Annotated in this window: 113 protein-coding genes, 4 tRNA genes and 2 pseudogenes; 33 read left to right on the top strand and 86 right to left on the bottom strand. The window is 69.1% G+C overall.

Features of this window, described 5'->3' with window-relative positions; translation table 11 throughout:
* Positions 1-36: 36 nt before the first annotated feature.
* The 33 genes from OG455_RS27795 to OG455_RS27635 all read right to left on the bottom strand — a co-directional run bounded on the left by OG455_RS27795 (position 37) and on the right by OG455_RS27635 (position 27157).
* A complete protein-coding gene (locus OG455_RS27795) occupies positions 37-378 on the bottom strand; it encodes a hypothetical protein (RefSeq protein ID WP_266298278.1) in 342 nt (113 codons plus the stop codon).
* A gap of 86 nt (positions 379-464) precedes the next feature.
* On the bottom strand, positions 465-815 hold the full coding sequence (locus OG455_RS27790) for a hypothetical protein (protein ID WP_266298276.1): 351 nt from the start codon (positions 813-815) through the stop codon (positions 465-467).
* An 83-nt stretch (positions 816-898) separates the two neighbouring features.
* Entirely contained in the window at positions 899-1174 is a 276-nt protein-coding gene (locus OG455_RS27785) for a hypothetical protein (protein WP_266298274.1), read from the bottom strand.
* Positions 1175-1345: 171 nt separating this feature from the next.
* Entirely contained in the window at positions 1346-1951 is a 606-nt protein-coding gene (locus OG455_RS27780) for a hypothetical protein (RefSeq protein ID WP_266298272.1), read from the bottom strand.
* Between the two features lie 106 nt (positions 1952-2057).
* Complete coding sequence (locus tag OG455_RS27775) at positions 2058-2420, bottom strand: hypothetical protein (protein ID WP_266298270.1); 363 nt, start codon at positions 2418-2420, stop codon at positions 2058-2060.
* Between the two features lie 78 nt (positions 2421-2498).
* Complete coding sequence (locus OG455_RS27770; protein WP_266298268.1) at positions 2499-2936, bottom strand: hypothetical protein; 438 nt, start codon at positions 2934-2936, stop codon at positions 2499-2501.
* 517 nt (positions 2937-3453) lie between these two features.
* Positions 3454-4941: a DNA cytosine methyltransferase gene (locus OG455_RS27765; RefSeq protein WP_266298266.1), complete on the bottom strand. Its 1488-nt coding sequence runs from the start codon at positions 4939-4941 to the stop codon at positions 3454-3456.
* 234 nt (positions 4942-5175) lie between these two features.
* Positions 5176-5655, bottom strand: a complete 480-nt coding sequence (locus tag OG455_RS27760; RefSeq protein ID WP_266298264.1) for a hypothetical protein — start codon at positions 5653-5655, stop codon at positions 5176-5178.
* A gap of 54 nt (positions 5656-5709) precedes the next feature.
* A complete protein-coding gene (locus OG455_RS27755; RefSeq protein ID WP_266298262.1) occupies positions 5710-6150 on the bottom strand; it encodes a hypothetical protein in 441 nt (146 codons plus the stop codon).
* Between the two features lie 171 nt (positions 6151-6321).
* Positions 6322-6540, bottom strand: coding sequence for a hypothetical protein (locus tag OG455_RS27750; RefSeq protein ID WP_266298260.1), 219 nt, complete (start codon positions 6538-6540; stop codon positions 6322-6324).
* Positions 6533-7357 (bottom strand): hypothetical protein, encoded by an 825-nt coding sequence (locus OG455_RS27745; protein ID WP_266298258.1) that lies wholly within the window; start codon positions 7355-7357, stop codon positions 6533-6535. The genes OG455_RS27750 and OG455_RS27745 overlap by 8 nt, the downstream gene beginning before the upstream one ends.
* Before the next feature lie 45 nt (positions 7358-7402).
* The gene (locus tag OG455_RS27740; protein WP_266298256.1) at positions 7403-7801 is read right to left on the bottom strand and encodes a hypothetical protein; all 399 of its coding nucleotides are present in this window, start codon (positions 7799-7801) and stop codon (positions 7403-7405) included.
* 84 nt (positions 7802-7885) lie between these two features.
* On the bottom strand, positions 7886-8281 hold the full coding sequence (locus OG455_RS27735) for a hypothetical protein (protein ID WP_266298254.1): 396 nt from the start codon (positions 8279-8281) through the stop codon (positions 7886-7888).
* A gap of 99 nt (positions 8282-8380) precedes the next feature.
* Entirely contained in the window at positions 8381-9277 is an 897-nt protein-coding gene (locus OG455_RS27730; RefSeq protein WP_266298252.1) for a helix-turn-helix domain-containing protein, read from the bottom strand.
* Between the two features lie 49 nt (positions 9278-9326).
* Positions 9327-10463, bottom strand: a complete 1137-nt coding sequence (locus tag OG455_RS27725) for a hypothetical protein (protein WP_266298250.1) — start codon at positions 10461-10463, stop codon at positions 9327-9329.
* 309 nt (positions 10464-10772) lie between these two features.
* The gene (locus OG455_RS27720) at positions 10773-11870 is read right to left on the bottom strand and encodes an AAA family ATPase (protein WP_266298248.1); all 1098 of its coding nucleotides are present in this window, start codon (positions 11868-11870) and stop codon (positions 10773-10775) included.
* A 30-nt stretch (positions 11871-11900) separates the two neighbouring features.
* A complete protein-coding gene (locus OG455_RS27715) occupies positions 11901-12263 on the bottom strand; it encodes a hypothetical protein (RefSeq protein ID WP_266298246.1) in 363 nt (120 codons plus the stop codon).
* A gap of 203 nt (positions 12264-12466) precedes the next feature.
* Complete coding sequence (locus tag OG455_RS27710) at positions 12467-13060, bottom strand: hypothetical protein (protein WP_266298244.1); 594 nt, start codon at positions 13058-13060, stop codon at positions 12467-12469.
* 236 nt (positions 13061-13296) lie between these two features.
* On the bottom strand, positions 13297-13551 hold the full coding sequence (locus tag OG455_RS27705) for a hypothetical protein (RefSeq protein ID WP_266298242.1): 255 nt from the start codon (positions 13549-13551) through the stop codon (positions 13297-13299).
* Between the two features lie 48 nt (positions 13552-13599).
* Complete coding sequence (locus OG455_RS27700; protein ID WP_266298240.1) at positions 13600-14358, bottom strand: N-acetylmuramoyl-L-alanine amidase; 759 nt, start codon at positions 14356-14358, stop codon at positions 13600-13602.
* A gap of 79 nt (positions 14359-14437) precedes the next feature.
* Positions 14438-14797: a hypothetical protein gene (locus tag OG455_RS27695; RefSeq protein ID WP_266298238.1), complete on the bottom strand. Its 360-nt coding sequence runs from the start codon at positions 14795-14797 to the stop codon at positions 14438-14440.
* A 63-nt stretch (positions 14798-14860) separates the two neighbouring features.
* Complete coding sequence (locus tag OG455_RS27690; RefSeq protein WP_266298236.1) at positions 14861-16888, bottom strand: hypothetical protein; 2028 nt, start codon at positions 16886-16888, stop codon at positions 14861-14863.
* A 2-nt stretch (positions 16889-16890) separates the two neighbouring features.
* Positions 16891-17985 (bottom strand): hypothetical protein, encoded by a 1095-nt coding sequence (locus OG455_RS27685; protein WP_266298234.1) that lies wholly within the window; start codon positions 17983-17985, stop codon positions 16891-16893.
* Positions 17985-18914 (bottom strand): hypothetical protein, encoded by a 930-nt coding sequence (locus OG455_RS27680; protein WP_266298232.1) that lies wholly within the window; start codon positions 18912-18914, stop codon positions 17985-17987. Before OG455_RS27680 ends, OG455_RS27685 begins: the two co-directional genes overlap by 1 nt.
* Positions 18915-18925: 11 nt before the next feature.
* The gene (locus tag OG455_RS27675; RefSeq protein WP_266298230.1) at positions 18926-19837 is read right to left on the bottom strand and encodes a hypothetical protein; all 912 of its coding nucleotides are present in this window, start codon (positions 19835-19837) and stop codon (positions 18926-18928) included.
* A complete protein-coding gene (locus tag OG455_RS27670) occupies positions 19837-23994 on the bottom strand; it encodes a phage tail tape measure protein (protein WP_266298228.1) in 4158 nt (1385 codons plus the stop codon). The genes OG455_RS27675 and OG455_RS27670 overlap by 1 nt, the downstream gene beginning before the upstream one ends.
* A gap of 11 nt (positions 23995-24005) precedes the next feature.
* Positions 24006-24308, bottom strand: coding sequence for a hypothetical protein (locus OG455_RS27665; protein ID WP_266298226.1), 303 nt, complete (start codon positions 24306-24308; stop codon positions 24006-24008).
* Between the two features lie 26 nt (positions 24309-24334).
* A complete protein-coding gene (locus OG455_RS27660; RefSeq protein WP_266298224.1) occupies positions 24335-24949 on the bottom strand; it encodes a hypothetical protein in 615 nt (204 codons plus the stop codon).
* An 11-nt stretch (positions 24950-24960) separates the two neighbouring features.
* On the bottom strand, positions 24961-25458 hold the full coding sequence (locus tag OG455_RS27655) for a hypothetical protein (protein WP_266298222.1): 498 nt from the start codon (positions 25456-25458) through the stop codon (positions 24961-24963).
* A 186-nt stretch (positions 25459-25644) separates the two neighbouring features.
* Positions 25645-26082: a hypothetical protein gene (locus OG455_RS27650; protein ID WP_266298220.1), complete on the bottom strand. Its 438-nt coding sequence runs from the start codon at positions 26080-26082 to the stop codon at positions 25645-25647.
* Positions 26083-26349: a hypothetical protein gene (locus OG455_RS27645; protein WP_266298218.1), complete on the bottom strand. Its 267-nt coding sequence runs from the start codon at positions 26347-26349 to the stop codon at positions 26083-26085.
* Complete coding sequence (locus tag OG455_RS27640; RefSeq protein ID WP_266298216.1) at positions 26346-26747, bottom strand: HK97 gp10 family phage protein; 402 nt, start codon at positions 26745-26747, stop codon at positions 26346-26348. The genes OG455_RS27645 and OG455_RS27640 overlap by 4 nt, the downstream gene beginning before the upstream one ends.
* Positions 26747-27157, bottom strand: a complete 411-nt coding sequence (locus OG455_RS27635) for a hypothetical protein (RefSeq protein WP_266298214.1) — start codon at positions 27155-27157, stop codon at positions 26747-26749. The genes OG455_RS27640 and OG455_RS27635 overlap by 1 nt, the downstream gene beginning before the upstream one ends.
* Positions 27158-27310: 153 nt before the next feature.
* On the opposite strand from OG455_RS27635, the pseudogene OG455_RS42260 reads away from it, so the two are divergent.
* Positions 27311-27598 (top strand): annotated as a pseudogene (locus OG455_RS42260) (2,3-bisphosphoglycerate-dependent phosphoglycerate mutase); the annotation flags it as partial.
* Between the two features lie 147 nt (positions 27599-27745).
* Here OG455_RS42260 and OG455_RS42255 read toward each other — a convergent pair.
* From OG455_RS42255 to OG455_RS27615, 5 genes are all read right to left on the bottom strand, one after another.
* Entirely contained in the window at positions 27746-28057 is a 312-nt protein-coding gene (locus tag OG455_RS42255) for a histidine phosphatase family protein (protein WP_353963015.1), read from the bottom strand.
* Between the two features lie 62 nt (positions 28058-28119).
* A complete protein-coding gene (gene crcB / locus OG455_RS27630) occupies positions 28120-28488 on the bottom strand; it encodes a fluoride efflux transporter CrcB (RefSeq protein WP_266298212.1) in 369 nt (122 codons plus the stop codon).
* Positions 28488-28832, bottom strand: coding sequence for a DUF190 domain-containing protein (locus tag OG455_RS27625; protein ID WP_266300975.1), 345 nt, complete (start codon positions 28830-28832; stop codon positions 28488-28490). The genes crcB and OG455_RS27625 overlap by 1 nt, the downstream gene beginning before the upstream one ends.
* Before the next feature lie 97 nt (positions 28833-28929).
* Entirely contained in the window at positions 28930-29616 is a 687-nt protein-coding gene (locus OG455_RS27620) for a CrcB family protein (RefSeq protein ID WP_266298210.1), read from the bottom strand.
* A gap of 184 nt (positions 29617-29800) precedes the next feature.
* Entirely contained in the window at positions 29801-30424 is a 624-nt protein-coding gene (locus OG455_RS27615; protein ID WP_266298208.1) for a phosphatase PAP2 family protein, read from the bottom strand.
* Between the two features lie 96 nt (positions 30425-30520).
* On the opposite strand from OG455_RS27615, the gene OG455_RS27610 reads away from it, so the two are divergent.
* Positions 30521-30946: a BlaI/MecI/CopY family transcriptional regulator gene (locus OG455_RS27610; protein ID WP_266298206.1), complete on the top strand. Its 426-nt coding sequence runs from the start codon at positions 30521-30523 to the stop codon at positions 30944-30946.
* A gap of 8 nt (positions 30947-30954) precedes the next feature.
* A complete protein-coding gene (locus OG455_RS27605; protein ID WP_266298204.1) occupies positions 30955-31896 on the top strand; it encodes a M56 family metallopeptidase in 942 nt (313 codons plus the stop codon).
* A gap of 1089 nt (positions 31897-32985) precedes the next feature.
* On the opposite strand, the gene OG455_RS27600 is transcribed toward OG455_RS27605, so the two are convergent.
* Positions 32986-33417 (bottom strand): DUF6093 family protein, encoded by a 432-nt coding sequence (locus OG455_RS27600; RefSeq protein ID WP_266298202.1) that lies wholly within the window; start codon positions 33415-33417, stop codon positions 32986-32988.
* Positions 33414-33743, bottom strand: coding sequence for a hypothetical protein (locus OG455_RS27595; protein WP_266298200.1), 330 nt, complete (start codon positions 33741-33743; stop codon positions 33414-33416). The genes OG455_RS27600 and OG455_RS27595 overlap by 4 nt, the downstream gene beginning before the upstream one ends.
* 248 nt (positions 33744-33991) lie before the next feature.
* Between OG455_RS27595 and OG455_RS27590 the strand changes: the two genes are divergently transcribed.
* Positions 33992-35158: a tyrosinase family protein gene (locus OG455_RS27590; protein ID WP_266298198.1), complete on the top strand. Its 1167-nt coding sequence runs from the start codon at positions 33992-33994 to the stop codon at positions 35156-35158.
* 524 nt (positions 35159-35682) lie between these two features.
* Here OG455_RS27590 and OG455_RS27585 read toward each other — a convergent pair.
* The 3 genes from OG455_RS27585 to OG455_RS27575 all read right to left on the bottom strand — a co-directional run bounded on the left by OG455_RS27585 (position 35683) and on the right by OG455_RS27575 (position 38252).
* On the bottom strand, positions 35683-36132 hold the full coding sequence (locus OG455_RS27585) for a DUF6093 family protein (RefSeq protein WP_266298196.1): 450 nt from the start codon (positions 36130-36132) through the stop codon (positions 35683-35685).
* Positions 36133-36215: 83 nt separating this feature from the next.
* Positions 36216-36905 (bottom strand): hypothetical protein, encoded by a 690-nt coding sequence (locus tag OG455_RS27580; RefSeq protein ID WP_266298194.1) that lies wholly within the window; start codon positions 36903-36905, stop codon positions 36216-36218.
* Positions 36906-37031: 126 nt separating this feature from the next.
* Positions 37032-38252 carry a hypothetical protein gene (locus OG455_RS27575; protein WP_266298192.1) on the bottom strand — a complete coding sequence of 407 codons (1221 nt, stop codon included), beginning with the start codon at positions 38250-38252 and terminating at the stop codon, positions 37032-37034.
* Between the two features lie 611 nt (positions 38253-38863).
* On the opposite strand from OG455_RS27575, the gene OG455_RS27570 reads away from it, so the two are divergent.
* Positions 38864-39187 (top strand): hypothetical protein, encoded by a 324-nt coding sequence (locus tag OG455_RS27570; protein ID WP_266298190.1) that lies wholly within the window; start codon positions 38864-38866, stop codon positions 39185-39187.
* A 116-nt stretch (positions 39188-39303) separates the two neighbouring features.
* Complete coding sequence (locus OG455_RS27565; RefSeq protein WP_266298188.1) at positions 39304-39465, top strand: hypothetical protein; 162 nt, start codon at positions 39304-39306, stop codon at positions 39463-39465.
* Positions 39466-39492: 27 nt separating this feature from the next.
* Here OG455_RS27565 and OG455_RS27560 read toward each other — a convergent pair whose 3' ends face one another.
* Positions 39493-40911, bottom strand: coding sequence for an IS66 family transposase (locus OG455_RS27560; protein WP_266298186.1), 1419 nt, complete (start codon positions 40909-40911; stop codon positions 39493-39495).
* Between the two features lie 216 nt (positions 40912-41127).
* Between OG455_RS27560 and OG455_RS27555 the strand changes: the two genes are divergently transcribed.
* Positions 41128-41997, top strand: coding sequence for an acyl-CoA thioester hydrolase/BAAT C-terminal domain-containing protein (locus OG455_RS27555; RefSeq protein ID WP_266298184.1), 870 nt, complete (start codon positions 41128-41130; stop codon positions 41995-41997).
* Positions 41998-42012: 15 nt separating this feature from the next.
* On the opposite strand, the gene OG455_RS27550 is transcribed toward OG455_RS27555, so the two are convergent.
* The 4 genes from OG455_RS27550 to OG455_RS27535 form a co-directional block, all read right to left on the bottom strand.
* On the bottom strand, positions 42013-43146 hold the full coding sequence (locus tag OG455_RS27550; protein WP_266298182.1) for an IS630 family transposase: 1134 nt from the start codon (positions 43144-43146) through the stop codon (positions 42013-42015).
* An 816-nt stretch (positions 43147-43962) separates the two neighbouring features.
* Positions 43963-45054 carry a WD40 repeat domain-containing protein gene (locus OG455_RS27545; RefSeq protein WP_266298180.1) on the bottom strand — a complete coding sequence of 364 codons (1092 nt, stop codon included), beginning with the start codon at positions 45052-45054 and terminating at the stop codon, positions 43963-43965.
* A gap of 229 nt (positions 45055-45283) precedes the next feature.
* The gene (locus OG455_RS27540) at positions 45284-45718 is read right to left on the bottom strand and encodes an Imm1 family immunity protein (protein WP_266298178.1); all 435 of its coding nucleotides are present in this window, start codon (positions 45716-45718) and stop codon (positions 45284-45286) included.
* Positions 45718-52074, bottom strand: a complete 6357-nt coding sequence (locus OG455_RS27535; RefSeq protein ID WP_266298176.1) for an RHS repeat-associated core domain-containing protein — start codon at positions 52072-52074, stop codon at positions 45718-45720. The genes OG455_RS27540 and OG455_RS27535 overlap by 1 nt, the downstream gene beginning before the upstream one ends.
* A 521-nt stretch (positions 52075-52595) precedes the next feature.
* On the opposite strand from OG455_RS27535, the gene OG455_RS27530 reads away from it, so the two are divergent.
* Entirely contained in the window at positions 52596-57593 is a 4998-nt protein-coding gene (locus OG455_RS27530) for a LamG-like jellyroll fold domain-containing protein (RefSeq protein WP_266298174.1), read from the top strand.
* 285 nt (positions 57594-57878) lie between these two features.
* Here OG455_RS27530 and OG455_RS42250 read toward each other — a convergent pair whose 3' ends face one another.
* Positions 57879-57977, bottom strand: coding sequence for a hypothetical protein (locus OG455_RS42250; RefSeq protein ID WP_353963014.1), 99 nt, complete (start codon positions 57975-57977; stop codon positions 57879-57881).
* A 585-nt stretch (positions 57978-58562) separates the two neighbouring features.
* On the opposite strand from OG455_RS42250, the gene OG455_RS27525 reads away from it, so the two are divergent.
* Positions 58563-58769 carry a hypothetical protein gene (locus OG455_RS27525; protein ID WP_266298172.1) on the top strand — a complete coding sequence of 69 codons (207 nt, stop codon included), beginning with the start codon at positions 58563-58565 and terminating at the stop codon, positions 58767-58769.
* Positions 58770-59339: 570 nt separating this feature from the next.
* Here OG455_RS27525 and OG455_RS27520 read toward each other — a convergent pair.
* The 19 genes from OG455_RS27520 to OG455_RS27430 all read right to left on the bottom strand — a co-directional run bounded on the left by OG455_RS27520 (position 59340) and on the right by OG455_RS27430 (position 79956).
* Positions 59340-59942: a 3'-5' exonuclease gene (locus OG455_RS27520; RefSeq protein ID WP_266298170.1), complete on the bottom strand. Its 603-nt coding sequence runs from the start codon at positions 59940-59942 to the stop codon at positions 59340-59342.
* Between the two features lie 81 nt (positions 59943-60023).
* Positions 60024-61388 (bottom strand): LuxR C-terminal-related transcriptional regulator, encoded by a 1365-nt coding sequence (locus tag OG455_RS27515; RefSeq protein ID WP_266298168.1) that lies wholly within the window; start codon positions 61386-61388, stop codon positions 60024-60026.
* Between the two features lie 125 nt (positions 61389-61513).
* Positions 61514-63472 (bottom strand): ABC transporter ATP-binding protein, encoded by a 1959-nt coding sequence (locus OG455_RS27510; RefSeq protein ID WP_266298166.1) that lies wholly within the window; start codon positions 63470-63472, stop codon positions 61514-61516.
* A 319-nt stretch (positions 63473-63791) separates the two neighbouring features.
* Positions 63792-65927 (bottom strand): NB-ARC domain-containing protein, encoded by a 2136-nt coding sequence (locus OG455_RS27505; RefSeq protein ID WP_266298164.1) that lies wholly within the window; start codon positions 65925-65927, stop codon positions 63792-63794.
* 280 nt (positions 65928-66207) lie between these two features.
* A complete protein-coding gene (locus OG455_RS27500; RefSeq protein ID WP_266298162.1) occupies positions 66208-66696 on the bottom strand; it encodes an NUDIX domain-containing protein in 489 nt (162 codons plus the stop codon).
* Positions 66697-66958: 262 nt separating this feature from the next.
* Positions 66959-67417, bottom strand: a complete 459-nt coding sequence (locus tag OG455_RS27495; RefSeq protein WP_266298160.1) for an NUDIX domain-containing protein — start codon at positions 67415-67417, stop codon at positions 66959-66961.
* 7 nt (positions 67418-67424) lie between these two features.
* Complete coding sequence (locus OG455_RS27490) at positions 67425-68075, bottom strand: dTMP kinase (RefSeq protein ID WP_266298158.1); 651 nt, start codon at positions 68073-68075, stop codon at positions 67425-67427.
* Positions 68072-69574: a radical SAM protein gene (locus tag OG455_RS27485; RefSeq protein WP_266298156.1), complete on the bottom strand. Its 1503-nt coding sequence runs from the start codon at positions 69572-69574 to the stop codon at positions 68072-68074. Before OG455_RS27485 ends, OG455_RS27490 begins: the two co-directional genes overlap by 4 nt.
* Positions 69528-70379 (bottom strand): hypothetical protein, encoded by an 852-nt coding sequence (locus OG455_RS27480; protein WP_266298154.1) that lies wholly within the window; start codon positions 70377-70379, stop codon positions 69528-69530. The genes OG455_RS27485 and OG455_RS27480 overlap by 47 nt, the downstream gene beginning before the upstream one ends.
* A gap of 594 nt (positions 70380-70973) precedes the next feature.
* Positions 70974-71576, bottom strand: coding sequence for an HAD family hydrolase (locus OG455_RS27475; protein ID WP_266298152.1), 603 nt, complete (start codon positions 71574-71576; stop codon positions 70974-70976).
* 222 nt (positions 71577-71798) lie between these two features.
* Positions 71799-73391, bottom strand: coding sequence for a glycosyltransferase (locus OG455_RS27470; RefSeq protein WP_266298150.1), 1593 nt, complete (start codon positions 73389-73391; stop codon positions 71799-71801).
* Positions 73379-74560 carry a hypothetical protein gene (locus OG455_RS27465; protein ID WP_266298148.1) on the bottom strand — a complete coding sequence of 394 codons (1182 nt, stop codon included), beginning with the start codon at positions 74558-74560 and terminating at the stop codon, positions 73379-73381. The genes OG455_RS27470 and OG455_RS27465 overlap by 13 nt, the downstream gene beginning before the upstream one ends.
* 76 nt (positions 74561-74636) lie before the next feature.
* A complete protein-coding gene (locus OG455_RS27460) occupies positions 74637-75533 on the bottom strand; it encodes a UTP--glucose-1-phosphate uridylyltransferase (protein WP_266298146.1) in 897 nt (298 codons plus the stop codon).
* Between the two features lie 75 nt (positions 75534-75608).
* Positions 75609-76121, bottom strand: coding sequence for a hypothetical protein (locus OG455_RS27455; RefSeq protein ID WP_266298144.1), 513 nt, complete (start codon positions 76119-76121; stop codon positions 75609-75611).
* Positions 76118-76654, bottom strand: a complete 537-nt coding sequence (locus OG455_RS27450) for a dCTP deaminase (protein ID WP_266298142.1) — start codon at positions 76652-76654, stop codon at positions 76118-76120. The genes OG455_RS27455 and OG455_RS27450 overlap by 4 nt, the downstream gene beginning before the upstream one ends.
* Before the next feature lie 15 nt (positions 76655-76669).
* The gene (locus tag OG455_RS27445) at positions 76670-77194 is read right to left on the bottom strand and encodes a deoxycytidine deaminase (RefSeq protein WP_266298140.1); all 525 of its coding nucleotides are present in this window, start codon (positions 77192-77194) and stop codon (positions 76670-76672) included.
* A complete protein-coding gene (locus OG455_RS27440) occupies positions 77191-77751 on the bottom strand; it encodes a hypothetical protein (RefSeq protein ID WP_266298138.1) in 561 nt (186 codons plus the stop codon). Before OG455_RS27440 ends, OG455_RS27445 begins: the two co-directional genes overlap by 4 nt.
* Before the next feature lie 1210 nt (positions 77752-78961).
* Positions 78962-79162 (bottom strand): hypothetical protein, encoded by a 201-nt coding sequence (locus tag OG455_RS27435; protein ID WP_266298136.1) that lies wholly within the window; start codon positions 79160-79162, stop codon positions 78962-78964.
* A 128-nt stretch (positions 79163-79290) separates the two neighbouring features.
* The gene (locus OG455_RS27430; RefSeq protein WP_266298134.1) at positions 79291-79956 is read right to left on the bottom strand and encodes an ATP-binding protein; all 666 of its coding nucleotides are present in this window, start codon (positions 79954-79956) and stop codon (positions 79291-79293) included.
* 393 nt (positions 79957-80349) lie between these two features.
* Between OG455_RS27430 and OG455_RS27425 the strand changes: the two genes are divergently transcribed.
* The 3 genes from OG455_RS27425 to OG455_RS27415 all read left to right on the top strand — a co-directional run bounded on the left by OG455_RS27425 (position 80350) and on the right by OG455_RS27415 (position 81789).
* Positions 80350-81174 carry a helix-turn-helix transcriptional regulator gene (locus tag OG455_RS27425; protein WP_266298132.1) on the top strand — a complete coding sequence of 275 codons (825 nt, stop codon included), beginning with the start codon at positions 80350-80352 and terminating at the stop codon, positions 81172-81174.
* Positions 81171-81392 (top strand): DUF397 domain-containing protein, encoded by a 222-nt coding sequence (locus OG455_RS27420; protein WP_266298130.1) that lies wholly within the window; start codon positions 81171-81173, stop codon positions 81390-81392. Before OG455_RS27425 ends, OG455_RS27420 begins: the two co-directional genes overlap by 4 nt.
* A gap of 175 nt (positions 81393-81567) precedes the next feature.
* Entirely contained in the window at positions 81568-81789 is a 222-nt protein-coding gene (locus tag OG455_RS27415) for a DUF397 domain-containing protein (RefSeq protein WP_266298128.1), read from the top strand.
* Between the two features lie 188 nt (positions 81790-81977).
* On the opposite strand, the gene OG455_RS27410 is transcribed toward OG455_RS27415, so the two are convergent.
* Both OG455_RS27410 and OG455_RS27405 read right to left on the bottom strand, forming a co-directional pair.
* Complete coding sequence (locus OG455_RS27410; RefSeq protein ID WP_266298126.1) at positions 81978-82208, bottom strand: DUF397 domain-containing protein; 231 nt, start codon at positions 82206-82208, stop codon at positions 81978-81980.
* 24 nt (positions 82209-82232) lie between these two features.
* Positions 82233-82691 (bottom strand): hypothetical protein, encoded by a 459-nt coding sequence (locus OG455_RS27405; RefSeq protein WP_266298124.1) that lies wholly within the window; start codon positions 82689-82691, stop codon positions 82233-82235.
* Positions 82692-82849: 158 nt separating this feature from the next.
* Between OG455_RS27405 and OG455_RS27400 the strand changes: the two genes are divergently transcribed.
* Genes OG455_RS27400 through OG455_RS27390 form a run of 3 tightly spaced genes read left to right on the top strand, consistent with a single transcriptional unit; the run spans position 82850 to position 85380 of the window.
* Positions 82850-83941, top strand: coding sequence for a DNA-binding transcriptional regulator (locus OG455_RS27400; RefSeq protein ID WP_266300974.1), 1092 nt, complete (start codon positions 82850-82852; stop codon positions 83939-83941).
* Positions 83942-83954: 13 nt separating this feature from the next.
* On the top strand, positions 83955-84623 hold the full coding sequence (locus OG455_RS27395; protein ID WP_266298122.1) for a YdcF family protein: 669 nt from the start codon (positions 83955-83957) through the stop codon (positions 84621-84623).
* A gap of 25 nt (positions 84624-84648) precedes the next feature.
* Complete coding sequence (locus tag OG455_RS27390; protein ID WP_266298119.1) at positions 84649-85380, top strand: WbqC family protein; 732 nt, start codon at positions 84649-84651, stop codon at positions 85378-85380.
* On the opposite strand, the gene OG455_RS27385 is transcribed toward OG455_RS27390, so the two are convergent.
* Entirely contained in the window at positions 85367-86053 is a 687-nt protein-coding gene (locus tag OG455_RS27385) for an ASCH domain-containing protein (RefSeq protein ID WP_266298117.1), read from the bottom strand. The two genes, OG455_RS27390 and OG455_RS27385, sit on opposite strands and share 14 nt — an antisense overlap.
* 267 nt (positions 86054-86320) lie before the next feature.
* Positions 86321-87244, bottom strand: a complete 924-nt coding sequence (locus tag OG455_RS27380) for an IS5 family transposase (protein WP_266300973.1) — start codon at positions 87242-87244, stop codon at positions 86321-86323.
* Positions 87245-87403: 159 nt separating this feature from the next.
* Between OG455_RS27380 and OG455_RS27375 the strand changes: the two genes are divergently transcribed.
* Positions 87404-88612: a S8 family peptidase gene (locus OG455_RS27375; protein ID WP_266298115.1), complete on the top strand. Its 1209-nt coding sequence runs from the start codon at positions 87404-87406 to the stop codon at positions 88610-88612.
* 158 nt (positions 88613-88770) lie between these two features.
* Here the strand turns inward: OG455_RS27375 and OG455_RS27370 are convergent.
* Positions 88771-89645 (bottom strand): IS5 family transposase gene (locus OG455_RS27370; RefSeq protein WP_266298113.1). Its coding sequence is split into 2 segments (ribosomal slippage): positions 88771-89253 and positions 89256-89645, totalling 873 coding nucleotides; the frame shifts between segments, so codons are not numbered across the junction.
* Between the two features lie 635 nt (positions 89646-90280).
* Between OG455_RS27370 and OG455_RS27365 the strand changes: the two genes are divergently transcribed.
* From OG455_RS27365 to OG455_RS27355, 3 genes are all read left to right on the top strand, one after another.
* Positions 90281-90454 (top strand): hypothetical protein, encoded by a 174-nt coding sequence (locus tag OG455_RS27365; RefSeq protein ID WP_266298111.1) that lies wholly within the window; start codon positions 90281-90283, stop codon positions 90452-90454.
* Positions 90455-90601: 147 nt separating this feature from the next.
* A complete protein-coding gene (locus OG455_RS27360; RefSeq protein WP_266298109.1) occupies positions 90602-91021 on the top strand; it encodes a hypothetical protein in 420 nt (139 codons plus the stop codon).
* A 188-nt stretch (positions 91022-91209) separates the two neighbouring features.
* Positions 91210-92034, top strand: a complete 825-nt coding sequence (locus tag OG455_RS27355) for an SAM-dependent methyltransferase (protein ID WP_266298107.1) — start codon at positions 91210-91212, stop codon at positions 92032-92034.
* A 39-nt stretch (positions 92035-92073) separates the two neighbouring features.
* Here OG455_RS27355 and OG455_RS27350 read toward each other — a convergent pair whose 3' ends face one another.
* The 10 genes from OG455_RS27350 to OG455_RS27305 form a co-directional block, all read right to left on the bottom strand.
* On the bottom strand, positions 92074-93045 hold the full coding sequence (locus OG455_RS27350) for a Scr1 family TA system antitoxin-like transcriptional regulator (RefSeq protein ID WP_266298105.1): 972 nt from the start codon (positions 93043-93045) through the stop codon (positions 92074-92076).
* A 112-nt stretch (positions 93046-93157) separates the two neighbouring features.
* Positions 93158-93394: a DUF397 domain-containing protein gene (locus OG455_RS27345; RefSeq protein WP_266298103.1), complete on the bottom strand. Its 237-nt coding sequence runs from the start codon at positions 93392-93394 to the stop codon at positions 93158-93160.
* Positions 93395-94005: 611 nt separating this feature from the next.
* Positions 94006-94821: an SGNH/GDSL hydrolase family protein gene (locus OG455_RS27340; protein ID WP_266298101.1), complete on the bottom strand. Its 816-nt coding sequence runs from the start codon at positions 94819-94821 to the stop codon at positions 94006-94008.
* Positions 94818-95144, bottom strand: a complete 327-nt coding sequence (locus OG455_RS27335) for a hypothetical protein (RefSeq protein WP_266298099.1) — start codon at positions 95142-95144, stop codon at positions 94818-94820. Before OG455_RS27335 ends, OG455_RS27340 begins: the two co-directional genes overlap by 4 nt.
* A gap of 78 nt (positions 95145-95222) precedes the next feature.
* Positions 95223-95453, bottom strand: a complete 231-nt coding sequence (locus OG455_RS27330; RefSeq protein ID WP_266298097.1) for a hypothetical protein — start codon at positions 95451-95453, stop codon at positions 95223-95225.
* On the bottom strand, positions 95453-96502 hold the full coding sequence (locus tag OG455_RS27325) for a major capsid protein (RefSeq protein ID WP_266298095.1): 1050 nt from the start codon (positions 96500-96502) through the stop codon (positions 95453-95455). The genes OG455_RS27330 and OG455_RS27325 overlap by 1 nt, the downstream gene beginning before the upstream one ends.
* Before the next feature lie 14 nt (positions 96503-96516).
* Positions 96517-96939 carry a head decoration protein gene (locus OG455_RS27320; RefSeq protein ID WP_266298093.1) on the bottom strand — a complete coding sequence of 141 codons (423 nt, stop codon included), beginning with the start codon at positions 96937-96939 and terminating at the stop codon, positions 96517-96519.
* A gap of 124 nt (positions 96940-97063) precedes the next feature.
* The gene (locus OG455_RS27315; protein WP_266298091.1) at positions 97064-97672 is read right to left on the bottom strand and encodes a hypothetical protein; all 609 of its coding nucleotides are present in this window, start codon (positions 97670-97672) and stop codon (positions 97064-97066) included.
* Positions 97673-98468: 796 nt separating this feature from the next.
* The gene (locus OG455_RS27310; RefSeq protein WP_266298089.1) at positions 98469-100301 is read right to left on the bottom strand and encodes a hypothetical protein; all 1833 of its coding nucleotides are present in this window, start codon (positions 100299-100301) and stop codon (positions 98469-98471) included.
* Positions 100302-100387: 86 nt separating this feature from the next.
* Positions 100388-100714: a hypothetical protein gene (locus OG455_RS27305; RefSeq protein ID WP_266298087.1), complete on the bottom strand. Its 327-nt coding sequence runs from the start codon at positions 100712-100714 to the stop codon at positions 100388-100390.
* 410 nt (positions 100715-101124) lie between these two features.
* On the opposite strand from OG455_RS27305, the gene OG455_RS27300 reads away from it, so the two are divergent.
* The 11 genes and pseudogenes from OG455_RS27300 (at position 101125) to OG455_RS27250 (ending at position 108257) form a co-directional block, all read left to right on the top strand.
* Positions 101125-101197 (top strand) — tRNA-Gln (locus OG455_RS27300).
* 10 nt (positions 101198-101207) lie between these two features.
* A tRNA-Ser gene (locus tag OG455_RS27295) sits at positions 101208-101292 on the top strand.
* Between the two features lie 20 nt (positions 101293-101312).
* A tRNA-Ser gene (locus tag OG455_RS27290) sits at positions 101313-101407 on the top strand.
* Position 101408: 1 nt separating this feature from the next.
* A tRNA-Tyr gene (locus tag OG455_RS27285) sits at positions 101409-101488 on the top strand.
* Positions 101489-101569: 81 nt separating this feature from the next.
* Positions 101570-102124 carry a hypothetical protein gene (locus OG455_RS27280; RefSeq protein ID WP_266298085.1) on the top strand — a complete coding sequence of 185 codons (555 nt, stop codon included), beginning with the start codon at positions 101570-101572 and terminating at the stop codon, positions 102122-102124.
* 531 nt (positions 102125-102655) lie between these two features.
* Complete coding sequence (locus OG455_RS27275) at positions 102656-103069, top strand: hypothetical protein (protein WP_266298083.1); 414 nt, start codon at positions 102656-102658, stop codon at positions 103067-103069.
* 188 nt (positions 103070-103257) lie between these two features.
* Positions 103258-103398, top strand: a pseudogene (locus OG455_RS27270) (xanthine dehydrogenase); the annotation flags it as partial.
* A gap of 199 nt (positions 103399-103597) precedes the next feature.
* Positions 103598-104521, top strand: coding sequence for a serine/threonine protein kinase (locus OG455_RS27265; protein WP_266298081.1), 924 nt, complete (start codon positions 103598-103600; stop codon positions 104519-104521).
* Between the two features lie 47 nt (positions 104522-104568).
* Positions 104569-105144 (top strand): ABC-three component system middle component 2, encoded by a 576-nt coding sequence (locus OG455_RS27260; protein WP_266298079.1) that lies wholly within the window; start codon positions 104569-104571, stop codon positions 105142-105144.
* Positions 105141-107165, top strand: a complete 2025-nt coding sequence (locus OG455_RS27255) for a DNA recombination protein RecN (protein ID WP_266298078.1) — start codon at positions 105141-105143, stop codon at positions 107163-107165. The genes OG455_RS27260 and OG455_RS27255 overlap by 4 nt, the downstream gene beginning before the upstream one ends.
* A 528-nt stretch (positions 107166-107693) precedes the next feature.
* Positions 107694-108257, top strand: a complete 564-nt coding sequence (locus tag OG455_RS27250; RefSeq protein ID WP_266298076.1) for a hypothetical protein — start codon at positions 107694-107696, stop codon at positions 108255-108257.
* Between the two features lie 59 nt (positions 108258-108316).
* On the opposite strand, the gene OG455_RS27245 is transcribed toward OG455_RS27250, so the two are convergent.
* Positions 108317-109834 (bottom strand): terminase family protein, encoded by a 1518-nt coding sequence (locus tag OG455_RS27245; protein WP_266298074.1) that lies wholly within the window; start codon positions 109832-109834, stop codon positions 108317-108319.
* A gap of 14 nt (positions 109835-109848) precedes the next feature.
* Positions 109849-110394, bottom strand: a complete 546-nt coding sequence (locus OG455_RS27240) for a hypothetical protein (RefSeq protein WP_266298072.1) — start codon at positions 110392-110394, stop codon at positions 109849-109851.
* A 248-nt stretch (positions 110395-110642) separates the two neighbouring features.
* Between OG455_RS27240 and OG455_RS27235 the strand changes: the two genes are divergently transcribed.
* Both OG455_RS27235 and OG455_RS27230 read left to right on the top strand, forming a co-directional pair.
* Positions 110643-111596, top strand: coding sequence for a hypothetical protein (locus OG455_RS27235; protein WP_266298070.1), 954 nt, complete (start codon positions 110643-110645; stop codon positions 111594-111596).
* Positions 111597-111905: 309 nt separating this feature from the next.
* A complete protein-coding gene (locus OG455_RS27230; protein ID WP_266298068.1) occupies positions 111906-112265 on the top strand; it encodes a hypothetical protein in 360 nt (119 codons plus the stop codon).
* A 159-nt stretch (positions 112266-112424) separates the two neighbouring features.
* On the opposite strand, the gene OG455_RS27225 is transcribed toward OG455_RS27230, so the two are convergent.
* Positions 112425-113054: a hypothetical protein gene (locus OG455_RS27225; protein ID WP_266298066.1), complete on the bottom strand. Its 630-nt coding sequence runs from the start codon at positions 113052-113054 to the stop codon at positions 112425-112427.
* Between the two features lie 241 nt (positions 113055-113295).
* Between OG455_RS27225 and OG455_RS27220 the strand changes: the two genes are divergently transcribed.
* A complete protein-coding gene (locus tag OG455_RS27220) occupies positions 113296-115029 on the top strand; it encodes an IS1634 family transposase (protein WP_266298064.1) in 1734 nt (577 codons plus the stop codon).
* Positions 115030-115343: the final 314 nt, after the last annotated feature.

The raw sequence follows: 115343 nt of genomic DNA, 5'->3' as shown, positions 1-115343 counted from the left end.
TCAGTTTTTCTAACCGGCAGGGCCGTTGATAGCTGCCTAGTGTCCGATCTGATCGGCGACGGCCTGGAGGGTGGCGCGACACGCGGAGATCGTGCGCAGAGCGCGCTCGCCGTCGAGGGCCGCGTCGGCGGCGAACACGAGCACTGCGTGAAGGAACGGCTCCGGCAGCGTCTCCAGCCACGCCGAATATCCCCCCGGCTCCCCGCCCCCCTCCCAGGCGGCATGGGTGGCGCACTCGGCGACGCCGGCCGCGTACAGCGCGGTCGGTCCGGCTTCGAGGCCGAGAAGGCTGCGGACTTCGGCGTCAAGGGAGCCGGGGTCGCCGCAGGCAAGCAGTTCGGCGATGCGGGCGGGCCTGGGCGGGGTCGGGGCGGACATGTATGCCTTCCGGCGGGGTCGCGAGGGGCGGGTGTTCGGGGCTGGGCAGGGGGCGGCGGGCTCTGCGGCCTGCCGCCCAGGGGCGGTCAGTCGAGGAGCCTGGGGTCGGCGGCGATGCGGCCGAGTGCATGGCGCAGGACGCGCAGGTCGTGTCCGCCCGTCCAGGGCTTGTCGATCGCGCGGGCAGCGGTGTCCACCAGGACGTGGAACAGCGCGGGCTGGGCGTCGGCAAGCCACTGCTCGTAGGTCAGGTGGTAGCCGCTGTTCCCCCAGGTGTCGATGAGAGCGCGGCGCACGGCGGCGCACGCCTCGGCGGCCTCTTCGGCGGACAGGTCGTAGGGCTGTTCGAGGGCACTGGCCAGCGTGCCGTCATCGAGGGCGCGGACGAGGTCGGCGGTTGCCTGGTGGGCGGCGCCGCCGGCGAGGAGCAGTTGCACGGTTTTCTTCCTTGGTTCTCGGGCAGATCGAGGGATGCCGCCAGGCGGGGGCTCAGCTGGGCGACCGAGCCCCGGCGGACGGGTCAGAGGACCCGGGTCGCGGCTGCGGCGGCTTCGACGATCTCTATGGTCTGAAGCCAGGTCGCATGGACTCCCACGTAGTCGGCGCCGCTCCAGCTCTCGCGCCAGGTGATCTCGGCCTTGACGGGCTGCGGGTCGGCGCCCATGGGAGGCAAGGCGACCGTCCAGGTCTCGCCCCCGTGGCGGACGTGGGCAACCCGGCCGAGGTTCGTCGTGGTCCAGCGGGCGGCCGTCGCGGCGGTGAACACGGCATTGGCGTGCGCGGCGGCGATGGTCATGGCGCTGGCCTCTCCGGTGAGTAGCAGTGGCACGGTCTTCTCCGTGGATGTCGCGGGTTCGTGAGTTCGGGGGATTCCCCCTCTCTTGTAAGTAAATTCTATACTCATAAGAGAGGGGGAATCCAGTCCGCCGGGCGTCGTCTTCGCCGGTGTACACGGGGACGGAGCAAGTCATGCGACGGACGGCAGCGGGTCGGGCCAGGCCACCCCGGCCAGCGCCCGCCGGTGCGTCTCGGGGACTTCGACGACGGGCAGTCCCAGCCAGTCGCGGCCCATCAGGGCCAGCACCGCGGCGTCCGCCTTGTCGTAGCGGCCCGCCCCCTCGCACTCCAGGCCGTACCGCTCGGCGACGGCATCGCGGACCATGCCCTTCGTGACGCGGGCCCGGATGTTCTTCGGGTAGTCCTTGGCCGGGTTCGCGACACCGCAGGCGTAGATGATCCGCTGGACCGGCGGCACCTCGGCGTAGGGGATGCCGCGGCTCCACAGCATCTGGGTGACGTGCCACCACAGCCCGGCCAGCTCATGGTGTCCGGCCAGCGCGCCGTGCCCGTAGGAGGCGCCCTCGATCACCACCAAGTCGGCGCGGCGCGCCCGCTCCTCAAGCTCTCGCAGGTGCCAGTCCAGACGGGCGTGCCTGCGCAAGCCCGTCTTCGGGCGTAGCGCGTCCGCCCAGTCCACGCCGGCGACGCCGGTGGAGACCAGGGAGAGGTCCAGGCCGATCACCAGCGGGATGGGGTGCTGGCGGGGCTGGGCTGGTGCGGCGGTGCAGGTCATGTCGTCCTTCTCGTGTTGCGGGCGCGCGGCGGCCCGGCCCCATCCGGGCCGCCGCGCGTTCGGTTCGTCGGCGTGCTGGTCACTGCCGCCTACGGCGGCGGGCCTGTCAGCGGTCGGCGAGCGTGGCCAGGTATCGGCCGAGGTCGGCCAGGTCCTCGACCAGGTCTCGATGCCCGTCCTCGTTGCAGGGCCGGTGCAGGGCGAGGGAGGTCTCCTCCTCGCCGTCGGACGCCCACCGCAGGTACCAGCCGGGGGTGTCGGGCAGGTCAGCTCGGGCCGCGTACAGCTCGGCGGTTTCGGCTTCCCAGGTGAGCAGGCTCGCCGGGGCAGAGCCCAGGACGTAGGCGGCGAAGTCGTTGGCTCCCCGGACGGCCTCGCCAGCCAGGCCGTCGGCCTGGTGCGCCTGTGTGGTCAGTTGCTCCGCCCGTGCGGCGAGCGCCAGGTCGGTCAAGGTCGGATTGTTGGTCAAGTCGGCTCCCTTCTCGATTGGTTGAGGCGATTTGGGTGGGGCTACGGCGGCGGGCCCCGGGCGCTGGGCGGCCGGCGGTCAGGCGGCAACGGGCAGCTCGGAAGTCTCGGCCTCGGCGGCGGCGCGTTCGGCTTCGGCGGCAGTGAAGGCCGAGCACAGCGGGCACTGCTGCTCGCCGCGGTCCTGGTGCTCGGCGACTCCGCCGGTCGCGCCGCAGACCGCACGAGGCTTGCCGGGCAGCGGCAGGTCCTCGTCGTCCACGCCGTCGGCGATGGCGATGACCCGGCCGTCGAGCCACAGCCGACCGCCGCACACCCCGTCGAACTTCTTCGGGTGGGGCTGGACCTGGCGGATGCACTGCGCTCGAAAGGGGCAGGGCGTGCAGGTGCCCAGGACGGGCAGACACAGATCGGTGAGGGTCTTCTTGTCCTTCCAGGCGCCTTCGGCGGGTGAGAACCGCAGGTCGCGGTAGCAACCGGGCAGGCACAGGTCGGTGTCGGGCAGGGCGCTGAACAAGGTGGTGGCCTTATCGGTGTTGCCGGGCCCCGGCGGTGGTCGGGGCCCGGGTGGGGCAGGTGGTCAGGGGCGGGTGAGCCGCAGAAGGACGCGGGTGCGGGCCGGATCCCAGCAGATGCAGGTGACGTAGCGGGTGTGGCGCGGCCAGACCTGCCAGCCGCCTTCTCCATCGCAGTACCGGCAGCGGGGGTCGGGGGTCTGCGTGAGGAGCACGGCCCGCACAGGGCCGGGAGTCAGGCGCAGCCTCCACCGGCCGTGGCGGACGCGGGTCGATTCGGCGCTGCCGCGGCGGCGTTTGGCCTGTCGCCACAGCCGTCGGCCGGTCATGTCCTGTCCTGTGGAGTGGAGTTCACCCATCGGGCCACGACTGGCGTGACCTCGTTGCCGAGGTGTCTCAGGCGGTGCTCGTCGTCTGGGCGGCCGGGACGCGGCAGTCGTGCGGCGCGGCGGACCGTGTAACCAGGGGGAAAGCCCAGTGCCGCGCTCGCGTCCTGCACGGTCGGGCTGTCGAGGGAGGTCACAGGACCTCCAGCAGCTGGCGGCCGATCCAGTTCGCCACGTTCACGCTCACGGCGTTGCCGGCCTGCATGGTCTGCTCGGCGCCGTTGCCGAGCACGATGTAGCTGTCCGGGAAGCGTTGCCCGGCCAACTGCTCCTTGGGCTTGAGCATCCGGAACCAACAGTCGGCGATGGTGTCGGCGGTGACGACGACCGCGGCCGAGTCGCGGGTGGACAGGGTGTGCAGGGGGTACCCGGCGTGCTTGGCGGTGCCCTTGCGGTACGGCACGACCAGGGTGTTGCGGTCGCGCGGGTCGACTAGGCCGCCAGGCAGGACCAGGCCGTGGTGGTTTCCCTGGGCGGCGACGGTGGAGATCGGGGCGTGCACCGGGGACGTGCTGGCGTTGTTGCGGAACTCCACGACGAACGGCGGGCTCAGCAGGGCCTCGGACTCGCGGGTGGTGCGGGTCCGCAGGGGCTGCGAGGCCGGGTACGGGTCGGTGTTCCACGAGCCTCCAGTCGGCACGACCAACGCCTCGCCCTGCTTGGTGGAGCGGGTCGGCATCGGCCGCTCGGCGACCGCGTAGGCCCGGTCACCGCCGTCCTTGCCGTGGGTGAGGGTGATCGCGTGAGGCTCGTGTGGGAACTTCACCAGCCCCGCTTCGATGCGGTGCATGGTTGCGTCTGCGAGCTTCTTGGGGCGGGAGCCGATGCGCTTGCCCAGGTCCGTCCAGTCGATCGCCGCTGATGCGGGGCGCACCCACGGTTCGACCAGGGCCCGGTTGCAGCGCGTGTTGGGGCAGCGGTAGCTGTACTGCTTGCCGTACTTGCCGATCGTGACCTTCGGATCGTGCCACGTCTGTACGGCGTTGACCTGCTCGCTGCACTCGAAGCACCACGCCGCCGGGGAGGGGGTGAGGTTCGGCTTGCGCATGCCCTTGCGGGTGAATGTGATGTAGATACGATCGCGCCACTGCGGCGCCCGAAGGTTGTCGTCGTCGCCGATGTGCGCCGAACTGACCGAGGTGATCTGGTAGTTGTAGCCGAGGGCCTTCATTGCCTCGATCCACTGCGGGAACAGGATCCAGTCGGTGGCGAATTCGAGGACGTTCTCCACGACGATCGCTTTGAACTTGTGGACCTCGGCAGCCCGCACGACGCACCACGCGGTGACCCTGGTCCGTTCGAACGCGCCGGCGGGCAAGGTCTTGAACTCGTCGTCGCCGTCGAGGAGGTCGAGTTGCGCGCTCTCGCGGCGCCTTCCTCCGGCTGGGCTGATCTCGGTGCAGATCACCGATGCCCACAGGACGTCGGCCTTGGGCAGGTAGCGCATCGGCATCGCGGACACGTCGATGCGCAGGTGGTCGGCCAGCGGGTGGTTCGCGGCGTGGGTGGCCAGCGCCAACTGCCAGTGATTGACGCCGAGTTTGAGTTCGAGTCCGGCTTCGACGAGGCCGGTCGAGGAGCCTCCGGCGCCGCACAAGAAGTCGATCACGGTCGGGGACACGGTGGGGCTCCTTTCAGCTCTTCGGGTTGGCGGCCGGGGTGTCGGTGGTCGGGCGGGCTGGTTCGGCGGGCTGGCCGGGCGGGGGCCACGGAGGTGGATTGAGCGCCAACAGCCAGTGATTTACGGTGAGTCGGATGTTCAGTGGAGCTGCCGGGCGGTCGGCCGGGGTGGGGCGGGTCATCAGAAGTCCAAGAGGTCATGTTGGACGCAATACGCATCCCCATACAGGTGTGGTCAGTAGACACGGATGCCGAGATGGCCGATCGCCCGGCGCAGGAACGCGAGCCACGGCGCCCATGCAGGGTAGGTGTCTTCCAATTCCTCGCGGTGCTCGGCTGGCCAGGCGTCGTAGGCGGCCAGTGCAGCCCTGATCTCGGCGGGGACGATCAGCCAGTGTTCGAGGTGGCTGGCGAGCTTGTAGTGCGGGATGCCGGCCGGGTCGGGCTCGACTGCGGAGCGCACGGCGTCGCCAGCGGCTCGGGCGGCAGCGAGGTTGGCCGACTTGCCGGGCGCGACCTGGCCGGGGCCGGTGAAGTCATCGCGGGTCAGGCCGAAGTCCGAGAGCGCCGGGAACTCGATGGGCTGCCAGTCGGTGAGCATGCCGAACTCGCGCATGGTGCGGCAGATGCTGCCCATGCCGAGGTTGCTGGAGCGGTGCCAGCAGGTGTCGTCGGTGCTGTCGTCGGTGGTCTCGATGTTGAGCTGGTAGCCCATGGGTCTCTCCGGGGTTTGGGGGCCGGACCGCGGTGGGCGGTCCGGCCGGGATAGTCAGTTGCTGCGCAGGCCGTGGTGGTCGCCGGCGACGTGGAGGAAGTCGATCCACGGTGCCCAGTCGTCGATCCGGGCGCCGATCGCTTCGCGCTGCTCGGGATCGGCCTGCTGGTAGGCGTCCAGGGCGGCGGTGATCTCCCGAGGGCTGATCAGCCAGCCCTCGCCGGTGGCGAGCTTGTGCCGGGGAATGCCCTTCGGGGTGGCGGCGCCGACGGCTCGCAGGAGGTCCATGGCGGCGTGGACGGAGCCGGGGCCCGGCTCGCCGGGCTGCCGGCCGGGGAACGCGCGGTGGAAGGCGGCTCGGGCGAGGTCGAGAATGTTCAGGTCCTCGATCATGCCGAGCGTGTCCATAGCCCGAACGACGCTCTCCAGGGTGTAGTGGTCGAGGAAGTAGTTGACGGCGGGGTTGCTGTGTTCCAGGCACAGGGCTCGGCCCATCTGGGTTTCTCCTTCGGCGTGGTGGGATCGGGGGGGCGGTGTGCTGCCTGGCGGGTTTCGGTTATCGGCGGGTTCGGGTCTTGGCGGTTCGGCGGACGGCGCTGACGAGAGCGGTCGTGGCGGTGGCCAGCGCGATGGCGGCCAGGGCGAGGGATGTGACCTGGATGGCGTTCACGGTGTGCTGTCCTTCGGGGTGGTGTAGGTGGCGCTGGTGGCGGCGATGTCGAGGTGGCCGAGGGCGGCGGCTGTGCGGCGCCGCGCTCCGGCCTGCGGCGAGTCGGTCGGCATGGGTGGACTGGCCCACAGCATTGACAGGCCGTCGAGGGCGGGGTGGCGGGTCTCGGCGGGAGCCGGCTCGCTCCCCTCCTCGGCGGGGGTCGACTCAGCCACGGCGTGCCCCGTGCGTGCGGGCCGGGCAGTTCGGGGCGGTGAGCAGCCGGAGCATGCCGAGGTACACGCCGTGGGCGTCGCCCAGGTGCAGCGCCTCCTGGACCTCGGTGTGCAACTGGTTCTCTTCGGCTGCGCTCTGGGGGTGGGCGAGGTGGCAGAAGCAGTGGGCTGCGCGCTGGTGGGCGCCGGGGACGAGTTCCGCCAGGGTGGTCTGCACGATCTGCACGCGGTCGCCGTCCACGAGGACGTGGTGTGGCCAGTCGTCGGCGATCTGGTGGGCGACGGTCAGGCCGCTGTCGGCGGCGGCCGCGACGATGGCGTGGTGCTGCTGAGCTGCCTCGGCGCGGTCGGGGAAGACGGCGGAGGTCGCGTACCCGGCGGGGCCGTGCTCGTGGACGGTGGTGATGGTCACCACCGCGGGGTGGGTGATGGGCACGGTGAGGTTGCCGAGGGCGGTCAGGTAGGCGTCGATGGCGACGAGCAGCGGGGCGAGGAGCGCGCCGTTGCCGTGGTCAGCGCCGGCCGGGCCCGAGTCGTACACCAGGGTGTGGATGGTTGGGTTGCCGACGCTGTCGCGGGTGACGGTCCAGTCGGTGACGGCGTCGAAGGAGGACGGCAGGCCGTTCTCGGTACCGATGGTCAGGTGGCTGCCGTCGGGCAGGTCGGCGTAGATGACGGTCGTCGCGCCGCGGTTGTCGATGTCGGCGAGCAGACCGCGGCGGCGCAGCGGGGTGATCAGCGGCTCGTACAGGTCGAACAGGGCCTTCCATGCGGGGTCACCGGTGCGGTTGTGGTCGGGCATCGGGGCGAGGCTCATCAGGGGCTCCAAGAGGTCGTGGTGGGTGCTTGTAGGTCTGGCAGGTCAGGTGAGGCGCAGGAGGCGGCGCAGGAGGCCCTTGCGGGCCGCGCGGTGGCCTGTCGGGGGTGGGGGTGGGGGCAGGAAGCGGTCGAGGGTGGCCAGGAGCGGGGCGGTGGCGGTGCCGTTTGCGTGGCGGGGGCCGAGGAGTGTCGAGTCGTAGATGTGGTGGACGTGGCCGTTGGGCAGGGTCCGCGTGAGGGTCCAGCCGGTGGTGCCGGAGGGCCTTTGGGCTGCTGCTCCGCCGATGCCGTCGTCGCCGATTTCGAGGGTGCTGCCATCGTCGGGGTGCAGGTGCAGGACAGCGGTGTTGCGGCGGGCGGCGAGGTGGAAGGCGACGCCTCGGCTGCGGGCAATCTCGGCGAGAGGGGTGTAGTTGACGTTGAGGAGGATGGGGTGCGGCATGCCGCTCTTCCTGCTTTCTTGCGGTGGCGATTTGAGTCCCCATACATGTCGGGGCCGGTGGAGTCCCGGCCCCGACGGGGCCGGTCAGGCTGCGGCGGGCTCGGGCTGGGCGTCGAGCCTGTCGGCCCATTCGGCGATGCGGTCGGCCATGCCGCGCAGGTTGGCGGCCATGGCCCGGGCGCTGCCGACGGCCCAGGGGCGGGGCTGGGTGGCCAGCTCCCTGCGGCCGTACCCGAGGGAGTCGAGGAACTGGTCGACGCGGAAGTCGAGTTCAGCGGCGATCGGCTCGCGCTCGTCGGGATCCTCGGCGCGGGAGACGATGCCGGCGAGGTCGGCGATGTGGTCGAGGTCCCTGTCGACATCCTGGTCGCCGGCACGCTCGGTGGCGATGGTGCGGATCAGGGGGTCGAGGAGGGAGGTGTAGTCGAGGATCAGGGTGGTCTGCTTGTCGGCCGTGCGGCTGGTGAGCGTGGGCAGCATCTCGTTCTCCTCCTGTTCGGTGGGGGCCTCCCCCCCTCACCTCTTGAGTAAATTCTATACTCATGAGCGCGGGGGCACAACTTCTGGACACTTCGTCACCTATTCGTGATATTTGTGCCGTTCGCGCGCTTCCCTAGCGACCCGCATCGCCTCCTGACGCGCGGCCTCCACCTCCTGCGCCTTCTGCTCGACCAGCTCGCGCATCTCGCGCCCCTCCCGCAAGAAGCCCTCGATGTGCTCCTGATCGCCCCGCCGTCCGGCTTCCCGCTGCTCCTTGTCCCGCGCCTCGCGCTGGGCGCGGGCGCTGGTCCCGCACGCCCGGCAGTTGCGGGCGACCCTCCGATGCCGACTGCATGGGCCCTCAGGATCCTCACCGGCCTGCTCCTGCGGGCCCCCTGCGGCGCCAGCCGTGGGGGGTTGGGGGGAAGGTACTGACCTAGGTACTGAAGAAGGTACTGACGGGGTTCCCCCGGGGGAACCTGCTGGGTTACCAGAGGGGAACCTGCTGGGTTCCCCTCCGGGAACCTGTTCCCGGCCTGCCGGTGGGTTCCCCTGCGGGAACCCATCTTCGGCTGGGCCCTCCTCGGCCTGGGGTCCGCCCATCCGCGCCGGAGCGGACGGCTTGGCGCGCACCACTCCCTTGCGGGCGAGCCGCTTGTTGCGCGGGGCCTTCGCCGCGGCCGTGAACCGGGCTTGCAGCTCCTCCGAGTCAGGGATCGGTGGCACGCCCAGCGGGAACACCCGGTACACGGCAGCCCGGCCGGGCTTGCCGACCTCCACCCGGTCCACCAGCCCTTTCTTCACCAGCGCCGTCACCAGCGTGATCGCCCGCTTCTCCCCCACCCCCGTCCAGGCGGCCAGCCTGCGCACACCGGGCCGCGCGAGGCGCGTCTCATCGTCGGCGGAGTCGGCGATCTTCATCAGTGCCAGCTTCTCCGTCGGCGTGACCGCGCCCGCCGGCAGGTAGGCGGCGGCCAGCATCAGGTGGATCGACATGCGAGTGCTCTTTCTCGGCGGCGGGTGCGGCTCGGCTGGCGGGCCGCACTCACTCGCGTGCCACTCGGACGTCGATGCGCCGTGGCGCTCGCTTGACGACGTTGCGCATCGGCACGGCGATGCCCGCCACCATCAGGGCCCGCACCATCCGGTCGGCGTCCGGGACCGTGGGGATCGAAGCTCCGAGGGTGTCGAAAAGCTCGATCATGGCGCGCACGTCGGGCTTCTGCTCGGTCTTGTCCTCACCCGCCCAGCCGAGCACGTTGGGCCCGTACCGGCCCTCCTCGGCGGCGTCCACGGCCTTGCGGACGAACTTCTTCTTCCGGTCCGCTTCGGACCACTGCCGGTGGGCGGCGACGTAGTCGGCCAGCTGCTCGGCCACGTCTGCCCTGTTGTGGACGATGTTGGACTGCACCGGCCGCCCATTCGCCGAAGCACCCCAGCAGGCGGTGGCGAACGGACAGTAATCGCAGACGGCGTCGATCCCCGGGCCGAGGAAGTCACGGTGGGCCTGCTCGGGGTGCTCGGTCTCCGAGACCCGCTGGAGCCACCACACCGCCTCTTCAGCGATCTCCGCGTCGTAGGGGATCTCCTGGATGAACTCCTCCCCGTTGTCCCTGCAGATGAAGCGAAGCCGGATCTTCTCGACCCGGATCGGGCCCAGGCGGGCCAAGACCCGCTGCCCGTCGGCGTCTTCGAACCCTTCAGTGTTCAGCAGCCGCGCGTACGTCATGACCTGCCGCAGCTCGGGGGCCGTCGCCCCGTACCGCACCGTCTCGTCCCAGCGGTAGGTGGTGCGGGTCTTGATGTCCTCCACCGTGTTCTGCTCGGCGGGCACCTTGGGGCGCATCCGGCGGGGCAGCTGGCGGGCGGTCACCTGGTCGAGCTGGACGATGTCGACGGAACCGCGCACCGCCGCATCGGCGACCTTCTTCTCGACGAGCCAGCCGAACTCGCGGCGGGCGGCGGTCGTCAAGCCCTCGTGGATATAGGTGCCGAGCATCGCGGCGGGGCTGATGACCACGTCGGTCGGCTCCCAGCCGTGCAGTTTGTAGGCGGCGCGGCGTTCGCATGCGGTGTCGGAGGCGCCGAGCTGGCGCTGACGGGACCGGGGCCGGGCTCGGTCGATCGCGTCAGCGGCGACCCAGATGGATGGCGACGGGTCGCTGATCGTCGGGGTGGACATGGGTGTACTGCTCCAAGAGGTCGAGAAAGAGGGGCGCGGCGCCGCGCTGGCGGCAGGCCGCGCCCCGCAGGAGGCGTGCGGTGCGGACTACGGTTCGCGCGGGCAGTCGCAGGGCGGGACGCAGATGCATCCGGCGCAGCCGGGGCACCAGTCCTCGGGCGGCATGCCGCACTCGGTGCAGCAGTGGCAGCGAGGCAGGCACGTCGTACCTGCGCACGGCGGCGCGGGACGGGGTTTGTCGGAGTTCACGGAAGGGCCCTTCGGTCGGGCCGCCCCACCCTGGGCGGGGTGGGGCGGCCCGAGCTGCTGCTATGCGGCGGCGGGAGCCGGCTCGGCGGTGAACTCGGCGTCGGCCTCGGCCTGCTGGGCTTCGGCAGCGGCCCGAAGCCGGGCGGCATCACTACCGGGCTCGTCGTCGATGGTCGTCGGCGGTGCGGCCAGCTCCCGCACCCGCGCCTGGACGGCCAGGCGTACCGTCTTCCACTCGGCTTCGGACAGGCCCGTCTCGGGGCCGGCGTCGAGCTGCTTCCACAGGCCCACGCAGGCGTCACGGTCGGCGGCTTCGGCGATGCGCTTCATCCACGGGCCGGTGCGGTCGCCGGTCAGCTCAGGCATGTCGCGGGGCTGGGAGTCGGTGGAGCAGCCAAGCATGTCGAAGATCACCTTCTCGAAGGAGAAGTCCGGCAGCGGCATGGGGTTGCCGCTCTCGACGCGGAACCGCAAGGTGCGGGCCTTGATCAGCTCGGCGGGCTTGTCACGGCGCATCCGCACCCACAGCGTGCTGTCGAAGCCGGTGTCCTTGTGGGTCGCGACCTTCCACTCTTTCACTGCGCGGCCGCGCTCAACGAGCGGCTGCCCCTTGCCGTCGGTGGCGCTGATTTCCTTGCCGCGGGCGAGCATGATGGCGATGCCCGGCAGTGTCTGGAGCATGTGGACGATCCGGTACCACCGTTCGATGCTGTCGTTCCACAGGTGGCGGCCGACGTCGATGTTCGAGTCCGGGTTCTCGGCGAGCTTGGCTCGGTTGCGGTCGCTGCGCTTGGCCCGCTCGTACGTCCAGTTGGACAGCATCCGCCACAGCGCGGACCCGGAGTCGATGACGAACACGACGGGCGGCTCACCGGCGGTCGCGGCCCGGCGGGCCTCCCACCAAACGGCTTCGACCTGCTCGGCGATCGACTGGTAGGAGCCGTCGTGGACGATGACCTCGAAGTCGGCGCCGGGGATGCCGGCGTACTCGTCTGCGGAGCCCTCGGACAGGTCCATGACGTACATCTGGCCGATGCGCTTGGACGCGCTGAACGCGATGGTCTGGTACGACTTCCCGGCGCCTTCCTCGCCCTCGACGAGGATGAACGGCCAAGGGACGATCCCGGTGGGCTTGCGGGAGTTGAGCTTGGGGGGCACGGGTGATTCTCCAAGAGGTCATGTGGTGCGTCAGTCCGTACGCAGGGCGCGGACCTCGATGTACGGCGCCCAGTGGGGGTGCTCGTGGGTGAGGAGCCGGGCGTAGCGGCTGCGGAAGTCGTTGTTCAGGCGGAAGTCGTCGGCGGAGAGGGTCGCGCGGCCGTAGGAGTAGCGGATGATCTCGAAGAGCATGCCGAGGCTGATCTTGGAGAACTTCGCGTCGATGCATTCGCCGACCAGCCGTTCCAGCTCGGAGAGCACCCAGGGGTTGTGGGCGTGGAACTGCTCGAACCGTTCCTGGATGGTCTGCTGGCGCCCGCTGTCGGCCGGTGGCTGGACGATGCGGCGCACGGCCTCCAGGCCGGGCAGCTGGTCTTGCAGTACGGCGGTCATCGCTTCTCCCCTCGCAGTGATGGGGATACTACGAAGAATCCCCATACAAGTCGAGTTGAAGGCCAGCACCCGAATGGGCTACCGGCCGACCCGTCGCCGAGGCGACGCAGGGAGGGGGGCGTGCGGACATGGCGACTCCGGCTTCATGAGCGGGCCAGGTCGCCCCCTCGTGAGTAAATTCTATACTCACACGTGAGGGTTGGTCAACTCTCGGCAGACTGCCTGCCCCGCGTGATGACCTGCGATCCCGGCCCGTCGTACGTGCCGCCCTCCAGACTCTCCAGCACCGCCGGGATCACCTCCAGCGGCCGCGACCTGGGGCGCTCACGCATCCGGTCAAGACCGGCGAGCGCGTTCGGCAGCAGCCACAGCGGCGACCCCGACAGCCGCCAGTCCGGCTCAGTGAACACGCCGTCCTTCATCGCCTTGCTGAACGGCCCCCCAGCCGTCGCCGGATCCTCGCCGACCAGCACCATGATCTCCTGGCTCCCGACGATCGGCGGCAGGTCCCCGGCCCGCACGGCCAGCGCCGCCTTCACGCTCCGCCCCGGGGCCTGCTCGGCGACCAGCTTCTCGACGAACTCCATGTTCGGGACCTTCTTCCGCTCGGTGGCCTCACCGAACTGGACGGCGACCCCGATCGGCCAGTACGCCCGCCCCGAGACGATCACCGCCTCGTCGTAGCCCAGCACCCCGCGCTGGATCCACTGCGCCGTGTTGCGCGCCGGCCCGTCGTAGACCCCCGCGAACTCCTGCGCTCCAACCAGTACCAGAGGGCTCTTCGCCGCTCCCGCCATGCCGCACTCCTCACATCAGTGAGTATTGAGTTTATGGCCGCTGGTCGGGAAAACCATTCGCAGTTTCGCTGGTACAGTGGGTGATCCAAGAGGTCGGGCCCCCATTCCGCAAGGAATGGGGGCCCAACCATTTTCCGGCACCGCGCGGACTTGCGACCCCTTTCAGCACACCCCGGGAGGGCCGGGGCGGGCTACTCGTGGGCGGCGCGGCACCGCGCGGCACCGGCGCGGCCCGGTCACGCGGGCGGCAGCGCGGCCTTCCCGACCGGGTACTGCGGCGGGCGGGCGCAGCCCAGCAGCCAGCCCCACCGCGGCGACAGGTACACCTCGGCGGTGCGGAACAGCGCGTAGTAGACGAAGCTCACCACCGGCGCAGCCACTCCGGCCAGCGCGGCCGGGTCGAGGTCGAGCCCGTACCCCGCGGCGAGGGCGACGAGCCAGCCGACCAGCGCGGGCACGCCGGTGCGCAGCAGAGAAACGTACAGATTCACTGAACTCCTCAATCAGGTAGGGGTGTTATTCGCGGCGGTGGGGGCCGCTCAGGTGATCGGAGCGGTCCACGCCGCCGACCAGGTCTTCGGCCCGACGACCCCATCCGAGTCGAGGCCCTTGTCCGACTGGAAGGACCTGCACACCGTGGCCGACTTGGACCCGTACTTCCCGTCGACGGTGATCTGCCAGCCTCGGGCGGCCATCTGCTGCTGCCAGGCCGCCACGTCCTGGCCCTCGCAGTAGTCGGCCAGGTACCGGCCCGGCCAGGCGGGCGCGGCACCGGTCGACGGCTGCGACGGGGCCGGGGAGCCGCCGGGCCGCGGCGCACCGGATCGCACCCAGGCGATCAGCGGAGTTCCCGGGCACTCGGTCGCGTACCCGTCACAGTGCCCCAGCACCTCACCGCCGGCGCCGTGCTGGCGCAGCAGGTCGATGCCGTCTCGCAGAGCCGACAGCAGCGCGTCGGTCGGCTGGGTCAGGCCCTTGTCGCCGATCAGTGCACACACCGCGTAGTGCGCCCGGTTGAGGTCCTGGTCGCCGTTCGCGGCGGTCCGCTTGCCAATGCCACGCCCCTCGAACAGGATGCCGTGCACACACGCCAGGTAGGAGTACGCGACGTCTACGTAACCCTCCTTGGTGTTCGCGAGGTGGCTGGCACGGATCGCCTGAACCTCCGCGACGCACTGACTGTGGTCGCCGGCCAGGGACGGGGACACGAACGTCCCCTCGTAATGGATCTTCACACCGCGTGCGGTGGGTTGGTCGGGTGCTGCCGAGGCGGGCCAGCCGAGCTGACTCCGCGTCACGAGCTGTGTCATTGAGGCGCGTCCTGCTTCTCCCCCGCGCCATGATTTGGTTGGTACTGCTGTCGGGGTCGCCCCCGACTCAGGGCGAGGTGCCCTTCGTCATCAGCCACAGCTGGAGCAGCACGATGACCACCGGCGCGACGAACGCGCCGATCAGCCACCGCCGGGCGGCCACCGCCGCCGTCTCCGCATCCTCGCGAGCCCGGCGCTCCGTGGCCAGGTCCCGCTCGATCACGTCGACGCGCTGCGCCATCAGGCGCTGGTCGGACTGGTAGACGTCCTTGGTGACGACCTGCTCCAACCTGGCTGCCAACGCCTGGATGTCAGCTCGCAGATCGTCACGAAGTCCGGCGATGCCGTCTCGCTGATCTTCACGGAACTGGGTGAGGGCACGCTGCAGCTCCCACAGCGTGGGCTCAGCGGTGGGCGGGACACTCACGAGCTGCTCCGTATCAGCGTCCCCGCGCCACACATGATCATACGGCCCATCGGGGAGAGGCCGTCAGTCCACACAGGACCACTGGAGGGAACCGAAGGACAGCCAGCCGCCCAGCCCACCTGTCGCATTGGTGAGAACCACATCGCCGCTCGGGTAGACGAACACGTTCGCGCCCACGTTGGTGGCGCTCGCACCGGCGAAGACCTCCCCGACCAGGGGACGACAGCCACTGGCGGCGCTGATATTGAAGATCACGCCGCCGGTCATCGCGGCGGGAATGGCGACGATCCCGCGCAATGCCGCGAACCCGTGCGGTAGCCGCTTGAACTGAACCCTCTGCCAACCGGCAAGCTGAGAGCAGCCGTTCTGGAAAACCGGCGTGATCCAGGCGTCATCCGTGGTGATGCGGGCGCCGTGCGTCAGCATCAGGTTGCAGCCGGTCAGCTGAACGGCGCTGCTCTGGACCTCCACTGTCCCGACGAGGGCCTTGACGAGAAGTCCACTCTTCGACAGGTACATCGCGGCTACCTGGTCGGCGAGTTGGACCTTCCAAGAGGACGGGCTCAGGATGTGGACGGCGGGCTTGTTGGTGTCCGTGCGGTACACCTCGGTCTGGACCCTGGCCTCGGTGAACTCGTCGGTGCCGGTGCCCGCGGTGCCGTAGAGATTGGCGGCGCCGGCGGTCCAGCCGCCGGTGGCGTCCAGGCTCCACACACCGGCCGGGGAGTACCCGTCTGCCGGGCTGCCAGCGGAGAGGAACACCGATGGCGTGTGGGTGCCGTTGTCGGTCAACTGCGGACTGGTGACCCTGGTGACGCTAGCGATTCCGGCGGGGTTCGGCGCGACGTACGCGGTGATCTCCGCTGGGACCTTCTCCCGGGTGTCACCGGAGTAGAAACTGACTGAGGGTGCGTTGTCGCCCTCAGGGCTCTCCGGGGAAAGCAGCACACGGCGGCCTGTGAGCCCGGTTTGCACCGTGGAGCCAATGACTGTGACGCCCTTGATGGTCTTGCCGTCGATGGCGTCGGCGGCCAGCGACGTGGCGGTGACCGCCCCGGCGGCGAGCTTGTCGGCGGTGATCGAGTTCACGGCGAGCTTATCGGCGGTGATGGCCAGCGCCTTGATCTCCCGGCCGGTGATGGCCCCGGCGGCGATCGTCCCGGCGGCGACAGAGTCCGCGGCGAGCTGCGCGGTGGTGATGGCCCCGGCGGCGATCGTCGGTGTGGTGACGGCCCCGGCCGCGAGTTGACCGGCGGTCACCGATCCTGCGGCGAGCTGGGTCGTGGTGACGGCCCCGGCCGCGAGCTGGGTGGTGGTGACCGCACCGGCGGCCAGTTCGCGGGTACTGATCGTCCCGGCCACGACCTCGCGGGCGGTCACGCTGTCCGCAGCGATCGTGCCCTTCCCGACAGCATCCGGCGCGATCTTCCCGGCGGTGACCGCCGCGGCGCCGAGCTTGGCGGCCGTCACCGCCGCCGCGGCGATGGCGTCGGCGTCGATGGCCCCAGCAGCGACCTTCGCCGCGGTCACCGCGTCATCGGCGAGCGCGAGTTCGCCGATGATCCCCGCGAGGACCGAGTCCGCGACGACCTTCGCTGGCCCGGCCTGCGCGGCACCGGACGGCGCCGACGCCCGCCCACTTGTCGACCTGGCCATCAGTAGTACCCATACAGGTTGACCGGTCGGGACGAGGACGCTGCCGCCCTGCGGGGACTCCACGGTCGTCACCAACGTGGCCTGACCCGGGGTGAATCCGGCCGTAGGCGAGGCGTGGACCTCGATCCGGCCAAGGTCGAGAGGCGCTGGGGAGCCGCCTGCGAAGGTGCCGTCCCACACCGCCAGGACACCGCCGAGGGCGGGCGTGACGACGGGCGGCGAAGGGACCGGTGGTGTCGGGCCGTTGATCACGTTGACGGCGGTCGTCCCGTCGGGCTGCTGCCCGATGACGGCGCGCACCGTCCCGCCGGCGGTGACCGTCAGAGCGCCGTCGTCGACGCTGGAGTAGGCCAGACGCGAGGAGCGGGACAGCTCCGGCAGGGAGTCCTCCAGGTCGGCGATGCGCTGGGCGAGCTGGTCGAGCGGGTTGGGCACAGTCATCCTCCGGTGGTGTAGGGGCGGGAAAGGCGCAGCGTCGCGGTCTCGGGCTTCTCGCCTTCGGCGGGGTGCAGGGTCCAGGCGGTGATGCGGCACCACCCGTCGAAATCACCCCACTGGTCGTGGATGGTGACGCGGACGTCGTCGCCGATCTGCCAGGAGCCGATGGGCGCGGCGGGGTGGTCGAAGACGGTGATCTCGTCAACGGTGGCGAGCTGCTGGCGGCGGGTGCGCTCGGCGCGGGCAAGCTGCGCCAGGGTGGTGGCGTTGGTGACGCTGGGCCGGTCCAGGATGGCTTCCATGCGCAGCCGTCCGTCGCGGACCGCGTCGACGGTGCGGATCTTGGCGCTGCCCTCTCCCGCGCCGAGCGCGATGACGACCTGGGCGTAGTCGTCGGCGTCGGAGGTGATCGGGGTGCTCTCGGCGATGTTGACGCCGGAGGCGAAGTGCAGGTCCTCGCGGCGGGTTCCCAGGCGGGGCCAGCCGAGGACGACGTGCCGCTCGGGGTGCTCGCCGTTCCAGGTGACCGTCTCGGTCCATTCCGGTCCCTGGTCGACGCCGGTGGCGTCCCGCACGATGCTCGACAGCGCCGGGGCCTCCCACTCCTTGGTGGTGTACGGGTGCTCGGCGTCGCCCAGGCGCACCGGGCAGCCGCCCGCCAGCTGGTCCACGATGACGCCGAGGTCCCCGTCGGGCTGCTCCTGGCAGTAGGCCCACACGTCCGCGATCACCCTGCACGGGTCGGTGCCCGCGTAGGGGCCGCGCCCGCCCAGGTTGCCGTGCAGGTCGCGGCGCTTGGTCAGGTAGGACGAGAACCCTGCCCCTTCGATGGGCAGGCGCTCGTCCTGCGGCTTGGCGCTCCAGTTCAGGCCGCCCCACATCAGCCGCTGGTCGCGCTCCGCCCAGAGCAGCACCGTGCCGGCCTCCACGTCGGACGGCATCAGGTGGGCGAAGCGCGGCGCAAGGACAGCGTTCAGCGAGCCGGGCCCGGACAGCTCCGGGCCGAACGCGACGCCGGACAGCGGAAGGTACGGGGCCAGGACCTCCCCGGTCAGGGCGTGCGTCGCGAAGTACCGGTAGACGGGAGCGGGCATCAGAAGGTGCCTTCCACGAAGTCCACGTCGGTCTGCATCGTGGTGTTGGAGTTGACGTCGATGTTGCCCACCGAGGCGTTGTAACGGCCGGCCTGCACGGCGAGGCGCTGGACGGTGCCGCGCTGCTCCGGCCGCCACAGGTAGGTGTCGACCATCGTGATGTCGCCGCGCGAGAAGGCGGTCATGGCGTCGGTGTCCATCTGCGCTTCGTTGCCGATGACTCCGGCGATGACCTGCCGGAACCCGATGAACACCTCACCGGAGAACCGCAGTCCGTGCAGGGTCGTGACGACGGACGCGGACGTGGCCCACGCCGGGACATCGAAGTCGACGATCGCGCCGACCGGCCAGTTCTCCTGCCAGACCCCGACCTGCGGGCCGATCGGCGAGTATCCGAACCCGCCGAGGAGCTTGAGGCGTCGCTCGCGGCGCGGGTTGGCGACCTGCCGCAGGTCCGTGATCATCGCGTCCGTCACCGTGGCGCAGTTCGGCGGCAGGGTGACCCGGGCCAGGACGATCGCGGTCATCCCCGGCGGCGGCGCGCTCTGGTTCGCGGACACACCCGGGACGACGTAGAAGTAGCCGATGTCGTCCGAGGCGGGGTTGCGGTTGCCCTCGTACTCGGGGTCCTCGATGCGCAGGCACACCAGGTCGGTGCGGCCAGTGCCGCCGGTCGGCGCGATCGACACCACCTGATCGCCGGTGTTGTACTGGGTGTAGGAGCCCTGGCCCCAGGTGGCGCCGCGCACGATCGCGGAGCCGTTTCCTACCCGCACGCCCGCCCCCGGGGTGGCGGTCTGGCGGACCTTCAGGTCACCGCCCTCGGTGATGCCCTGGGATCCCCGGGACAGGTCCCGGACCATCATGCGGATCGCCCGTGCGGGGTGGACGCCGCCGGTGACCATGAGCGGCGGCTGAATGAGCGTCATGCGGGTGCTCCTTAGACAGAGGTGTAGGCGTCTCGCCAGGTGATGGCGAGGCTGGAGGTGTTGGTGGAGTCGACGGCGTCCCAGCGGACTTCGCAGCGTCCGGGCGGGACGGCGAACTGGTCCAGGCGCGAGGCCCGGGACAGGGCCCCGGCGGCGGAGCCCTGCCCGCCGTTGAGCAGCACCCACCGGGTGCCGGGCCGGGTCTCGATGTCGATCCGCTCCCCGTCGCGAAGGACCAGCGTCGGGAAGTCGAGGACCGCGCCGGCCACGCCTTCGAGCCAGACGCGGGGCCCGACGACTGGGCCGGTGATGCGGATCGTCGGCCACGTCTTGCGGTTGCCGCTGTTGGTCGCCCACCCGGGTCGGCTCGTCGGGTCGGCGACTCCGGTGGTGATCGGTGTGCGGACCGGCGCGGTGATGCCCTGCTTGCGGGTGGACGACACGTCCAGGGGCAGCGTCACCCCGGACACCGTGTCCGCGTACCAGGCCGGGTCCAGGCCGGAGAAGGTGACGGTGACGGGCAGCCAGCCGTGGACCGCGCGGGCGAGGCTGTTCGCCTCGACGGCCAGGACCCGGCCGTAGCTGCGGCGCACCGGTTGGCCCGGCCGCTTGATGCGCAGCACCGCGGTGGCCCCGGAGGTGAGGCGGGTGTCGGAGTCGGCGGTGGCCTCCAGGGCGGCCAGGAGGTCCAGGCCCGCTGCGGGGTCGCCGGGGGTGCGGATGCCCGCGGTGATGCGCACCGTGCGGGCGCCGAGGAGGTCCCGGCCGGGGTAGGAACCGTCCTCGCCGGGGATCGGCGAGTCGGGAGTGCGCTTGGACGGCGTGCCGATGCCCTCGATGTCCTCAATCAGGATGGGCGTGCCGTGGCCGATCGTCACACCGTCGATGTCGAGCTGCCAGTCGTTGAGCTGCTGGTCGGCCATCAGGCTCGTCCTCCGCGCTTGAGGTGGCGAATGCGGCGCATCACGGCATCCGCGACCTGCTCGCCGGTGAGATTGGAGCCGGAGACGCTGATGGGCATCGAACCGACCAGGGGAGCCGCCGCGCCCTCGCGCACGACCACCGTGGTTGTCGAGGTGCGGGCGGGGACGAGCTTGGCCAGACCTCGGCTCGGCGGGGCGGGCCGGGTGGCGACGAGGCCGCCGTCGGCGAGGTGCAGGTGCCCGCCGGTCCCGTACAGGACGGTCCCGCCGAACCGGCGGGCGGTCTCCGCCAGGATCGTCTTCGAGCGGTCCCGCTTGGCCGGTGCAAGCGGGATGTACGACTCGCCGCCCGTCTCGGGTTCCGCCCAGACCCTCCAGGTGCCGGCTGGGGCGATCTGGGCGACGTGCTGCTCGCCTCGGCGCAGACCGCCGTCGGCGTAGTAGGAGACGATGTGGCCGTTGGCGTGCCGGGCCGCGAACGGCGAGTCGCCCACGCCGCCGTTCCAGCCAGCGGCGCCCTGCGGGGTGAGGACCACGGGCACGTCGATCCGCGAAGGCGCGTTGACGTTGACGTTGATGGTCTTCTGCCCGGGGATGCTCCTCACCGATGCGCCGATCGCGTCCAACTGCCGCTGGACGGCGCCCATGTCGCCGGACAGCAGTGCGGCGGTCAGTGCCTGCGCGGCAGCGGCGCCCTTGGCCTGGGAGACCTGCGCGATGAGGGTCAGCATGGCCGACCACTCGTCGTTGGCCTTCCCGCCTGCGGTGTGGAATGCCCCAATCACGGCGCTCAAGTCGGGTGCGTCGATCGGCTGCTTGCTGCCCCAGATGCTCTTGAGGATGTCCATGGCCTTGTCGATGTCACCGGCTAGCAGCGCCTGCGAGAACGCCCCCGCGGCATCCAGGCCCTTGGCGCCGGCTACCTGGGTGACCAGGTCGAGGCCGGAGGCCATCTCCGTCTTCGACGCGTCAGCCCCCGCCCTCGCCGCGTTCGTCATGTCGGTGACGGCCATCTGCTCCATGATCTTGCCGAACGCCACGACGTCGTTGGTCTCGGCGGCAGTCGCCCACGCCCGAGCGGTGTCCTGGCCGTATTTCGCGGCGATCAGCGGGACCTGCTCCAGGCCCGCCCGGTAGGCCGCGGTGGAGCGGCTGGTGCTCTCCTCTATGACGGATGACAGCTCGTCGGCGATCTGGCCGTGCCCGCTCTTGATCCTCTGCACGAGTTCGTCGAGCATCCCGGCGGAGCTGACGCCAAGCTGCGCGAAGTGATCGACGAGGTCTTCATGGCCGGACACCGCGAGCTCGGACAGGTTCTTCTGGAAGTCCCGCTGGGTCTGCAACTGGCGCTGCAGCTCGGCCATGTAGTCGTCGAGCCCGGCCTTGGTGACCTTGGTGAGGTCGGACAACTGGTCGGCGGCTCCCTTCTTCCCGGCCTTCAGGTTCTCCACCAGCTCGTGGGCCATCCCGGCGGACGCGTCACCGAGCTTCGCGAAGTGGTCGGCGAGCGGGCCGTAGCCTCGGGTGGTGAGCTCGTCCAGGTCGGTCTGGAACTGCTTGCTGGCCTTCTGCTGGGTGCTGAGCGTGTCGATGTACCCGCTGATGGACGTCTTCGCGAGGTCGATCTGCGTGACCCCGGCTCGGCTGGACGCGGTGACCTTGTCCTGGGCGGCCTTCCACGCCTCGGCGGGCTGGACAATGTCGCCCATCGCCTTGCCGAGGGCCTTCATCTGCTCCGAGTACTGCGGGTTGCCGTTCTTATCGGTCGGCAGCGCCTGCTCGGGTGACCACGCGGCGAGGTTGGCCTGAACGGAGCCCTTGATCTTCGCGCTGACGATGTCCATCGCCGCGGCGCTCTCCGAGTCGGCCTTGATCGCGTCGTCCCAGGTCTTGCGACGCTGGGACAGGATCTGCTTGGCCTTGTCGAAGTCCGTGTTGTAGGCCATCAGGTTCGGATCCCACGACGCGGCCTTGCTGATGTCGAGCTTGTCGTTGAGCTTGGCGAGCTTGTCGCCGCCGTCCATCAGGCCGTCGATGACTTCCGTCATCTCCAGGCCGGCGGCCTTTAGCTTCTTCATGTCGTCGCTGTTGGCGAGGGATTCGGCGAGCGCCCGCATCCCTGCGCCCACGTCGTGCTGCTCGCGTTCGGCGCGCAGCGCCGCGGTCAGGTCGTCGGTGACGGCCTTGGCCTTCTGCTTGGACGCGGAGTACGCGGCGTAGCCGAGGACACCGATGGCGAGGATGCCGGTGAGGCCCGACACGGCGAGGCTGGTTCCGCGCAGCAGGGCGGGCAGCACGGCCCCTCCGGCCTGTGCTTCGGCGGTGGCTGCGCGGAACGCGACAAGCTGGGAGGAGAGTTGCGCGACGCCGGCGCGGGTGACGAGGGCGACCGCGCCGAGGGCGACGAGCACGCCGATGCTCGACTTGACCGGGCCGGGCAGGTCGTTGAAGGCGTTCGCCACCACCGAGGCGTCCTGGGCGAGTTCTTGAAGGACTGGCAGCAGGATGCGGGCCACGTCCATGCCAGCGGCGGCGGCACGGTTCTTGAACAGGTCGAACTGGCCGCTGGTGGTGTTCATCTGGATCGCGTACGCCTTCTGCGTGGCGTCGGCGCGATCCACGGCCGAGGTGATGGCCTTGTAGGTGTCGGCGTAGTTCTGGCCATCCGCGGCGGCGAGGGCAAGAGCAGCCCTGGATGCGCGAATGTCCTTGAACAGGTTGACAGTTGCCTCGGCTTGCCCTCCGGTCGCCTGGGTGATCTTGCCCATGACGACGTACAGGCCGTCCTGCTGCACGGCGCTGGCAGCCGACTCGTACCCGAGGCCGTGGATGAGCGCGGAGAGGTCCTTCGTCGGCTTCATCAGGCGGGTCATCAGCATGTTCAGGCTGGTCGCGGCCTCGGCTGCGGGGATGCCGGACAGGGTGATGGCCGCGAGTGCAGCCGACATGTCATCGAACCCGATGCCCGCAGCGGCCGCCATCGGGACGACATCGCCGAGCTGCTGCGCAAGCTCAGAGAACGAAATGACACCCTTGTTGACGGTTTGGAACATGATGTCCATGACGTCGCTCGCCTTGCTGGCGGGCATCCCGTACGCCTTCAGGACACCGAGGAGCGCCCTCGCCGAGGTCTCCGTCGTCGTCAGACCAGCCGAGGCACCCTTCGCGGACACCTCCAGCACGTCCATCGCCTCAGCACCGTCGAACCCGGTACTGACGATCTGATACAGGCCCTGTGCCAACTGGCTCGCCGTCTGAGGCAGTTCAGTGGACAGCCGAATGATCTCGCTGGTGAACGCCCCGATGTTCTTCCCGTTGATCTGCTGGGAGATGGTCAGGACGTTCGCCATCTCCCGCTCAAGGGCCATCGCCCCGGCCAGCCCGGCTGCCAGGATCGCACCGAGCAGCACCCCGCCCTTGACCAGCCCCGACACCCGGGCGGCGGTCGCGGCCTGCGCCGCAGCAGCGGCCTCGGTCTGCGCCCGCCCCAGCTCCATCGCCGCCGTCCCGGCCCGGCGGGCGGCCTGCTCCTCCGTCGACGCCAACGCGGCACGCGCCGAACTCGCCGAAGCGGCGGCCTGCGCCGCGCCCGCGCTGGTGCGCTCCGCCAGGCCAGCAGCCCGCCCGGCCGCCTCCTGCGCGGCGGCGGCCCGAGCGGCCTGCGCGACCTGCGCCTCACCGGCCCTGGTCGCGGACTCCGCAGCAGCGGCGGCAGTGCGCTGCGCCGCCACCGCACCGGCGCCGGTGGTGGCCTGCGCCCGGACGGCCATCGTCTGGGCGAGTTCCTGCGCCCGTGCCGCGCGGGTCGTCGCCTCGATCGCGGCGGCCTGCTCGGCCTGCGCCCTCGCGGCGGACTGCGCCGCCACGACCTGCGCCCGACCGGCACGCTCGGCAGTGGCCGTCGCGGCCTGCTGGGCTGCGGCCGACCGCTCCACCGCGGCGCGCACCGCCTCCTGAGAGGCGACCGCTTCCTCAGCGGCGGCGGCCTGGGCGCGGCCGAGCCGGACAGCTGCCGCCTCCATCCGCTCCAGCTCCGCCCGCGTGGACGACAACTGCCCGTCAAATGAGCGGAGTTGCTGCGCTCCGCCGCGCAGACCGGTCGTCAAACCGGACAGCCCCGCCTGAAGCTGGACGTACAGGGTGTAGGCGCCGGCCACCCGGCTACTCCTTATCTGGGCTGCGCCAGCAGCCCGATCCTCACCCCACGCCCTTCGGCCCCTTCCGGGACCTGCTCCTGCTCCATCTCGATCAGCTCACAGCCCAGGCAACGGTGCGTCTGCGCGACGTACGCGTGCCGGTCACCGCCCTGATCCGGATCCCACTCCTGTGCACGGGTACCGCAGCCATCGCACACGTCCCGCCGGTAGGCGGCCCACGCCAACGCCTTGTCACGGTCCAGCCCCGTCCACCGGCCGCCAGCAGCTCCCATCAGCTGCGAGTGCGGGATGCGGTACGTCTCGCACAGCTCCATCTCCGCCCGGAACCTCGGGTCGGACGTCAGCCTTTTCCCAGGTCAGCCCGCATCTGCTGGTTGACGAGCATCGCGCCGGTGAACAGGACCTTCGCGTCGCTGTCGGACCACTCATCCAGCAGGGTCTGCGCGTCGGCGACGGTCATGCCGTCGACCTCCGTGCCGGAAGGATCCCGTTCGACGTGCGACGCGGCGATCAGCGCGGCGGGGAACCTCTCCACGTCGTAGTCCATGCCGTTGTCGGCCTGCTCTTCGGTGGGGGCGTGCTCGCGCAGAAGCGCCTCCCACGCGGGGCGGGGCAGCGCCCGGAACGTCAACTCGACCGTGGCGTCCGTCAGGTCCTGCTCGGCGTTAGCCAGGAACGAGCGGGCGATGACGACCTTCGGGTGCGCCTCCACGAACGCGTCGCCATTGCCGTCGTCAACACCGTTCCCGGATCCGGACGTTCGGGCTTCAGCGCGGGCCTTGGCGAGTTTCAGCTGCGCGTCGGTGACGGCGAGCTTCGCAGCGTCGTCATCGCAGATCCGCACGGTGCGCTCCGGCAGCGAGTGGGCCCGCAGCCGGGCCATCTTCGCCCGCCAGTGGGCGTCCTTCGCGACGGCGGCGGCTGGCGGCGAGGTGATGGTGGTGGTGGTCGTCATCGCCCGTCCCCTCAGCCCGCTGCGGCGGCCGGCACAGGCGCGTCCAGGGTCGGCAGGTCGCTGATGGAGAAGCTGACCTTGAACTTGGCGGGCTCGGTGCCGGTTGAATACGACGGCGCGCGGGATCCGACTCGGACCGGGAAGATGTCGAGGGACTTGGACGTCGGGACGTCGCCCTTGCGCAGGATCGCGATGTATCCGGCCGTGTCCTTCGTGAGCAGGGTCTCGATGACCTCCGACGCCACGTCCTCGTAGAAGGTGAGGGACGACGATGCGGCCTTGTCTTCGCCCGGGATACTGGTGGCGAACTTGTTGCCCAGGTCCGGGGTTTCGATCGGCGAGTTCTCCAGGGACCAGCCCTCGATGTCGGAGATCTGCTTCGACAGGTCCGTGGCTCCGGTACCGGTCAGTTCGGCCCGGGTCGGGATGTTGGTGGCGGCGGCGATCGTCTTCAGGAAGAAGATCTTGGTGATGCCGCGGCGCATGAACCGCTGCTGCGTGGATGCCACGCTCGACTCGCATTTCCGGGGAGCCAGGACACCCGGAACGGTACGAACCGCCGGAGACCCGCCCCCCTGACGGCCACCCGCAGAAGGCGGGGTGGTCGGGGAGTCAGCCCGTGCCGGCGGCCGGGCGTCCGTGCTGGGTCTCCACGGTGAGTCTGCTCACCCCAAGGTCCGGGGCGGCGGTGCGGATCAACTGTCAGGTGTCGTCACATGCAGGATGATCCGCGTGAGGTAACTGTATACGCCGTTGGCGACAGCAGCCCCGTCTTCCTTGTCGAGCTCCCTGCCGATCACGGTGTGCCCGGCCGCGACGATCGGCGTCGCATACCCGCCCTTCGGCAACTTCCCGAACACCGCGATCCGTACCTTGTCGGCCATCCACTCGACCTGCTCAGCGGTCGTCCCGATCGAGGTCACCTGGTACACTATCCGGCCATCCCCCTCGGACTCACCGAACGGGGGCCCGGACGCCGTCCCACCCTGCGGGTACAGCACCGTGTACGGCACCGTGTTGCCCGTCGGCTTGTCCGCCGTCGCCGGCGCGGCCCCGTAGCCGCAGCTTCGCCCGGTCGCGCCGGAAAGCGCGGCCTGCACCGCCAGCGACAGGACCCTTCCCTGAACCGTCATCTACTCGTCCCCGTCATCGTCAAGGGCGGCCTCGCCGATCCGGCACGCGGTGACCTGACCGGCAAGGTCCAGGTCGGCGTAGCGCAGCAGCCCCGCCCGGTCCCACATCGGCATGTCCGACGGGGACGCCTCCACGTACAGGCCCAGCTCGCCGCTGTCCTCGTCCACGACCTCCAGCACCAGCACCGCGCGGGACAGCAGCCCCGCGCCGTGGCAGCGCAGCACCTCGGCAATCGCCTGGTGCACGTCGTCCGTCAGCTGGCTCACCGCACGATCCCTTCGGCGAGCTGCCCGACCGCGGCAACGAAGGCGGGCGTGAGCCGGTCCACCGAGGGGCCGACGTGCGGAAGAGGCGGCTGGTGGTAGATCCGGCCGAGGGAGTCCGCCCCGCTGAAGCCGTACTCCAGGCGGGCGGCCTGCGGCTTGTTGGTGCCGACGACGGCCTCCACCCCGGCTGCGGTGACCCGCACTTCGGTGGTCCACGACCTGCGGTAGTCACCGGTCGGGGCGTTCGGCCCCGGCCGCCCGGATGCGGCGGCCTTGATCGCGGTCTCCAGCAGCATCGCGTGATGGGTGACGACGGCCGTGGCGGCGGGAAGCAGCGTCCCTGCTTGCGCTTCGAGGCGGCCGGCGAGGACAGCGGCGTTGCTGCTCACGGTGGCCATCAGGACGGCACCTCGGCGGGCTCGCCGGGCTGGCGCTTGCCCAGCGCCCACTCGGTGAGTTGGGTGAGCAGCGCCCGGGTGAACTCGTGCGGCGCACCGTCGAGGAGGTCATGCCGGGCCAGGACGGCTCGCTCGACCTCCCCGCCGTCGAGCGCGGCGAGGAACTGCGCGGCGGCCGGGCCCGGATCGGGGTCCTCGCCAACCAGGACGCGGGCCGCGCCATCCCAGTCGACGTCGGCGGTCGGCTTCAACAGCAGCAGGCACTCCGGGATCTGCCCGGCGGTGTGCCGCAGCTGGTACTCGCGGACCTGATCGGCCATGTTGCGGCCGTTGAGCTCCAGGCGGGCGGTCGGGCCGCTGGCCTGGATGCGGACATGCTGAGGCTCGGGGGGTATGGGGGTGAGGGTCATGATCACGAGCGTAGAAGCCGCGACGGACACCCTCGGCCCTGCCGAGCCCGGCGGCGGGCAGCGCCCGCTCACCGCAGCCGATGAACGGAAGTGCCGGACAGCAGGTGAGCGGCAAGGAGAAGATTCTCCGGTGAACTCGATACCGGCCGGGAGGTGCGAGCGGAGGCGGGTGAGGAGCTGTACTCCCTGTGGCGGCGGTCGCTGAATGTGGCGCCGCCAGCGGCGGTGTCGGGGACGGTGCCGCCGTTCGGTGATGTGCGGTACGCGCGGCTGCCGCCGGATGCGTGGCCGGTGGCGAAGTCGTTGGCGGATGTGCAGCGGCGGCTGCTGCCGTATTGGGCGGATGTGGTGGTGCCGCAGGTGGCGCGGGGGATGACGGTGCTGGTGGTGGCGCACGGGAGTTCAGTGCGGGCCCTGGTCGCGCACCTGGACCGGCTGGGTGAGCGGGAGGTGGAGACATCCCGACCGGGATTCCGCTGCTGTTCCGGTTCGATGCCGGGCTGCGGGCCAGGGAGCCGGGTGGGCGGTATCTGGATACGGTGGCGGCCGAACGGCAGGCAGCGGCGGTGGCCCGGGAGTAGGCCGGGGTCAGGTCGGGTGGTGGGTGTTCCATGGCTGGAGGACGGGTCTGCCTTGTCGTGGCTGAGGATGCCGAACGCGCTGGGCGGCAGTGGGAGGAGTTCGGCGGCGGCTGGCGGCGGTAGGCCGAGCCAGCGGGCTGTGACGGCTTGCAGGATGTGGTTTGAAGAGGGTCAGGAACCGCCAGGTCGCCAGGGCCTTGCCGATCGCGACGGCCTGGTTGGCACCGGTGGAGTCGAGCGCGATCTCGCTGGTGCCGGCGTCCCTGCCCGTCAGGCTCCAGACCGTCTGCCCGTGATGGACGACGACGATGACCCCCACCAAGTCCCCCCGATCCCCGTGAATAGTGTCGGGCGCCGCTCCTCTCGGGGCGGTGCCCCGGTTCACAGCCAGGTCAGCAGTGCGTAGCCTGCGGCTGCTGCGGCGATGCCCGCGATGAGGCTGCCGATGGCGTTGACTCCGGCTTCGGCGAGTGAGCCGTCTTCCAGGAGGTGGACGGTCTCGAAGGTGAAGGTGCTGAACGTGGTCAGCGCCCCGCACAGGCCGGTGCCGAGCAGCAGCATCGCGTCGGAGGGCAGGCCGTGGGCGTGGGTGGCTCCGGTGAGTGCGCCGAGGACGAACGCGCCCGAGATGTTGATGACGAAGGTGCCCCAGGGGAAGACGCTGTCGTGGCGGGACTGGACGGCCTTGTCGGTGAGGTAGCGCAGCGGGGCGCCGAGCATCCCGCCGAGGAAGACCATAAGGACCGCCATCAGCCGGCCTTCCCGCGCTCGGCCGGGCCGGGGCCGATGCGGTGGGTGACGACCTCCACCGGGTCCAGGGTGATCAGCCCCTGGGTGACGACCTCCTCGGCTTGGGGGAGGAAGTCGCGCACGCGCTGCTCCTCGTCGATGATCACGACGGCGACGGGGAGGTCCTCGGCGAGGTCGAGCAGGCGGGTGGTGTGGATGAGGGAGGTGGCGCCGAAGCCCTCGATCCCGCGGAAGACGCTCGCCCCTGCCAGCCCGGCGCGGTGGGCGCGGTGGACGATCTCGGTGAAGACGGGGTGGTGGTGGTACAGGTCCGTCTCGCCGAGATAGACGGTCATCCGCAGCATCGGCCCGGACAGCGGCGGCCTGGGTTCGTGTGCCGGGGCGGGCTCGTCGTGGTGGCGGTGGATCAGCGGGCTCATCGTGCGCTCCCTCGGCTGGCGGTCATGGCTTGGGCGGTGTGGGGCTTGGCGGCGGCGGTGGCCCCGGCTTGGGAGCGGCGGCGCGTCCTCGCCGTACCGGCAGGTGGCCGAGGCGGCGGGCGAGCACGATGCCGGTCCACACGGCGGCGAGTCCGGCGACCAGGCTGGTCAGGGCGTAGGCGTCGGCGATCGAGAGGTGGCCGGTGGCGATCAGGCCGCGCAGCTCGACGGTGTAGGTGGAGAAGGTGGTGAAACCGCCGAGGACGCCGACACCGAGGAACGGGCGCACGTAGCGGGTCGGCGGCCAGAGCTCCAGGACGTAGACCATCAGCAGGCCGAGCAGCAGGCTGCCGGCGATGTTGGTGGTGAACGTCGCCCAGGGGAAGCCGCCGGCCGGTGTCGCCCAGGCGTGGGCGAGTCCGTAGCGGGCGACGCTGCCGAGGCCCCCGCCGAGCGCGATGACGGCGAGCACGTCCCACTGGCGCGGCCGGGCGGGCTGCCCGGTCGTGGGCGGGCTCGGGGTGTCGGGGTCGACGGGCAGGGTCTCGGCGGGCGGCGGCCCACCGGTTGTGGGCGGGCGCTCGCCGCGCATGCCTACTCCTCGCAGGTGATCGGGAATCGCCTCGCCGGCCTCGGAGCGCGCCGACGTGCCGCTGCGGTTCGCAGCGGTGCCGGGCTCGGCCGGGTGGGCATCGGGGTGCCGGGGCATGATCCTCCTACCTGTGGATGCGCCTGCCGGTGCGGCAGACGTCAGGTAGGGACCGTTGGCGGCCGGCGTGCCGGTCGCGGTTGCGGCGAGCCCCTCCGCCGTCGTTCCGTCCAGGCTACCGCCCGCCGGCAGAGTGGTGCCCGCCGGGGCACATGGCCATGGCGGGCACGGTGCAGGGCGGCGTTCAGCCGGCCGACAGGAGCGGGCGCAGCGCCCCGGTGCGCAGGAGTTCGACGGCCGGGGTCAGGGCGCGGCGGCCGGTGAGGACGGTCGGGATGGCGACGAGGGCGCCGACGAGGGCGGAGGCGAGGACGTCGTGCGGGTAGTGGGCGCCGACGTAGACGCGGGAGGCGCCCATCAGCACGGCTGCGACGATCGCGAACGCCCCGAGGCGGCGGTCGATCAGTAGCAGCGCGACGGCGGCGGCGAACGCGACGGTGGTGTGGTTGCTGGGGAAGGCGTAGTCGCTGGGGACCGGGCATGCCTCCAGGAGGAAGTCGTGGGGCAGGGCCCGGCACGGGCGCGGCTCGGCGACCAGGTCCTTGATGCCGGAGTTGAGCAGGAAGGCGATCGCGGCGGCGGCGAACGCGGACAGGGCGCCGGCCATCGCGGCGGCGTCCGCCCGGCGTGCGCGCCACCAGGCGGCGATCAGCAGCAGCACGAACAGCACCGCTCCGTAGCTGGTCCACCAGACCATCGGCTGGTTCAGCCAGTGGGTGTGGCGGGCGAAGTCGGTGACCGTGGTGTAGAGGCCGCCGTCGATGCGGGAGCCGTCCAGGGCCGCCGGAGCGGTGGCTGCGCTTGTCACGAAACGCCCTTCGGGATCGTTGTGCGGGCGCGCATGGCAGACTCGTCGCAACAGGCGACTTCTATGCGCGCGTAGACGTCTACGCGACTGTAGACGATGAGTGAACGGGAGACCAACCCGATGGGGATCAGGGGGCGTCGGCGCGGTGACGAGCCGCTCCAGCGGCGGGCGAACGGGGCCTTGGAGGCCCGGGTGCTCGCCGTGCTGCAGGAAGTTGACGAGGCGTTGACGGCGGGCGAGGTCGCCGAGCGGCTGGGTGAGGACCTGGCGCGCACGACGGTGGTCACCACGCTCTCGCGCATGCACGACAAGGGCGTGCTGACCCGGGAGGCGCGCGGGCGGGCCTTCGCCTACCGGCCCGTCGCGGACTCCTACGGCCTGACCGCCCGGCGCATGCACCAGCTGCTCGCCGGGGAGTCCAATCGGGAGGCAGTCCTGGAGCGGTTCGTCGACGAGATGGACGCGGGCGACGAACAGCTGCTGCGTCGGCTGCTGGGCAGCGACCTCGACCCGGGACAGTAGCCGAAGCCGTGCACCTCTCCCTGTACCTGCCCCTGCTGTTCCCGCTGGTCGCCACGGTGTCGGCGCGCCCGCTGGCGGAGCGGCTAGAGCCGCGGGTTGCCACGTGGGTGCTGACCGGTGCCGCGCTCGCCCTGGCCGCCGCCAGCTCCCTCGTGCTCGGTCTGCTCACGGTCGCGGGCCTGGTGCGGATTCCGCTGGTAGCCGCTCTGGCCGATCTGTCGCTGCCGGTCATCCGCCGCGGTCAGCCCCCGGCGTGGTGGGTGGCCGTCATCGCCTCCCTCCTGCTGGCCGCAGCCGTGATCGCGGTTGCGCGCACCCTGTGGCGCCGCACCCGGGCGTTCCTCGCCGCCGAGGAGGCGGCGTGCCTGCCCGGCCCGCGCCAGCTGGTGGTGCTGGAGGACCCGGCGGCCGATGCCTTCGCCATGCCGGGACTGCCGGGGAAGATCGTGGTCTCCACCGGCATGCTCGCCGCCCTCGACGACCGCGAGCGGCAGGTGCTGCTCGCCCACGAACGCGCCCACCTGCGCAGCCACCACTACCTGTTCACCAACGCCGCCCAGCTCGCCGCCGCTGCCAATCCCCTGCTACGGCCACTCGCCTCCGCCGTCGCCTACACGGTGGAGCGGTGGGCGGACGAGCACGCCGCCCGCGTCACCGGCGACCGGCGCCGCGTCGCCGTGACCGTGGGCAAGGCCGCCCTCGCCGCCCGCCGCACCCGCGCCACGCGCCCGGTCTCAGAAATGGTGCTGGGCGCGCTCGGCCGCCACCGCCGCCCCCGCGCCGCCGGCGGCCCCGTCCCCCGGCGGGTCGCCGCGCTGCTCGCCCCGGCCCCGCGCCACCGCCCCCTGCCACTGGCCGCCAGCGCCGTCCTGCTCGCGGCGACCGCCCTGTGCGCACACCAGGCGTACCACGACCTGCACCACCTGCTCCGCCTCGCCCGCATCAGCTGAACCCCGCCGCCCAGGTCCGCGGCGAAATCCGCAGGCTCTCCTCCTCAAAGCTCCCCAAGCCGTGGTGGCGGCCGGTGGAGACCAGATACTCCAGTCCCGGACGATGCCATTGCCCGGTCCGCCAGCTGAAACGGCGCACGGCCGGCTCCGGACGGCCTCCGCTTCCGCCTCGGCGAGGTCCCGGACCGTGCAGACCACCGGTACCTGCCCGAAGCGCCAGGCCGTCGTCCACCTGCGCGTCCACCCCTGATCCAGGGCCAGCTCGCGTGTGGAGCCGAGGAAGGAGGCATCCAGGCAGGCGAGGTCCTCCAGCCCCTGCGAATCCGACCACCTGACGGTCGATGTCGCCGTCGTCCGCACACCACATAGCGCCATGGCTGCGCCGCCCTCGCCCGGCTCCCCGATCGAGGAGAAACCTACGGCGAAGATCCAGCTTTAGTGGCCGGTTCCCGGCAATCGCGCCGCTCCGGAAGGGTAGTTGTCCGCGCTGCCCTGTACGAATGTGCCAACTAGACTCGGCCGAGCATGCGTTGAGCACCATATGGAACTGGCAAAACGGCAGTTCACGGCGCTGCAGGAGTGCCATCTATCGGAAGCGGTCGCAGCTACCTGTCTGAATCCGGCTGCCCGCACCCCTCCGCCGCAGGGCCGCCGGTTGCCTCCACAGCACTCTCCCGCCCTGAATCAGGCACCGCCCGCTCGGTCCTGGAGCGGGCGACACGAGCGTGCACCTCTTTCCCGAGCCACATCGCGCCGGCACCCGCAAGGGCTGCAATACCGATTCCGGCAGCCCCCGACCGACTCCCGCTAGCCAATGCGGCAGCTGCCGCCCGACCTCGACTTTCGTAGAAGGCCCGCAGCGCGTCAGGTCCGCCCAACAACTTGGCTTCCTTGGTGAGATCCGTATAGACGCTTGTCACAGCTTTGCCTCGCTTCGTGTCGATCGCTCAGGGCAAAACGATGATCGCAGGAAGGCGTTACGGGGGGCGCCTGGATCGCAACTTTCGCACCTCGCGCTGAATGGCCGCCCCAGGCCTGGCGCCAGGGTTCCGGCAGGCTCCCATCAACCTGCCGGAAGCAGCCGGGGCCCTACGGCGCCACGATCTCGTCCAGGCGGGTCACCCGGGCGACGGCGACGGTGCTGGCCTCGCCCGGGTCGAGCGCCTGCCAGGTGCGGCCGGTGGTGCCGGCGGTCGGGGACGCGGCGGCCAGAACCGTGACGAGGTCCCCGCGTTGGAGTGTTGGTGCGGCGAGTGGGGTGACGAGCCCGTACCACGATGCGGTGTCTTCCAGCCACCGGCCGCCGACCAGGTGCTCGACGGTGGCCAGGCCGTGCGCGGACAGCACCGCACCGTTTCCCTCCCACACGGTGTCGGCCGGCACGGGGCCCACCAGGCCCGTCGCGACGTCGAGTTGAGGGGTGCCGGTCGGCCGGGTGATCTTGACCTTGTCGACCATCACGGTGGTCTCCAGGTTATGGCGGACTGCATCGAGGTCCACCGGCGCGGTCGGGGTGCTCACGCGGCACCTCCGACCTTGTCGATCCGCATCCACGTCGTCCGCACGACGGACAGCGCGCCGGTCTCACCCGGGTCGATCGCCTGGAGGAAGGCTGCCGCTGCTGGCCCCGGATCCGGAACCTCACCGGCCACGATCCGGGCCAGACCTTCCCAGTCGTCCACGGCCTGCGGGCGCAGCAGCAGCTCCGGCAACTCCCCTGCTGCCTGGGCCAGGCGATAGCCCACGATCTCCTTGGCCACATCCCGGCCGTCAATCTCCACAGTCGCGCTCGGCCCGGATGCGACGATCCTTACGGGGCGCGGATTCTGATCCGTACTGGTATCCATACACCCGAGCCTAGGCAGCAAGAACGACAGTGCCGGCGCTCGCTCACCGTCTGCTCGGCACTGGATTGGGCCGCCTCACACATTCCGCCCCCAGCGAGGAGCACCCACTGCCGGGCGACGGTCGTAAAGCCGGACCACTCCGATACGTCACCCAAACGGCTCAACGAGACTGCCGAGTCCACCACTCAGGTCCACCATGAGAGCAAGGACGGATCACCCATTCAGCTCACATGAAAGGGAGGCCAACCATGACCCAGCCAGAGGCAGCCTTCCCTAGGGTACGCAGAAATCAAGCATGGATGTGGCGTGCCGAGAGGCTGAAGTACGCCGAGCTGGTACTGGAAAGCAAGGATTCATTCTACGACTGGTATATCGACACGCATACGCAGCTCCATCAATACCACGGCGGACCAGCCTTCCTGCCGTGGCACCGCCAGTTCATCTTCGAACTCGAAGAGGATCTTCGTACGCTAGACAGCTCCGCCACGCTTCCCTACTGGGACTGGACTCTCGACAGGAGGATGGCCGGCTTTCTGACCCCCTGGACTCTCAATTTCATGGGCGGAAACGGTACCGATACAGGCATATTCACGGTCTCTGACGGTTGGCTATGCCGCAACGTCAACATCAACGAGACAGCTCTCCGGCGCCAGTTCGGCGCCGTTACTGACCTGCCGACGGGGCAGCAGGTCGATGACTGCCTGGGTCAAACCCCATATGACCGTGACCCTTGGGACAGTGAAGCCGAACCCAGCTTCCGCAACTATCTCGAGGGCGGCATCGGGCCAAGCAGGATCCACAATGCGGTCCACAACTGGGTAGGTGGCAACATGAGAGATGTGCTCAGCTCCCCCAATGACCCAGTATTCTTCCTGCACCATGCCAATATCGACCGTATCTGGGGCATATGGCAGGACCAGCACCCTACCCAGTCTTACGTTCCTCAGACAGGAGGTCCCGCGGGTCATAACGGTCCCGACAAGCTGCTGCCGCGGGGAAAGCCCGCCATCAACGATGTCACCGACCGACGTAAGATGGGCTACGTCTACGACACCGACTATCCGACCATTCCGAGTGGGGGCTCCGGAATGCTACCCGGGGATGTCCTCGTGCCGGGCACCACGCTCTACTCAGCTATTGGCGGCTACCAACTGGATTTCCAGGCCAACGGCCAACTGGGGCTGTACAACGGCAACGACCGCTCGACGCCGATATGGGCCGCGCCTAGGGTCGTCAACGGCCCTGGACGGCTCGTACTGGAGCCAAGCGGGACTCTGGACCTCTACGACAAGAACAAGGTGAAGCTCTTTACGTCCGGGACCAGCAACATGTGGGGCAACCGACTCTACGTGACGTACGAAGGCGAGCTGGCGCTGTTCAACATGCTGGAGCAGATCATTTGGTCGGTGCCGTAGGTTGACGCCGGACGTGAGGATTCTCCTCTTCACAAGCGGGACAGGAACGGCCACCGCGTCAGAAGGCTGGGAGCTCCAACTCAACGTCGGTACGAAATCAAGGCGTTGTTGTCTCGTCCAGGCGGGTCGGCCGGGCGACCTCAACCGTCGACGCCTCGGCTGCGTCCAGCACCTGCCAGACCCGGCCCACCGTCCCGGCTGTGCGCGCCGCCGCCACGACGACTTCGATCCGGTCGTACCGCTACGGCAGCGGCGCCCCGAGCGGGGTCACCAGCCCGTACCAGGACGCGTTTCGTCCAACCACTGGCCGCCGATCAGGTGCTCGACCGCAGCGAGACCGTGGGCGGACAGCACCGCTCCAGCGCCCTCCTAGACCACGTCAGCCGGGACCGGGCCCACCAGGCCGGACTCGTCGTCCAGTTACGCGGTGCCGGTCGGCCGGGAGATCCGAACGCAGTCGACCATCACGGTGGTCTCCAGACTCTGGCGGACTGCATCGAGGTCCACCGGCGCGGTCGGGGTGCTCACGCGGCACCTCCGACCTTGTCGATCCGCATCCACGTCGTCCGCACGACGGACAGCGCGCCGGTCTCGCCCGGGTCGAGGACCTTGAAGGTGCGGCCGACAGCGGCACCGTCCTTGCTCTTCACGACGGTCACCTCATCGCCTTCCTTCGCGACTGGCGCGGACAGCGGCGTGTACATCAGGTAGCGGCCGTCGCCGTCGTCCTTGTAGGGCTGGCCTTCCAGGCGCAGCACGAGCCCTGGGCCGCCGGATGCGCGGTGCAGGCCGGGCCCCTCGTAGGTCACCACGGCGGGCCCGGGAACGTACTGGCCGGTGTTCGGGTCGAGGATCTGCGGGCCGGGTTCGCTGATCCGCAGGGTCTCGTCGGAGAGAAGGATCCGCTCGACGATGCCGGCGACGCCGCCGGATTCGGGCGTGCCGGTGCCAGGAGTGGGGGGTGGGGTGGTCATGATCCGAGCATAGGAACGGCGACCGACACTCAGCGTGCGGCCGAAGGCTCGTGATGTTCCTCAAGTCGGGGTGAGCCAGCGCGTCACTGGTCAGCAGGGCGCGGGGCCGGTTCCTGTGGGACTTCCTGCGGCGGCTGGCCCACTGGTAGTTCCTCGCTGCTGCGGCCTGCGGCACGCAAGAGCTTGCTTCGGAGGTTGGATCGCCGTCGCTGCTCGAAGTCGATCTGCTCGCGGAGTTCGGCAGGCGGCGGAAGTGGGCTGGTGACGGGTCGGGTTGCGGACTCGCGGACACCTTGCCCGCAGCGGTCGCTGGCACGAACGAGCAGCGACGGGCTGGGCTTCTCCGGCCATGTTGCGATCAGGTAGTCCTCAACGGGCTCCTCGCATACCTGGTCGAACGCAGTGTCACGGCCGCGGGCGCAGACCAGCATCCGGTACCAGCCGGGGCCCGTGGAGGCGAGCTGGGGTAGGCCCGGAACTTGGCCGTCGGCGAGAGAGTCCACCTTCAGGTCACCGAGGGGCGCGTGCACGCTGACCTCCACGATCTCCGACCAGTCGTTGGGGTCGCCGAAGTTCGTCGGGCGGCAGCTCAGGGGCGCGGCGTGGACACGGACGGGGCCAGTGTCGACCCCGGTGTAGATCTGAGCACCCGCGGCGAGGACAACTGCCAGTCCGGTGGAGTAGTCGGCCGTCTCTGCGGGGATCTGTCCTCCGTCCAGCACTCCGAACGAGTGGTCGGCCGCGCGGACCCAGGTCCAGTCGATCATCGTCACTGCACTACGTCCTTCCGAGTTGTCGACTCGACGCTACGCGCCCCAAGGGTGCGGTGGCTGCCCGATCGACGGATCCGGCTGCCCGGGTGGTGTTCCCCACCCGGGCAGCCGTTGAGCATCCGGGAGCTACGCCACGACGAGGACCCGGAACGGGTCGCCGTCGAGAACGCGCTGCGCACGGTAGAACTGCGACATGATGCCGCCCTGCGAGGAGTTGTCGCCTGCGGCGATCATGCAGACGCTGACACCCGTGGGGCCGGTCTGGCTTGGCAGATTGAAGTTGCAGCCTGCGAACGTGCGGCGGGTGCCGCCTGCACTGAGCCCCTGGTAGGTCGATGCGAGGGGGTACTCGTCACAGCTGAGACCGGTGATGCTGGGAGCATCCCCGCACGCCTGGGTGCGGTTGCTGTTGGTGATGGCATCGCTGGTAGTACGGGTCAGCGGTGCGGCGAAGGTCCCTCCGGGAAGCCCGGATGCCTGGGCCTGCACAACGTGGTTGGCGAGGCCAGGGTTCGCGGCCTGGCTGTAGTACGCCGGCGCGGGGTACCAGGGGACGACACACCCGGTGTTCGGGTTTCCCGCGGTGGCGTTGTCGCAGCGGACGTTGGCGGTCGGGTACGTCATCTCTCCTGGCGTGTAGCCCGGGGTACTGAAGGTCAGCTGCCATGTGGTGGTGCAGTTGCCGACAGCACCGGGCGCCGTCGCGGTGGTGTCGAACAACGACTCGCCGATCCGCCAGCTCTGCAACGGCGACAGGCCCTGAGTCGGGAACGAGGAGTTGTTCGTCGTGCAGGAGCCACTGGAGATCGCGCTGCCTCCGACGCTGCCGTTCAGCGCATCTCCCCAACCGGAGTAGCCCGCCACCTCAATCTGGTGGGCCCAGTTGATCAGCCCGGTGTCGGAGTACTCGTAGTTGATGACGTTCATCGACACCTGACCGGTCGTGCTGGTGACGCCATTGGTCGTGGTGTACGTCGTATAGGTGAGCCCGGTGACCTGGCACGCTTCCGTCCGCAGCCCATAGACACCCTTGTAAGCGTTGTCGATGCACCACGACGGGATCGGTGCCGCCGACGCGGCCGCCCGAGGCGCCGCCAACTGCGCTGCGGGCGCCTGCCCGTGTGCGCCTGCGACCGTCAGACAGCTGACCTTCTTGCCCTCCCCAGGTGCTGCGCAAGCCGAAGGGGCCGCCAGCGCAGGTGTTGCCGCCGGGCCCGGCGCCGGTTTGTCCCCATCAGCCCTAGCTTGCAGCCTGCCCCCGACGCTCGTGACCTGGACTGCTTGGTGAGCTTGTGCGGTCCCCGCACCGGCGGCCAGCAAGGCCGTCGCCGCGATGACCGAAAGCAAACGGCGCACTATCAAGTTGAACCCCCATGGGAACCACACATGCCACGACGCCCCGTGCGTCCGGTCTGGTAGCCCCGGCCACGAACGTACGCCCACGAGCGAATGCCATCCACTGCATATGAACGCATGACTGATACTCAGTCACAACTCTTCTCTCACAGGTGACTTGCAGCTTCATCGACTATCCACGAGCGAAAGATCGCACTCCGTGCATGGTCCACGAACTCAATACAGGGAACTGCGGTCGAACGCAGCCATCGGACCTGCACCATCGCCCTCGCCCCAAGCCGAGCAACCTTCCCGTGCTTGTCCACAGCCGCCTCCGCAGCCTCAACTGCGGCACCTCGGACAACGGCCGGAAGGCGATGCACCAGCCCTCATCGTCGCCCCCATACGCGCTGATCCCTTCGCAAGTCACGACGGCCGGATCGGGAGACTACTGACCAAGGGCCGGTCCAGGCCCCGCCGCCCAGGCTCGCTGATCCGCAGGCCCCGATCGAGAGCAGGATCTGCTCAGCAATGCCAGTGGCGCCACCGACGTCGGTAGTAGTTCACCTGGATTGGAACGCCGGACCACGAACACGGGAGCCTTCTCGGATCTTCAAGTTCCCATGCAGAAGCGGGTTGTCAACCAGGTGGCCCGGGATGCCGGTGTCGGACTCGACGGCGTGAGCGTCAAGATCAATCGCGATTCGGACCTGATCGGGCGTGGCCCGTTCGGGCATACGTCACCGGATGGGACGATCACGTTGTATCCGGACGCGTTCGGTTCCGTGGAGGACCTCGTGAGGACGATCGGTCATGAGCGGATGCACGTCATGCAGATCGGAGTGTATGGCCCGGCGTCATCGCTCGAGCAGGAGGGAGCCTGGGAACGGGTTGCCTACGGCTCGGAGGACCAGTTCTGGAACTTCTTCAATGGGAGGCTGCGCTGATGGCCGGTCGGGAAGCGTGGCTGAGGGCGTTGGCACTCGTTGCCGGTGGTCAACAGGTGACAGGCAACGGGCCGTGTCCGGACTGCGGCCGTGATCAGCTTGAGGTTCGATACATCGTGGACGCCAACAGCCGTGTCGGCTATGCCCTGTTCTGGTGCGGTGCGTGCCTGCATGGCATCACGGTCTCCCGGGTGCGCGCTCCTCAGGGTATGCCGACGTGGCCGATCGATGATCCGGGCTCGACTGCGGGCGTCCCGAACTTCATCCGCCACGACTGACGTGCAGCACGCCCTGACGCGGTGTCGTCAGGGCGTGCCGGGAACGGGTGGCAGCCATGGGCCGTCGGTGAAGAGCTGGGTGAGGGCGTCGAGGTGGTCGATGCCGTGTTTCGCGGCGGTGGACAGGTAGGACCAGATGACGGCGTAGTCGGCGAGTCCGGCCAGGGTTCGCCAGCATCCTGAGACGCGCTGGCGGACCTTCGCTCCTCGCACTTCCAACTCGGCTGGATTGTTCGTGAAGGGGATCGTTAGGTCGTAGATGAAGGCCAGGATCATGTCGTGGTGCTTGTCGAATCGGTTGGCCAGGGTCAGGCCCCGTTGCTGGAGCGGGGTCCCGCCCAGGGTGTTGTCCGATCGCATCGCCGCGATCGCGCCCGCATAGCGGCAGCGGATCTCACGGAGATCCTGCTCCGAGAGCGTGTCACGGCCGGCCCGGCGGGCGTCGTGGGTGGCCTTCAGGGCGAGGACCAGGGTGTTGGCCATCGCTTCGGTGCCCTGCTGGTGTTCGGGGTCTGCGTCGTGGACGGCCTTGAGGTCCCGGAGCGTGTGTGCTCCGCACCAGACGTGGACGGCGTCGACGAGGTGGGTGTAGCCGCCGTAGCCGTCGCGGACCAGGATCCCGGCGAAGCCGTCGAGGATCTTCCCTGCATCGATGTCGGCGATGCCGCGGCCGCCGATGTGCATCGCGGTGTACCTGTCGTTGCAGGCTACGTGCAGGTAGGCGAGTTTCCCGGCGGCCCGCGCGGTGGTCTCGTCTACGTGCAGGAGCCGGGCCGTGTGCAGGATCTGCTGGATGCGAGCCATGAAGGGCTCCAGTGCGGCGGCGGCCTGACGGCGAACGTTGACGAGCCAGCCGGTTGCGCAGTTGATGCCGGCCAGGTCCCGCAGCAGCCGCTTGGCGCGACCGAAGGGCACGTGATGGGCCATCACGGTCAGCACCGCCCTGGCCTTCACTCCCGGACCCCACTGCACGCGGCCGCTCGCGCCCGGCGGTGTCGGCCCGGCGGTGACCGTGCCGCAGCACGGGCAGGTCTTGGAGATCACCCGATACTCGGTGACCTTCGGCGGAGGGGGCGGAGCCACCTCGAACACCTGCCGCTTGGACACTCCGAATACTGGGGCGTCAGCCAGGTCCATCCCGCAGTCGCGGCATTCCGGCGGCGGGCACTCGATCACCTCGTCCGGATCGGCGACCTGGTGGCGGGTGGTCCCAGGATCGCCGTGCTGCTTGCCCGGCTTGCGCCCGGATTTCCTGCGCATCGCCGACGCCTTCGGCGGCGGCTTGCGGTACGGGCCGTCCGAGGACGGTGGCTGCGAGGAGTTCGAGGAGTCCCGGTTCAACCGGTCCTGGAGTTCGGCCACGCGAGCAGTCAACTCCTCGATCCGGCCCAGGGCCATGACCAGCGCGGCGACCAACTCGTCGCGGGCCAGTGCCTCCAGCCCCATATCCACAACATGCTCAACGACCTGGGACCTTGACCGTCACCGGGCCATCCAGCGGGAGTCCCCACGGGACGAACCCGCTGCCCACCCCATGTGAATAGCTACCGACGTCGGGCGTGCTGGGGCGTTACTAGTGCCGCATCAAGCAACGTTCGCCCTGCGCGGGTCGGTTCGGCCCCTCCTGAGATGATTGCAAGGCATGACGTCTGAGGGAGGGTCATGGAGATCATCGAACACGCGATCAGCGAGCCTTTCGAGGGTGTGCTGGTCGAGCCGGCGGGTAGCAGCAGGGTGGGCGTACTGGTGCTGGCCGGTTCGAGTGGCCGCATCGACGTCGAACGCTGCCGCGTACTCGCCCGCGCGGGGATGACCGCGTTGTCGATTCGCTGGTTCGGCGGCGACGGCCAGGCACAGGGAATCTGCGAGATCCCGCTGGAGAGGTTCGTTGAGGCGATCGACCTCCTGCAGACCAAAGCAGGAGGGAGAGTCGGCGTCCTTGGATTTTCCAAGGGAGCCGAGGCGGCACTTCTGCTGGCCGTCCGCGATCCGCGCGTCGATGCGGTGGTGGCCATGTCTCCCACCTCCGTGGTCTGGGCGAACGTCGGCCCCGGCATCGACGGTCTGACCCACCCCTATCGGTCGTCCTGGACCTGGAGGGGCGAGCCCGTCCCGTTCATCGCCTACGATGACACCTGGACTCCTGCAGAGGCAGAAGGCGAGCCGATGACCTGTCGGACCCAGTACGAGCAGAGCCGGCAGACCCATGCCGAGGCTGCGCGCGCGGCCGTGATCCCGATCGAGCAGACCGCCGCCCAGATCGTTCTCGTGGCGGGCGGGGACGATCAGATGTGGCCTTCGCTGCTCTTTGCACAGGAACTGGCTGCGCGCCGCGCTTCGGTGGGCCGTCCAGCCAGGCTTGTGACCTCGTTCGATGCCGGGCATCGTCCCCGGTTGCCCGGGGAAGGGCCTGCCGGTCACTCTGACCGGTTCCGCTACGGTGGCACGGCGGAGGCCGACGCGGCGCTCGGCACCGCGGCGTGGTCTGACATTGTTGCGGCGCTGACTGGAGATCTTCACACCGGCAACTGACCGAAACCTCCGGGATCAGGCCACGTTCGCCCGGGCGACGAGTTGGCGAAGGCGCTTGTCGGCGGCGTGGTTGTTCCGCCAGATGATGTAGCGGCGGATCATGCTGCCCTGAGCCTTGTGGCTGGGGTGGTCGGTGCCGTCGAGGGCGAAGTAGCGCAGGGCGGTGAACTGGGCCTCGATACGGTTCAGCCAGGAGGAGTTGGTCGGGGTGTAGGCGATCTCGACGTTGTTGGCCTCGGCCCAGTCCGCGACCCGGCGGCACCGCTTGGTGGTCAGATGCGGGGAGTAGTTGTCGCAGATGATCGCGATGCGCACGTCGGACGGGTAGAGGGTACGCAGGTAGCGGCAGAACTCCAGGAACTTGGTGCGGTTCTTGGTCTTCTTGACGTGGCCGTACATCTTGTCTTTGGCCAGGTCGTAGGCGGCCATCAGGTGGCGGACCCCGTGCGGGCGGGTGTAGGTCGCGCGTCGCTTGGGGCGGGGCTCGCGCTCGGGGTCCTTGTGCTTGCCGCCGCGCTCGGCCCAGTGCCGGCCGGGATGGGGCTGGAGGTTGAGGGGGCCGAACTCGTCCATGCAGAAGATGACTTCGGGCTCGCCGGGCTCGGGTATGACCTCGCCGTCGGCGATCGCGTAGAGGTGTTCGACGCGGGCCTTCTTGGCAGCGTAGTCGGGGTCGCGGGAGGTCTTCCAGGTCTTTATGCGTTGAAAGGAGACGCCTTCCTCGCGGAGCAGGATGCGCAGGCCCTCGTGGCTGATGTCGTCGACCACCCCCTCGGCGACCAGGAAATCGGCCAGCTTGATCAGGCTCCAGGTCGAGAAGGGCAGGCCGTGCTCGGCCGGCTTGGACTTCGCGATCTTCTTGATCTCCCGGCGTTCGGGCAGAGTGAAGGTCTTCGGCCGCCCGCCCCCGTACTTCGGGTACAGGGAGGTGAAGCCGTCGGTATTGAAGTTGTGCAGCACATCCCGAACCCGGTCCGCGCTCGTGAAGCTGACCTCGGCGATCCCCGGCACGTCCATGCCCTGCGCGGACAGCAGCACCATCTGCGCTCGCCGCCAGGTCACCACCGACCCGGTGCCTCGCCGGATGATCCGCAGCAGCCGCTGCCCCTCGTCGTCGTCGATCTCACGAACCCGCACTCGCTCTGCCACCCGCAGAGCTTCGCGCATCCCCGCTGCCCGGCACAGCAGCCGGACGGCGCGTCACATCACAAGAGGGCAAAGGTTCCTTGATGCGGCACTAGGAGGGAAGGGGTGGTCATGATCCGAGCATAGGAACCGCGCGATCGAGTTCACCGGGGCGCCAACCTGCCGTGCCAGTCAGGCTGACGGTTCCGGCAACGGCCCGGGGGCAAGCCGGACGAGTTCTCGGCGGACAGTGCCGTCGGCCTGGCACTCGGTCCGGGACGCGTACGCGTGGAGAAGCGCGGCTCCGGGGAAGACGGGCGCCCTCCTCGACGACTGGGCGGCCAGCCGTCAGGAGCGCAGGGATGGGCGGCTTCCGGTGGCGCCCCCACTGGTCTGCGATCGCGAGGTCTGACACCCCTCAGCAGCGTATTCAACGATCTGTTGATAACTGTCCTGGGGGCGGGTTTGGGACAGTTGCCTATGGGGACAGTAAACACACCCCGCGAAGCCACCCCCTGGAACCGTCGCCCACCCGCCCACCGAGGCGACCATAAAGCCGATGAAAAAGAAGTGACGGTACCTCACCGGTCAGCTGTCCGTTTCGCAACCCGTGGCTCCGGCCCTGCGACGCAGCAGGGTCGTAGCCGCCCCGGTGAGGGCCATGGGCCGCCGTTCCAGCAACGCTTCCGCCAGTGCCAGTTCGGCCAGAACACGTTCGACCTCCACACGAGCTCATCACCCACCTCCGCGCAGATGTCTCGCAACCTCCTGGCCCATGACCGACGCCACCGGCCGCCTCCAGGGATAGCCGGCCAAGGAGGGACGGCTGCCACGTAGTGCTCAGGCCCCGATGCGGCGAGCGAAGATATCTCCTTCCCCGGTGCCTGTCGCGAGAAGAACGTCGCCGTCCAGCATCTGGACAGCGGCGAGGGACAGTCCGGTGGGCGATTCGTCCACCAATTCGCCGGTCAGGGCATTCCACTGAGCGATCACATCGTCGTCCCGCGAGGTGTAGATCCGGGGCTCACCTCGGGTTACCACTGCAGCCAAGGTCGGAAGTCCGCCGCCGGTATTGATCGGTCTTCCGATGCTCTCACCAGTAGTAGCGTCCCAGCATCGGACCTCCCCACGAGGGCTGCCGCCGACCAGCAAAATCCTACCGTCAGCCAACGTGAGGTGAGCAAGTGTGGTGACCATCGAGTCGAACTCCGGCGACTCAAGGTTCAACAGTTCTCCGGATTGGGCATCCCATTGCAGCACGGCGCCGTTGTCATCTCCGGAAGCCACTGTCATACGACCATTGGCCCCCCGAAAGGCCAAGACAGACTTGACGCTGTTGCAATGTCCGATGAGCGCGTCTCCCAGCGGCTCACCCGTGGCGGCATCCCAGCGATAAATCCTATCGTCGGCCCCAGCACCCAGAAGGAGCGTTCGCCCAGTAGGAAGTGCAGCCATTGTGACGTCCCAGATCGTTGAACCGTGTAGGGCTGCCGACTCGAAGAGATGTTCCCCCGTCTCAAAATTCCAGCAGTGGACTCCACTCTCGGTCCCGGCAGCGAGGACTGCCCCTCCATTGCCGGACGGGGAAACTGCAAAGCTGGAAGCCGGCACATTGATCTCGTCATAGGTGCACAGCAGGTCCCCGGCGAGGGCATCCCAACGATGAATCTCCTCACTCCATTCACCAGACGTTGAGAGAACGGACGCCTTGTGACCTGGAAGGCAAGCAGCAACTAGTGGCCAGACGGCACCCTTATGGGCAGCGACGATCCGGATTCCCGACTCGACATATTCTACGCGCGGCATCATTTCCTCCCGTGCAACGTGGCTAACGACCTTAGTATAGGGAAGCAATTGATACGTGGTCGAGAAAGTGGGCAGCCTGGCATCGACGGCAAGCTCTGGACGACCGAACGAGCTATGGTGGCCCATCGCAAAGCCGGCGGGCCCCCACGACGACGGTCTCAAATCCCACCCAAAGGGCCTATCAACTCAACCCCATCCACCAAATTGGGCCGCAGAAAGCGAAGCGGCTCCACCGCAGACCTATCCGGTGGAGCCGCTGAGCTCAGGGCCCAATAGTTTATTGGAACGCTGCTGATCATTACCTGGAATTACTTGCACGCAATCATGTCACTTGCGACATTCATGAACAAAGGAATCACCAGAATTCTGGCACCTGCCATTGGACACACGTAGGACGCTGCCCGCCAGATGTCAAAAATTCCTTGACGGCCTGCCGGATAAGACTAACGGGCACCTCTGAGCGATCCGGGAACTCGGTTGGATTCCCTACAATGCAATAGGAAACCTCACCGCGCCCCTCCAAGGCGCCAAGCGTGACCACGTTGCCCTCAGCATCCATAAACCCAAGGACACCAACTTGGCGTTTTCCGTCGACCCCAACCAGAAGTTCGTGATCAGGAAATCCGGAAGGCAAAGGCTTTCGCTGAACACAATGCAGCTCGGCCAAATTCTGAGACGCTGGACCTGTCAGGAGAGTATCGATCAGCGCATCAACGCCCGCGAGGGTGTCAAGCGTCGCCCGCTCTTCAGCATGCTCCTTACGGTAGTATGCGTCGATTAGGTACTGCATCACTGGGCGCCTCCATATTGCTGCGACTTCCAGCCGCCATTGCCGTCCGGCCAGTGTACCGTAAGCTCTTTATCGCCAAGAATGGCACCCAGAACATTGTCGCACCCCAATCTCTGCATACAGGGGCCGCCCGGATTATTTATGACGATATCCGCTTTCTTGATCCCATCGCGCAACATGATGGCGGCGAACTTTTGCTCGGCATCGCTAGCACGGCTCGAACTCGCCACCCCCGGCAACAAACCTTGCCCTCGAAGCCTTTCGTTGACTATCGCAATCAAGTCGGCATCAGCCTTCTTATTTCCGCTCACCACGTTATAAATGCGGCCATCCGCAGCAACCCCCAATCCGGACGTCGCACCTCCATCTGCAAATTCAGGAAGAATGCCTGCCGCTCCAGCGGGCTCGAATATGTCACCGAGTCCGTCTGCGGCGTTAGCATCGTCCCCGGCTGGCCCCATGGCAGCGGCAGTCATCGCGGACCCAGATACCATCCCGGCATTGAAGCGCGAGGTGTCCGGATTTGCCCCATGCTGCACAGCGAAGTTCTGGACTCCCTTGGAGCCGCCCTTACAGGCAGTGTCGAACCAACAGAGTGGGTTGACTACGTTCTCGACTTTTTCCGCGAATCGAGCTGATCCGACGAGTGCACCCCACCCCAGATCAGTCAAACTCCCACCCGTGTCCGTACCCTTACGAATCGGCGTGCAGGAATCTGTGACGCCGCAGGAGTTCGCTCCTGATCCGCCGGTGGACGGCCCCCCGAACATGGAACCGCAGGCAGAGTCGCCGTTCTGGCCACATTCGGAGCGTAGGCCCGTGGGGTCGGAGTTGGTGACGGGGTTGTTGCCAGCGTAGGCGTAGCCGTTGGTCTGGGTGGGGTCGGTGGTTTCAAGGAGGGGGTCGGCGCTGAGGAAGCGGCCGTTGGTGGTGTCGTAGAGGCGGGCGCCGAGGGTTTCGAGGTTGGTGGTGGTGTCGTTGTGGCCGTTGACGTAGCCGTTGTCGCCGGGCCAGGTGGTGGGGGTGGTGCCGCGGGCCTGGCCGAAGGGGAGGTACTGGCGGCGGGTGACGGCCTGGGTGGTGGCGTCGATGGTGAGTTGGTCGGTGCCCTGGCGGTCGGGGGCGAGGTAGTCGACGGTGTTGTTGCTGGTGCGGATGGCGGTGGTCTTGCCGCCGATGGTGTAGGAGCGGGTGCCGGTGACGGTGGTGCCGGTCAGGACGAGTTGGGTGTCGCCGGTGTAGAGGGTGGTGCTGGTGGGGTCGCGGCGCAGGAGTTGGTTGCCGTCGGCGTCGTAGACGTAGGTGGTGGTGCCGGCGGTGGTGGCGTCACTGGCGAGTTTGCCCTGGTTGTTCCAGGTGAGGGTCTGGTTGCCGAGGGTGCCGCCGTTGATGGCGGTGGTGTTGCCGGCCGCGTCGTAGGTATAGGAGGCGGTGTTGGCGGTGGCGCCGGGGCCGGTGGCGGTGGTACCGGTCAGGGTGTGCGGCTGGTCGGTGGCCGAACCGGCGGTCGGGTACTGGTAATTGGTGGTGGTGTCGTTGACCGTGGTGCCAGTTGTGTCGTGGTCGGTCTGGGCGGTGCGGTTGCCGGCCGCATCATACGTCCAGGACTGCCAGTACGGGGCGATGGGGCCGCCGACGGTGGCGCTGCTGCCGGTGGCAGGGGTGGCGGTGCAGCTGTCGGTGGCGGTCCAGGCCTGCTGGACGTGGTCGGCGTAGTCGTAACTGAAGCACTGGGTGTCGGTGCTGGTGGCGGCGTTCTGCCTGTCGGTGGTGGAGACCAGCAGACCGGCGCCCTTGGAGACGGTGCTGTTCGTGTAGTTGTAGCTCAGGTCGTCGATGGTGCCGGAGACCGTGGAGGCGCTGGTCTGGATGTCGCTGATGTTGCGGGTCTGCGGGTCGTAGGTGTAGCTGGCGGTCGCGAAGTTGCCTGAGGTCCCGAAGGAGTACTGGACGGGCTGACCGTACTCGTCATAACCCACGGATTGGACGTAGGAGCCACTGCCGGAGGCCATGGTGGTGGGCTCACCGAACTGGTCGTAGCCGTACGTGAGGTTCTCGGCAGGCAGGCCGCCTTCGGCGGAGTCGTTCTGGTTGGTGAGGCGGCCGGTGAGGCTGTAGCCGTAGCCGGTGGTGTAGCCGGTGGCGGGGACCAGGGCGGTGCCCTCGCCGGTGAGGTTGATGCGGGTGACGGAGGGTTTGCCGAGGTTGTTGTACCCCAGGACGGTGCTGGTGTAGGTGTCGCCGCCGGAGTACGAGGTGGTGGCGGTGGGCAGGCCCTTCTTCAGCGTGTCGTACGTCCAGGCGGCCAACTTGTTGGCGGCGGACAGCGTCTGGGTGGTGCTGGTGTCGTACGAGGCCGTCTTGCGGCCGTCGAGGTCGTAGGTGGTGGTGGTCTGCTTGCCGCGCGCGTCCGTTGAGCTGGTGACCTGTCCGGCGGCGTCGTAGGTGTTCTGGCTGTGGCCGGTGTCGGGGTCGTAGGCGTCGGTCTGCTGCCCGAGCAGGTTGTAGGTCCACGACCAGGTGTTGCCGGCCGGGTCGAGCTCGGTGGCCTGCTTGCCGGCGGGGGTGTAGCTGTACTTCGTGTCGGTGTAGTCGGCGGCCGGGTCATTGACGTAGTCGGTCGGCATGCCGGTCTTGTACTGGATCAGATCTGTCTGGTGGCCGCGGGCGTCGGTGACGGTGGTGGTGGGGGTCTGGCCGGCCGGGGGGACGGTGGTGGTGAAGTTGCCGCCGTAGCCGGTGGTGGTCTGCCAGGTCTGAGTGCCCGACGCGTAGGCGATCGAGGCGGTCTTGCGGCCGGCCTGGTCGTAGCTGTAACCGGTCTCGGAGGGGACCTTGCCGACCTGCGCCTGCACGTAGACAGTCGAGACGGCACCGGCGTTGTAGTACGGGTCCGTCGCCTCGGACTCCCAGCCGTCCGTGTTGTACATCGTGTCGGTGATGGTGCGCCCGCCGTCCACAGTCTGCGTCTGCACCTCGCGGGAGCGCAGCAGCGAGTCGTAGAGGGTTTCGGACAGGCGGTAGCTGGAGTCATCGTTGAGGGTGTAGGTGTCGACGACGGACGGGCCGCTGTTGGAGACGGTGTAGGCGTACTTGAGGTTCGGCGGGTTCGGGGATGTCTCGCCGGGCTGGTAGACGGCGCTGAGCCGGCCGAGCGCGTCATACTGCTGGCTGGTGACGTATGCGGCGGGATCGGTCTTGGAGAGGCCCAGACCGCGCAGCGCGTCGAAGGTCTGTGTGGTGGTGTGGTTGAGCGGGTCGGTGACCGCGATCGAGGTGGGCTGGGCGCCGGTGGCCGGGGTGTAGACGGTGGCGGTCTTGCGGTTGAGCGCGTCGAGCACTGCGGTGGGTCGGCCGTACTGGTCGACCGTGGTGGTCTGCTGGGTGGTGTAGGTCGGGGTGCTGCCGGTGTACGAGGTCGCCTTCTGGTTCATCGTCGTGTCACCGACGGTGGGTGCTGCGCCCAGGGTGGTGGAGGAGTCGTAGAAGGTGAGGTCGTCGGCGACGATGTTGCTCGGAACGCTGGGTGTGGTGGAGCAGTTGACGGAGACGGTCTTGGTCTCGGCGGGGTTGTCGAGGATCCAGGCGGTCGTGTTGTCCGCGTAGCTGACGGTGGTGCACAGGTCGTCGGCGGTGGTGGAGGTGTCGCCCTGGTTGTTGGTGGCTGTGACGCGGCCGTAGGCGTCGCGGGTGTAGTCGGTCTCAGTCGCGCGGGTGGTTCCGGAGGCAAGCGGAGTGTAGACCTTGGTGTCCGCGGTACCGGTCAGGAACGCCTGCAGGGCGGCCAGCCCGCCGCCGAGGGCGTGGGTGGCGGTGGCCGTCGACGTCCAGGGGTCGTCGACGGTGTCGGTGACAGTAGCGGCGCCGTTGAAGACCCGCGCCTCATACGTCGATCCGGCGAACTGATCGGAGTCGGTGACGGCCGCGTCGCCCCGGGAGTCGGAGAGCGTGGCGGTGCGGGTGCCGGAGTTCGGCAGGGTGTCGCCGTTCATGCCCCGGAAGTAGCTGTACTGGGTCTCGGTGATCGGGTCCGGGGCGGTGCCGGTGGAGACGATCATGCCCTGGTAGCCGCGCCACTGGTCCCAGGTGCGCTGCGCGGTGGGGGTCAGCGGGTTGTCGTTGTAGTGCCAGGCGGGGTTGCCGACCGGGGTGTAGCTGGTGACTACGGTGTCGTTGGCGGAACCACCGAACGGGTCCTGCTCGGTGACGGCGGCGACGATGAACTTGTTGAACCAGTCCAGCATCGGGGACGTCTGCCCGGTCGGCGTCCAGTAGTCGGGGAAGCAGAGCGAGCCGTTCTGCGAGGCGTCCGAGGGCGTGCCGCCGGCGCAGGCCGCGCTGGAGTAGCCGACCGTGATGTTCTCGCCGGTCTCGGTGGTGATGCCGGTCAGGCGCTGGCGGGTGATCGGCGGGTAGCCATCTGTGACGTTCACCCGGTTGGACAGCGGCCGCCCGCTGAAGACCACCGGCGGCATGCTGATGGCACTGCCGGAGCCACCTGCGCTGGTGTCCTGGCCGGTGTGGGTGATCGAGTTCAGCCACAGCGCCGGCGTGGTCGCGTCACCGGTGGCGGGGAAGGAGTAGGTCAGCGCCCACGAGTCGACGGGCGTCAGCGTCGAGCCGACCAGCGCGGAGGTCTGGATGCCGGTCAACTCCTCCTGCGACCAGAACGTCGGCGACTGCGTCTGGCAGGCCCCATTCTGGGTGCAGTTGAGGTCGTACGGGACGTCGGGGAAGTTCGCCGCCGTGGAGCTGTTCAGGGTGGAGGTGGCGCAGCCGGTGGGGGAGGTGTTGCAGCGCCCGTTGACGGTGAAGGACACCTGTCCGGCGGGCTGGGTGGTGTAGACCTGGCCGGCCCGCTGGCCGTACTGGATCTTGGAGAGATAGCCGCCGCGGGTGTAGGAGGTGGTGGCGGTGGTGCCCAGGTCGGGGGCGTAGTAGCCCTGCTCGGTGGTGTAGAAGTACGAGACTGCGTCCTGGTGGGTGTCCACGACGTAGTCGAGATTCCAGCGGTAGGCCTGCTGGCAGGAGGAGTTGGCGAACACCGCGTTGTAGCAGGGCTGCCCGGCGGCGGTGGCGTAGACCGGCTCGGTCCACACCGAGTTCGTCACCGCGTTGCCCGACGCCCAGCCCGGCAGCTGGTTCATACCGAAGTAGTACTGCGTGCCGTCGGTCGTGGTGACGCGGAAGTACTCGCCGCTCTGCGCACCGTTCGAAGCACCGGTGAGGTAGTCGACGCGGTCGTTGGAGTCATCCTGGGCCTTGTACGTGCCGGTGGTGTCGTCCTTGACCAGGGTCGTGCTGGAGCCGTTGAGAGAGAGGGTCAGGGTGTTGTTGTTGGACCAGCAGTTGTCCGGGGTCTGGGTCGGGCCGGCCGGGTTCTGGCCGCAGGACTGGTAGGACCGCTCGATGAAGGACTGCGGCAGTTGCCAGCCGTCACCCACCTGCGAGGCCTGGTTGTTGGTGGAGGAGGTCAGCCCGTCCACGACCTGCGAGTCGTAGGACAGGTCCAGCGTGGGCTGCAGGCCGCCAGGGACCGAGGGGGTCGGCAACTGGTAGGACCAGGTGAAGGCGTCCGATGAGCCACCGGCCTGCCAGGAGCCGGACGGCTTGAGGCTGGTGGCCGTAAAGTCACCGCCGCCCCCGCCCGAACCCGATCCGGTCGCGGCTGCCGCCAGCACCATCGGCGCCGCCGCCGCTCGCACGGCGAACTCACTCGACGCCGCCTGCTTCCCACTTGGCGTTGCAGCGGCTGCCGGTGGGACCGCGAGGTCCGCCTCCAGACTCTGGCCCTTGACGTCGTTGTGGAACGCGACCGGCGTCTCGACCCGGCAGGCGGCCAGGTCCGGCGTCGTCAGCGCGCACGCCGGCAGCTCCACCAGCGACAGCCGCGAGCCCCAGTCGCCGCCGAAGGCGTCCTGGAACTGACCGTACGACAGCGACACATGCGCCGCACCCGATACGGCTGCGGCATCACCGCGCTGCAGCGACAGCAGGACGCCGTTCACCCCGGCGGCCGTCGCGGCCGCTCGGGGCGCCACCGTGACCCGTACACTCGCGGGCGCGGCGGCGGCCAGAGCGGACGGGCTCAGGGGTGCCGCCTGCGAACGCTGCGCGAGCGCCGCCACCCGCACCGGCAGCGAACCTGCTTGCACCGCCGCGCCGGCCTTGGCACCGGGAGCCGCCAGTTCGGCGGCCGCGCTGCCCGACGGCCAGGCGGTCTTCGTCGGCTGCCATTGCGGCATCGGCTTCGGCTGCTGGTAGTGGCCCTTCACCGCCGTCACCGGTATCGACTTGTCGTGCGCCACCGCGGGCGCCGGATGCACGCCGGTGGCCAGCGCCGCCGGTGCCGCCACCAGACTCCCGGCCGCCAGTGCTCCCGCCAGCAGGACAACCGTCCAGCCGCGTGAGGGACCGCGCGCATTCACTCCTCGGGTCGCCGCATCGCGTTTCCCGGTCCGGCCCATGCCGAATCCCACAGTTCCCGCCCCTCGCCATCACAATGCATGATGATCATGACATTTTGACCGCGACCGTATCAGAGAAGATCCCTGAATGGAATTACTTTTGATTCCCCCATGCAACCATTTCAGTCGACAAAATGGCGAACATGGTGACTTTTTCCCCGAATGCCACAGGGGGTGAGTAGCAGTCACATACCCTATCCGACCTGACCCTTGGGGGACGATCAGTCTAGATGCTGCCATATCGGACGCACCTTGCCTACTGATTTGTCGGCACCGTATCGTCACGACCTGCAGCTTTACGCAAGTCATCGTGTGGAGATTTTGAAATTCTTAGCAAAGAGGGTTTTGTGACTAGTAAAAGTACCAAACGTAGCAAGCAATACCCAGCAAACAGAAAGACACCAGCCTTTGTGGCTGCCGGGGTCATCGTCGCCACCCTGTTCGGCGCGGCTCCGGCCTCGTTCGCCGCTGCCCCGGGTTCGTCGGCAGGATCGCCCACCAACCACGCGACGCCAGTGCCCGCGGCGCCAGCGGCACCCGCTCCCACGCAGCCGACCAACCTGACCGCGATGGAGAGCGGGGAGGGGCCGACGGTGGCGGAGCAGGAGGCGATGGTCGCCGCTGCCGCCCAGGCGCACACGAGCGGCAAACCGGTGGTGGTGGACGCGCTCACCACCGAGAGCCAGCAGGTGGTGGCGCAGCCCAAGGGCGGGTTCGCGCTGACGGGTAGTCCGAAGCCGGTGCGGACGAAGGAGTCGGGTGTCTGGAAGCCCGTCGACACGACGTTGCGCAAGGGCGCGGACGGGATGTTGTCGCCGGTGGCGACGGCGTACGGGTCGGTGCGGTTCTCCGGCGGGGGCAAGTCTCCGCTGGTGGTGACGTCCTCGGGTGGTGCGAGCTACTCGGTGTCCTGGCCGACCGCCCTGCCCGTGCCGAGTGTCAGCGGTGGCACGGCGACGTACGCGGAGGTGCTGCCGGGCGTGGACCTGACGGTGTCGGCCACCGTGAGCGGCGGCTTCAGCGACGTCCTAGTCGTCAAGAACGCCCAGGCCGCCAAGAACCCGGCGCTGGCCGGGCTCAAGCTGGCCGCGCAGGTGGCCGGTGGCGAGCTCGCCACCGCCCAGGCCCAGGACGGGGTGACGGTCACCGGCGGCGCGCAGGGCGCGGTGCTGGAGTCGGCCACCCCGATGATGTGGGACTCCAACACGACCCTGCCCGCCGTTGCCGCTCCGCAGGTCAAGAGCGCCGCGCACGCAGGAGCACTGACAGAAAGTCAGGCGGTTGCCGACAAGGTCGCCCCCGACGCCTCGGACGCCGCCCACCCCGGCGCGGCCGCCCGCATCGCCGTCGTCCACACCAAGGCCGACGCCCACTCGCTCACCCTGCTCCCCGATACCAAGTTCCTCACCGATGCCTCCGCGGCGTTCCCCGAGTACATCGACCCGACGTTCAACTGGCACCCCACCTCCGCCAATTCACCCGCCTTCGACGAGGTGAAGCAGGGCTCGCCCTGCAACGGCAGCTCGCTGTACGACAGCACCAGCGCCGCCGGTGACGGCGGTCAACTCGGTGTCGGCGTCAACGGCTGGAGCAGCTGCCAGGGCATCATGCGGACCTTCTACCAGTGGTCGCTGCCCACCGTGATCTGGAACGCGGACATCAGCTCTGCGACGGTCAACGCCACCAAGGTCTACTCCGCGTCCTGCTCCACCACCGCCACCGTCAACCTGCACTGGGCGGGCGGCATCGGTTCCGGCACGGACTGGAACAACCAGCCCGGCTACGGCGCGAGCCTGACCAGCGCCGACTTCGGCCCTGCCTACAACGCCAGCTACTGCCCCGGCAACGGCTCGGTCACCCACGGATTGAGCGTCACCTCGCAGATCGCCCAGGCCGCCACCGGACACTGGGGCCAGTTCACCGCCGCCCTGACCGAGGACGCCTACGAGTCCTCCCGCAGCAACCTCGGCTTCTCCCGGTTCTCCGACAACCCCAGCCTGCAGATCTTCTACAACCTCCACCCCAACACCCCCGGCGCCAGCGACCTCTCAGCCGTCACCGGCGCCGACAACGCCGGCTGCGCCACCAGCACCCCCTACCCGTACATCGGCAAGACCATCGCCTCCAACACCCCCGTTCTGAATGCCCACATCTCCGACCCCGACGGCGACGCGCTGCAGGCCAACTTCAAGTACTGGGTCGACGGCTCCTCCACCACCGCCAGTGCACTGTCCGGCGACAACCTCGCCAACGGCAGCACCGCCGCCTACTCGCTGCCGTCCGCCTTCATCTCCTCGCTGAGCAACGGCCAGACCGTCGACTGGCAGACCCAGGTCACCGACGGTGAGGCCTGGTCCGGGTGGTCCCCGGTCTGCCACTTCACGGCCGAGCCCACCGGCCCGGACAACCCCACTGTCCAGCCCAACCTCACCTACCCCAACACCGACAACGGCGGCAAGACCGGCGCCCCCGCCGGCACCAGCGCGACATTCGTCATCAATGGCGCCACCACCGGTGCGGTTGCGACGAAGTTCATCTACGCCCTGGACCAGCAGCCCGCCACCAGCGGCACCCCCGCCAACCAGACGATCGTGGCCACCAACAACGCGGCCACGGTCAGCATCACGCCGACGTCGGCGGGCCCGCACACGCTGTGGGTCGCCGCCGTTGACTCTGCCAATGATCTGTCAGGCATGTACGCCTACCGCTTCTTGGCGGCCGGGCATGCCAGCACCACCTGCACCAGCCTCGCGGCGTGCTTCAACAACATCGCGATCAGCTCGGACTCGAGCATGAGCACGGCTTCGGCGGACGGCGCCGGCTTCAGCTACTCCGCGAACGACCTGGCCAATGCCGGCTGGAACTCGGGCGGCAAGGTCACCATCGACGGCGCCACCTTCACGCTGCCCGCGTTCGGTGGTAGTGGCCAGGATGACAATCTGCTGGCCGCCAACCAAACCATCCCTCTCAGCCCGATGCCCACCAGCACCGGCAGCGCCCTCGTCTTCCTTGCCTCCACAACCGGCGGCACCCTCGCGTCACCGGGCGCCGTCAAAAACGGCGCGGCACCCTACGTACCGGCCGGCACCGGCGTGTCGGGCACATATTGCTTCAACTCCACCAATCCGGCGGCCTACTGTCCCGCCAATGGTGTGATCAACTACGCCGACGGATCCACCCAGCCCTACTCCCTCGTCGTCCCAGATTGGGTCGGCGGACCTACTTCGCTGGCCGCGGTCAGCCTTCCGCACTGGAACAACCCCGCCGGGCAGTGGACCAACTCGGCACGCAACCCGAAGATCTACCCGTTCTCGGTGCAGTTGCAGCCCGGGAAGACGCTCAAGAACATCACCCTGCCGGACGTCGGCACACAGCCAGGCAGCATGGCCCTGCACATCTTCGGCCTGTCCACCCGTAACCCCACCACCGGCACCGCCGAAGTCAACGGCACCGCCCCGGCCGCGCCCAGCGGCCAGTCCTGGACGGCCGCCTGGGGCAGCCCCACCGAGGGCGCCTACACGCTGGCCGGTCAGAGCGGCAACTACACCAACCAGACGATCCGCATCAACATGAAGCCGTCCGTGTCCGGCACCACCCTGCGCATCAAGCTCGACAACACGATGACCACCATTCCCCTGACGGTCAGCCACGCCACAGTCGCGGTCGCCTCTAACAGCACCTCTGCGGCAGCGGCCGGCAGCACCACTAATTTGACGTTCGGTGGCAGCGCCGCCACCACCGTCCCCGGGGGCGCCATGGCCTACAGCGACCCGCTGCCCTACACCGTCGATGCCAGCAAGAACCTCCTGGTGTCCTTCAGCTTCACCAGCTCCATCCAGTACATGCCGATGAACCCGTGGGCCAACACCGCCCTGTCGTTCATGTCCCCCACAGGCTCCGGCGACCAGACCGGCGACACCACCGGCAACGCCTTCTCCGGTGCCTGGGGATCGTTCACCGACTTCCTCAGCAACCTGGACGTCACCACCGCCAACATCCCCACTCAGGCGGTCCTCGGCGATGGCCTCGTGGACCCGGGTCAGCCCGGCACCTCACCCGTCCAGACGAATACCTCCGTCCACCTCGCGGCCGACCTCGCCGCCGCCCAGTCGTCCTCCGCCGCACCGTTCAGCACCATCGACGAGAGCGTGGTGGGCGACCAGGTCATGCAGGACAACACCGTCGGCATGTACGGCGGACCATCCGCCCTGTCCCGCATCGACCGCGACATCCTCGACCAGCCCGGCCTGACGACAGTCGTCCTCAACCAGGGCCTCCAGGACGTCCTCCACGGTCAGAGCTACGCCAGCATGACCGGCAACGCCTACACCCAGCTCCTGGGCTACCTCCAGAACGCGGGCATCAACGTCATCGTCGTCGGTCAGACCCCCTGCGACGGCTACACCGGCCAGAACACCACCGGCAGCAACAACGACCCCTGCACGCCCACCGTCGACCAGAACCGCACCCTCACCAACCTCTGGCTCAACAACAGCCCCCTCGGCATGAACTCAGCTCAAGCTCCCACCCTCAACTACATCGACCCCGACGCAACCATCGGCACATTCGACACCCCCAACAACGAGTTCAAACTCAACACCAACGCGGCCATCGCCACCGACCACGTCAACCTCACCACCTCCGGTTACGGGGCCCTGACCTCCGCCATCCTCGGCGCCCAGGACACCTGGCCACTGACCGACGGCACCGGAAGCACCACCGCTACCGACACCGCCTCCAGCGCCAGCGCCTACCTCGCCAACAACCCCAACGTCGGCCAGAACCCAGCCAACCTCAACGGCGGCTACAGCTGGACCAACGACCCGACCCGAGGAAACGCCCTCACCCTGGACGGCACCACCGCCGACGGCACCACCAGCAACGGCGCCGTCCTCAACACCGCGAGCAGCTTCACCGTCTCCGCCTGGGTCAACCTCGCCACCACCCCCACCTCCAACGCGGTGGTCGCCAGCCAGAGCGGTGCTCAGACCTCCGGCTTCCGCCTCGAATACAACACAGACACCTCGGGCTGGTGCCTCTCCTTCAGTTCCACTGACACCGTCCCGCCGCCTCCCAACCCCAACGGTCCTCCCGTCATCGTCTGGCCCAGCAATACCTGCACCTGGGGCGGCACCGCACCCGGCAGTTGGGTCCACCTCGTTGGCACCTACAACGTCGCCACCAACGCCGCCCAGCTCTACGTCAACGGCTCCCTCTCCGGCACTCAGTCCAATGTCAGCCCATGGGCCGCCAACGGCAACTTCGTCATCGGCTCCGCCCAGGTCAGCCCGGGCACCCAGGGCACCTTCTTCCCAGGCATGATCAGTGACGTCCAGGCATGGAACTACGCTCTGAGCGCGCCCCAGGTCACCGCCCTGTACCAGCAGATCACCACCCCCACTCACTGACCCGACCTCAGCCCGGCAGCCAGCCGGCCCCAGGAGTAAAACGGCCCCGTATCCGGCTCTAAGTCGGATGCGGGGCCCTATCGTTGAGTGGTGAGCCGCTGCGGATTGGCCGCAGTCTGCCGATGCCGATGGTCCTGGAGACCAACGCGAAGCCAAGCAAGGGGACTCCCCTTGGAGCTGCTTGCTGAGCCGCTCTTCGTGGTGGCCGCCGTCACGGTCTACTGGCCATCCTGCGGGTGGCGCTGCAGTAGACGTACCGCAACGCTGCCCGCACTTGTCGACTGCCTAGTGCCACTCGCGCAGTGGCAGGTTCTTCTTGCTGCTGTTGCAACTCTTACAAGCCGGAACAAGCTTGTAGATGTCATCACGGCCGCTGCGGGACATTGGTACAACGGGTCACCCTCCCACGGCGGCAGGATGTCGTGCACGTCATCGCCCGAGGCCGGTTCAAGCGCCTCGTCTTCGCTCATGGCCGCATGATGGACCACCGACAACGCGCCACCCAAGCCTGCGCCTTGGACGCCCCTTGCGTGCTGCCGATGGGTCGCCATCGGCTCCATCGCGGCGCTCAGCAACGGTCAACGGGGCGGTTCGGGGATCGGCCCGGGGCGAGGCGGACCAGTTCGCGGTGGACTGTGCCGTCGGGCCGGCACTCGTTGCGGTACGCGTACGGGAACGCCGCGCTGGGGAACACCGTGACGCCTTCCTCGACAACCGGGGCGGCCGTAGGTGACGGCCGTCAGCAGGGCGTCGGCGTCGGCTGGGAGGTCTGGGGTGGGTGGCTTCCGGTGACGGCCCACGGCTGGTCTCCGATCACGATGTCCGGCACCCCTCAGGGGATGGATCAACAGTCTGTTGATATCCGTCCTGATTGCGGGTTTGGGACAGTTACCTATGGGGACAGTAAACGCACCCCGCGCAGCCTCCCGAACATGAACATCCGGGCGCCCACCCGCTATCGTCGACCGCATGCTCAACGAGCCGTTCCCCCGCCTCGGCCTGTGGCCCACCTGCGGCCACCACAGCCCCGACATCGGGACCTGCCAGCGACTGCGCGGCCACCGCGAACGTACCGACGGCACCGGCCCGCTGATCCACCGCGACGACACCAACGAGTGGACGGAAGAACCGGCCACCTCCGACTCCTGGTGGGATGACCTGACCGCGAGCAGCTGACCCGCTGCCCGGGACTCTCCGACGTCGGCAACCATGGACGTGTGATCCCGTCCTCCCCTGTCCCCACGCCACCCAGCCTCGGCGGGACGACCCGCCCGGCCTGGAAGGCGGTCTGCGTGCTCATCGCCGGCCAATGGCGGGTCGGACTCCTCGACGGTTGGGTGCGGCACCCAGGCGAACCCGCACACTGGCAGGCTGCCGTCGCCTGGGGCCCCGACCCGGGCACGGACCGGGCGGTGCTGCCGTACGACCCGTCAAGGATCGTGGAGCTGCAACCCCCCTCAGGCCGACCACCGGCAGACGCCGTCGCCATCGCGGCACCGGCGGCCGACTCGGTCCGCACGATGCCCGCGCCATGGCTACCCGTTTGGGTCGGCGACGGCGGAAAGTGGCACCTGGCGCGCCTCCTGGCCTGGCACCAGCCCGCCGACGGCACCGAGTGGACCGTCACCGTCCGGGCATCCCTGAACGACAGCGCCCCGCTGCGACACCTGCGGTACGACTCCGCCGTCATCAACCGGTCCGCAACCAGCCCCCGCGCCAGACACCCGATCCCCAGTAGCAGCCCGGTCACCACAGACTCTGCTGCTCGACCGCCGAGCCCAAGCGCAGACTGGGCGGCACTGCCACCTCCACCAGTGCATCCCAGGTATCCAGCGGCTGGGCGAGGGCGAGAAGGAGCAGCGCGGTGGTGTGGGCGTCGAACGCGGCGCGGTGCCGGGCCCCGGCCACGCCGGCCAGCGACACAGGCAGGGCGGCGATCAGCGCGTCGAGGGTATGGCGGGGCAGGTCGGGTCGGCGAGCTCGGGCCAGGCGCAGCGTGCAGATCACCCCGGTGGGCTCCCAGCCGGGCAGCAGCCGAGCCAGGAGCCGGTAGTCGACGGTGGCGTTGTGGGCGGCGATCCACGCACCGTCCAGGTCGGCGCGCACCACGGGGGCGATCGTCTCCCAGATGGGCGCGATGGCGAGGTCCTGGTTGGTAAGGCCGTGCACGCTCGTTGCGAGCGGGGTGACTGGGGTCGGCGGGCGCACCAGGGTCTGACGGATCGCGCCGGGGCGCACCGCTCCGGCGGTGATGGGGACCGCGGCGAGCTCGATCAGGTCGGGCGGGCTGGCGCCGTTGCCTTCGGTGTCGACCACCAACAGCTTGGGCGGCCACGTGCGGAAGTCCATGGGCTGCTCCTCGAAAGTGTGTCTGGGGGTTCGGGCACCCGCGCCCCTGTGCGCGGGTGCCCGAACCCTCGGAAGGGCTGGCTACTCGGCGGCGATGCGTCGTGTTCCGGTACGGGGCCTTCCGGAGCGGTCCGGCGCTGACACATTCACCACGGCGCGGGAGGCTGTGCCCCACTCGATGCCCGGGACCTCCAGCAGACCCAGGAGCGCGATGACGGCAGCAGCATGCGTCCCGTTACGGGTTCCGAGCCTCTTCTTTATGATCGCGACCAGCGCGACCACGGCGTTGACGTTGATGCCCAGCCGGGCAGCGATCTCCGTGCGGGTAAGACCGCAAGCGGTCAGCTGGACGACCGCCCGCATGGTCGGTGTCAGCGGCGGCCCGGGCGGCGAGTACCCGACTGGCACGACATCGGAGCGTCGAACGATCCCCCAGGCGAGACCGGCTAGGACGGATTTTGCCTGCCCCTGGACGCCGAGGAGCGAGGCGATTCTCAGCTGCCGCGACTTGATGGTCGTCATGGCGAAGCCCAGCTGCTCGGCGATCAACGGGGCCGAGTAGCCCGATGCCATCAGGCGCAGCGTGTCGCGAAATCGCGTGTCCAGGCGTGGCCTTGGGTGCCGGTTCAGTGCGGTTGCCAGGTGGTTGGAGGCCCAGACTGCGGCCTCCCGTGTTGTGCTGGCGTGCGGTAGCTGGGGGACGGTCACCGCTGCGGTTGCTCCTGTCGATGTTGGAGGGTGGCCCGGAGGGCTCGGCGGGACAGCGCCCGCGACCAGGCCGTGTGGCGCTAATTCGGACGGTTCACCAGCGAGGCCAGTTATCAAGGGCTGGCCGCTCTCTGCACCCGCTCCCGGCTGGCCTGCGCTGCTTACCGGCAGTTGGACGTAGATGCCCGGGACGGCGATGAGGCCCAACAACGCAGCAACCGCGACCGCGTGCGTGTTGCTGGCAACCCCGAGTTTCGTGCGGACGGTCCTTAGGTGGTCATGGACGGTGTGCCGACTCAGGCCGATCCGTCGCGCGACGTCCTCCTTCGACAGGTCGCACGCGGTGAGCAGCAGGACGATCGCTTGGGTTGGGCTGAGCGAAGGCTTGGGGACCGTGTGGCCGCTGGGTAGCACGTCGGTCGGCCGAATCAGGCCGAGGCGTAGGGATTGGAGGACGGTCAGGGTTCGGCCGCGCACCCCCAGGAGCTGGAAGATCACCTTCATCCGCGACTTGATGGTGTCCTCGGCTTGAAACTGCTCCGCAGCGATGTCACGGTTCGCCCGGCCGGCGGCTACTCCTCTGAGGACGGTCAGCAGCTCCGGGCGCAGGACTGGCGGATGTTCGAGCCTCCCGAGTACCGCGGCCAGGAACAACGTTGCCCATTCGATCGCTTCGGTGATCGGGTCGTCGGCGGGGGCGACGGCCGGTTCCGAGCCGTGCGGCACGGTGTCAAGCACGGGTGTTGCTCCTCGTAGGCGGATGCGGGACTGGCGCACAGGGACCAGCCGGTGGTGGGGTGTCGTAGGGGCCCGGCGCTGGCCGTCGAGAAGTCGGCGGCCAGCGCCCGGCCGGAGGAGGGCCGTTACTCGGTGGCGGTGCGCTGGCCGGGGATGGCCCGGTCGCGTTGGAGGTCGAGGAGTTCGCGGAACAGGCCGTCCTTCTGATCGGCGAGTTCCTGCCAGGTGCCGGTCTGGATGACGCGGCCCTGGTCCATGACGATCACCCGGTCGGCGACGGCGGCGTTGGCGATGTTGTGGGTGACCAGCAGGGTGATGCGTTCGGGGGCGAATGCGCGCAGGGCGTGCAGGATCTTGTGCTCGGCGCGCGGGTCGAGGTCGGAGGTCGGCTCGTCCAGGATCAGCAAGCCGGGGTTGAGGGTGGTGCGGTACAGGGCGCGGGCGACCGCAGCGCGCTGCCAGCCCCCGCCGGACAGTTCGGCACCGCCCATCCAGCCCTGCGCGAGCAGGGTCCGCCAGCTCGACCGGAGTCGGTCCACGATCTCGTCGAATCCGGTCTGCGCGGCGGCGCGCTGGACCTCGCCCATCAGGTCGTCGGTGAGGTGGCCGAGGTGGATGTTCTCAGCGGCGTTCAGCGGCCAGCGGGCGAACTCCTGCGGGACGCGGGCGACCCTGCTCCACATGCCGTCGGCGGACAACTGCTCGACAGGGACACCGTCCCAGGTGATCTGCCCGGTCTGCGGCAGGTACAGGCCCGCGAGGAGCTTGAGGAGGGTGGACTTGCCGCTGCCGTTCTGCCCGATGACGGCGACGACCTCACCGCGGCGCAGCGTCATGTCGACGTCCTGGAGAGCGGGGTCCTGCTGCTCGCCCGGGTAGGTGTGGGTCAAGCCCTTGACTTCGACCAGCTCGGGGGCGGGCGGTGTGAGGTGGCCGCGTTGGATGCGGTGGCCGCCGGCTTCGTCCAGGAAGCGGAAGTAGTCGTCGAGATAGAGGCCCATGCGGTAGAGGCGGGCACCGTTGCCGACCATGCCCTGCACGCCGCTGGAGGCGGTGCGCAACGCGAAGGTGGCGCCGCCGGCTGCCGCGAGGCTGATCTGGCCGGTGGCGACGAGGTACAGCAGGACACCCCAGACCAGCGAGCTGCCCGCGCCGGTGCCGACGGCCGCCCACAGGGAGACCTTGGCGGCCTTGCGGGTGGCCTGTTCGGTGGCTGCGGTGATCCGGGCCTCGGCCTGCCGGTACTTGGCCATCATGAACGGGGTGACCTGATCGGAGCGGACCTGATCGGCGCGGCCCTTCTCGATCAGGTACCAGCGGTACATCCGCAGCGCCTGGCGTTCCTCGTTGGTGGTGACCGCAGCCAGGTAGTGGATCCGGGCGGTGCGCACGGCAGCGACGCCGGTCGGCACAGCGCCGAGGAGCAGGAATGGCAGGAGCAGCGGATTGAGGGTTGCGAGGACCCCGGCTGCGGCGACCAGCGATACCGTGGAGGCGATCACGTCCTGCGCGTTCGACAGCAGGTCCGGCGTGGTGGCCGCGCCCCGGTCGGCTTCCTCCCACTGCTCGTTGTAGGCGGGTTCGTCGTACGCTTTCAGCTCGGCCTCGCACCCGGCGGCGATCAGCGCAAGGTCGGCTTCCCGGTTGATCTTCGGCGATACCTTCGTCGACATGCTGGTCACGGTGATCGCCAGCACGGCGCGAAGCGCGGTTGCGGCGGTGACGATGGCCAGCGACGGAGCGGCGTGCCGAAGGTGGTCGCCGACAGGACCGGGTGCGAGCAGCGCGCGGAGCGTGCCGGTGGTGGCGTACAGGGCGAATGCCCCGGCCACACCGGACAGCAGCTGGCAGACCAGGAGCAGTGCAGTCGCCCTCTGGTCGGCGTGCCAGGCCAGGGACATGGCACGGCGGACGAGTTGGGGCAGCCGGCGAAGCATCGCCGTGGTGGACATCGAATCCTCGGCCTTGGCCCGGGGGTTACCGGGGAAGCGGGCCCGGAACTCCTCCTTGTGCTCCTCGGCGGGCTTGGTGTCGGCGGTGACCTCGGGGGCCGGTTTGGCCTCGGCGGGCTGCTGCGCGGTCACGCGGTGATCGGACACATTGCTCCCTGGGGTCGGCTGCTGATTGCGGGCAATCGGTGCTGCGAGTGGGCAGCCCGAATCGCCCGGCGAAGGGCGCGGGGATGGCCTTCCGCCAGCAGGCGCGGTGGCATGTTCGGGTCGCAGGGGTGCCGGTCGGCACTCTGCAGATGCGGGTGGTGGCTGGTGCGGTCCCCGATCCTGGCAGCGGCCCGGCGGCCCTCTCGGCGTGTCCTGGCGGGTCTCACTCGATCCGGGCCAATCCGTGTCCACGTCGGCGAGTTGGTGGCGGTGGATCAGCTGAGTAGTCCGCAGACCAGTCCGATCACCCGGCACCCAGCGCCGACAGCCGGTCGACAAGCCGGGCAGTGTCGCGGCTGCTCGCCAGCGCGTCGAATCGGCAGCGGCTGTCCTCGTACAGCTCGCGGGCACGGTCTGGTAGACCCTCGCGCTCGGCTGCCTGGCCATGTAGCTCGACCACCCGCGCCTGCCAGTGGCGGGAGACCTCGCCGAACTCCGCGCCGGCCTGGGAGAGAAGTTCCTGGGCACGTTCGAACTCCCCATGGCGCGAGTGCGCATCCGCGAGCCAGGCCAGAGCCCGGGCGGCATCCAGTTGGTCTCCCACCTCCACCAGCCTCTGGCGCGCTTGGGTCAGCAGCTGGAACGCGACCTCGAACCGGCCAAGGAAGCTGGCGATCGAGCCGAGCAAGATCTGTGCCAGTGCGGCGCTGCGCCAGCGTCCAAGCGCCTCGAACCGCTCCTTCGCAGCCAACAGGTGCGGCGCCGCCTCGTCGTAGCGTTCACCTGCGTGCAGGCTGGACCCGATGCCGAGCAGGTACTGTGCTTGCCCGCGCTCGTCGCCGTCCTCCTCGGCCAGCTTGAGCGCGAACGTCAGGAGCGCCACGGCCTCGTCGTAACGGCCTGCGGCGCGAAGTCCGCCAGCACCGGCGCTGGCCATCTCGGCCTGTGCCAGCCGGTTGCCGTCGCGCTGGGCCGCGGCAAGCCCCAGCTCGTGTGTGGTGATCTGCAGGGCCGTTGGCCGTAGCCGGTGCCAGGCCGGGTACATCGCGTGCACCAACTGCCAGACGCTGGAGTCCCAGCCGGCTGCGGCTGCGGCGGCCAGAACCGAGGTGAACGATGGGAGTTGGGTCTCCAGCCAGGACAGTGCCTCGGCGTGGTTGTCGAAGCGCATGGGCATGGCAGGCGGGTAGCGGTAGGTGCGGTCCAGGCGGAGGTGGTGGGGGGTGAGCATCCGCTCGGCGGTGGTTGTCGCGGCGAGCAGCCAGTCGATGTAGGAGCGAAGTACTGCCTCAGTCGCTGCGGTGCCGTCCTCATCGGTGGCCATCTGGCGGGCGTGGTCACGGACTTCGTCGCGCATCCGGAACAGGGGACCTCGAACGGGCGCCTGGCCGGCGTCGTCCAGTAGGCCACGCTCGCTCAGCGCGGCCAGGTGCGCGGCGGCCTGCGTGGCGGTGAGCCCGGCAGCCGCGGCGGCCATGGCCCCGTCGAAGTCGGGTACCGGCAGTGCGGACAGCTGGCGGTAGAAGCAGGCACTGGCGGAGGGCAGAGCCTCATAGGTGTGGTCGAGAGCCGGTGTCACGGGGCGCTCCGATCTGCTGTGCAGTGACGAGGGGTTGGCCAAGGGCGGTCGGGCGAGCGAGCGGGCAACTTCGATTACCCGGCGCCCAGGGTTCAGCGCGAGGTCCGCGCCGATTAGCGCGAGTGGCAGTGGCAGGTAGCCGCAGGCAGCGGCCAGCTCGGCGGCGGCCTGCGGCTCCCGCGCGATGCGGTCTGCTCCCGCGCACCGGGCCAGGAACTGAATCGCAGCGGCGGCGGACAACGGGAGGACGTGGTGGTGGACCGCTCCGTGAGCGATGAGCTGGGCGAGCGGTCGGCGGCTGGTCAGCATGACGAGGCAGCCCGGACCGCCGGGCACCAGCGGGAGGACCTGCTCGGCCCCAGCGGCGTCCTCCAGCAGTACCAGCAGCTGCAGGTCGGCGCTCGCCGAGCGCCACAGTCCGATCAGCTCGTGCTCGTCCCACGTCAAGTGGCTGTCCAGGCCGATGCCGAGTGCGCGCAGCATCGACCGGAGCACCTCGGCGGTGGTCGCTGGCCCGGTCGAAGCGGAACCGCGCAGGTCCACGACGATCTGGCCGTCCGGGTAGTCGTCCGCGACGACGTGGCCCCAGCGGGCGGCCAGTCCAGACTTGCCGACGCCGCTCGGGCCGGTGATCACGACGATCGGGACCGCGTAGTCGGGACAGTCCAGCCGTATGGCGTGAAGCCGCTCGATGTCCGCGGTGCGGTTCGTCCACGCTGCCGTGACGGGCGCCAGCTGGCGGGCCTTGAGCAGGCGGGTGGCCGGAGCGGCTGGGTGGAAGTGGATGCCGCCGTTGACGTTCCCGGCCATGACTGCTGCGTCGACCCGGGCGTGGCCGCTGATCCCGTTGTCTGTTCGCACGTCCGGCATCAGGCACCTGCCCGCGTGTTCCCTATGACGATCGCCGGTCGGGCCCCGTCGTGGCGCGCGCCACGACGCCGGGCGGCGGGGTGCTCGTCGTGCATGGTCAGGTGACCTCTCTGGATGGTGCGCGGCGGGTGTTGGGCTCCGCGAGCGGTCGGTGAGGAGCCCGAGAGGGTGGGTCGTGCGCTGGCCCGGTGACCTGCTCCGGGCGTGGAGGAGCTGCTGTCGAGGGTCCGGTCGGCGCTGGCGGCTGTGCGGTGAGCAGGCTGGTGCCGGGTCAGCGGATGAGGTAGGAGGTGCGGCCGGTGCGGCGCGCCTCGGCGCATGCCAGGACGGTGGGCAGCTCGGGATCGTTGTCCGCGTCCTTTCGATGCTCGATCGGCTGCAGACGGAACTCGCTGTGCTCTTCCGGGTCGATCCGGATTCCGGCGATCTGCTGGGTGGTCAGTTCGCCTCCGTCGAAGACCATTCCGATCTTGAACGGCCAGGTTGTGGTGGGCCTCACATAGATGAGGGCCAGCAGCGGGCCGGCCTGCGGCGGCAGGTCGAGCCCGGTCTCCTCCACCGCCTCTCGCCAGGCGCAGTGACCGGGACCGGCTTCGAGGTCCGCGTGCTCGAAGTTCCCTCCCGGGATCTGCCACTCCTGGGGCCGGTGGACGGAGCGGAGTAGCAGGGGGTGGCCGTGTTCGTCGGTCAGGTAGAGCGCGGCGTATGCCTTTCCGGACGGGATCGTGGGCAGGTACTCCTCCGGCGGAACCCAGGACATCGTGGTCTCCAATCTGGTGGCGTCGTCGTAGAGCGTGCGGCGATCAAGGGGCTCGGGTGGCAGGGGCAGCCTTCGGAATTCAAGGACCTGGCCAGCCTGCGCCGGAGCACTCTTCGACTCGGACGGCTCGCGCAGCCTGGGCGCTGCCGGTTGAGGCGACAACGGTCAACGGGCAAGCGCCGGTTGCGACCCGATCGGGCCGCAACCGGGCGCACTGCGGCGCTGGTGGCTGCTCAGGGAACGCAGCGGCCCCGAGTCGGGGTCAGGCCGCCGGCCAGTTGTGGAAGGTCAGACCTCCCCGGTCGGTGAGGGCGCCGTGCAGCCCTGCCGCCGGGTAGGGGATCAGCTCCTCCGGCAGGTCGTGGTCGGCGAACCATCGCAGGTCCAGGCACTTGGCGGGCTCGCGGTTCACCGGTTCACCGCGCCACGTGGTGGCCTCGTAGAAGAACCCGAGGCGGTGCGCGGTGTCGGCGCTCTGGTAGTGCACCACGGTGTGCACCAGCGTGAGATCAGCCGGATCGACGGTCAGGCCGGTCTCTTCCAGCAGCTCGCGGGCAGCGCCTTCGACGGGGGTCTCGCCGGGGTCGAGCTTGCCGCTCGGGGCGTGCCACTGGCCGTAGCCGTAGGGGCCGCCTCGCTGCGAGAGCAGGAGCTTGCCGTCCTCGGTGCGCACGAGCACGTGCATGTCGACGACGGGGGGCAGGGTATGGGTGTTGCTCATGGAATCTCTAACTCTCCAGGGCCGCGCTGGTGTTGCTGGCGGCCGGGTGGGTGGTGTTGGCAGATCGCAGGATCTTCTGGGCGATCTGCTCTGGGGTGAGGCCGGTGGTGTCGATGGTGTGGATCGGGTAGCCGAGGCGGGTGAGGATGGGCACGGCCTGCTGGTAGAGGTCGAGTTCGCGGGCGGTGCTTGCGGCGTCAAGCTCGAAGCGGTGACGGGTACCTCGGCTGGCTAGGCGGCGCTGCACCGTGTCCGGGTCGGCGAGGAGGATGACCGCGAGGTCCGGAATGTCCACGCCGTGGTTGATGGTGAGCAGGAAGTCGGTGGCGACTCCGTCGGCGCGCTGGAGGACCAGCGTGGAGGGCAGGTAGCGGTCGCACAGCACGGTGTGGCCGACGTGGCGGTGGGGGCGGATCTCGGTGTCGCGCTGGTGGAGCCGGTCGGCGGCGACGGCCAGGGCCAGGGCGTTGCCAGTCATCTCGTTGGCTACGGTGCGGACCGCGAGACCGAACGCGCTGCTGGAGGGGCCGGTCGCGATGTGCACCGTGTGCCCTGCTACTTCGAGGGCGGTGCGGGTGGCGGCGATGGTGGTGGACTTGCCCAGGCCGCTGGGGCCGTCCACGGTGATCAGCAGACCCGGCGGGCGGATGCTGGTCATGCGGTCACCTCCTGGGCGTGGGTGCGGTCGTACTGTTCCCTCGACAGTTCGGCCAGCCAGGTGTTCAGCTGGCTCAGGGGGACGTCGCCGAACTGCTGGCCGGTGGTGAAATTGAACTCGTCGCGTCCGCGCAGTTCCTCGATGGCGCCGTGTTCGGTCAGGTCGACGTCGCTGTAGGTCTGCATCTGGACGGGGTCGTAGCCCTGCTTGACCAGCTCTGCCCAGATGGGGCTGCCGGGGTAGGGGCGGAAGGTGAACACGCTGGCCCGGAAGGTCCCCTCCGAGCGGTCCGCGAGCGCCCAGAGGTCGTGGATGTGGCGGATCGTCATCAGGGCGTCTTCGCGGCTCTCCCCCGGGTAGCCCAGGATGAAGTAGCCCTTCACGCCGATACCGCGCTCCAGTAGCCGGCGGGTCACGTCGTGCGTCATCGCTGGGGTGATCCGCTTGTCCATCGCGTGCAGGATGCGCTCCGACCCGGACTCGATGCCGAGAGCGACCTCGCGCAGTCCCACGTTCCGCATGGTGTCCAGCATCGTGTCGGGCTCGCGGTCGAGGACGTTGATCCGGCCGGTGGCGTCCCAGACGTAGCGGTCGCCGATTCGCTCGGCGGTGAACGCCGCCATGGTCGGGTGGATGACGCGGCGGGCGCCGAGGAACAGGTCGTCCACGGCCCTGAACGCGGTGACGCCGAAGTCGGCGTTCAGCTGATCCATCTCGGCGATGATGTGGTGCGGGTCGCGGGTGCGGATCACGATCTCGGTGTTCATGCTGGCGGCCGCCCCGCAGAAGCCGCATTCGTAGGGGCAGCCCCGGGAGCCGACTAAGTTCGCCTCCCAGCGGCCGTCGGATGCCTGGTAGGGGTCCTGGGGTAGGAATCGGCGGTCGACGGTGAGCGTGTTGATGTCCGGCGAGGTCCAGTGGTCCCGGTCGCCGCTGCGGCAGATCCCTGCCGCGGTGGTGCCGAGCAGCCGGTCGCGCCACATCACCGCCGGTAGGTCGGCGCGCCGACGCACGTCGGCCAGCAGCGCGGCCACCCTGGTCTCCCCCTCACCCACCACCAGGGCGGCAAGGTTCCGGAACCGCTCGTCGCCCAGGACCTGCTGGGGGACGGCCTTGGCGTGGTGGCCACCCACCATGACCAGGATCTGCGGGTCGAGGGCGTCGGCGATCTGCGCGGAGATCGCGTAGGTCGGCGCCAGCAGGTTGAAGGCGGCCCACCGCGGCCTGAGCGAGTTGACGATCTGGGCGGTGCGCTGGATTCCGAGGCCGTGCGCTTCGGCATCCAGCAGGCCGACGTTGAAGCCCTGCTGGGCGGCGTAGGTCGCGATGTAGGCCATGCCGAGCACGGGCAGGGTGTAGTCGTTGACGCGGGGCCGGTGGTCGTAGTCGCGCAGCGGGGCGTTGACGAACAGGCAGTCGATGACGCGGTTCGGGTCGGCTCCGGCGACCAGGTCACGGTCGGTGGGTGGGACATCCTCCGGGCTGATCGGTATGGGCATGGGCCCCCCAGGTGAGTGTGGAAAGGGTCAGGGTGTGGAGCTGGCGGCCGTCGTCGGCGATGTCGTGCCAGTGGGCGCCGAAAGCGGCCTCGGTCTTCTTGTTGGTGTCGGCGGTGGGCCAGGGGTACTCGGGGGCGATCCGTGCGGCCCAGGTACGGACGGCGAGATCGGCGTGCGGGTAATGGGTGAAGTCGCCGCTGAAGTCGGCTGCGGCAGCCGCGGCGGTCCACGGTCCGATCCGGGGGACGCCGACGAGGGCGGCGGCCAACTCGGCTGGGGCAAGCTGCTGCCAGGTGTCTGCGTGCTCCAGGTACGCGCGCGCGGCGCCCTGGAGGGCGGTGCGGTGGAACTTCGCTCCGACAGCAGTGAACTGCTCGTCGGCCAGCTCCAGGACCGCGCCGGGTGCCGGCGCGACCGCGAGCGGGCCGTGGACGGTGTCTACGCGGGTGCCGTGCGTGGCGCACCAGGCACGGTAGACCTTGCGGGCCTGTCCAGCGCGGACGACCTGGCGCAGGACCGCGGTGGTGATCGCGTCCCACAGCGACGGGTTGGGGATGCGAAGGCCGGGCCCGACTTGGCACAGTCCGGCACGGAGGGCTGCGGGTGCGGTTCCGCCGAGGGTGTGCGGGTCGGTGGTGATGGTGCGGGGTTTGGTGTCCTCCGCTCCGTCGGTGCAGGTCATGGTGAGGCCGTCCGTCGACCAGCTGGCTACCCACAGGCCGGGGCCGCTGCGCAGGGCGCGGACGGTCGTGCCGGTGGGGGTGGTCTGCCAGGCTGGGTGATCGGTCGTCAGGACGGTTGTCATGGTGACTCCTTGGTGCGTCCGGTGCATCTGGTGCGGTTCAGCATGCCGCGCCGGGCTCATTGATCACCAACGCCACCTCCTGGCGTGGATGTGGTGGCAGGACCGTGGAGTTCGGCGAGCGGACCGTCCTGTTCAAGTGCCGGTCGGGCGGGCCTCGTACAAGGGGCGCAGGTGTGGGTGGGCGTTGACGGCGTGGGTTACGAATCTGGCGTCGAGAGCGGCGGCCGCCGTGGTGTCCTTGCGAGCGTGCCGCAGTTCCGTGGCCAGCTGCTTGCACATCGGGCAGTGCCATGATCCGCCGAGAGCGGTGAATGCGCGGGCCCACGACTGATGGGCTGTCGACGCGCCTTTCCGGGGGCTGGCGCGTCCGGTGGGTCGGCCGGAGCGGGCACGTGTGCGAGTTCTCGCCTCGGTCAGGCTCGGGCGGCAGTCGCGTGTGTGGAGGTCCAACAGGGCCGCGATGATGTTGACGCCGTCGCTCGGTCGGCCGCGGGCTGCTCTATCGGTTCGGGCACTGCGCCCGGGACGTAGGGTCATGTCGCCGTTCCTGTCACGGTCGGGTTCTCGTGGAGCTGTCGTCCGCTGAGGCGGTTGCTAGATCTGCACGCCGAGACGGCGTAGCCGCTGTGCGACGGCTGCGGGGGTGGTGAAGACATCAGCTGGGATGCCGGCGGCGCGGGCACCGGTGACGAAGCCCGGCTGGTCGTCGAAGTAGTAGAGCTGTGCCGGGTCGACGCCCATGCGCTCAGCGGCGGCGCGAAACGCCAGCGGGCTGGGCTTGGTGACGTGCAGGTCGGCCGACGCGAAGGCGTGGTCGGCGCGGATGCCGTGGTGGTCAAGGTCTCGGCGCATCGCGTCCGTGAAGTTGGACAGGATGCCGCAGGGCACGCTGGTGCGGATCTGCTGAAGGAGGGAGATCATCGCGGTGTCGCGTCGGCCCCGGTCGGCTCGCCAGGGTGGGACGGCGGCACGTGCCCTCTCTCCGAAGTCGGCGACCAGGCGGCGGGTCACTCCCTCGGCCCATTCCTCATCGCTCATCAGACCGACCTTCGCTTCCTCGTAGCTCGGGTGGTCGTAGGCGTAGTGCGCCAGAGTTCCGGGTTCGAGCCGGGCGGCTCTCTCCCCTTCGGCGGCACCCTTGTTGTCGAAGTGCTGGAACACTCCGTGCAGGTCGAACAGGACCGCTTGGAGTCGCATCGTCTTGTCTCCGTTTCGGGCGCGGGGTGACCAGGGGTGATCGTTGGCTGGGACCGGTGAGCGGTGCGGCGGGATCGGGCGGGGCGGGGTCGTGGGAGTCGGAAGGATGGTGGGCGGGTTCTGGATCCGACTGCGGCGCTGGCGGGGTCCAGGTGTCGTCCAGGGGGCCCAGCGGGGCGCCCTGGTGGTGGGCGGGTCGCCTTCGCGGGCTGTTCGCGGTGCTCACCTGAACGCGCTGGCTTGGAAGATCGCCTTCTCGTAGACCTCGGTGTACCGGTCTGCGACCCGCGCCCAGCTGTAGACGTCTCTGGCGTGCCGAGCGGCTGTGGCTGCGCGCCGTCGCCGTTCGTGGTCGTCGGAGAGCGCCGCGACGAGAGCTTGGGCGAGTGCGTCGGGGCTGTCGGGCTTCACGAGCCAGCCGTTGGCGGTCGGGCCGGCGGGGGTGATGATCTGGGCGGGGCCGCCCGTGGCGGTGGCCACGGGCGGTGTGCCGCATGCCATCGCCTCGACGTAGACCATGCCGAACGGCTCGTTCACGGCGGGGGCGGCCATGATGTCGGCGGTCTGGAGCCCGGTGGGCAGGTCGTTGTGTCCGCGCCATCCGATGAAGAACACGCTGTCGCTGATGCCGAGTTCGGCGGCGACGGCGGCCGGGTGTCGGCCCTCGAACTCGCCCGGGTAGCCGCCCCACATCAGCAGTACCGGTGCGACGGGCAGTTGTTCGCTGGCCTTGGCGAAGCCCTCCAGCATCACGGGCACCCGCTTGAAGTCCAGGAACCTGCCGGACCACAGGATCAGGGGGCGCAGGCGGCCAGTGTCCGGGTCGGTCAGGCGGGCGAGGTCGGCTTCGGTGTAGCGGATGCTGCCCGGTTGGCCGCTCTCGTCCCAGCCCTGCGGGTCGGTGACCAGCCAGCGTCGGAGGTTGCCGATGCGCTGCTCGTCGCTGGGTTGGGCGGGGTGGAAGCGGCTGGTGTCAGCGCCGTTGGTGATGACGGGCACCTCGCGGCCTGCCAGGGACGGCAGCAGTTGGCGGGCAAGGTCGCGGTCGTGCTCGGAGACCGCGACGATCTGCCCGGCCTTCGCGGCGGCGTAGCGCAGTGCCTGGTGCCAGTACATGGAGTTGCGCCACTGGGGCCAGTTGGTGGTGGTGAGCAGCTGGTGCTCGGTCTCGCTCAGCCCGTGCCGGGCGGCGAGGCGGTCGATGGCCTGGAGGCGGTGCGGGCGCTTGAGGGGGAAGTAGTCGGCGAGGTCGGCGAGGGAGGTGTCGAGGCGCTGTGCCAGTGCGAGGCGTTCCAGCATGCCGGCGAGCTGCTTGAGTTCGGTTCCGTGCAGTGTGGTGACGACGGGCACGTGCGGGTAGGCCCGTGCGGCTGCGTCTTGCAGGTAGGAGAGGTGGTGGAGGTGGAGGACGTCGACCGTTTCGGGGGTGCGGTGCTCGGTCAGGTGGTTGTGCCAGGCGGCGGAGAGGCGGGCGGCGCCGATGGTGGAAGTGGCGGCGAACATGGGGTCGGGGCAGCCGACGTCGGGTTGCGACCGGTCCTCGTAGGAGGGGTGGAAGGGGTGGTCGCGGAGTTCCTGCGCGTTGGCGCCGTTCGTCCACTGCTCGTGGGCGGGGTTGTAGTCGTAGGGGTGGAGGTCGAGGTCCTGGTAGAAGCTCGGGGCATGGCCGGGGTGGCCGGCGGGGCCGAGGGATCCGGCGTGGAGGCGGGTGCTGGAGCCGCGCTGGTTGAACTCCTTCAGGAGGTAGCGGATGACCTGGGCGCTCCCGCCGCGGGGGTAGAAGATGCAGGCGCTGTCGATGGTCAGCGGTCGCACGCGGGTGCCTCCTGTCGGGTCGTGATGATGAGGGGCCGGCCGCCGGCCGCTTTGCCGGACCACATGCCGTCGGTGGGATCGCGGTCGGCGCGGACCGTGATGCCCAACGCCTGTGCCAGGTAGTGCTGTTCGCGCATCGCGGCCGGGCCGTGGAGGGTGAGGGTGCGGTCGTGCGGGTCGAAGGTGTGTGGTGTGTCGCTGCGGCCGATGCGGATCAGTTCGGACAGGACCCGCCGCTCGGTGACCGGCTTGCGCGTCGCGATGCCGGTGGTGCAGCGGCCGCGCTGCCCGACGGGGCAGCGGTTCACCTCCGTGCAGGTCTGGCCGCCGTAGATGTTGGCGCGGTCGCTGCGGCCAAGGACGTAGGCGAGCGCGCAGGAGTTGGTCTCGTAGATCGGGTAACGGGCGTACCTGTCGGGGAGGTTGTCGAGGAAGTGCCGCATGGTGTCGGGCCAGATCGACTCGGCGGCGTGGAGGTCGAGGTGCGGTGCGGCGAGTGCCGGCCACAGTTCGACTGCCTGCTGCGTCGCGTTCGGGCCTACCTTGAGGCCGACCGCGACGGAGCACTCTGCGTACCGGGAGGCCCAGTCCACGATCCGCTCGGCGACCTCGGGGGTGGAGTTGGAGGGCAGGGCGGGGCGCCAGTAGTGCACCACGGGGATCTGGGCGCCGTGCAGCCGCGGGAAGTTGTCGCGCAAGTCCCGGTGCTGGACGCCGCGTTCGATGTCTTGGCCAAGGCCGGAGTAGGAGAGGTAGACGATGACGGGCAGGCCGGCGGCGCGCACCTGGCCGATCACCTCGATCACCTCGTTCGGGACCTTGAACTTGGTGATGATGCAGACCGGGTTGCGTACTCCGGCGCCGACCAGGGCGCGGAGCAGGCCGATGAGATGGGTGCGGTTCAGTGGCGTGGCGAGGGCGTCGGTGCAGGTGTAGAGGGCGTACACGGTTTGCGGCCGGTAGTGGGGGTGGGCGAGGAGCCTGCGGACGGTCTCTTCGGGGTCGGCCAGCACCTCGGGCTTCACGCCGGTCTGACCGATGGGGATGAGGTAGCAGTACCTGCATCTGGCCACGCAGCCCTGCACGGGGTTGATGACGCCCCAGGTGTCGTGGGTGTCGATCACGGGCTCGAAGATCCGTGGGCGAGTGGCGGTTCCGGCGGTGGACATCGGTCTCCTCCAGCTGTGCGTTCGCCCAGGACCCGGGCCGCGGTACAGGACGGCCCGGGGCGAAAGGCGCGGTGGTCTACTCGGTGGTCGTCGCGGGGAAGTGCTTGCGCAGCGCGGGGCCGTACTCCGGATGCGCGAGGCCGAACGCCATCTGCGCGGTGATGTAGGCGAGCGGGTTGCCCGTGTCGTACCAGGTCCCGTCGATGACCTGCCCGTAGACGGCCCGGTCGCGGGCGTAGCGGTTGATGGCGTCGGTCAGGTAGATCTCGCCGTGCGGGTTCTCCTCCCAGCGCCGAGTGGCCTCGCGCAGCTCGTCCACGATGCCGGGGGTGATGACGTAGCCGCCGATCGCGGCGTAGCTGGAGGGCGCTTCACTGGGCTGCGGCTTCTCCACGAGCCCGGTGATGCGCAAGGAGCCCTCGCCCAGGTCTTCCTTGACGACGGGGACGCCGTAGCGGTGGGAGTCGGCGGGGTCCATCGGCATGAGGGCGAGGACCGGCGAGTTGGTCTTCTCGTAAGCGGTGATGAGCTGTTGAGCCCGCGGGATGTCGGAGACGAAGACGTCATCGGGCCAGATGACAAGGGCCGCCTCGTCGTTGTGATGCCGGTAGGCGTTGAGGACCGGGGTTCCGTTGCCGTACGGACCGTGCTGGTCCTGGTAGGTGATGTGGCCCCGGCGGGACAGCTCCCCGATCTCCTCGACCGCGTCCGCGTACTCCGCCTTGCCGTCGGCGCGCAGTTGGGCGACAAGGGCCGGGTTGGGACGGAAATGCTCCTGGATCATGGCCTTGCCGGCGCTGACGACGATGGTGATGTCGGTGATCCCGGACTCGATGACCTCCCGCACGGTGTGCTCGATCACGGGCCTGTCCCCCACGATCAGCATCTCCTTCGGCACCGCCTTGGTGGCGGGAAGGAGCCGGGAGCCGAGGCCTGCGGCGGGGATGATGGCGCGTCGGATGGTGCTGGGCATTGGTGTGCTCTCTCTCGTTGTCGCGTCGCCGGTTGCCGGGCCCGGGGTGGCCCGGCAACCGAGGTGTCCCGGTGGCTAGCGTTCGACCACCGGACGTTGCGGGGTGGGTAGTTGCTGCGGTTCGGCGGCCCACTTCGTCCCCGTGTACTTGTCCGGCAGCAGCTCGGCCAGCGGCAGCAGCAGGCCCTGCCCTTCGCGCGGGACGACGACGCGGATGTTCGGTGCGTAGTCCAGGACAAGTTCGCGGCACCCGCCGCACGGGGAGACGATGCGGGCGGGGCCGCCCTCGCTGGGCTTGGGGTAGCGGACCGCGGCGATGCCAAGGAGCGGCTGGTCGGTGCAGAGGCGGGCGGCGGCGAGCGCCGCCCGCTCCGCGCACATCGAGTAGCAGCCGACCATCGCCTCCAGGTGCACGCCGACGTACATCCTGTTGTCGGCGGCGATGATCGCCGCCGCGATCTGGTGGCGGCCCTCGACGTAGCGCCTGCGGATCGTCTCGTAGGCCGTGGTGACCAGGCGGGCGGCGTCCGGGTCCGGGCAGGAGATGGCCGGGTCCATCTGGTAGACGGCAGCGGGGAGAGTGTTCACGCCGCTGCTCCGAACTCGACGCGGTCAGCGTGGATCTGGGAGGCCATGGGCCCAACAGATCCCTGGTACTTGCCCCGGTAGAGCATGGGCTCGCCCTGTACCGCACGGAAGGAGACCTGCGCGAGGATGTCGCCGGCGTAGACGCGCAGCGGCTGGACGACGCGCAGTTGGAGGGTCAGCTGCCCCCGGGAGCCCTGGTCGATCAGGTCGGCCGTGACGTGGGCGTATCCGCCCAGACGGGCGAACCCGGAGCGGGCGTGCAGGGTGGGGACGTAGAACGGGCTGCCGATCACCTCGACCGTGTGGCCGAGCGTGATGCGGCCCGGTTGGAGCTCGAAGCCCTCCTTCGGGATGGCTACCGTCTCGAATGCGTTCGGCCGGCGCGTGTCCAGCACCTCGCCGGTGTAGCGCAGGAGCGTCGCGCCAAGCGTGACGTTGTAGCTGTTCGGGTTCAGCTGCGCCCGGTCGAACGGGCTGATGGTCAGACGCCCGGCGGCGTGCTGGGCTTCGATCTCGGGGCCGGTGAGGATCACGGCAGGAGACTCCGATCAGGCTAAGGCGGTGAGGAGTTCACGGGGCGGGGCGGTGGGCTCGTCGATCCGCCCGAAGTGGCCGCCGTACAGGGCGACGGATCCGGTCGTCGCGGTGAAGGTCATCTGGCCCATCAGGTCGCCGGGGTAGATCCGGGTGCGTTCCACCACCTCGATCTCCAACGTCCACTGGTGGCACGCGCCGAGGTTGCCCATGTCGGCCGAGTACTGCAGGAATACACCGATGCGGCCCAAGCTGCTGCGGCCGATGAGCGCGGGCACGAAGCATGTACTGCCGATCCGCTCGACTGTCGTGCCGAGGTAGATCCGGCCAGGCTCCAGGACGACGCCCGACGCCGGGATCGTGAACTCGTCGAGCGGATGGTCTGCGTGCACGTCGATCGCGTGGGTGCGGTGGACTCGCAGCCTCGGCGCGATCCGGTAGTTGTAGCTGTTCGGGTTGAGCTGCGCACGCGCGAAGGGGCTGATCGTGATCCGCCCGGCCTCCACTTCCCGCTCGATCTGCGGCCCGGTGAGGATCATCCGGTCACCGCCGAGGCAACCTCGGCCGCGCGGGCCCGGAGCATCTCCAAGGAGCCGGTGTTCTCCACCCGGAAGTGCGGGGTGATGGCGATCTCCCGTTCACTCTCGTGAGTCTCGTCGCCGGCGGACAGGTCCCCGCGGCCCGCCTTGCGCAGGGCGCGCAGGTCGTCCGGCGCCCAGACCTGCACGAAGCGGAAACCGAGCCCGGCGAGAGCGTCCACGTCAGGGGCCCGCAGGTCGTCGCAGAGGACGACCACCCCCGGCTCGTCCATCTCCCGCCGGGCGACAGCGCGGGCGAAGGAGTCCGTCAGGCAGGAGGGGTTGATCCGCCGCAGGTGCGAGGCGAGCGTGTTGAGGAGGGCACCGTCCTGCTGGCCTGCAGCCGGAGCGGGGTGCCCGGCCGCAAGGTAGACGTGCCCTTGGAGCTCGTACAGGGGCGCGCCGATCTTCAGGACCGCGGCGGGCTGCCCCGCGTCCTCGAACTCTCGGGCGAGCGCGGCGGTGAAGGTCGACTTTCCTGCGCCTGGCCTTCCGTAGCAGGCGATGCGAGGCTGCATCTCTCGTTCCTCCTGGGCGTTCTTGGGTCATCCGGCCGAGCGGCCAGCGGTTGCTGTCCCGGGTATCGGCTCCCGTGTCCCGTCCACGCGGGAGCCGATACCGGGCCTCCTCTCCCTCCACGAGCCCACCCTTCGCGGGAGAGAGCGGAGGCCCCCAGGGCCGCTGGGCTCGCGCCGGACCGGCACGGCCTTGCGGCCGACACCGCACGCGGACTGCCCAGCCGAACGTCATCCGGGCACGGTGCGGGGGTTGGTGAGGCGGGATCCGCGCACGGCGGTGGCCACCGCCGTGCGCGTCCCCTGCCCGCCCCGGGCCTGACGATCTGCGGTCAGCCACGGGGCGCTCCGGCCCACCCGGGGGAGATGAAGTGGGCCGGGGCAGTGCCCGCCCTGGCACGCTCGGGGCGGCCTTGGCGGAAGTTCAGATGATGGGAGCGGACGGGTGCCGGAGCCGTATTCGGGCTCGGCATAGCGCGGTGTCGAGGTGGCGGGGCTCGGTGAGAATCTGGCTGCCGTTCGGGGGGATCAACCATTCTCTGGACCCGATCCGGCCTCCGCCCGGGGCGGGCATGGGCACGGCCCGCGCGGCTGCGCCGGGCGACGGACGGCGGATCAGCTCGGTTCCTTCCACCGACCAACCGTGGTCGGCGGACATGGTCACCAGGAACTCGAGCGCCCGATGTGCGTGGTTAAGGAGGACTGGGCCGATGGGTACCCCGGCCTGCTGCATGTCCTGCACCGCGGACCGTCCAAGGCGGAGGTCGAGGACACGGACGAGGTCGAACCGTGTTCCGATCCGAATCGGGGCGAGCTGTCTCATCTCCCAGCGTTCGAACACCTCGTCCGCGCCGCGATTCGCGTCGGCGAGCCACCGCGAGCCGAGAGCGAGAGAGCTGATGTGCCGGCCAGCTGGGTGCCATGGAGCGGTCCGGGTGGCCATCTGCTTGTCCTTCCTTGGGTGGGTTGGATGCTGGGCCCCTGCCGTTCTCCGACGCTGAGTGTCGGCAGGGGCCCGGCGTGGCGGCGGCCCGGGTTGCTGCCCCGTCCTGGGCCGGTGCCGTGGGGTCGAACGTCGTTGGTCGACCCCTGGTTGGTGGCTGCCGGTCTTCTCCGCTCCGCTCCAGGTGCGGGAGACGGCAGCCACAGCCCCGCCCTTGCAGGCGGGGTGCGGTAGCTGGCGGCCGACGGTGAACGGTCGGCCGACCAGAAGTCAGGAGGTGTCAGGCGGCTGCCGGGAGCGGCGTGCGATCAGCCGAGCGCGTCTGGCAAGCGGCGGCCGGGCTTTGGTCGTGTTCACGGCTGCTTGAACTTCTGCGGTGAAGATCTTGAGGGAGTCCCGGATCGGCGCGAGGCCAGCGGCGACCCGCTGATCGACCAAGGAGAGCACGAAGGCCTTGACCTCCGGGCTCACCTGCCCGAGTTCCCTGAGGTCGGTGCTGGTGGGGAACCCTCGGTTCGCGGATGCCCTGACGGTCGGCCGGGCCGGGCGGGGAGGGCGATGCGTAGGGCGGGCGCGAATCGCAGTCGCGCGCCGGAGGCTCACGCCGCGGCCCCCCTGCCGCTGTCGAGCGGGGCCGAGCCCCGGACTCCGCGCACCATGGTCCCGATCCGGATCACAGGCCGGACGTGGCGCACGCGGCTGGCGGCAGTCAGTATCGCGATCCGACGGGCGACCCGGGTCCGACGGTCCAGCTCTTCCTGAACGTCCGGCTGCACTTCCGCTGCGTGCTGCTGTGCGGCGGTGTCCTGGCCGGTGATCGAAAGCGGTTGAACGTCGAGCTCGAACCACACGCTCCAGCCGACGATCTCCCCTTCGCCGTTCTGGCGCGGTCCCCAGCCGACGCGGTCGGCGTAGCCCGTCATGACCACGAGCCCGCGCCCGCTGGTCGCCTGGAGGTCGTCAGCGTGACCCTCCATGGCCGGTGTCCGCAGGCCGCCGTCCGTCACCGTGACACGGAGCCAGCTCTCGCCTCGGTGCATGTCGGCCTCAATCAGCAACTGCGTGCTGTCGTCGACCAGCGTGCCGTGGTAGCCGTACTCGATCCCGTTGGCGATGGCCTCCGAGGCACAGAGGCGCAGCGCGTACTTCTGGTCTGCGGTCAGACTGATGCCGGCCAGATTGGCGATCTGGTACAGGAGCCTGTCCCGGGCTACACCAACGGACGCTGTTCTCAAAGGAGTTGTGAACTGTAAGACGCGGTGCATGGCAGATCCTCCGGGCCGTGCAGATGGTTCGGCTGGGGGGTGGAATCCGGCGACGGCCCGGAGGCCGCCGAGACCGCCAGCAGCAGGCTCCCCACCTAGGGCCGGGGGCGCACACGCGGCGGCATCACACGCTAAGCAGTGGAACAAGATACGAACAGCGCGACACTGACTGGCGACGTGTGTCACCGTTGGCGTGCTATCCGTGACGGACAGCATGGTGCCTGACTCACTGTCAGCGCAACCCAGGTCGAAGAAATATGAAAACTTTCTGTTTTCGGAGACAGGTGGTGCCTCTAGGCTCGGATGGTGGTGGCGGGAAGCCACCGGAGCCATGCACACTGGTTCCCAGACAGCTCTGGAGGGGTTACGTAGATGGCAGTCACAGTGCCTCAGGTGAGGTACCGACGTATCGCCGCCGAGCTTCGGAGACTCCGCGAGCTCAAGGGCCTGTCAGCAGAGGAAGTCGTGGCCCAGGTGCCCGGCATCAACCTGGTCAAGCTCTCCAGGTATGAGAACGCCCGCGTCCAGCTGAAGGCGGACGTCGTGCGCACCCTCCTCGACTTCTACGAGTGCGAGCCGGAGCTGAAGGAAGTCCTCGTCGACATCCTTCAGGACAAGCGCCGACCCGGCTGGGTCGCCAGCTTCGAGCAGCTGAACCCGCTGTACACCGATCTGATCCGCCTCGAAGAGATTGCGGTCAGCAGCAAGGCCTACGAGGCGTCGTACATCCCCGGACTCCTGCAGACCCGCCAGTACGCGCACACCATCATCTCCAGCGCCATGGTCAAGCCGCCAAGCTTGGAGGCGCAGGTCGATGTGCGGATCAACCGACAGGCTGTCCTCACCCGCAAGGAAGCGCCGCTGAAGCTGTGGGCGGTCATCCACGAGTCTGCCCTGAGCATGGCGGCCGACCCGGGAGTGATGACCGACCAACTCGACAAGCTGGTCCAGTTCAGCAGTCTTCCGAATGTCAAAATCCAGGTCATGCCGGCGTTGGCGCCGCCGCATCCTGGGATGACTGGGGCCTTCGCCCTCCTGGAGTTCCGGCAACGGGATCTCGACCTGGTCCTGCAGAGCGGCATGCTCACCAGCAACTGGGTGGAGGACCCGGATCATGTGGACATCTACCGAGCGGCCTTCGACGAGATCATGGCGACTGCGCTCGATCTCGATCAGTCGCTCGCCCTTATCAAAGAGAAGAGAGACCAGCTCAAGTGATCTTCCACCCCGTAGCCTCCGCCCTCCCTGTCCAGTGGACGAAGGCGACCGCCAGCAACCCGAACGACAACTGCGTGGAGTGCGGCGTCCTGAACAACGCCGTCGTTGTCCGGGACAGCAAGAACCCCGACGGCCCCGCCCACGTCTACCGGGCCCCGGCGTTCGCAGCGTTCGTGAAGTCGGTCGCCGTCGGCAGCTTGGTGCGAGCTGACATCTGACCAACTCGGCTTGGCCACACGGCCCGACACCTCCGTGGCGTGTCGGGCCGTCGCCATGCGCTCGACGCATTGTTGCGGTCGGCAGGACGGCGATACCGTGGTCCCGCCGTGTGATCGCCTCAGTCCTGACCCCGCGGCAGTCCAGCCTCATCCCAATGCAGAGAGGCCCCGACACGTGAGCTTCCACCCCGTCGCTTCCACGCTGCCCGTGCGGTGGACGAAGGCGACCGCCAGCAACCCGAATGAGAACTGTGTGGAGTGCGGCGCCCTGAACAACGCCGTCGTTGTCCGGGACGGCAAGAACCCCGACGGCCCCGCCCACGTCTACACGGCTCCGACGTTCGCAGCGTTCGTGAAGTCGGTCGCCGTCGGCGGTCTGGTGCGCGCGACAGTCTGAGTACGACGATCTGGAGGTACGGCCCGACACGTCCGTGGTGTGTCGGGCCGTACCTGTGCCCGGCCACCGAGGCTCGGCCTCGGTAGGCACACCGTGCCGTAGCGAGCCGACTGATCGTACGAAGCCCAGGCGCGTCGTCGCTACAGGGCATCGCTGGCAGGATGCAGCTCCTGGGCTTCGCCTCCGTCTCAGCCGAGGGAGTCGAACTCGCCAGCTGCGCTCCCGTCTTGGAAGGCCTCCCACTCGCCCTGGTCGAAGATCAGGGGCGGAGCGGTCGGGTCGGAGCCGTGGCGCATCACGATGTACTCGCCGACAAAGGCGATCTGCGGGCCCTCGGGGGCGTCCGGCGCGGCCAGCCACTTCGCCCCGCTGAGGTCGAGGTCGTGAGGCTTCGGGGTCCGGCTGGGCGAGGTGGTCAAGGGTGCTCTCCTGGTCGGCGGCGCTCATGGGTAGCCTCGCGGTAGTGCAGGCTCTCGCCAGTATCGCGCCGTGCCGGGCTCGCTGTCCCCAGCCCGCGGGGCGACCGGGGCTCGCCGGCGTCGGCCTCGGGGCCTTCGGTCGAGCCCGGTAGTGACGGTCCTGACGAGGTGCGAGGCTCCCGGGCCGCGCACGACCAGCAGCTGCAGCCCCGCTGCGGTGAGCTGCTGGCGGCGGGCGGCGAGCTGGCTGACGGCGCCCAGGTGCGTCAGGGACGGCAGGACGATCCCGTATAGGCCGGGGTAGTCCAATATCTCCTGCAGGTCGCCACTGGTGACGACCTGCGTGAGGTCGAGCTCCCGCCGTGCGCAGAAATCGGAAAGGGCCGCGGTGAGGGCCGCGCGCCGGGCGGGTGTCTCGGTGGGCAGCCGCAGGAGGCCGACGACGGTCGGCGGTTGAACGGGCCGTTGCTCGGTGAGCTCCACTCTCGCTCCTCTTCCAGCTGGGCCGTTCGGCTCGGCTGTCTCCAGCGTGCCGCTGGCAGGAGGTCAACTGGAAGACCGTGCTGTGGCAGTTGCGTGGCAGTTCTGACGCACCGACAGGTCTTGGGGTGCTTCGATGGTCGCCGAGCCAGGAGGTGGTCATGGCGCCGGTGAGTGAGTGGACCGGGGTGGAGGCGCGGGCGCTGCGGCAGGCCAGCCGTCGCAGCGTGCGCGCCTTCGCCAGTGAGCTGGGTGTGGCGGTGCGCACGGTGACGAACTGGGAGCGTTTGGGCGCCCAGACGCGCCCTCGCCCGGACACGCAGGCGATCTTGGACACCGCGCTCAGCCGGCTCGATCCGGCTGCGGTGCTGCGGTTCGAGGCGATCTTGTCGCAGCTGGGCCGGGCACCGGCAGTCGCCGTGCGGGGCGGTCCCCGACTGTGGGAGTACGAGACGTGGACCGAGGACATCGAGAGGGCCGTCGCTGCGGCGTCCCGGCAGGACTTCGTGTTCGCGTCCGCCCTCCTGGAGCGGTGGCGGACCCGGTGGCCGGCCGGCGACCTCGACGATCAGGGCTTGTACCTGTTCGCGCGGACGACGGCGCTGGCCGGGGACCTCCAGCGGGATCGCGGGGTGCTGCTGGGCCCCTGGTCGGCGACGCGGTCCTACGCCGATGCGCGGTCGGTGTTCACCCAGCTCGGTATCCCGCGCCGGGTAGCACAGCTGGACCTGTCGCTGGCGGTCGTCGCCGAGATGTCCGGGGACCTGGGGGTTGCCGCCGCCCGCTACGAGGAGCTGTCGCAAGACGGGCGTCTGAGCGACCGTGACCGGCTTCGGGCGCGGCTGTGGGTCGGGACCGCGCTGGACAAGCAGGGCCGGCACAGCGCGGCGATGCCACTGATGGCCGCCGCGATCCGCGGCTTCGAGGAGCTGGGCGAGCCGGAGGACTGGGGTACCGCGCACCAGAAGCTGGCCCTGGCGCACCGCGGCGCCGGGAGACTGGGTGAGGCGACGCGACTGATCGAGGTGGCGCAGTCGGCGGGTGGCAGCTCTTCGCCGATGCACAAGGTGCGGCTGGCCACCGCGCACGGGCACATCCTGCTGTCCGACCGGGCCAGCGCCGACGAAGGGCTCAGCGTGCTCGACAGAGCGGCGGCCACGGCCGCCACGTACGGTATGACACACCAGCTCCGCAGCATCGAAGGTATCCGCAAGGACTTCGAACGGGGAGGTGGGACAGCCAAGTTCAGGTAATCGGGAGAGATACGTGACCGGCACGAACCAACGCGGGATCACCGACCGGCAGTGGGCGGACACCGCGCTGCTGTGGGACTACCAGCAGATGGGCCACGACCTTCGGCCGTGCGACGTGGCGATCGGTCTCGGATCGCATGACCTCGGGGTGGCCGCCGAGGCGGCCGGGCTGTACCTGCGCGGCCTGGTCAGCCGGATCGTGTTCACCGGCGGCCCGAACCCGTCCCGGCCGGATCACTTCCCGCGCGGTGAGGCCGTGCACTTCGCCGAGCATGCCCTGTCGCTCGGGGTTCCGCAGAGCGCGGTGCTGACGGAGCCGAACGCCCGCAACACCGGCCAGAACATCGCGTTCAGCCGCGACGTGCTGGCAGGCGCCGCAGTCGCGGTGTCGTCAGTGTTGCTCGTCTCCATGCCGTACATGGAGCGCCGGGCGTACGCGACGTGCCGCAAGGTGTGGCCCGAGGTGGAAGCGGTGTGCGCGTCCACCCCGATGGACCTGCACGACTACGTGAAGACGATCGGCGACGACACGCTCGTGATCGACAGTCTGGTGGGTGACCTCCAGCGGGTCATCGAGTACCCGAAGCTCGGCTTCGCCGTCGCCCAGGACGTACCGGAGAGGGTGCACGATGCCTACCAGCGCCTCATCACCGACGGGTTCGACAGCCGTCTTCTTACCTGACCTTCAGCCGCCGGCTGGCGGGCTGGTGTGCGCGATCCACCAGCCGAACCTGCTGCCCCGCCTGTCCACCGTGGCCAAGATCTTCGCGGCGGACGTGTGGGTCGTCTTGGACGATGTGCAGTTCACGCGCCGCGACTACCAGCACCGTGCTCGCCTCGGTGACCTCCGCAGTGGGGCAACCCGGTGGCTGTCCCTTCCGACGCATCTACCGGACGGCCGGGCCACGGTGATCCGCCAAGCCCGCCTACTCGATCCGGCGTGCAGCCGCAGTCGCATGGAGGGCGTTCTGCGCGAGCAGTACCGGGCTTCCCCGTTCTGGCCGGAGTTCTCCGACCGCCTCGGGCCCGTGCTGGACCTGTTCGATGCCACCAACCGGACGGCGGAGATCACTCAGGCGTCGACCGAGCTGCTGCTCGCAGCTCTCGGTTGGCACGGCAGGCTGGTGCGCAGCAGCGACTTCGCGGTCAGGGCCGGGCGTACGCGGCGGCTGGTGGACCTGTGCCGGGCGGTCGGGGCGGGCAGCTACCTGTGCGGCACCGGCGGAAGCCGCTACGTGGAGCGGCAGGAGTTCGCGAACGCACGGATCGAGTTCGTGCCGTTCACGGTGCCGGAGGTGGGGGTATGGGCGGAGGCCCGGTCGCTCAGCACGGCCCATGCCCTGATGGTCCATGGTCCTGCCGTGGTGCGCCGGACTATGGAGGCCGTGCAGCCGCCGACCGCCGGTGCCGGCACGGCTGTCGGGCTCAGTCGGCTGTGATGAACCGAGCCACGCCTTCACCGGCAGCGATGTGGACGTGGAAATGCCGGTTGTGCTGCTCGTCGCCGACGGAGGTGAGGACCTGGCAGCCGCCGAGCTGGGCGGTCACCGCACCCGCAAGAGTCTGCACAGCGGACAGCATGTCGGCTGCCAGGTCCGGTGCGAGTTCGAGGATCGAGCGGACGTGCTCCTTCGGTACGACGATGATGTGCTCGCTGCCGAAGCCGGGTACTGGCGGCCGGAAGGCGAGAACTGCGGCCGTCTCAAGGACCACGTCCACTTCCACAGCGCCCGGAATCACCTGATCGCAGTACCAGTCAGGCTGGTCTCCGGTTCGGGGCGTGAATTCGATGGCGAGGGCTCCCAGTTGCTCGCGCTCCGGCGTGTAGATCCGGCGCAGCGCCCGGAGCGCGCCCGCGTGGTCGGTGCGGCTGTTCACCGCCGTCAGGCTCTCCACGTCGAGCAGGGCGGGGAAGTCCGCGTAGCGCGTCACCCGGATCACGTCCGCCTCCACATGACCGGCCCCATCGGACACGAACCGGATGAGGTGGCCGGGGCGGATCGCAAGCTTCGACGGTGAAGCGACTCTGACCTCAACCGTCTTGGTGCCGTCCCTGATGAGGTCGAAGTACTCAGGGAGCAGATGGAGATGGTGAACTACTCGGCTGTGCATGCTCTCTCCACTCCCCGCTGGCCGTTGTCTGGTGGCCCGGTTGAGGCTACCGGCGGGCGGGGAGGCTCGCCGGGTAATCACAGGTGATCCATCCAAAGGGGCGTTGAGAGGTCGACCCCCCTGCCCGTAGCGATCTTGCTTAGGTCTTGCGGTGCCTGCCTGGGGCCTTCGGCGGGGCCAAGTGCTTCACGCCGTCGCCGTGGACGATCCGCTGCGCGGCCGCGCAAAAGGGAGGTCTGCTATGCCCCCTAGGCTCTGTCCGGTCGATCATGTGCGGAGCCAGATCATGAAGGCTGCGACGGTGACGGTCCCCAGGTAGACGTATGCCCTCTTGTCGTATCTCGTCGCGACGGCGCGGTAGTTCTTCAGTCTGCTGACGGCTCGTTCGACGGTGTTGCGTTTCCTGCACCGATCCCGATCGAACCCGGGTGGTCGGCCGCCGGCATGCCCGCGCAGGCGGCGGTTGGCAGCCTGGTCGCTCTTCTCGGGGATGCTGTGGCGTATCCCGCGACGCCGTAGGTACTGGCGTATTGCCCGGCTGCTGTACGCCCTGTCCGCGCTGACGCTCGACGGGGTGCTCCGAGGCCGGCCAGCACCGATGCGGGGAACCCGGATGCCTCTCATCACCGCCTCGAACTGTGTACAGTCCGCACGCTGGCCCTGTGTCAGGACCAGGGAGAGCACGCGGCACCGGCCGTCGGCGCTCAGGTGGATCTTGGTGGTGAAACCGCCTCGTGAGCGACCAAGGGCATCACCCTCGCAGACTGGTGCAACGGCTTTGCCGACACCTGGCCGGAGCCCGCCGGCGGAGTGACGCCCGGACGACAGGGGCATCGGCACCGTGCGCCGGGCACCGGCGGCGTGCTGGTGGGCGCGCACGGATGTGGAGTCGACCGCGATCTCCCAGTCGATGTCACCTTCCGCGTCGGCCTCGGCCTGGAGCCGATGGAGCACCAGGGCCCAGGTACCGTCCTCCGACCACCGCCGATGCCGTTCGGAAACGGTCTTCCACGGCCCGTAGCGGTGCGGCAGGTCACGCCACGGCACACCGGTCCGAATCCGGTGCAGCACCCCGTTGATCACCTGCCGGTGGTCGCGCCACCTGCCGCACCGCCCGGTGCCCACCGGCAGGTACGGCCGAAGCCGCTCCCACTGCGCATGCGTGAGATCGCCCCTGCCTCTGTCCTCCACGGCCGGGTCAACGACCACTCCGCCAACCGGAAACCGGGCAGGCTCCCGCGGCGTGCCGCGCTCAAGGAAGGTGCGCGGACGGACGATGCATCAGGTGACCGTCACGCGCGGGGCTGTCCCGGCCCCGGGGGCGGTCCCCTTTTCGTGAACGGAGCACCCATGCGACTGTCCGCGCGCTGCGCGTCCGCCGCCCTCATGCTGATCATTCCCCTGGCCGCCGCGCAGAGCGCGGCAGCCGACGGCCCGTCCGAGCGGGCCGTCGCGGCTCCCCTGCACAGGACGGCCACGGCCGTGCCCGGTGAGTACATCGTCACGGTGGACAAGGGCCTGGACCCGGCCCGGGTGGCGGCCAGGGCCGGGGGCGTCAAGCCGCTGCACACCTACCGCCACGTCCTGAACGGGTTCTCCGCCCGCCTGGACGCAGCCCAGCTGGAGCGGGTACGTGCCCTACCCGGGGTGGAGGCCGTCGAGGAGAACGGCCGCGCCGGCGCCCAGGCGGCCACCGTCTCGCCCACCCAGGACAAGCGGGCGGTGGCCGCCAGCTGGGGCCTGGACCGCATCGACCAGCACGACTGGGACAAGGACGCGGGGACCGGTGACGGGCAGTTCAACGTCGAGGGCAACGGAGCCGGCGTCACCGCCTACCTGGTCGGCACCGGCATCGACTTCGGCCACGACGAGTTCGAGGGCCGCGCCACCCTCGGCACCGACACCGTCGGCGACGGGAAGAACGGTGCCGACTGCAACGGCGTCGGCACCAACGTCGCCGGCATCGTCGGCGGCAAGACCTACGGCGTCGCCCGCAAGGTGAACCTGGTCAGCGTCCGCGTCGTGGGCTGTGACGGCAAGGGCACCGCCGAGCAGATCATCGCCGGCCTCGACTGGGTGGCGGCCAACGCCAAGAAGCCCGCCGTCGCCAACATCTCCGTCGGCGGCGACAAGGACGAAGCACTCAACAAGGCCGCCACCGCGCTCTCCAACGCGGGCATCATGCCCGTCGTCTCCGGCGGCAACGGCGCCCGCGACGCCTGCAACTCCTCCCCCTCCTCCGCCGAGCGGGTCATCACCGTCGGAGCGACCGACAAGTACGACGAGGAGACCGACTTCAGCAACTACGGCACGTGCGTCTCGCTGTACGCGCCCGGCAAGGACATCACCTCCGCCCAGCTCGGCGGCGGCAGCATCTCCAACAGCGGCACTTCCATGGCCGCCCCGCACGTCACCGGCACCGTAGCCCTCTACCTCGCCACACACACCGACGCGACCCCCGAGGACCTCGCGCTGTGGCTCTCCACCGAAAGCACGAAGGACGCCCTGACCGTCACCAAGAGCAGCCCCAACGAACTGCTGTACGCCGGCGGCCTCTGACACCTCACCACCCCGCCCACACTGCCCCGCCGTGCCCAAAGGGTCGGCGGGGCAGTCCCACATCAAGCCCCGGCCCCCACCCGGCCCAGCCAAAACCCAGTACGGCCGCCCCCCATGATCGACCGGACAGGGCCTAGGGAGTGTTTCGAAAGTGCTTGTCACAGCCACTCGTTGATGGCGGCGATCAGCACTGTTGCTTCGTAGCGGACGGCGAGCTTGTCGTATCGGGTCGCGACCGCGCGGTGGCGCTTGAGGCGGTTGATCCCGCACTCCACCGCGTGACGTTCCTTGTAGTCGGCCTTGTCGAACTTCGGTGGCCGGCCCCCGTGGGAACCGCGCTTCTTGCGGTTCGCGATCTGGTCGCGTTTCTCCGGGATCGTGCAGCCTATACCGCGTCTGCGCAGGTAGACACGGTTCGCGCGGGAGCCGTACGCCTTGTCGGCGCGGACCTTGTCCGGCCGAGTGCGTGGTCGTCCCGGGCCGGGCCTGGGCACGCGGATGCGGCCCAGGACCACCTGGAACTGCGGGGAGTCGCCGCGCTGTCCGGCCGTGATCACCAGCGACATCAGCTTCTGCGCCTGCTCGACCGCCAGGTGGATCTTGGTGGTCAGTCCGCCGCGGGAGCGTCCGAGCCCGTGGTCGTCGGGCTCGGTGAAGACGCCGCCGGGCGGCTCGACCTGCAGGCCCCCTTTTTCCGGGCGCCGGCGGCGTGCTGATGTGCGCGGGCGATCGTGGAGTCGACGGAGACGTCCCAGGTGATCAGGCCCTTCTCATCGGCACGGGCCTGGAGCTGTTCGAAGATCCGGTGCCACGTGCCGTCGCGCTGCCAGCGGCGGAACAGCCCGTACACCGTCACCCACGGCCCATACCGCTCGGGCAGATCGCGCCACGGTATGCCCGTACGGGTCCGGAACCGTATCCCGTTGATCAGCTGCCGCTTGGTATGCACCGGCGGCCGACCGGCCTTGATGCCCTGCGGCAGCAGAGGTTCCAGCGCCAGCCACTGAGCGTCTGTCAGATCTCCCCGAGCCATGGAACGTGATCATCGCACGACCTTGATCCACTTCTGAAACAGGCCCTAGGAGTCTCCTGAAGATCTTGCCCTGACTGCCTGATTCACACCGGATTGCCGGTAAATGTCAATCGGGTCGAACCAGTGCAAGCCGGGCGCATTTTCAAGATCTTCATCAGACTCCTAGAGGAGGTGGCCGCTGTACCTGCTCTCGGCTGGGGAGTCTCTTTGAGATCTTGCCAGGCGCGCGCCACTGGAGGCCCCGAGCGTTCGCAGATTACCTCCGAGCCACCGACGGAGGTCGGATTCTCGACGAGTGGCCAGGGGCTCGGGTCGACCCAATCTGCTGACCATTTTTGATTACTCTGGAGCAGAATCGGTTCCCTGTTCGGCGTCAGTGTGTCCGGCGAAACGGGGAGGATTGCGTGGGGCCTTCCAGTGCGACCGGCGACCGGTTGGCGCGCTACGTTTCTTCGCAACGGCCCTACCCCACACGGGGGTTGCCTCGCCCGGTGTCATCACCACCGGACGAGGCCGTCAGGCCAGTCATGGAGGTACACCTACCTATGTATGACCGACCCGCTTTCGGACGGGCTCTGCCCGAGGTGTTCGCCCACGCTAGCAGGGGAGGCGACCCCTTCGCGGGATTGCGCGGAGTGCGCGTCTCCCGCGGCGCGGTGCAGCTGCACGCCGTCCTCGCCCCGTTGGTGCTCGTGTGGGCGGTCCTGTCGCCCGCCGAGGCGGAGTGGGCGCACGCGGCGTTGATCCTCGGTGTGCTCAGGATGTGCCGCAGCACCGGCTTCGAGTGGATCCGGGTCCGCAGGATCTGAACCCGACCGCGCGGGCCGGTCCGGGCACTTGTGGGTGCCCGAACCGGCCGTCGCGCCCGCCCTCTTCCGCGCCGCCGTGCGCACCTATGCGCCCCTGCGCCTGCGGCGGGCGCCGCCTTCCCGACATCGACGCCGAACGGAGCCCTGGTGTCCATAGCCCCTGTCGGCTACGCCGCTTTCGTCGAACTGCACTACGGCCACTACGAGATGTACGCGCGGGCACGCTTGGGCGACACCGGCCTCGCCGAGCGGGTCGTCGAGCTCGTTCTGCGCAGGACGGAGGCGGACTGGGCATGGGCACTGCGCGACGACCCCGCGGCCTTCACTTGGCGGGCCTTGTGCGAGGCCGTCACCGTGGCCCGTACGAACGCGCCGGCCTCCCGTTCGGACGGTCTCCACCGCGCCATGCCCGACCGGGCCGCCGACGCCGCACTGCTGCACGAGTTCCTCGGCTTGGAGCTGGCCGCCGCAGCCGCGCTGATGGGGCTGGAGGAGCCCGCCGTGCACGCCCAATTGAAGGCCGCCCATCGCTGGCGGGCCGGCCGCGATCCCGCCGGAGGCACCTGACACTGCGCCGACCGTCCCCGACAGCCTGACGAACCGGCCACGCGTGCCCTGGTTCGCCAGGCTCTTCGCCATGCCTTCGCCACCTTCACTCAGACGTGTGGTTTCGGCAATTGGCATCACGGCCTATCATGACGCAACGTCATACTTGCTCGCTGGCGCAGAAGTTCGCATCACGCAGGGGGTAGCGGATGAACCGGAACGAGGCCGACGATTGGCAAGAACCAATTGACAGGGCCAGACCAAGTGCGGCTCGCATGTATGACTACCTGCTAGGAGGCAACCGTAACTACCCGTCCGACCGCAGGGCGGTCGAGGAACTACTGAGGACCGTACCGAGCACCCGCGAACTGGCACTCAACAACCGCAGCTTCCTGATCCGCGTGGTCCGGCACATCGCCGAAACGTACGGGATCAAGCAGTTCATCGATCACGGATCGGGCCTACCCACCCAGAGCAACGTTCACGAGGTCGCCGAAGCCATCCATCGGGACGCGCGCGTGGTGTACGTCGACAACGACCCGATGGTCCTCGGCTACGGCCGGGCCGTACTCGACGAGAGCCCGAACGCAGTGATCCTCAACGCCGACATGGCGGACACGCCCGCGATAGTGGCCGGCCTCAAGGACCGGATCGACCTGGCCGAGCCGGTCGCCGCACTCTTCGTCTCCGTGCTTCACTGCGTCCCCGACCGGGACAACGGCGACCCTAAGGCGATCATCGAGCGCACGGTGAGCCTGCTCGCCCCGGGCAGCGTCGTGGTGATCTGCCAGCTGGTCAGCGACGACCCCAAGGTCCGCAAAGCCGTGACCGATCTGATGCAGCAGCAGACCGGTGACAAGTGGGGGTGTGTGCGTACCGAGGCCGACGTCCACAGCTTCTTCGATGTCGACAGGCTCGTCATCGAGCCCCCAGGTCTGGTGGACGTCACCGACTGGTACCCCGACGCTCAGACCCCCGCCCGGCAGGCGACCACGGAGTGGATTGAGTTCGGCGGGCTCGCCCGGGTCGTCTGACCCGAACGGGCCCGCCAGTTGCCCACCCCAGCTCCGCTGCTACAGGCGGAGCTGGGCCTCCATCAGGGCGTTCTCGATGAGCCGGCGGCTGTCCCGGTAGCCGGGAGCCCTCATGAGCACGTTGTCGATGAGATCGTCGAGGTCCACGTAGTCGGGGTCGGCCACCTCGTTGCTCCCGGGGAGCGAGCCGCGGTGGAAGGACGCAGTGCGGCCCGCTTCGTTGTAGATGACATCGGGCACCGCGTCCGTGAGCGACTTGCGGAACCCGAGGCGGGCCAGGGTGCTCACGGGGACGGCCAGGGGAGCCCGCGCGTTCATTACTCGGATGCCGACCGGCAGGGCCCGGTTGTCCACGAGGTCGAGGATCCCCTGCAGCTGGTCGATCAGCACCTCGGGGTAGCCGAAGTCCGCGTAGAGCGCCGCCTCCTCGATGAAGAACCTACCCCTGGGCTGGTCGGTGACCAGCCGCTGCGCGAACCGGGTGCGGCGCTCGGCTCGCAGACCGACGACCACGCTCTGCAGCCCGGCGTCCTTCAGGCTGGCCGGCAGGGTGTAGTTCGTGACGAGCCTGGCGTACTCCTCGGTCTGGAGCTGGCCAGGGATCGCATTGCGGTCCACCACGAACAGCTCGGTCGCCGACTCTTCCAGCGAGGTCAGCCGGAGCATCGAGTCGGGTACCACCTCGCGGTGACCGCTGCGGAACTTCGACGCCCAGCCTTCCTTCGAGGCGGCGAACGCGAGGTCCTTCAGGTGGTCGCGGTGGGCGCCCGGCGCGACGTCCAAGCCGTCCAGGATGATGGACACGATGTGCGGCTTGTCGATCCGCACCTCGCCGCCTTCGAGACGGCTGTAGTACGACGTGCTGACACGCTTCCCGGTCGCCTCCACCACCTCGCTCTGCTTGCGGCGCCCGCGCGCGACCTCCAGATGGGCGCCCAGGAGCAGCCCTGCCTCCGCCCACGGCCGGTCCACGCCGTCCCCGCGGCCAGAAATGAACGTATCGACGGCCATAGGGCCCCCCAGTGCTTTATCCCAACCTTTGAGCTAGCCGGATGAGTTTCGCACAAGGGAGCCCCGCCGTCACACCAATCAGCTAAGACGGGAATCCGCCGTCAGCTGAACATCAAACCGCCAGATGATCGAATTCCCCGTTGCGGGCACCGTCCAACAGGGCGTCGATCTCGGCGCGGGTGAACACCAGAGCCGGCCCGCCCGGGTGTCGGCTGTTGCGGACCGCCACCGCACCGTCGTCCAGCGAGCGCAACTCTACGCAAGACCCGGTGCCCACACTGCGCTTGGCCTTCTGCCACTGGCCCTTCGCCTTGATGGTGTCCGCCGCCATGCCGTTGAAGATCTCCATTACGACTCCTCTTCCATGATCGAACGACACCCCACTCCCATTGGTCGTATGAATGGGAAGCCCCTACCGGGAGGCCGCGCAATCCCGCACGGGATTTCGCAGGCCGAGCGAGAAGAATCATTCACCCTTGACGGCGAAAAAATCCACTACACAATCGAGTGAATGCCGGTGAATTCTGCACATCTATGACCAGAAGATGATTACACTCTTCGGCCCTTCCTCGCGGAACCCGCATGAGGCAGCGAATCGCAACCCCTAAAGGCTTTCCCGCGACTCCCGGCGGCCCGGCGGCGGAGACGTGTCGGTGGTGCCTGAGACACTCTGGTCCGTGCTGATCAAGGGAGACGACTACGGGCCGCTGGCCTTGGGCGAGTGGCTGCCTGAGCGCGCCGGGTTCTGGTCCAACCACCTGCTGGCCATCTGCCGGTTCACCTCGGGTGAAACCCAGCCAGCATCGGAGTGGTTCGGTGACAACGGCGCCGACCCGGATGCCCTAGCTCGTCGCTCCCCTCCGGGACCGGGCGGAGGAGGAGCGGCGGGTCAGTCGGAACTCCGTGGGAGCTTGAAGGGGCTCCCACGTGCCCTACTCTCCCTGCGGATACGGTGGTCGGTCACCTGACACCGTCTTCGTCGGCGTCAGGCCGCAGGCCGAACCCACGGGTGCAGCGTGGGTGAGCGATGGGCCACTCGGCGGCGGCCTCGACGGTGCGCAGGGTGCGGACGGCCTTGTCGGGGTCAGGGTGGCTGGTCCAGCCGCAGTCGAAGCCGTCGAACACCTCAACGAATTGGACACCGTGTTCGCGGGCCACCGCGAGGGTGCCCGCGTTGTAGGCGACGGCCGTGCGGGCCAGGGTCGCGGCCTCGGCCCAGGCCCGGATAGGAACTCGAGCGCCGTTGCGGTAGACGACCCGGTCGAGGGGGTGGGCGGCGGCGAGCTGGTCGGCCAGGGCCTTGGCCGCTTGGAGGGCAGTGCGGCCGGTGAGGGTGGTTGGGATGTGCTGACGGGCGGCGGCTCGGGATGCCCGGTAGAACGCGCCGGCTTGGCGGACGGTCTCCTGGGAGCGGCGCAGCAGGTCGGTGTAGGTGTCGGTGGTGAGGTCGCGCAGGGCGTGCTGGTGGCTGGAGGTCCAGGTGAAGGGGCGGCCGAGGGTGGCTGCGGCTGTGGTGGCGCCCTGCTCGTACAGGGCGGGGATCTGCTGGTCGGCGAGGTCGTGCACGGCACTGTCCACAGCCCGGTGGAAGTCCCGGACCGAGGTGGTGAACTTGGACAGGGCGTAGGCGAGTTCCGGCTGCTGCCGAGCCGCGAGGGCGGCGAGGACGGCGGCCTGCGCGGCGGCGAGGTGCTGCCAGGCGTCGGTGAGGGCGTCGGCGGCCGTGGCTGCGGCGGTGCGGGCGCCTTCGCCGCGGTCGGCAGGGCTGGGGCTCATCGGGTGCGGCGGACGGCCCGTATCGGGACCGACTCGATCATGTCGGTGGTGTCGCTGGCTGGGGTGTCGTCAGGGCCGGGCTCGGCGTGGAGGAGCGCGATCTGCCGTTCCACGCCGGTGAGGTTGGCGGTGCGGTCCATGGTGACTACCCCGTCCACGACCAGGCGCAGGGGTTCGGCGAGGAGCGCGGCGCGGCGTTCAGCGAGGACTTCGAGGGCGACTTCACGGGCGGAGCCGAGGCGGGTGTGTCGGGCGGCGAGGTCGTCAGCGGGGGTGGTGGGGCCGAGTTGGGAGAGGAGCCAGGCCAGTGCTGCGGGGTCCACGGGTGATTCCGTTCGTTGTTGGGGGTGCGGCGCGGACCGGCACCCCGGGGGTGGGGTGCCGGTCCGGGGTGCCGTTGGCTACTCGGTGTCGGTGCGGGCCTTGCGGGCCCGCGTGGGCTTCACCGGCTGGGGGTCGTCGTCGGGCTCGGCCTGTTCGACCTCGTCGCGGTCGGGGCCGGGGTGCCACGCGGCGGGGTGGGTGATCAGGTCGGCCAGGTCGGGCGACACCTCGGCGCCGGGCAGCAGGACGACCCGCTCCCCGGTGGCGGGATGCTCGACGTGGACGGCGTGCGCGAGCCGCCTGGCCATCACAGAACCGTCGCCACGATGTGGCAGTCCGGGGTGTGGAGGACCGGCATCGCCACTGCGGCGCCCTTGGTCCAGATCTGCACCGGGTCATCCTGCGCGCCGCGGGTGAGGATGATGCCGGGGGCGTCCTCCTTCACGATCTCGGGGTTGGTGCCCCGGGAGAGGACCAAGGCCTCAGCGGTGACGCCGTACTGGGTCTGGCCCCACCGCTCACGGTTGGGCGGCAGCATGACCCACCGGTCGTCGGGCAGGACCTTGGTGGCGACACCGTCCACGTTGACCTGGCCCTTGTAGATCGTGACGGGCGGCAGGCCGTAGTTGGCGCGCACGGTGTTGACCTGGGCAGGGTTCAGCGACTGGGTCGGGGTGTTCGACGGGTTGACGCTCCCGAAGTACGCGGCCCTGTAGGCGTTGTTGCTCGCCAGGTAGGACAGCGCGCGCCGGGAGGTGATCACCATCTCCGGTTCCGGTGCGCCGAGGTCGTCGAGGTACTGGATCCAGGTCTGCTCGTCGCGGATCGGGTCGGAGGTCGGGTCGCTCCAGGGCTTGGCGGCTGTCGGCATGTTGCCGGCCGGGACGCCGAAGTCGATCTCGATGGTGAGGCCGTTCTCGGCGTTGAGGGTGAACTTGCCGTCCGTGAGGACGTCGCCGGCAGCGAGTTCGAGGCGGGAGCGGATCGCCTCGATGTGCCGCTCAGCGTCGTCGTACAGCAGCTCCAGCAGCCTGTCCTGATCGGCGCCGTGGGCCTGCTCCAGGAGGATCTGCTGCTGCTCGCCGACGATGAGCTTCTGCCCCAGCGGCGGAAGCATGCCTTCCCTCGTGGTCTCCCACGCCGTGCGGTCCGCGAACGGCACCGAGCTGTCGTACGCCCGGTACTTGGCGGTGTTGACCCTCCGTCCGTTCTGCTTGATCCGCCACTTCACCTCGTTGGTGACGAGGGTGGGGAACACCGTGCCGGTCAGCAGGAAGTCCGCCGGGGAGGGGATGGAGCGGGCGAACGTGGTGAGGTCGTTCGCGGACACGCCCTTGATGAGGTCCTGAATGGTCATCGCTCAGGCCCCCGTCACACGAACCGGATCAGCGCGCCGCCGGCGGGCGTCAGCGTGACCTTGGTGGTGTCGATGCCTCCGGGGATCTTGGAGGCGCGGGCAACGCCGTGCCACATCAGGGCGCACGGGATCTTCGGCTGGCCGGGGGCGAACAGTGTCTCGTCGAAGACGAGCCCGGCGAGGATCTGGCGGCCGTCGACGGCGGCCGGGTCGTAGGGGCCGTAGAGGCCCGACGCGGTGATCTTGCCGAGCGGCACGCCGGACAGCAGGCGGCTGTAGGGCTGGGTGGAGTCGGTGGACGCGACGTAGTGGGTGCCGGCGACGAGCTTGGACGCGTCGATGGTGACGGTCTCGGTCTGGTCGGTGCCGTGCAGGCTGGCGAGCCACGAGCGGCTGGCGGTGTACGTCGCCGAGGTGGTGATCGGCTGGATGGTCACGAGAGGTGATCGCCGTTTCTGGAGCTGGCGGTCACGCACTCACCTGGTGGTGGTGCCGTCCACGAAGGGTGGGGCGTGGTCCCCGTCCCGGATCGCTGCCGGGTCAGGCAGGCCGGACGGCCGGTCAGGCCGCCACGTAGCCGCGTCGCTTGGCCATGTCCAAGCCCGCCGATCCGGCGGGGGCGGTGTTGTGGCCGCGCGGCGGCGGCCCACCGGCCGGGGAACCGCCCGGCGCGGGCTGCGGCGTGATCGCGGCGGCCGGGGCGACGGCGAAGAGCTCGGGGCGGCGCGTCTGGAGCGCGGTGGCGGCGTCGGCCACCGCCTGGTCGTCAGCATCGTCAGCGAGGTCGAGGAGGCGGTCGGCGTCGGCGAGGTTGGCACCGGCTGCGCCGAGTCGGGCGAGGGCGGTCTGCCTGCGGGCGGCCTGGATCTGGGCGGCGGCCTGCTGCTCGCGCTGCACCGCGGCCTGCTCGCGCTGGACGGCGGCCTGCTCGCGGCGCTCGATCTCGCTGAGGGCGGCCTGCTCGGCGGTGCGCTGCGTCTGGATCCACGTGGTGAGGTCGGCGGCGTCGGTGAAGCCGAGGTCCGCGACGAGCTTGCGGATGGCGGCTCGTTCGCCCTGGGACTTCTCGCGGGCGAGGAGCTTGGCCAAGGTGTCCTGCGTGACGAGGGTGGTGCCCTCCCCCGGCGCGGAAGGCGCAGCGGCGGGCGGGTTCGGCTGGGGGGCGGTCATCGGATTCCTCCGGCAGCAGCGCCCCCGCGCCGATGATCAGTGTAGCGACTCGCCCCGTCGGCCCCCGACCCATCCCCGGCTCCTTCGATGGGTTCCCCAACGGGAACCCATGGCGGTCACGGGAATGGGTTCCCCGACGGGAACCCAGCAGGTTCCCCAACGGGAACCCTGGAGTTACCGAACGGGAACCCCTTTCAGTACCTGTTCTTTTCCTACTTCAGTACCTTCCCCCCTACCCCCCACAGGGGGCTACCTGCGGGCGTAGGTCCCCGCTTGCAGGCGATCTTGGACGTGCGCCCGGGGACTGGGCCACGGACCTTCCCATCCGCTCCCCGGGGGCGTCACCCGGCCAGCCGAACGCGGCCTTCCAGGGCCCCTCGCGGTGACCGTCGCCCTCACCGAGGACCGCAGGCTGCTAGAACCTCCGTACGATCCCCCTGAAGGCCTCCCAGGGCCTCGCCACTACGGGTGAGGCCACCCGGGGCTACAGCAGGGAGCGCGTGCGCGACATGCTCCAGCAGCTAGCAGCGCGCTCCAGCGCACCCGACCGGTTGCGCTCAGCCAGGCTCCACCACCAACAGTAGGCACGCCGTGCTGCGCGCAGCACCGGGCAGCGCGGTGACCCGTCCTCAGGGGCCTGCACACCACGAGCGAGGCCCAGGTTGGGGCCAGTGATGGTCATACCAACGCAACTCTCCAAGGCGCAGGGAGGTTACGCCTGCCGCTACTGCCAGCAACCGGAACAGGGCCGGGGCCTGACGTGCGCCAGCTGGCTGGCCCCGGCCCCGGCACGGGGCTACTCCTGCGGGTCCTGCCGACCGGCGGGCAGCGGCACCTTCGGCAGCTGTGGTCCGGCCGGGCCGAGCCCCAGGAACTTGCGCACCGCCTCGTTGTCCCCCGTCGCGTCCGCGAGCCGGGCCGCCTCCTCGAACGCGCTCGCCCTGATCCGGCGCACCTCCTCGGCGGCGTCCTCGATCGGGTAGCCGACTGCGGCGAGCATCCGCACCGCGGTCTCCAGGCTGAACACCCCCGCGCCGACGCCCTTCACCACCTCGTCCAGGGTGGCGGTGCGATCAGTCGGCACGTGAGGCCCCCAGCTCAGGGCAGCCGCGGGCAGCTCGCCCGCCGGCCAGCCGTCTGCCCGCCCGGCCTGGAACAACCTGCCCGCGAACTTGAACAGCAGCTGGTACTTGTGGGCGCGGGCGAGGCGCATCTCCCCCACGAGGGAGTCCAACGGGCCCAGCGCCAGAGCGAGGGCGTACCCGGACGGCACCTGCGACGGCTGCAACGTTCCCAGGCCGGAGGAGGTCAGGCGGCTGTTGCCTGCGAGGCGGTCAAGGAGGTGGTCGGTGCGCTCCCGCAGCTCCGCGAGCTGCGCCGAGGTGTCGAGCACACTCATGGACCCGCCGTCGCCCAGCGAGATCACCGTGCCCGGCTTCACCTCGATCGGCACAGGCGCGCCGGTCGTGCGGTCCTTCTGCGCCCGGGCCCCGGAGACGGCCAGCAGCGGCTGCCCGGTCGTCGCGCTCGCCGCCGACGAGTCCGTGTCCGTCGCGGTGATCTCGTCCAGGACCTGCATCACCCGGGAGATCACAGGCTGCCCCCAGTGCTCCCCGGCGTCCGGAACCGAGTTCGTAAGGTGCACCACCGGCACAAAGTCGATACGCAGGTCCAGGCCCTGGAGGACTTCACCGTCCGCCCGAACCCGGTAAGTCGCCTTGTCCACAGGCAGGTTGTAGACGTCCTGCCCGGCCTTGAGGTCTTCCAGAAGCCACTCGGCGTCGGTGAGGTAGCAGGTGCTCTGTGAAGGCCGCCCCGGCGCCCACGGGTAGACGCGGCCGATGACCCCGCTGACTGGGTCAGAGGTATCCCCGACCTCCAGGACCTGGGCGCCGTCCGGGCCTGTCGCCCACTCCCGGTGCGCCCCGGCGCTGCCCGCCGCCAGCACCGGCCGGGTCGCTGCGCCAATCGGGCCCAGCTCGTAGGTGATCCGCCGCAGTCTCGCCTTGCGACCCGTACGCGGGTCCTCCGGCAGCTCCCACGCGAAGTGCACCCGCTCGGGGAACTCGGCGGCGTCGACCTCGTCGTCCCATTCCGGGAAGAAGAACCCCGGGTCGAGGGTGCGCAGCACCGGCCGTCCGGCCTGCGGTTCCCACGCCAGGGTGTAGACGCCGTCGCCGGAGCGGACCGTCGAACGCTCGCACTGCTGCATCCGCAGCGGCAGCAGTTCCCGGCGCGCCCACTCCCGTAGCCGTTCCTGCATGTCGGCCGCAGCCGCCGCCGGCTGGTTCCCGCTCGCGCCCTGGTCGCGCTCGGCGCCGGGCACGACGATCTGCTGCGACGCGCCGAGGAAGTAGCCCAGCGCCGCCGCGTTCAGCTTCGCCGGGTCGCCGAGTTCCCGCCGATCCAGGCCATTCTCGTCACCGGCGGCGAACGCCAGCTGCCCGGCCTGGTTCTGGTCGTACGCGGCGAGGACCTTGTACGTCTGCAGGCGCCGCAGGTCCTCGGGCGGCACCCAGCCGGCCGCCAGATCCCCGAACGGGCCGATACCGCTGCGGACCGGTTGGGACATGATCGGCTTGTAGTTCAACCACGACCAGCCGTCGATGATCAGCTCGCGAAGCCCCACAGATGCTGCCCTCCCAGGCAACCGGGCCCCACGCCACCCATCAGCCTAGACGCAACATCGGGCAGCCAAGGCACCCTGCCGGAGCGTCAGCCCCTCCGGCAGCCCCCAGCGAAGGCGTACTGGTCGAGGTCGGCGCGAGTCGGCTCATCGAGCTTCCCCCACTCCACCGCGCACAGCACACCGGTAGCCTCCTGGCCGCGCCCCTCGATGATGTCGCGGCGCACCCGCCCCAGCTCGGCTGACCTCTTGATCTTCGCGTCGAGTGCCTGCGACCACTCCGGGCTGCCCTCGACGGGCCCGGCCGGCGGCTTCGGGTCGTCCGACAGCACCACCACCGCACCGACGACCACACCCACGTCCAGCAGTGCGCTCGCGGCCTCCACGGCTACCCGCCGCTCCCCGATGATCTTCATGGATGCAGAAGATAGCAGGGCACCCGAACCATCGTGGACTAGACCTCGTGCACCGCGCGAGGCTGGACGCTGCCTGGACCGCGGTGCGGACCCGGCCTGCGGCACGCCCGACAGGATCGAACGCGGAGCTGGGTTACCCCTATCGCAGGAGGTTCGCTCGTGACCTACCTCCCTCGGAAGTCCTTCAGATATTCGGTTGTCCAGCGGGCCGCCATGCCGCAGAGTTGCCACATCAGCCCGCACCACCGCAGAGAGGAACGCACGATGAGCAGCAGCCAGTCCTATCAGCGTTCCTCAAGCTCCCAGCAGAGCCAGGGATATCCCACTGGACGGTAGAACGGCTGAAGCGCCGGGCCGCCCACGGGGGGGATTTCCCCGTCCGGGTGGCCCTTCTTCATGCCGCTCAGCAGTGCCGGATGGTGCAACTGGCAGCACGCCTGACTCTGAATCAGGAGACTCGGGGTTCGAATCCTCGTCCGGCAGCGCAGCACCAGGAGAGTTGGCCGAGTGGTAAGGCAGCGGCTTGCTAAGCCGTAGTCGGGGTCACACCCGCGCGCGTTCGATCCGCGCACTCTCCGCGCAACACCCGCAGTTCACTGGAGGAGCCAGCCGACAGGTGGCGCCGGCCTCGGTCCCGAAAACCGTTGGGGTGCGCGAGCACCCGTGTGGGTTCGACCCCCACTTCCTCCGCCAAGGGCGAGCTGGGCACTGGAGGGCCCAAGGGTCTGTAACACCCCCGCTTCTGCTGTGACGGTTCAACTCCGTCCTCGCCCACCCGAACCGCCCCACCATCGGAGTGGCAGCCCCATCCGGCAGGCCATCAGGGATGACAGCGGCTCCAGTACGGTCAACGCCATGACCGAGACCTTCGCTTCTCCCTCCGACGTCGCCGAGGCGATCACCAAGCAAGCCGTGCAACTCCGCGTAGACGCGCACCGAGAGTCACATGCTGCCGCCGAGTTCGGCGGCAGCATCAACGGCCATGACATAGAGCACGAACGCAGCGCCATGCGAGACGATGCCCTCGTGGAATGCTTGGGCTACGTGCTGGGCACCACGGACGAGGGCGCCGCCGAGGACTACATCGCAGGTTGGGCAGCCAAGAATGGGATAGAACTGGGTGAGGCCGCAGTCCGCGTACGGGACATGCCGAACGCCAGCCAGCTGTCTCAGCAGCGTGCCCAGGGCCAGATCCTCGATGCCCTACGTGAGGCAGGCGCAGCTGGCCTGTCCAGGGAAGCGTTGTCCCCCCTCCTTGCCAAGCTCGGATGGCGTGGTGAGGACCAGTGGCTCAGGCAGTCGCTCAGTGCCGGCACCTTGATTAGGCGGCACCAGGGACGCAGCGACGTCTATCTGCACAGCGACTTCGCAGTTCTCCGCACCGAGGACGAAGCTGACACAACGTCATAATCTAGGCTCTGCCTCGGAGCCCCCGACTGCAGCTGCCCTCAGTGCAGAATTCCGGGTGTGCCCGTAGGTAGCTCCAGGGCTACCTACGGGCACACTTGCACGGATGCAGATCAGCGCCTCCCGTCGAGGCGACCGTCATCCAGGCTCCCGGCCAGGATGGACACCTGGTCGGGGTCACCCAGTTCGGTCAGGCCATGCAACGCGGCGTCCATCCGGTCCGGGGAGTCCATGCCGGCGAGTCAGGTCACCATCGGGCCAACCCTGGATCGAACCGGTTGGGACATGATGGGCTTGTATATTCAGCCACGACCAGGCATCAATGATCAACTCGCGCAGGCCCACATGCGCTGCCCTCCCAGACAACCGGGCCCCCGCGCCGCACAACAGCGTAGACGCCCGGCAGAGGGCCGTCCGCGGCAGCACCCGCGCCGCAACGCCGGATCTCCGCCTCTCACCACGGGCAGGCCGCCGGAGCTGACCGGACGATATCGGCCGATTGCCTGACAGCTGAGCCGCGAGTCCGGTATCCCTGTGCGCGTGACCGATATCGAGACCACCGAAGACGACCATCCCAGGTCAGCCACCGCAGCCGTGAGGGGCTTCGTCAAGAAGCACCAGAAGGTCATCGCCGGCGCGGTGACCGTGGTGACCGTCATAACAGCAGGCCTGCTGCTGCACGCCGGCGGCCAGCACGACGACGATGACGAGGAGTTCGACGCGCCGTCCCCCGGCTCCGACCCCGAGTCCGAACCCGACGGCCAGCAAGGCCAGCCGCGTTCCGCTCACCCGGTGAAGGGCCACCTGATGAGGATCAGCGGGCGACCCAGCGAGCGGGCTAGGGCGAACTACGCCGATGCGTACGCAGCGGGACTGGTCGAGTCGGAGGAGATCCCGCCTGGGCACACCTGGCGCGACGACTGCGAGCGAGGTTACGACGCGGCGTGAGGGTGGGCGTTGCCGGATCGGGTCAGGGGCTCATCCGGCAGCCACCAGCGAACGCGTACTCGCCCAGCTCCGCCCGCCTCTCGTTCGCGAGTTTGCCCCACTCCACCACGTACAGCACGTCGGTGACCTCCTGGCCCCGGGCCGCGGATCATGTCGCTGTGGACACGGCCGAGATCAGCGGACCTCCTAGTCGCATTGCGTCGCCCATCGGTCTCGGCCTGGAACGCGCACCCGAGGAGACGGCCAGGTCCATCGCTGCGGAAATCTTCGCCCACGCCAACGGGGCGAGTGGACTGCCACGGTCTCTGCATGCCAGCCCGATCCACCGTGCCACTGCCGGGATACTGCCAACCGCAAGCATCTTGATCGAGTGGCACTGTGACGCGTACGCTGACGGTCGTTACTGTGTGTGGCGCAGGGTAAACAGCCCGCTGAACGCGGTTCGCTCGGTTTGCCTGCGGGATGCGGGGGTGCAGGTTGGACAACTCCATGCCGGTGGCAGCTGGTGTTCCGCCCATCCATTTCGGAGTGCACGAACTGCGGACCGGAAGCGCGGACGGGGCGCGGGCCGACTTCGAGAAGATGCTCGCGCAGCTCGCGAGTGCTACCAACCCGAACGTCCGGATGATCGCCGCGAATCCGGGCGACTGGGGAATCGACGCTTTCGCCGGTGACCTCGGGGGCGCCATCACGGTCTGGCAGTCCAAGTACTTCATGCCGAAGACCACAACCAGCCAGTCTCAGCAGATTCGTGAGTCCCTCGCGAACGGGCTAAAAGCCGCGGCGGCCAACGGTCACACCATCACGCTCTGGATCCTGTGCATCCCTTCCAGCATGGACGGGCCGGCAGCCCATTGGTGGGATGGCTGGAAGAAGCGGCAGGAGAAGGCGCATGGCCTCGTTATCGAGCTGTGGGACGAGACCAAGCTAGTGAAGAAGCTGCTGAGCCCCGAAGGTGACCAGGTACGCCGCGCTTACTTCGAACCCTTCACGGCGCCCGCCGCCCCCGCTCAGGAGCAGATACGCCTCGTACTGGACGTGGAGGAGGACAAGGCGGCGGCGCTCGACTCGGCTCTGTTCGTGCGCCAGATGACCGAAGCGGGCCACGTCGAACTGGACTCGGCGAAACGACAGTTCTTCAACGCCGACCTAGTGGCGCGCGAAGTCGCGCACAAGGGCGTGCCAGCTGAGGTTGCCGCACTGAGTTCTGCTGACGCCACCCTTCACGGGGTGTGGGAGATGCAGTTCAACGAGTGTTCGGCCGAGGGCACCCTCGCTGCTCTGCACGGCCGGGTATGGCGCGAGGTGCGCGGCGAACACGACAGACTACCCAAGGTGCTGCGTCTGGAGCTGACGCACAGCTGGGGTCTGGTTCACCGGCTGGTCGACAACCGGCGGGCCGGGTGGGTCACGCACTGGCGGCAGATCGCCAGCGGTCATGCCGACGACTGAGGTTCCGCGTCCGTCTGTACCGCTCGACCACTGATGAGGAGCATGCCGTGCAAGCAGACCGGCCGGTTGTGATGCCCGAGGACGAGGTACCTTTCCGTCTCGCTCAACTGCTGTTGCTCCTTGACGCCGTCGCCGCGCAGGACGCGAACGGGGCGACCCTGGAACGCATCGGGTATTACGACTTCCTGTCCGCGAACCCTTTTCTCGTAGTCCCCTCCGAGGGCCGGGACGCGAGCCTCCTCCGGCTGGCTGGGTTCGACCCTCAGGTCCTTTCCTACGCGTCCTCTTCACAGCGATTCACGAGCCGGCGAGAGCGGATCCAGCACGACTTGGCGCTCCTAGTGGCCTATGGGTGCTGCCAGGTCCGAAACCGCACCGGCTCCCTCACCTATTCGATCACAGAGGCCGGTCAGCACCTCGGCAGGCAGTTCACCGCCACCTACGCCACGTCCTTTGCTACCGCCGCCGACATCGTCATCCGCCAACTCCGCAAACTCAGCGACAAAAGGCTGCGCGACCAGACCGCACAGTGGCTCAGACCGGACGGACCCGGAGGACCCGCGGCAGCCCTCATGAGCGTCCTGGGGCCAGGCCCATTGCTGGAAACGTCCTGGGAGGGATGATCGCCATGGAACCGCTTCCCGGCATCCGGATCCGCCATCTGCGCCTGGTCGGCATGGAGCGGTCGTACGACGTGGATTTCACCGCTGAACAGCGGGTACGGAACCTCTCCGTCATCGCCGGGGCATTTAGCTCCGGCAAAACAGCAGTCCTGGAGTTCATCGCCTACGGGCTCGGCTCGAAACGGCACCCCCGCCACCAAGAGGTGCTGCGAAGGGTCCGTTCATGCCTCCTGGAGGTCGAGCTCTCGGGCGAGCCGTACGTGATCGAGCGTTCGGTCGGAGAGCCCTCGAAGGTCGCCTTCGTGCGCCGCGGAACGCTCGACGGTAGGCCCACGTCCAGGGCCGAGAGAAGGCCCATCGACCCGCCCGGGGCACCGGAAAGCCTGTCTTCCCTTCTCCTGAGTCACTGCAAGCTCGAAGGCGTCCAACTGCGCGAAGCGCCCACCAACAGCGAATCCCGAACGGACCCACTCAGCTTCCGCGACTTGATGTGGCTCGCCTTTCTGCCCAACGAACGCGTCGCGGACAAGAACTTCCTGTTCGAAAACGATTACATGCGCAAGCACAAACTGCGGCAAGTCGTCGACGTCGCCTTCGGAGTCCACGACGACCGCGCCGTCGAACTCGGCCAGCGCATTCAGGAACTCAGCGGCCGACTCAACCGCGCCAAAGCCGAACTCGAGTCAGCCCGTGCCTTCGTCGTGGAGCAGACTCCCACCGCACTGGACGGTGAACCCACACTTGCCGTCCACGAACAGGAGCTGGCTGACATCACGAGCCAGCTCACGGAGTTGGACCGCCGGGCGCAGGCAGGAACGAAATTCGCGGCCCAGCTGCGCCACCAGCACAAAGAGGCGGCCCAGGCTTCTTGCCGGGCGGCAGCGGTCCTGCGAGACTGCGAGACACAGATCCAGCGGCTGATGCCACTCCGCGCACAGTACGCCGACGATCTCCTCAAGCTCGGCATGCTCGGCGAGGCACAGCAGATTTTCGACCCCCTGCGCGTCACCACCTGCCCCGCCTGCCTGAACCGGCTGTCGACTCCCCCCAACGCCGACAACGGACGCTGCAGTCTCTGCCGCCACGAACTGACAGCAGCGGAAGGGACTTTGGTCCTGGGTGCTGCCGACGCTGGCAGCCAGGCCGGGGACAATCGGGTGGACGTCGCGGCCGAGACCCGGTCCACCAAGGCCCGCCTCAAGGAGATCACCACCTACATCGATGAGCTCGGCGCCTCGCTCGCCGCACTCAAACTCCGGGCGGAAGAGGCTTCCGTCCGGGAAGAGGAAGCCGCCTCCGCGCTGGACACCGCGACGTCGCCCTCCGTCTCACCGTTCCTCGCCGCCCGCGACGACCTCCACCGAAGGCGCGAACAGGTCCTGCGCCAACTCGAACAGGCCGAGAGCGTGATCAAACTCCGCGAAGGACTTGCCAAACGGGCCGACGTCGTGGAGCGCCACGAGATCCAGATCGCCCGTCTCCGCGAGGAGCTCGCACGACTCGGAGATGCCTCCCTCGACCGCGATCGGGTCATCGCCAAGATCAGCGGCCGATACGGCGAGCTCCTGCGAGCCTGGCGCTACCCCAAGGTCAGTATGCCCTTCATCAAGACCGACCTCACCCCCTTCGTACGCGGTGAGCCGTACCAGGAAGCCTCCTCCGGCGCCCGCACCCTGCTCACCCTGGCCTGGCAGCTGGCCGTCTTCGAAATCGCCGTCGAAGCAGGGGCAGCACACCCGGGATTCCTCATGATCGACAGCCCCCAGAAGAACCTCGGCCACGGCGGCACCCTTGATGCCGTGATCGCGGACGCCGTCGCCATCGACGACTTCTACCACCACCTCTCCCTCTGGCTCGCAGAGCGCGGTAGCCGAGCGCAGCTCATCGTCGCCGACAACAGCCCGCCACCGCTGGCGGAAAGCAGCGTGGTGGTGCGCTACAGCCGCAACGAGGACCGTCCACCGTACGGGCTGATCGAGGACGAAACCAGTGCGGATGAAGAGGCAAAAGTCGACGCGTGAAATGCCCTCCCAACCACCGGGCCTTACCTCGGTAGCAGGCTGACCAGGTGCTGAAGCGGGGGCTCGACTCTGACGTCAGTTCGACAGCCCCGTGTCGGTCAGCATCAGCGGCTGCCGAGGCTCGGACGGGTGGGCAGACCACGGCGCGGTAGAGGGCGGCGGAGGCGAGAACTGATGTCAGCTCCCAGATCGAGCACTGGTTGACATCCAACGTAGTTGGCCCAGGTCAACAGACTGCACACAACTAGCTTTGCCATCAAAGGACAGCGAGCAAAGTCCATCTCTTATGATCCCAGCACGTGGCCAGCGCATGTGCCACAGGTGGGCTGGGTGCCCGCCCCGCGCACCGGACCGAGCTGTGCAGCGACCAGCAGGCGGACACCAGGGCAGCGGGCAGGCAGTCCTTTGGGCCGTGCCATTGCAGCCGACCAGCCTGACACAAGCCGACAGCACCCACCCACTGGGCTGCTCCACACAGGTGACCTTCCCGTGCCCTAACGGCATCGTGCAGGGCACAGAGGCTCTACGGTGCGCGATCGTCTGGGCATGAGAGAACCGCGAACGACGCCCGAGCCGATCCGGCTGATGCTGCTCCACACCTTGATGGAAGTCCTGCAGAGCCTGCACGAAGTGGCCTCGAACAGTCGGACGGAGTCGCATGATTGGCGCCGGATGCCGGCCTACCGGCTCGGCGATGCGGCGGACCAGCTGAACCTCGCAGCCAATGTGCACGCCGCCTACATGCTGGAGACCGGCACTCCGGAGTCCGATGTCCGCTCCTACCTGCAACTGACGTATCAGAAGCAGCGGACCGTCGACTCGCCAGGGGCCCGGGAATACCTGGACGGCTTGCTCGGCCGTCCCGGCCCCCGAACTCCAATGAGCGCCGTTGCCCGCCTCGTTGATCAGGAGCCGGATCCGACTGCTCCCGATTTCTACGGCGACGTCGAGGCGGTGCTCTACGGGCTTCGCTACGCCCACTCGGATGACGACCCGGAGAGTAACTTCGGGTGGCTGCCGGAGTCGGTCGGTCGTAGGGCCCGGCGGATCGCGGAAGTTCTCTCTGAGGAGTACCAGCCCCAGAATGCCTGACCGCCACATACCGCCCGCCGCGGGGGCCAGCCGTCTCCGGACCTGAAGGCCCCGGCGACCTAACGGCGGCCAGCGAGCCGGCCGTCCAGCGTCCCGCCCGCCAGCGCGGCCAGCTGGTCCGGGTCCGCGAGTTCGGTCAGCCCGTGCACCGCGGCATCCATCCGGTCCGGGCTGTCCATCGTCGCCACCCACGTGACCATCTGCCCCTCCAACTCGGCGAAGTGCCCGACGTGGTGGACGCGACCCTGCTCGTACAGCTGCGCCACCGGCTCGGCCCGCAACCGCTTGCCGACCTTCGCGGTCACCTCCAACAGCATCGGCATCAGCACGCCGCGAGTCTTGCCCTCCCGCGCCAGCTGCTCCCACGCCTGCCGAACGATCTGCTTGGCCATCGCCCCGCCGTAGTTGCTCTCCACCACGATGGCGTCGGCCTGCAGATCGAGGGCGAGTTGGCACGCCCGCAGGCCCCATTCGTTGGGGCCGAGGGTGCCGGACTCGTCAGCGAGGACGTACAGGTGCTCGTCGAACCCTGCGGCCAAGCCAACGATCCCGGTCTCGTCGTTGACCTCGGAATCACCGCCCGACGGATCCACCGCGACGACGATCCTGGCCATCTCCAGGCCGCCGAACTGCACCGGCGTGACCCGGGCGGTGTCGATCCAGTCGCGCTTCCACACCCCGCCTTCCTGCGGCCTCGGCTTCTGCTGGAACAGGCTCCACCACACCCGCTCCCCGACCGAACGGCGGATCGCCGCAAGGGCCTTGCGGCCGTAGCGGGCAGGCCACAGCGGCTCGCCGACCTTCCGGCCGAGCGCGTCGTTCTCGCTGTCGGCGATGGCCGGCAGGTCGATGATGATCCAGTCGGAGGCTGTCTCCCCGGCAAGGATGCGGCCAGCGAGATCGTCTTCGTCCCAGCGCGTTTGGATGACGATGACGCTGCCGCCCGGCTCAATGCGGGTCAGGAGGACGGCCTGCCACCATTCCCACAACCGGCGCCTCATCGTGGGTGATTGGGCGTCCGCAGCGTCCTTGATCGGATCGTCGATGATCGCGAGATGAGCCCCTTTACCGGTGAGGCCACCGCCGACACCGGCCGCGAACAGGCCCCCCTCCCTCGACAAGATGTCGAACCGGTTCGCGGCCTTGCTGCCCGGGTGGAGGTGCAGGCCGAGCTGTTCGCCCCACGTGGTGATGGCGTCCCTGATCCACCGGCCGTGGTCGTCGGCCAGATCGGAGGAGTAGGAGGCGATCATCACCCGGTGGTCCGGGCGCTGGAGCAGGTACCACAGCGGCGCCCACCGCGCTGCCCGCCGGCTCTTGCCGTGCCGCGGCGGCATCGTCAGCAGCAGACGGATCGTTTCTCCTGCCGCGATCCTGCGGAACGCCTGGTCAATCAGGTCCAGATGGGCGGCCTGCATCTCCCGGCCATCGGTGAGCAGCGCGGCCAGCGATCCGGGCGAATGCCGCATCGCGATGTCCCGCTCCGCCTCGGCGAGTTGGTTCCGCAGTTTCGGCGACGCCCGCTCGGCGATCTCCCGGCGCCGGTCAGCGGGCAGCTGCCGGTACTGCTCGACCAAGCCCGCCTGCCCGCTCACTCCCGGCCTCCGGCGCCAGCCGGGTCGGTGATCGCGATCAGCGCCGCCAGCTCGTCGGCGGTGGTGTCAACCTCGATCGGCCCGCCGTCCTGGCCGGTGATCTCCACGCGCGGCGGCAGGCTGATTCCCCTCAGCCTGTCCTGGCGCTCCATGATGCGCAGGGCGCGGTCGATCGCCGGCAGCTCGCCATCGCGCACCGCCTTGCGGTACGCCACCATGAACAGCCGATCGAGGCGTGCCTCGTGAAGTGCCCGCAGCTCCTCGATGTCATCCTGCGACGCGGTGATCCGGTACTCCAGGGCCTGCGCCACATCCCGGTTCACCGAGCGGACAAGGGTCTCGTCATCCGGGCTGGGGCGGCCCCTGGAGTACAGCTCGTGGCCGTACCCGCACGGGTACGCGACCCGGTCGGTGTTGACAGTCGGGTCAGCGGCCAGCTTGCGGCCGACGGCAAGCGGGTCGGCGCCCGCGAGGCGCAGTTCGACGGCGTCGGCTCGCCGCCGGGCGATGGCGGCGCGCTGAGCCTTGGTCGGGCGAGGCATGGGCGCTGGTCCTTCGTGGTGCGCCCCCGCGCCACCACCCATGATCCCCTACGGGCGCGCGAGGCCCCCAAGGCGATCGGATACCAATCCCATGTGATGCAGGTCATGAGCTGGCCACCGGGAATAAGTACTGCCTCACTGGCGTTCTCACCACTCCCAGATCAGCCAGGTAGGTCCAAGAGGAGCCAGTTTTAGCTCTTGTTGCCGCTAAACGAGAAATAGGATAGGTTCACACCATGGAGGTGACGATGACGACGAACAGCCTGGAGCCTGGCGCCGAGCTGACCCGCAAGCAGATCCACGAGATCTTCGGCGGACGACGACAGGGCGCGATCTCACCCACCAGGAACAACGGCATCTTCGCCTTCCTCAACCCCCGGCGCGACAACAACTTCGACCCCAACCTGCTCGTCAACGGGCAGGACGGCGAAGGCGTCCTGCACCTGCTCGGCGAGGGCAACGAAGGCGACCAGCAGTTCACCCAGTCCAACAAGGCCCTCCTGGAGCACAAGCAAACCGGGCGCCCAGTCCACATCTTCGAGGCCAATCTCTCCCTGCTCGCCGGCGCGACCGCCGAGTATCACTACCGGTACATCGGCCGCTTCGAGATCGACGACACTAAGCCCTACTACCTGGTCGACTCCCCCGACATTCGCGGCCAGTCCCGGCGAGTGATCGTCTTTCGGCTGCACCCGCAGCCCGGGAGCCTCCAGCTCATGGGCGAGCTGTCCGACACAGCGCCCAGCTCCAAGACGGACGTCCGCCCCCGCCCTCTCCCACTGGAATCCGTAGACGCCGCCGCCAAGCGCGTGCGCCGCCCGAGCGCCACCGTCGCCCGGGAATCAACAACCCGGCGCGAGGCTGCCCTGACCGCAGGTTTCGCCGCCTACCTCAACAGCCTCGGCCACACCACGACACGCCTCCAGCTGACCAGCCCCGATGGCACCAGCACTGTCGCACCGGACCTGGTGGACGTCACCACCGGCACCATGTACGAGGTCAAGTCCTCCGCCTCCCGGGAAGCCGTCCGCTTCGCGATCGGCTACCTCTTCGACATGCGTCGACGTCCAGGCGCACCGGGCAATCTCGGGATGCTCCTGCCAGCCGATCCCTTGTCCGACCTGCGCGACCTATGCGCCGGACTCGGCATCGAGGTTGTCTGGCCCAACCCGGACGGCACCTTCACCTCGACCAAGAGCTGAGGCCAGGGGTTCCCGCCCCCGGCCTCAGTCAACTCTGGCCACCCGTAGGTTTCTCAGGCGCTGCGGGCCGGCCTGTTCACCGCCATTCCCATGAACAGGAGCACCCCCAGTATGTCCGACCACTCCCGGCTGCGGAAACCGCAGGCCGCCGGATGTTAGAGGCGACTCTCCCGCCCCCGTTTGTGCCCAGGCCAAGACCGGCCTGGGCGCCCGACCGATGCGCCGCGGCGCATCGACCTGCCGGCTGCGGGCCGGACGCCGTCAAATCACCGCCATCGGGGCGGAATCTCTCCACACTGGGGGCCTGAAGTGCACCATCTCCTGCAGCAGCTGTCCGACGAGGTCACCGTGAAGGTGCTCGTGTTCGCCCTGAGCGCCCTCGCCGACCTGATCCGGCAGGCCCGAGACCAGCGGTCGTCGAACCGGACAGGCCGGCAGCGGCCTGCCGACGAGCGGCCCTGGCTGGAGCAGCGCCCAGCCCGGCCCACGAAGGCGGCCCCGCGCCCGGGGCGGCTCCGGCACCGGGGCCGTGCCGGTGAACTGCACCGGGTGAAGACCCGCTTCACCCTCCGGGCGGCACAGCCCGCCCCGGTGGTCCCCGCACGGGCGCTCCCGGCACCGCGGCGCACGATCGAGCACAAGACCCGGCCGGGCAACCGGCGGTCCTGACCGCTACAAGGGGCTGATCGGCACCGGCCGGTCAGCCCCGCCAACCGGGCAGGGGCCGACAGGCAAGCCCGTCTGCCTCCCGGGGTCTCCGCGTCAGTGTGCAGATACACGCTCGCCGCATGGCCCCGGTTCGTTCCTTCGGGGCAACATGCCAACTCCCTAGTACCTGATGTGGTCCGGATCCCGGGGGCGGGCGGCAGCGCGCTTCTCCTCCGCTATCCGCTGTTGGTCCCTGTGCAGGGCGTCCGCGCGAGCCTCGGGAGTGACGCCCGCGCCCAGGGTAATCGCCGCTGTGCCAGTGACCGGGGTGAGGGAGTACCGGACGGGAGGACTGCTCGACCGTGTCGGCAGGTGCAAGCGAGCGACACCAGCCGGGAGTTCGGCACGCAGACCTCCGTGCCAGCGGATCCACAGCGCCGGGTGCCCACGAAGGGCCTCATCGCGCAGCTTGTCCACTGCGGTGCTGTCGTCCGTGCGGTCGATCTCCACTGCGACCGGCGGGCCGTCCTTGCGAACCAGGCGCAGATCCAGGTAGGCGGACCAGGGCGGCTCCCATGAGATGCGGCAGCCCCCGCGCCGCTCGCGCGGCGGGTCGATATAGCGCATCGGCGCCTCCCCCCTGGGCCTCCAGTCTGACGCGACCGCCCACTCCGCTACCGTGAGGGTGATGCGCCGGGTTGCCTGCGCGCCGGTCAGGCTGCTGAAGCCGAAGCGGGTCTCAGACAGGTACATGCGTAAGGCAGTGGCGAGGATCTCGGACTCGCCAGCCGCCGTCGGTTCGAGGACCATCCGCTGATTCTCCATCCGCACAGTGACAACGGACGGACATAGCTGCCCAGCAGCGGGAACGCGGCTACCCCGGCGCTGGTGACCCTGCGTTCCGCAGTTGATGGCGGGTTCGTGGCACGGATGAGAGCGTTGTTGCAGGTCACGTGCTTCCGTCCTGGTGGAACAGCCAGAATCGACTAGTAACACGTTTCGCCTGACTACTGCGTGTTGACCTGCAGTGATGCTGTTAAGGTCTGGAACCATGTACGTACGGGCGACCACGCGGAAGAACAAGGACGGCTCGACCGTGCGCTACCTCCAGCTGGCGCACAACGAGTGGGACGCCTCCACAGGCACCTCCCGCCCGCAGGTGCTGCACAGCTTCGGCCGAGAGGACCAGCTGGACCGCGCCGCCATCGAGCGTCTGGTCGCCTCGCTCGCCAAGCTCCTCGACCCGGCCGCCGCCCTGCGGGCCACCTCCGGCTCGGACCTGACGTTCCTGGCGTCGCGGCCGATGGGCGGCGCCCACGCCCTGAACGGCCTGTGGCACCGCATCGGCATCGACACCGTCATGAAGAAGCTCCTGAAGGGCCGCCGCCTGGACCCCGCCGCCGAGCGGGTGCTGTTCGCCCTGGTCGCCAACCGCGCGCTCGCCCCCAGCTCCAAACTCGCCGCCACCCGCTGGATCGAACACGACAGCCACATCCCCGGACTGCCCTCCACCAGCGACGACGCCTGCTACCGGGCGATGGACTGGCTCCTGAAGATCGAGGACAAGCTCGCCGAAGAGGTCTACTGGCAGGTCGCGGACCTGCTCAACCTCGAAGTCGACCTACTGTTCTTCGACACCACCAGCACCTACTTCGAGACCGGCGAACCCGACACCCCCGTCGCCCGCGACGACCACGGCCGCCGCCTCGACCAACACCTGGACCAGGAAACGGAGTCGGACGAAAGCGCAGACGAGGGCAACGAGAAGTCGTTCCGCGCGTACGGGAAGAGCAAGGACCACCGCCCGGACCTGCCGCAGGTCGTCATCGGCATGGCCGTCACCCGCACCGGCATCCCGATCCGCGTCTGGAGCTGGCCGGGGAACACCGGCGACCAGGCCCTGATCCGCCAGGTCCGCGAAGACCTGCGCGAGTGGAAGCTGACCCGGGTCGTGTGGGTCGCGGACCGCGGTTTCGCCTCCGAGGCCAACCGCCGCTTCCTGCAGCGCGCCGGCGGCCACTACATCCTCGGCGAGAAGATCCGCTCCGGCTCGCCCGCCGCCCAGGCCGCCCTGTCCCGCCAGGGACGCTACGCGCACGTCACCGACAAAATGCAGGTCAAGCAGGTCCAACTCCCCGACACCGCCGACCGGTTCGTGATCTGCCACAACCCCGACCAGGCCAAGCGCGACGCCGCGATCCGCGCCGACCTGCTCGCCCAGCTCGAGGAGGCGATCAAGGGCTCCGACAAGCTCAAGCCGCTCAAGCGCGCCGAACTGCGCGGGAAGCTGTCCACCAAGCCCGGCCTGCACCGCTTCCTTCGCACCACCCCCGGCGGGCTGCTGCGGATCGACAAGGCCGCGATCAAGGCCGAGGAACGCCTGGACGGCAAGTTCCTCCTGCGGTGCAGTGACCCGCACCTGTCCGCCGAGGACATCGCGACCGGCTACAAGCAGTTGCTGGAAGTCGAGCGCGGATGGCGCGACATGAAGACGATCATCGATCTGCGGCCCGTCTACCACCGCAAGGAAGACCGGATACGCGCCCATGTCCTGCTCTGCTGGCTGGCGTTGCTGCTGATCCGCATCGCCGAGACCACCTGCGACGACACCTGGCTGAACCTGCGCGAGGAACTCGAACGCATCCACGTCGGCACCTTCTCCGGCCCCGCCGGGACCTTCCGCCAGCGCACCGAGACCAGCCCCGCCCAGCGCGCCATCCTCGCCAAGCTCGGCGTCACCGAGCCCAAGCGCATCATCACCCTGGAACCCGGCACACCCGCCTGACCAGCACCAACACCCCCGCCTAGACACACGCCGCCCCGGCGTGCGATCACGCATATCCGCAGGTCAACCCACATATTCGTGGACTAGAACGACACCTCAGCTGCGGAACTCAGGGTGACGCAGGCAGCTTGGCGGGACCGTCTTCGGTCGGTAGCCCTGCGGTCAGCGCGTTGATCAGGTCTGACTGCTGAACGACGGCAGCGCGCGGCCTTCACGGTCACAGCCCCAGCAGGCCACCGAGCAGCTCACCGATCAGCCGGGCCACGATCCTGGCTGTGCCCGGAACCCAACCGCTGCGCGTCCTCGAGCGCCGC

The organism is Kitasatospora sp. NBC_01287, assembly GCF_026340565.1.
In the GTDB taxonomy this organism is placed as follows: Bacteria; Actinomycetota; Actinomycetes; order Streptomycetales; family Streptomycetaceae; genus Kitasatospora.
This window is presented reverse-complemented; position numbering and strand designations above follow the sequence as displayed.

Bases quoted from the DNA above. Each gene is read 5' to 3' on its own strand.
- OG455_RS27240 (WP_266298072.1), bottom strand. From the start codon at position 110,394: ATGCCTCGCCCGACCAAGGCTCAGCGCGCCGCCATCGCCCGGCGGCGA.
- OG455_RS27525 (WP_266298172.1), top strand. From the start codon at position 58,563: ATGCTCAACGAGCCGTTCCCCCGCCTCGGCCTGTGGCCCACCTGCGGC.
- OG455_RS27315 (WP_266298091.1), bottom strand. From the start codon at position 97,672: ATGACCGCCCCCCAGCCGAACCCGCCCGCCGCTGCGCCTTCCGCGCCG.
- OG455_RS27280 (WP_266298085.1), top strand. From the start codon at position 101,570: ATGACCGAGACCTTCGCTTCTCCCTCCGACGTCGCCGAGGCGATCACC.
- OG455_RS27625 (WP_266300975.1), bottom strand. From the start codon at position 28,832: ATGCTGCGGATGACCGTCTATCTCGGCGAGACGGACCTGTACCACCAC.
- OG455_RS27445 (WP_266298140.1), bottom strand. From the start codon at position 77,194: ATGATCCTCACCGGGCCGCAGATCGAGCGGGAAGTGGAGGCCGGGCGG.
- OG455_RS27440 (WP_266298138.1), bottom strand. From the start codon at position 77,751: ATGCAGCCTCGCATCGCCTGCTACGGAAGGCCAGGCGCAGGAAAGTCG.
- OG455_RS27495 (WP_266298160.1), bottom strand. From the start codon at position 67,417: ATGAGCAACACCCATACCCTGCCCCCCGTCGTCGACATGCACGTGCTC.
- OG455_RS27500 (WP_266298162.1), bottom strand. From the start codon at position 66,696: ATGTCCTGGGTTCCGCCGGAGGAGTACCTGCCCACGATCCCGTCCGGA.
- OG455_RS27465 (WP_266298148.1), bottom strand. From the start codon at position 74,560: ATGTCCACCGCCGGAACCGCCACTCGCCCACGGATCTTCGAGCCCGTG.
- OG455_RS27225 (WP_266298066.1), bottom strand. From the start codon at position 113,054: ATGGTCCTCGAACCGACGGCGGCTGGCGAGTCCGAGATCCTCGCCACT.
- OG455_RS27585 (WP_266298196.1), bottom strand. From the start codon at position 36,132: ATGACCACCCCACCCCCCACTCCTGGCACCGGCACGCCCGAATCCGGC.
- OG455_RS27745 (WP_266298258.1), bottom strand. From the start codon at position 7,357: ATGAGCCTCGCCCCGATGCCCGACCACAACCGCACCGGTGACCCCGCA.
- OG455_RS27715 (WP_266298246.1), bottom strand. From the start codon at position 12,263: ATGACCGCCGTACTGCAAGACCAGCTGCCCGGCCTGGAGGCCGTGCGC.
- OG455_RS27650 (WP_266298220.1), bottom strand. From the start codon at position 26,082: ATGACGGTTCAGGGAAGGGTCCTGTCGCTGGCGGTGCAGGCCGCGCTT.
- OG455_RS27675 (WP_266298230.1), bottom strand. From the start codon at position 19,837: ATGGCCGACCAGCAGCTCAACGACTGGCAGCTCGACATCGACGGTGTG.
- OG455_RS27785 (WP_266298274.1), bottom strand. From the start codon at position 1,174: ATGACCATCGCCGCCGCGCACGCCAATGCCGTGTTCACCGCCGCGACG.
- OG455_RS27725 (WP_266298250.1), bottom strand. From the start codon at position 10,463: ATGTCCACCCCGACGATCAGCGACCCGTCGCCATCCATCTGGGTCGCC.
- OG455_RS27460 (WP_266298146.1), bottom strand. From the start codon at position 75,533: ATGCCCAGCACCATCCGACGCGCCATCATCCCCGCCGCAGGCCTCGGC.
- OG455_RS27740 (WP_266298256.1), bottom strand. From the start codon at position 7,801: ATGCCGCACCCCATCCTCCTCAACGTCAACTACACCCCTCTCGCCGAG.
- OG455_RS27590 (WP_266298198.1), top strand. From the start codon at position 33,992: ATGACCCAGCCAGAGGCAGCCTTCCCTAGGGTACGCAGAAATCAAGCA.
- OG455_RS27400 (WP_266300974.1), top strand. From the start codon at position 82,850: ATGGCGCCGGTGAGTGAGTGGACCGGGGTGGAGGCGCGGGCGCTGCGG.
- OG455_RS27330 (WP_266298097.1), bottom strand. From the start codon at position 95,453: ATGGCCAGGCGGCTCGCGCACGCCGTCCACGTCGAGCATCCCGCCACC.
- OG455_RS27570 (WP_266298190.1), top strand. From the start codon at position 38,864: ATGCAGAAGCGGGTTGTCAACCAGGTGGCCCGGGATGCCGGTGTCGGA.
- OG455_RS27520 (WP_266298170.1), bottom strand. From the start codon at position 59,942: ATGGACTTCCGCACGTGGCCGCCCAAGCTGTTGGTGGTCGACACCGAA.
- OG455_RS27635 (WP_266298214.1), bottom strand. From the start codon at position 27,157: ATGACCCTCACCCCCATACCCCCCGAGCCTCAGCATGTCCGCATCCAG.
- OG455_RS27595 (WP_266298200.1), bottom strand. From the start codon at position 33,743: ATGGATACCAGTACGGATCAGAATCCGCGCCCCGTAAGGATCGTCGCA.
- OG455_RS27755 (WP_266298262.1), bottom strand. From the start codon at position 6,150: ATGGGCCGAGCCCTGTGCCTGGAACACAGCAACCCCGCCGTCAACTAC.
- OG455_RS27235 (WP_266298070.1), top strand. From the start codon at position 110,643: ATGACGACGAACAGCCTGGAGCCTGGCGCCGAGCTGACCCGCAAGCAG.
- OG455_RS27555 (WP_266298184.1), top strand. From the start codon at position 41,128: ATGGAGATCATCGAACACGCGATCAGCGAGCCTTTCGAGGGTGTGCTG.
- OG455_RS27680 (WP_266298232.1), bottom strand. From the start codon at position 18,914: ATGACGCTCATTCAGCCGCCGCTCATGGTCACCGGCGGCGTCCACCCC.
- OG455_RS27610 (WP_266298206.1), top strand. From the start codon at position 30,521: ATGAGTGAACGGGAGACCAACCCGATGGGGATCAGGGGGCGTCGGCGC.
- OG455_RS27355 (WP_266298107.1), top strand. From the start codon at position 91,210: ATGAACCGGAACGAGGCCGACGATTGGCAAGAACCAATTGACAGGGCC.
- OG455_RS27345 (WP_266298103.1), bottom strand. From the start codon at position 93,394: ATGGAGATCTTCAACGGCATGGCGGCGGACACCATCAAGGCGAAGGGC.
- OG455_RS27780 (WP_266298272.1), bottom strand. From the start codon at position 1,951: ATGACCTGCACCGCCGCACCAGCCCAGCCCCGCCAGCACCCCATCCCG.
- OG455_RS27305 (WP_266298087.1), bottom strand. From the start codon at position 100,714: ATGAAGATCATCGGGGAGCGGCGGGTAGCCGTGGAGGCCGCGAGCGCA.
- OG455_RS27710 (WP_266298244.1), bottom strand. From the start codon at position 13,060: ATGGCGGGAGCGGCGAAGAGCCCTCTGGTACTGGTTGGAGCGCAGGAG.
- OG455_RS27430 (WP_266298134.1), bottom strand. From the start codon at position 79,956: ATGCACCGCGTCTTACAGTTCACAACTCCTTTGAGAACAGCGTCCGTT.
- OG455_RS27385 (WP_266298117.1), bottom strand. From the start codon at position 86,053: ATGCACAGCCGAGTAGTTCACCATCTCCATCTGCTCCCTGAGTACTTC.
- OG455_RS27480 (WP_266298154.1), bottom strand. From the start codon at position 70,379: ATGACAACCGTCCTGACGACCGATCACCCAGCCTGGCAGACCACCCCC.
- OG455_RS27640 (WP_266298216.1), bottom strand. From the start codon at position 26,747: ATGGCCACCGTGAGCAGCAACGCCGCTGTCCTCGCCGGCCGCCTCGAA.
- OG455_RS27730 (WP_266298252.1), bottom strand. From the start codon at position 9,277: ATGTCGATCCACCTGATGCTGGCCGCCGCCTACCTGCCGGCGGGCGCG.
- OG455_RS27375 (WP_266298115.1), top strand. From the start codon at position 87,404: ATGCGACTGTCCGCGCGCTGCGCGTCCGCCGCCCTCATGCTGATCATT.
- OG455_RS27490 (WP_266298158.1), bottom strand. From the start codon at position 68,075: ATGACCAGCATCCGCCCGCCGGGTCTGCTGATCACCGTGGACGGCCCC.
- OG455_RS27760 (WP_266298264.1), bottom strand. From the start codon at position 5,655: ATGGGCTACCAGCTCAACATCGAGACCACCGACGACAGCACCGACGAC.
- OG455_RS27540 (WP_266298178.1), bottom strand. From the start codon at position 45,718: ATGCAGTACCTAATCGACGCATACTACCGTAAGGAGCATGCTGAAGAG.
- OG455_RS27340 (WP_266298101.1), bottom strand. From the start codon at position 94,821: ATGAGCCCCAGCCCTGCCGACCGCGGCGAAGGCGCCCGCACCGCCGCA.
- OG455_RS27350 (WP_266298105.1), bottom strand. From the start codon at position 93,045: ATGGCCGTCGATACGTTCATTTCTGGCCGCGGGGACGGCGTGGACCGG.
- OG455_RS42250 (WP_353963014.1), bottom strand. From the start codon at position 57,977: ATGTCCCGCAGCGGCCGTGATGACATCTACAAGCTTGTTCCGGCTTGT.
- OG455_RS27795 (WP_266298278.1), bottom strand. From the start codon at position 378: ATGTCCGCCCCGACCCCGCCCAGGCCCGCCCGCATCGCCGAACTGCTT.
- OG455_RS27220 (WP_266298064.1), top strand. From the start codon at position 113,296: ATGTACGTACGGGCGACCACGCGGAAGAACAAGGACGGCTCGACCGTG.
- OG455_RS27685 (WP_266298234.1), bottom strand. From the start codon at position 17,985: ATGCCCGCTCCCGTCTACCGGTACTTCGCGACGCACGCCCTGACCGGG.
- OG455_RS27255 (WP_266298078.1), top strand. From the start codon at position 105,141: ATGATCGCCATGGAACCGCTTCCCGGCATCCGGATCCGCCATCTGCGC.
- OG455_RS27735 (WP_266298254.1), bottom strand. From the start codon at position 8,281: ATGCTGCCCACGCTCACCAGCCGCACGGCCGACAAGCAGACCACCCTG.
- crcB (WP_266298212.1), bottom strand. From the start codon at position 28,488: ATGGCGGTCCTTATGGTCTTCCTCGGCGGGATGCTCGGCGCCCCGCTG.
- OG455_RS27620 (WP_266298210.1), bottom strand. From the start codon at position 29,616: ATGCCCCGGCACCCCGATGCCCACCCGGCCGAGCCCGGCACCGCTGCG.
- OG455_RS27485 (WP_266298156.1), bottom strand. From the start codon at position 69,574: ATGCCCATACCGATCAGCCCGGAGGATGTCCCACCCACCGACCGTGAC.
- OG455_RS27475 (WP_266298152.1), bottom strand. From the start codon at position 71,576: ATGCGACTCCAAGCGGTCCTGTTCGACCTGCACGGAGTGTTCCAGCAC.
- OG455_RS27325 (WP_266298095.1), bottom strand. From the start codon at position 96,502: ATGACCATTCAGGACCTCATCAAGGGCGTGTCCGCGAACGACCTCACC.
- OG455_RS27545 (WP_266298180.1), bottom strand. From the start codon at position 45,054: ATGGGCCACCATAGCTCGTTCGGTCGTCCAGAGCTTGCCGTCGATGCC.
- OG455_RS27660 (WP_266298224.1), bottom strand. From the start codon at position 24,949: ATGACGACCACCACCACCATCACCTCGCCGCCAGCCGCCGCCGTCGCG.
- OG455_RS27560 (WP_266298186.1), bottom strand. From the start codon at position 40,911: ATGGGGCTGGAGGCACTGGCCCGCGACGAGTTGGTCGCCGCGCTGGTC.
- OG455_RS27665 (WP_266298226.1), bottom strand. From the start codon at position 24,308: ATGGAGCTGTGCGAGACGTACCGCATCCCGCACTCGCAGCTGATGGGA.